This is a genomic window from Variovorax guangxiensis (assembly GCF_003952165.1).
In the GTDB taxonomy this organism is placed as follows: Bacteria; Pseudomonadota; Gammaproteobacteria; order Burkholderiales; family Burkholderiaceae_C; genus Variovorax; species Variovorax guangxiensis.
This window is the reverse complement of the sequence record NZ_RXFT01000002.1, coordinates 446,976-557,091: the sequence shown is the minus strand read 5'-3', so window position 1 is coordinate 557,091 and position 110,116 is coordinate 446,976. Positions and strand designations below refer to the sequence as shown.

The 110,116-nt window shown below is 67.2% G+C and carries 111 protein-coding genes, 1 tRNA gene and 3 pseudogenes (2 of these 115 only partly in view); 37 read left to right on the top strand and 78 right to left on the bottom strand.

Translation table 11 applies throughout. The features are described 5' to 3' along the window. Positions 1 to 615, top strand: the final stretch of a protein-coding gene (locus EJP67_RS08205) for an AMP-binding protein (protein ID WP_126021206.1). Its footprint begins 1,011 nt before the window's first position; 615 of the gene's 1,626 nt are visible here — the last part of the coding sequence; the start codon falls outside the window, past its left edge; it ends in the stop codon at positions 613 to 615. Continuing rightward, a complete protein-coding gene (locus EJP67_RS08200; RefSeq protein ID WP_126021205.1) occupies positions 612 to 1,010 on the top strand; it encodes a RidA family protein in 399 nt (132 codons plus the stop codon). Before EJP67_RS08205 ends, EJP67_RS08200 begins: the two co-directional genes overlap by 4 nt. 129 nt (positions 1,011 to 1,139) lie before the next feature. Here the strand turns inward: EJP67_RS08200 and EJP67_RS08195 are convergent. The 18 genes from EJP67_RS08195 to rplN all read right to left on the bottom strand — a co-directional run bounded on the left by EJP67_RS08195 (position 1,140) and on the right by rplN (position 10,070). Continuing rightward, positions 1,140 to 1,216, bottom strand: a tRNA-Met gene (locus tag EJP67_RS08195). An 18-nt stretch (positions 1,217 to 1,234) separates the two neighbouring features. Then, a complete protein-coding gene (gene rplQ, locus EJP67_RS08190) occupies positions 1,235 to 1,633 on the bottom strand; it encodes a 50S ribosomal protein L17 (RefSeq protein ID WP_126021204.1) in 399 nt (132 codons plus the stop codon). 94 nt (positions 1,634 to 1,727) lie between these two features. Beyond that, a complete protein-coding gene (locus EJP67_RS08185; RefSeq protein WP_009124827.1) occupies positions 1,728 to 2,717 on the bottom strand; it encodes a DNA-directed RNA polymerase subunit alpha in 990 nt (329 codons plus the stop codon). Between the two features lie 142 nt (positions 2,718 to 2,859). Beyond that, positions 2,860 to 3,483, bottom strand: a complete 624-nt coding sequence (rpsD, locus tag EJP67_RS08180) for a 30S ribosomal protein S4 (protein ID WP_126021203.1) — start codon at positions 3,481 to 3,483, stop codon at positions 2,860 to 2,862. A 131-nt stretch (positions 3,484 to 3,614) separates the two neighbouring features. Then, positions 3,615 to 4,019 (bottom strand): 30S ribosomal protein S11, encoded by a 405-nt coding sequence (gene rpsK, locus EJP67_RS08175; protein WP_009124825.1) that lies wholly within the window; start codon positions 4,017 to 4,019, stop codon positions 3,615 to 3,617. Positions 4,020 to 4,031: 12 nt separating this feature from the next. After that, positions 4,032 to 4,397: a 30S ribosomal protein S13 gene (gene rpsM, locus EJP67_RS08170; RefSeq protein ID WP_013544105.1), complete on the bottom strand. Its 366-nt coding sequence runs from the start codon at positions 4,395 to 4,397 to the stop codon at positions 4,032 to 4,034. Positions 4,398 to 4,420: 23 nt separating this feature from the next. Continuing rightward, the gene (gene rpmJ, locus EJP67_RS08165) at positions 4,421 to 4,534 is read right to left on the bottom strand and encodes a 50S ribosomal protein L36 (protein ID WP_013544106.1); all 114 of its coding nucleotides are present in this window, start codon (positions 4,532 to 4,534) and stop codon (positions 4,421 to 4,423) included. A 64-nt stretch (positions 4,535 to 4,598) separates the two neighbouring features. Next, positions 4,599 to 5,912 carry a preprotein translocase subunit SecY gene (secY, locus tag EJP67_RS08160; RefSeq protein WP_019653976.1) on the bottom strand — a complete coding sequence of 438 codons (1,314 nt, stop codon included), beginning with the start codon at positions 5,910 to 5,912 and terminating at the stop codon, positions 4,599 to 4,601. Between the two features lie 27 nt (positions 5,913 to 5,939). Further along, the gene (gene rplO, locus EJP67_RS08155; protein ID WP_019653975.1) at positions 5,940 to 6,371 is read right to left on the bottom strand and encodes a 50S ribosomal protein L15; all 432 of its coding nucleotides are present in this window, start codon (positions 6,369 to 6,371) and stop codon (positions 5,940 to 5,942) included. An 11-nt stretch (positions 6,372 to 6,382) separates the two neighbouring features. After that, entirely contained in the window at positions 6,383 to 6,565 is a 183-nt protein-coding gene (rpmD, locus tag EJP67_RS08150; RefSeq protein ID WP_019653974.1) for a 50S ribosomal protein L30, read from the bottom strand. A gap of 35 nt (positions 6,566 to 6,600) precedes the next feature. After that, positions 6,601 to 7,119 (bottom strand): 30S ribosomal protein S5, encoded by a 519-nt coding sequence (gene rpsE / locus EJP67_RS08145; protein ID WP_125950502.1) that lies wholly within the window; start codon positions 7,117 to 7,119, stop codon positions 6,601 to 6,603. Positions 7,120 to 7,137: 18 nt separating this feature from the next. After that, positions 7,138 to 7,503 (bottom strand): 50S ribosomal protein L18, encoded by a 366-nt coding sequence (gene rplR / locus EJP67_RS08140; protein WP_026346312.1) that lies wholly within the window; start codon positions 7,501 to 7,503, stop codon positions 7,138 to 7,140. 14 nt (positions 7,504 to 7,517) lie between these two features. Further along, entirely contained in the window at positions 7,518 to 8,051 is a 534-nt protein-coding gene (gene rplF, locus EJP67_RS08135) for a 50S ribosomal protein L6 (RefSeq protein WP_126021202.1), read from the bottom strand. Between the two features lie 24 nt (positions 8,052 to 8,075). Then, the gene (rpsH, locus tag EJP67_RS08130) at positions 8,076 to 8,471 is read right to left on the bottom strand and encodes a 30S ribosomal protein S8 (RefSeq protein WP_081267428.1); all 396 of its coding nucleotides are present in this window, start codon (positions 8,469 to 8,471) and stop codon (positions 8,076 to 8,078) included. 20 nt (positions 8,472 to 8,491) lie between these two features. After that, positions 8,492 to 8,797: a 30S ribosomal protein S14 gene (gene rpsN / locus EJP67_RS08125; RefSeq protein ID WP_019653969.1), complete on the bottom strand. Its 306-nt coding sequence runs from the start codon at positions 8,795 to 8,797 to the stop codon at positions 8,492 to 8,494. Between the two features lie 8 nt (positions 8,798 to 8,805). Then, positions 8,806 to 9,345, bottom strand: coding sequence for a 50S ribosomal protein L5 (gene rplE, locus EJP67_RS08120; RefSeq protein ID WP_093196100.1), 540 nt, complete (start codon positions 9,343 to 9,345; stop codon positions 8,806 to 8,808). A gap of 11 nt (positions 9,346 to 9,356) precedes the next feature. Further along, a complete protein-coding gene (gene rplX / locus EJP67_RS08115; protein WP_019653967.1) occupies positions 9,357 to 9,689 on the bottom strand; it encodes a 50S ribosomal protein L24 in 333 nt (110 codons plus the stop codon). A 12-nt stretch (positions 9,690 to 9,701) separates the two neighbouring features. Beyond that, on the bottom strand, positions 9,702 to 10,070 hold the full coding sequence (rplN, locus tag EJP67_RS08110; protein WP_009124801.1) for a 50S ribosomal protein L14: 369 nt from the start codon (positions 10,068 to 10,070) through the stop codon (positions 9,702 to 9,704). A 214-nt stretch (positions 10,071 to 10,284) separates the two neighbouring features. On the opposite strand from rplN, the gene EJP67_RS08105 reads away from it, so the two are divergent. Together EJP67_RS08105 and proC are read left to right on the top strand one after the other, a co-directional pair. Beyond that, positions 10,285 to 11,457 carry an esterase-like activity of phytase family protein gene (locus tag EJP67_RS08105; RefSeq protein ID WP_420824259.1) on the top strand — a complete coding sequence of 391 codons (1,173 nt, stop codon included), beginning with the start codon at positions 10,285 to 10,287 and terminating at the stop codon, positions 11,455 to 11,457. Next, positions 11,454 to 12,311: a pyrroline-5-carboxylate reductase gene (gene proC / locus EJP67_RS08100; RefSeq protein WP_126021201.1), complete on the top strand. Its 858-nt coding sequence runs from the start codon at positions 11,454 to 11,456 to the stop codon at positions 12,309 to 12,311. The genes EJP67_RS08105 and proC overlap by 4 nt, the downstream gene beginning before the upstream one ends. 48 nt (positions 12,312 to 12,359) lie before the next feature. Here the strand turns inward: proC and ubiA are convergent, their stop codons facing one another. From ubiA to EJP67_RS08025, 15 genes are all read right to left on the bottom strand, one after another. Then, on the bottom strand, positions 12,360 to 13,259 hold the full coding sequence (ubiA, locus tag EJP67_RS08095; RefSeq protein ID WP_126021200.1) for a 4-hydroxybenzoate octaprenyltransferase: 900 nt from the start codon (positions 13,257 to 13,259) through the stop codon (positions 12,360 to 12,362). Further along, positions 13,249 to 13,824 (bottom strand): Dps family protein, encoded by a 576-nt coding sequence (locus EJP67_RS08090; RefSeq protein WP_126021199.1) that lies wholly within the window; start codon positions 13,822 to 13,824, stop codon positions 13,249 to 13,251. The genes ubiA and EJP67_RS08090 overlap by 11 nt, the downstream gene beginning before the upstream one ends. Positions 13,825 to 13,978: 154 nt before the next feature. Then, positions 13,979 to 14,944 (bottom strand): LysR substrate-binding domain-containing protein, encoded by a 966-nt coding sequence (locus EJP67_RS08085; RefSeq protein WP_126021198.1) that lies wholly within the window; start codon positions 14,942 to 14,944, stop codon positions 13,979 to 13,981. Between the two features lie 73 nt (positions 14,945 to 15,017). Then, a complete protein-coding gene (locus EJP67_RS08080) occupies positions 15,018 to 16,259 on the bottom strand; it encodes an acyltransferase family protein (RefSeq protein WP_126021197.1) in 1,242 nt (413 codons plus the stop codon). Positions 16,260 to 16,425: 166 nt separating this feature from the next. Next, complete coding sequence (locus EJP67_RS08075) at positions 16,426 to 16,647, bottom strand: MbtH family protein (RefSeq protein ID WP_126021196.1); 222 nt, start codon at positions 16,645 to 16,647, stop codon at positions 16,426 to 16,428. 30 nt (positions 16,648 to 16,677) lie between these two features. Continuing rightward, the gene (locus EJP67_RS08070; RefSeq protein ID WP_126021195.1) at positions 16,678 to 18,000 is read right to left on the bottom strand and encodes a glycosyltransferase; all 1,323 of its coding nucleotides are present in this window, start codon (positions 17,998 to 18,000) and stop codon (positions 16,678 to 16,680) included. A gap of 1 nt (position 18,001) precedes the next feature. After that, complete coding sequence (locus EJP67_RS08065) at positions 18,002 to 25,522, bottom strand: non-ribosomal peptide synthetase (RefSeq protein ID WP_126021194.1); 7,521 nt, start codon at positions 25,520 to 25,522, stop codon at positions 18,002 to 18,004. A gap of 69 nt (positions 25,523 to 25,591) precedes the next feature. After that, positions 25,592 to 25,780: a hypothetical protein gene (locus tag EJP67_RS08060; protein WP_126021193.1), complete on the bottom strand. Its 189-nt coding sequence runs from the start codon at positions 25,778 to 25,780 to the stop codon at positions 25,592 to 25,594. Between the two features lie 36 nt (positions 25,781 to 25,816). After that, the gene (locus tag EJP67_RS08055) at positions 25,817 to 26,815 is read right to left on the bottom strand and encodes a TRAP transporter substrate-binding protein (protein WP_126021192.1); all 999 of its coding nucleotides are present in this window, start codon (positions 26,813 to 26,815) and stop codon (positions 25,817 to 25,819) included. Between the two features lie 11 nt (positions 26,816 to 26,826). Next, positions 26,827 to 28,557, bottom strand: a complete 1,731-nt coding sequence (locus EJP67_RS08050) for an acetyl/propionyl/methylcrotonyl-CoA carboxylase subunit alpha (RefSeq protein ID WP_126021191.1) — start codon at positions 28,555 to 28,557, stop codon at positions 26,827 to 26,829. Positions 28,558 to 28,567: 10 nt separating this feature from the next. Further along, positions 28,568 to 30,130 carry a 5-oxoprolinase subunit B/C family protein gene (locus tag EJP67_RS08045; protein WP_126021279.1) on the bottom strand — a complete coding sequence of 521 codons (1,563 nt, stop codon included), beginning with the start codon at positions 30,128 to 30,130 and terminating at the stop codon, positions 28,568 to 28,570. Between the two features lie 5 nt (positions 30,131 to 30,135). Beyond that, positions 30,136 to 30,900 carry a LamB/YcsF family protein gene (locus EJP67_RS08040; RefSeq protein WP_126021190.1) on the bottom strand — a complete coding sequence of 255 codons (765 nt, stop codon included), beginning with the start codon at positions 30,898 to 30,900 and terminating at the stop codon, positions 30,136 to 30,138. Positions 30,901 to 30,922: 22 nt separating this feature from the next. After that, the gene (gene pcp, locus EJP67_RS08035) at positions 30,923 to 31,609 is read right to left on the bottom strand and encodes a pyroglutamyl-peptidase I (RefSeq protein WP_126021189.1); all 687 of its coding nucleotides are present in this window, start codon (positions 31,607 to 31,609) and stop codon (positions 30,923 to 30,925) included. 9 nt (positions 31,610 to 31,618) lie between these two features. Next, entirely contained in the window at positions 31,619 to 32,575 is a 957-nt protein-coding gene (locus EJP67_RS08030) for a DUF979 domain-containing protein (RefSeq protein WP_126021188.1), read from the bottom strand. A 2-nt stretch (positions 32,576 to 32,577) separates the two neighbouring features. Continuing rightward, a complete protein-coding gene (locus tag EJP67_RS08025; RefSeq protein ID WP_126021187.1) occupies positions 32,578 to 33,321 on the bottom strand; it encodes a DUF969 domain-containing protein in 744 nt (247 codons plus the stop codon). Positions 33,322 to 33,622: 301 nt separating this feature from the next. Between EJP67_RS08025 and EJP67_RS08020 the strand changes: the two genes are divergently transcribed. Together EJP67_RS08020 and EJP67_RS08015 are read left to right on the top strand one after the other, a co-directional pair. Further along, complete coding sequence (locus EJP67_RS08020; RefSeq protein ID WP_126021186.1) at positions 33,623 to 34,330, top strand: GntR family transcriptional regulator; 708 nt, start codon at positions 33,623 to 33,625, stop codon at positions 34,328 to 34,330. A gap of 42 nt (positions 34,331 to 34,372) precedes the next feature. Further along, positions 34,373 to 35,005 (top strand): LysE family translocator, encoded by a 633-nt coding sequence (locus EJP67_RS08015; RefSeq protein ID WP_126021185.1) that lies wholly within the window; start codon positions 34,373 to 34,375, stop codon positions 35,003 to 35,005. 109 nt (positions 35,006 to 35,114) lie between these two features. On the opposite strand, the gene recG is transcribed toward EJP67_RS08015, so the two are convergent. The 3 genes from recG to EJP67_RS08000 are packed head-to-tail and all read right to left on the bottom strand — an operon-like array spanning position 35,115 to position 39,423. After that, positions 35,115 to 37,247 carry an ATP-dependent DNA helicase RecG gene (gene recG / locus EJP67_RS08010; protein ID WP_206169466.1) on the bottom strand — a complete coding sequence of 711 codons (2,133 nt, stop codon included), beginning with the start codon at positions 37,245 to 37,247 and terminating at the stop codon, positions 35,115 to 35,117. Positions 37,248 to 37,258: 11 nt separating this feature from the next. Then, a complete protein-coding gene (locus EJP67_RS08005) occupies positions 37,259 to 38,749 on the bottom strand; it encodes a TIGR01777 family oxidoreductase (protein ID WP_126021183.1) in 1,491 nt (496 codons plus the stop codon). Then, complete coding sequence (locus tag EJP67_RS08000; RefSeq protein WP_126021182.1) at positions 38,746 to 39,423, bottom strand: DUF4166 domain-containing protein; 678 nt, start codon at positions 39,421 to 39,423, stop codon at positions 38,746 to 38,748. Before EJP67_RS08000 ends, EJP67_RS08005 begins: the two co-directional genes overlap by 4 nt. 155 nt (positions 39,424 to 39,578) lie before the next feature. Here EJP67_RS08000 and queA point away from each other — a divergent pair, with 155 nt between their 5' ends. Genes queA through tgt form a run of 4 tightly spaced genes read left to right on the top strand, consistent with a single transcriptional unit; the run spans position 39,579 to position 42,439 of the window. Then, the gene (gene queA / locus EJP67_RS07995; RefSeq protein ID WP_126021181.1) at positions 39,579 to 40,628 is read left to right on the top strand and encodes a tRNA preQ1(34) S-adenosylmethionine ribosyltransferase-isomerase QueA; all 1,050 of its coding nucleotides are present in this window, start codon (positions 39,579 to 39,581) and stop codon (positions 40,626 to 40,628) included. A gap of 37 nt (positions 40,629 to 40,665) precedes the next feature. Beyond that, on the top strand, positions 40,666 to 40,872 hold the full coding sequence (locus EJP67_RS07990; RefSeq protein WP_126021180.1) for an AbrB/MazE/SpoVT family DNA-binding domain-containing protein: 207 nt from the start codon (positions 40,666 to 40,668) through the stop codon (positions 40,870 to 40,872). Next, positions 40,872 to 41,267, top strand: a complete 396-nt coding sequence (locus EJP67_RS07985; RefSeq protein WP_126021179.1) for a type II toxin-antitoxin system VapC family toxin — start codon at positions 40,872 to 40,874, stop codon at positions 41,265 to 41,267. The genes EJP67_RS07990 and EJP67_RS07985 overlap by 1 nt, the downstream gene beginning before the upstream one ends. Further along, entirely contained in the window at positions 41,267 to 42,439 is a 1,173-nt protein-coding gene (gene tgt, locus EJP67_RS07980) for a tRNA guanosine(34) transglycosylase Tgt (protein WP_126021178.1), read from the top strand. Before EJP67_RS07985 ends, tgt begins: the two co-directional genes overlap by 1 nt. Positions 42,440 to 42,452: 13 nt before the next feature. On the opposite strand, the gene EJP67_RS07975 is transcribed toward tgt, so the two are convergent. Then, complete coding sequence (locus tag EJP67_RS07975) at positions 42,453 to 42,830, bottom strand: hypothetical protein (RefSeq protein ID WP_126021177.1); 378 nt, start codon at positions 42,828 to 42,830, stop codon at positions 42,453 to 42,455. A 122-nt stretch (positions 42,831 to 42,952) separates the two neighbouring features. Between EJP67_RS07975 and EJP67_RS07970 the strand changes: the two genes are divergently transcribed. Then, on the top strand, positions 42,953 to 43,735 hold the full coding sequence (locus tag EJP67_RS07970) for an SDR family NAD(P)-dependent oxidoreductase (protein WP_126021176.1): 783 nt from the start codon (positions 42,953 to 42,955) through the stop codon (positions 43,733 to 43,735). An 82-nt stretch (positions 43,736 to 43,817) separates the two neighbouring features. On the opposite strand, the gene EJP67_RS07965 is transcribed toward EJP67_RS07970, so the two are convergent. From EJP67_RS07965 to EJP67_RS07935, 7 genes are all read right to left on the bottom strand, one after another. After that, on the bottom strand, positions 43,818 to 44,201 hold the full coding sequence (locus tag EJP67_RS07965) for a DUF3597 domain-containing protein (RefSeq protein ID WP_019653942.1): 384 nt from the start codon (positions 44,199 to 44,201) through the stop codon (positions 43,818 to 43,820). A 136-nt stretch (positions 44,202 to 44,337) separates the two neighbouring features. Beyond that, positions 44,338 to 45,408: a zinc ribbon domain-containing protein gene (locus EJP67_RS07960; RefSeq protein WP_126021175.1), complete on the bottom strand. Its 1,071-nt coding sequence runs from the start codon at positions 45,406 to 45,408 to the stop codon at positions 44,338 to 44,340. A 22-nt stretch (positions 45,409 to 45,430) separates the two neighbouring features. Next, a complete protein-coding gene (locus EJP67_RS07955) occupies positions 45,431 to 46,231 on the bottom strand; it encodes a DUF2145 domain-containing protein (protein WP_126021174.1) in 801 nt (266 codons plus the stop codon). Next, a complete protein-coding gene (locus tag EJP67_RS07950; RefSeq protein ID WP_206169465.1) occupies positions 46,228 to 46,689 on the bottom strand; it encodes a hypothetical protein in 462 nt (153 codons plus the stop codon). Before EJP67_RS07950 ends, EJP67_RS07955 begins: the two co-directional genes overlap by 4 nt. Positions 46,690 to 46,718: 29 nt before the next feature. After that, complete coding sequence (locus EJP67_RS07945) at positions 46,719 to 47,228, bottom strand: YiaA/YiaB family inner membrane protein (RefSeq protein ID WP_126021170.1); 510 nt, start codon at positions 47,226 to 47,228, stop codon at positions 46,719 to 46,721. A gap of 127 nt (positions 47,229 to 47,355) precedes the next feature. Continuing rightward, a complete protein-coding gene (locus tag EJP67_RS07940; protein ID WP_126021169.1) occupies positions 47,356 to 49,317 on the bottom strand; it encodes an MFS transporter in 1,962 nt (653 codons plus the stop codon). 14 nt (positions 49,318 to 49,331) lie between these two features. Beyond that, positions 49,332 to 50,186 carry a hypothetical protein gene (locus tag EJP67_RS07935; protein WP_126021168.1) on the bottom strand — a complete coding sequence of 285 codons (855 nt, stop codon included), beginning with the start codon at positions 50,184 to 50,186 and terminating at the stop codon, positions 49,332 to 49,334. 145 nt (positions 50,187 to 50,331) lie between these two features. On the opposite strand from EJP67_RS07935, the gene EJP67_RS07930 reads away from it, so the two are divergent. Continuing rightward, entirely contained in the window at positions 50,332 to 51,066 is a 735-nt protein-coding gene (locus EJP67_RS07930) for a helix-turn-helix domain-containing protein (protein WP_019653935.1), read from the top strand. Positions 51,067 to 51,178: 112 nt separating this feature from the next. Here the strand turns inward: EJP67_RS07930 and pyrF are convergent, their stop codons facing one another. From pyrF to EJP67_RS07905, 5 genes are read right to left on the bottom strand one after another with little or no spacing between them, the layout of a single operon-like run. Continuing rightward, positions 51,179 to 52,003 (bottom strand): orotidine-5'-phosphate decarboxylase, encoded by an 825-nt coding sequence (pyrF, locus tag EJP67_RS07925; RefSeq protein ID WP_126021167.1) that lies wholly within the window; start codon positions 52,001 to 52,003, stop codon positions 51,179 to 51,181. A gap of 33 nt (positions 52,004 to 52,036) precedes the next feature. Further along, the gene (locus EJP67_RS07920; RefSeq protein WP_126021166.1) at positions 52,037 to 52,840 is read right to left on the bottom strand and encodes a uracil-DNA glycosylase family protein; all 804 of its coding nucleotides are present in this window, start codon (positions 52,838 to 52,840) and stop codon (positions 52,037 to 52,039) included. Then, complete coding sequence (gene rimI, locus EJP67_RS07915) at positions 52,837 to 53,379, bottom strand: ribosomal protein S18-alanine N-acetyltransferase (protein ID WP_126021165.1); 543 nt, start codon at positions 53,377 to 53,379, stop codon at positions 52,837 to 52,839. Before rimI ends, EJP67_RS07920 begins: the two co-directional genes overlap by 4 nt. Positions 53,380 to 53,389: 10 nt before the next feature. Continuing rightward, a complete protein-coding gene (gene tsaB, locus EJP67_RS07910) occupies positions 53,390 to 54,106 on the bottom strand; it encodes a tRNA (adenosine(37)-N6)-threonylcarbamoyltransferase complex dimerization subunit type 1 TsaB (protein WP_126021163.1) in 717 nt (238 codons plus the stop codon). 8 nt (positions 54,107 to 54,114) lie between these two features. Further along, on the bottom strand, positions 54,115 to 54,936 hold the full coding sequence (locus EJP67_RS07905; protein WP_126021162.1) for a DeoR/GlpR family DNA-binding transcription regulator: 822 nt from the start codon (positions 54,934 to 54,936) through the stop codon (positions 54,115 to 54,117). A gap of 78 nt (positions 54,937 to 55,014) precedes the next feature. Between EJP67_RS07905 and EJP67_RS07900 the strand changes: the two genes are divergently transcribed. From EJP67_RS07900 to EJP67_RS07890, 3 genes are all read left to right on the top strand, one after another. Further along, entirely contained in the window at positions 55,015 to 55,602 is a 588-nt protein-coding gene (locus tag EJP67_RS07900; protein WP_126021160.1) for an NUDIX hydrolase, read from the top strand. Positions 55,603 to 55,609: 7 nt separating this feature from the next. Beyond that, positions 55,610 to 57,031, top strand: coding sequence for a D-alanyl-D-alanine carboxypeptidase/D-alanyl-D-alanine endopeptidase (gene dacB, locus EJP67_RS07895; RefSeq protein WP_126021158.1), 1,422 nt, complete (start codon positions 55,610 to 55,612; stop codon positions 57,029 to 57,031). A 143-nt stretch (positions 57,032 to 57,174) separates the two neighbouring features. Next, positions 57,175 to 58,779, top strand: coding sequence for an alpha/beta hydrolase family protein (locus EJP67_RS07890; RefSeq protein WP_126021157.1), 1,605 nt, complete (start codon positions 57,175 to 57,177; stop codon positions 58,777 to 58,779). A 107-nt stretch (positions 58,780 to 58,886) separates the two neighbouring features. Here the strand turns inward: EJP67_RS07890 and EJP67_RS07880 are convergent, their stop codons facing one another. The 3 genes from EJP67_RS07880 to purE are packed head-to-tail and all read right to left on the bottom strand — an operon-like array spanning position 58,887 to position 61,641. After that, a complete protein-coding gene (locus EJP67_RS07880) occupies positions 58,887 to 59,888 on the bottom strand; it encodes an L-threonylcarbamoyladenylate synthase (RefSeq protein ID WP_126021155.1) in 1,002 nt (333 codons plus the stop codon). Beyond that, on the bottom strand, positions 59,885 to 61,093 hold the full coding sequence (locus EJP67_RS07875) for a 5-(carboxyamino)imidazole ribonucleotide synthase (RefSeq protein WP_126021153.1): 1,209 nt from the start codon (positions 61,091 to 61,093) through the stop codon (positions 59,885 to 59,887). Before EJP67_RS07875 ends, EJP67_RS07880 begins: the two co-directional genes overlap by 4 nt. Further along, positions 61,090 to 61,641, bottom strand: a complete 552-nt coding sequence (gene purE, locus EJP67_RS07870) for a 5-(carboxyamino)imidazole ribonucleotide mutase (protein WP_126021151.1) — start codon at positions 61,639 to 61,641, stop codon at positions 61,090 to 61,092. Before purE ends, EJP67_RS07875 begins: the two co-directional genes overlap by 4 nt. Positions 61,642 to 61,677: 36 nt before the next feature. Between purE and EJP67_RS07865 the strand changes: the two genes are divergently transcribed. After that, positions 61,678 to 62,598, top strand: coding sequence for a tetratricopeptide repeat protein (locus EJP67_RS07865; protein WP_126021149.1), 921 nt, complete (start codon positions 61,678 to 61,680; stop codon positions 62,596 to 62,598). A 145-nt stretch (positions 62,599 to 62,743) separates the two neighbouring features. Then, positions 62,744 to 63,193 (top strand): META domain-containing protein, encoded by a 450-nt coding sequence (locus EJP67_RS07860; protein ID WP_126021147.1) that lies wholly within the window; start codon positions 62,744 to 62,746, stop codon positions 63,191 to 63,193. A 9-nt stretch (positions 63,194 to 63,202) separates the two neighbouring features. On the opposite strand, the gene EJP67_RS07855 is transcribed toward EJP67_RS07860, so the two are convergent. The 6 genes from EJP67_RS07855 to EJP67_RS33570 all read right to left on the bottom strand — a co-directional run bounded on the left by EJP67_RS07855 (position 63,203) and on the right by EJP67_RS33570 (position 68,486). Then, positions 63,203 to 64,675 carry a hypothetical protein gene (locus EJP67_RS07855; protein ID WP_126021145.1) on the bottom strand — a complete coding sequence of 491 codons (1,473 nt, stop codon included), beginning with the start codon at positions 64,673 to 64,675 and terminating at the stop codon, positions 63,203 to 63,205. A gap of 111 nt (positions 64,676 to 64,786) precedes the next feature. Further along, complete coding sequence (locus tag EJP67_RS07850) at positions 64,787 to 65,692, bottom strand: phosphoribosylaminoimidazolesuccinocarboxamide synthase (RefSeq protein ID WP_126021143.1); 906 nt, start codon at positions 65,690 to 65,692, stop codon at positions 64,787 to 64,789. Between the two features lie 102 nt (positions 65,693 to 65,794). Further along, on the bottom strand, positions 65,795 to 66,859 hold the full coding sequence (gene fba, locus EJP67_RS07845; protein WP_126021141.1) for a class II fructose-bisphosphate aldolase: 1,065 nt from the start codon (positions 66,857 to 66,859) through the stop codon (positions 65,795 to 65,797). A gap of 64 nt (positions 66,860 to 66,923) precedes the next feature. Continuing rightward, on the bottom strand, positions 66,924 to 67,838 hold the full coding sequence (locus tag EJP67_RS07840) for an alpha/beta hydrolase (protein ID WP_126021139.1): 915 nt from the start codon (positions 67,836 to 67,838) through the stop codon (positions 66,924 to 66,926). Positions 67,839 to 67,882: 44 nt separating this feature from the next. Then, positions 67,883 to 68,368: an Lrp/AsnC family transcriptional regulator gene (locus EJP67_RS07835; RefSeq protein ID WP_126021137.1), complete on the bottom strand. Its 486-nt coding sequence runs from the start codon at positions 68,366 to 68,368 to the stop codon at positions 67,883 to 67,885. Continuing rightward, positions 68,346 to 68,486, bottom strand: a complete 141-nt coding sequence (locus EJP67_RS33570; RefSeq protein ID WP_165909577.1) for a hypothetical protein — start codon at positions 68,484 to 68,486, stop codon at positions 68,346 to 68,348. Before EJP67_RS33570 ends, EJP67_RS07835 begins: the two co-directional genes overlap by 23 nt. A 34-nt stretch (positions 68,487 to 68,520) precedes the next feature. Between EJP67_RS33570 and EJP67_RS07830 the strand changes: the two genes are divergently transcribed. Continuing rightward, on the top strand, positions 68,521 to 69,537 hold the full coding sequence (locus tag EJP67_RS07830; protein ID WP_126021135.1) for a 1-aminocyclopropane-1-carboxylate deaminase: 1,017 nt from the start codon (positions 68,521 to 68,523) through the stop codon (positions 69,535 to 69,537). Positions 69,538 to 69,640: 103 nt separating this feature from the next. Here EJP67_RS07830 and pyk read toward each other — a convergent pair whose 3' ends face one another. The 3 genes from pyk to EJP67_RS07815 form a co-directional block, all read right to left on the bottom strand. Next, on the bottom strand, positions 69,641 to 71,089 hold the full coding sequence (gene pyk, locus EJP67_RS07825) for a pyruvate kinase (protein ID WP_126021133.1): 1,449 nt from the start codon (positions 71,087 to 71,089) through the stop codon (positions 69,641 to 69,643). 107 nt (positions 71,090 to 71,196) lie between these two features. Beyond that, entirely contained in the window at positions 71,197 to 72,390 is a 1,194-nt protein-coding gene (locus EJP67_RS07820) for a phosphoglycerate kinase (protein ID WP_126021131.1), read from the bottom strand. Between the two features lie 102 nt (positions 72,391 to 72,492). Continuing rightward, a complete protein-coding gene (locus EJP67_RS07815) occupies positions 72,493 to 73,401 on the bottom strand; it encodes a LysR family transcriptional regulator (RefSeq protein ID WP_126021129.1) in 909 nt (302 codons plus the stop codon). Positions 73,402 to 73,494: 93 nt separating this feature from the next. On the opposite strand from EJP67_RS07815, the gene EJP67_RS07810 reads away from it, so the two are divergent. The 6 genes from EJP67_RS07810 to EJP67_RS07785 are packed head-to-tail and all read left to right on the top strand — an operon-like array spanning position 73,495 to position 79,009. Then, positions 73,495 to 74,040 carry a VOC family protein gene (locus EJP67_RS07810; protein ID WP_126021128.1) on the top strand — a complete coding sequence of 182 codons (546 nt, stop codon included), beginning with the start codon at positions 73,495 to 73,497 and terminating at the stop codon, positions 74,038 to 74,040. Then, positions 74,033 to 75,154: an alpha/beta hydrolase family protein gene (locus tag EJP67_RS07805; protein ID WP_126021127.1), complete on the top strand. Its 1,122-nt coding sequence runs from the start codon at positions 74,033 to 74,035 to the stop codon at positions 75,152 to 75,154. Before EJP67_RS07810 ends, EJP67_RS07805 begins: the two co-directional genes overlap by 8 nt. A gap of 13 nt (positions 75,155 to 75,167) precedes the next feature. Further along, the gene (locus EJP67_RS07800; protein ID WP_126021126.1) at positions 75,168 to 76,820 is read left to right on the top strand and encodes an FAD-dependent monooxygenase; all 1,653 of its coding nucleotides are present in this window, start codon (positions 75,168 to 75,170) and stop codon (positions 76,818 to 76,820) included. Beyond that, the gene (locus tag EJP67_RS07795; protein WP_126021125.1) at positions 76,817 to 77,029 is read left to right on the top strand and encodes a DUF2783 domain-containing protein; all 213 of its coding nucleotides are present in this window, start codon (positions 76,817 to 76,819) and stop codon (positions 77,027 to 77,029) included. Before EJP67_RS07800 ends, EJP67_RS07795 begins: the two co-directional genes overlap by 4 nt. Further along, a complete protein-coding gene (locus EJP67_RS07790) occupies positions 77,026 to 77,991 on the top strand; it encodes an MBL fold metallo-hydrolase (RefSeq protein WP_126021124.1) in 966 nt (321 codons plus the stop codon). The genes EJP67_RS07795 and EJP67_RS07790 overlap by 4 nt, the downstream gene beginning before the upstream one ends. Before the next feature lie 40 nt (positions 77,992 to 78,031). Further along, complete coding sequence (locus tag EJP67_RS07785) at positions 78,032 to 79,009, top strand: Bug family tripartite tricarboxylate transporter substrate binding protein (protein ID WP_126021123.1); 978 nt, start codon at positions 78,032 to 78,034, stop codon at positions 79,007 to 79,009. Between the two features lie 4 nt (positions 79,010 to 79,013). On the opposite strand, the gene EJP67_RS07780 is transcribed toward EJP67_RS07785, so the two are convergent. From EJP67_RS07780 to def, 5 genes are read right to left on the bottom strand one after another with little or no spacing between them, the layout of a single operon-like run. After that, positions 79,014 to 79,325: an AzlD domain-containing protein gene (locus EJP67_RS07780; RefSeq protein WP_126021278.1), complete on the bottom strand. Its 312-nt coding sequence runs from the start codon at positions 79,323 to 79,325 to the stop codon at positions 79,014 to 79,016. Between the two features lie 32 nt (positions 79,326 to 79,357). Beyond that, positions 79,358 to 80,098 carry an AzlC family ABC transporter permease gene (locus EJP67_RS07775; RefSeq protein WP_126021122.1) on the bottom strand — a complete coding sequence of 247 codons (741 nt, stop codon included), beginning with the start codon at positions 80,096 to 80,098 and terminating at the stop codon, positions 79,358 to 79,360. Next, complete coding sequence (gene fmt, locus EJP67_RS07770) at positions 80,098 to 81,063, bottom strand: methionyl-tRNA formyltransferase (RefSeq protein WP_126021120.1); 966 nt, start codon at positions 81,061 to 81,063, stop codon at positions 80,098 to 80,100. Before fmt ends, EJP67_RS07775 begins: the two co-directional genes overlap by 1 nt. Further along, entirely contained in the window at positions 81,060 to 81,575 is a 516-nt protein-coding gene (locus EJP67_RS07765) for a hypothetical protein (RefSeq protein WP_126021277.1), read from the bottom strand. The genes fmt and EJP67_RS07765 overlap by 4 nt, the downstream gene beginning before the upstream one ends. 5 nt (positions 81,576 to 81,580) lie before the next feature. Beyond that, positions 81,581 to 82,099 carry a peptide deformylase gene (gene def / locus EJP67_RS07760; RefSeq protein ID WP_126021118.1) on the bottom strand — a complete coding sequence of 173 codons (519 nt, stop codon included), beginning with the start codon at positions 82,097 to 82,099 and terminating at the stop codon, positions 81,581 to 81,583. A 158-nt stretch (positions 82,100 to 82,257) separates the two neighbouring features. On the opposite strand from def, the gene EJP67_RS07755 reads away from it, so the two are divergent. The 3 genes from EJP67_RS07755 to EJP67_RS07745 are packed head-to-tail and all read left to right on the top strand — an operon-like array spanning position 82,258 to position 85,223. Further along, positions 82,258 to 83,475: a LysM peptidoglycan-binding domain-containing protein gene (locus EJP67_RS07755; RefSeq protein WP_126021116.1), complete on the top strand. Its 1,218-nt coding sequence runs from the start codon at positions 82,258 to 82,260 to the stop codon at positions 83,473 to 83,475. Between the two features lie 34 nt (positions 83,476 to 83,509). Further along, entirely contained in the window at positions 83,510 to 84,670 is a 1,161-nt protein-coding gene (gene dprA / locus EJP67_RS07750) for a DNA-processing protein DprA (RefSeq protein ID WP_126021114.1), read from the top strand. Positions 84,671 to 84,704: 34 nt separating this feature from the next. Beyond that, a complete protein-coding gene (locus EJP67_RS07745; RefSeq protein ID WP_126021113.1) occupies positions 84,705 to 85,223 on the top strand; it encodes a Smg family protein in 519 nt (172 codons plus the stop codon). A gap of 116 nt (positions 85,224 to 85,339) precedes the next feature. Here the strand turns inward: EJP67_RS07745 and EJP67_RS07740 are convergent, their stop codons facing one another. The 4 genes from EJP67_RS07740 to yajC all read right to left on the bottom strand — a co-directional run bounded on the left by EJP67_RS07740 (position 85,340) and on the right by yajC (position 91,201). After that, positions 85,340 to 87,772: a DUF1631 family protein gene (locus EJP67_RS07740; RefSeq protein ID WP_126021112.1), complete on the bottom strand. Its 2,433-nt coding sequence runs from the start codon at positions 87,770 to 87,772 to the stop codon at positions 85,340 to 85,342. Positions 87,773 to 87,931: 159 nt separating this feature from the next. Next, positions 87,932 to 88,885 (bottom strand): protein translocase subunit SecF, encoded by a 954-nt coding sequence (gene secF / locus EJP67_RS07735; RefSeq protein ID WP_126021111.1) that lies wholly within the window; start codon positions 88,883 to 88,885, stop codon positions 87,932 to 87,934. Between the two features lie 24 nt (positions 88,886 to 88,909). Beyond that, positions 88,910 to 90,793 (bottom strand): protein translocase subunit SecD, encoded by a 1,884-nt coding sequence (gene secD / locus EJP67_RS07730; protein WP_126021110.1) that lies wholly within the window; start codon positions 90,791 to 90,793, stop codon positions 88,910 to 88,912. 78 nt (positions 90,794 to 90,871) lie between these two features. After that, positions 90,872 to 91,201: a preprotein translocase subunit YajC gene (yajC, locus tag EJP67_RS07725; protein WP_093196024.1), complete on the bottom strand. Its 330-nt coding sequence runs from the start codon at positions 91,199 to 91,201 to the stop codon at positions 90,872 to 90,874. A gap of 363 nt (positions 91,202 to 91,564) precedes the next feature. On the opposite strand from yajC, the pseudogene EJP67_RS34105 reads away from it, so the two are divergent. Next, a pseudogene (locus tag EJP67_RS34105) lies at positions 91,565 to 91,894 on the top strand (DUF1016 N-terminal domain-containing protein); the annotation flags it as partial. A 24-nt stretch (positions 91,895 to 91,918) separates the two neighbouring features. Here the strand turns inward: EJP67_RS34105 and EJP67_RS07715 are convergent. Then, a pseudogene (locus EJP67_RS07715) lies at positions 91,919 to 93,028 on the bottom strand (IS3 family transposase). A gap of 449 nt (positions 93,029 to 93,477) precedes the next feature. Here EJP67_RS07715 and EJP67_RS33565 point away from each other — a divergent pair. The 6 genes from EJP67_RS33565 (at position 93,478) to EJP67_RS07690 (ending at position 99,666) form a co-directional block, all read left to right on the top strand. Further along, entirely contained in the window at positions 93,478 to 93,657 is a 180-nt protein-coding gene (locus tag EJP67_RS33565; protein WP_165909576.1) for a hypothetical protein, read from the top strand. 47 nt (positions 93,658 to 93,704) lie between these two features. Continuing rightward, complete coding sequence (locus EJP67_RS07710) at positions 93,705 to 94,742, top strand: aKG-HExxH-type peptide beta-hydroxylase (RefSeq protein ID WP_126021109.1); 1,038 nt, start codon at positions 93,705 to 93,707, stop codon at positions 94,740 to 94,742. A 28-nt stretch (positions 94,743 to 94,770) separates the two neighbouring features. Beyond that, the gene (locus EJP67_RS07705; protein WP_126021108.1) at positions 94,771 to 95,697 is read left to right on the top strand and encodes a hypothetical protein; all 927 of its coding nucleotides are present in this window, start codon (positions 94,771 to 94,773) and stop codon (positions 95,695 to 95,697) included. A gap of 169 nt (positions 95,698 to 95,866) precedes the next feature. Beyond that, complete coding sequence (locus EJP67_RS07700) at positions 95,867 to 96,250, top strand: DUF6176 family protein (RefSeq protein ID WP_126021107.1); 384 nt, start codon at positions 95,867 to 95,869, stop codon at positions 96,248 to 96,250. Further along, positions 96,251 to 97,540: an HlyD family secretion protein gene (locus tag EJP67_RS07695; protein ID WP_126021106.1), complete on the top strand. Its 1,290-nt coding sequence runs from the start codon at positions 96,251 to 96,253 to the stop codon at positions 97,538 to 97,540. After that, a complete protein-coding gene (locus tag EJP67_RS07690) occupies positions 97,537 to 99,666 on the top strand; it encodes a peptidase domain-containing ABC transporter (RefSeq protein WP_126021105.1) in 2,130 nt (709 codons plus the stop codon). Before EJP67_RS07695 ends, EJP67_RS07690 begins: the two co-directional genes overlap by 4 nt. Before the next feature lie 385 nt (positions 99,667 to 100,051). Here the strand turns inward: EJP67_RS07690 and EJP67_RS07685 are convergent. Continuing rightward, a pseudogene (locus tag EJP67_RS07685) lies at positions 100,052 to 100,903 on the bottom strand (IS481 family transposase); the annotation flags it as partial. Here EJP67_RS07685 and EJP67_RS34100 point away from each other — a divergent pair. Continuing rightward, positions 100,902 to 101,030 carry a hypothetical protein gene (locus EJP67_RS34100; protein ID WP_276312235.1) on the top strand — a complete coding sequence of 43 codons (129 nt, stop codon included), beginning with the start codon at positions 100,902 to 100,904 and terminating at the stop codon, positions 101,028 to 101,030. The pseudogene EJP67_RS07685 and the gene EJP67_RS34100 overlap by 2 nt on opposite strands. A gap of 22 nt (positions 101,031 to 101,052) precedes the next feature. Here EJP67_RS34100 and EJP67_RS07675 read toward each other — a convergent pair whose 3' ends face one another. Beyond that, entirely contained in the window at positions 101,053 to 104,664 is a 3,612-nt protein-coding gene (locus EJP67_RS07675) for an indolepyruvate ferredoxin oxidoreductase family protein (RefSeq protein WP_126021104.1), read from the bottom strand. A gap of 175 nt (positions 104,665 to 104,839) precedes the next feature. Between EJP67_RS07675 and EJP67_RS07670 the strand changes: the two genes are divergently transcribed. Further along, on the top strand, positions 104,840 to 105,337 hold the full coding sequence (locus EJP67_RS07670; RefSeq protein ID WP_126021103.1) for an Lrp/AsnC family transcriptional regulator: 498 nt from the start codon (positions 104,840 to 104,842) through the stop codon (positions 105,335 to 105,337). A gap of 7 nt (positions 105,338 to 105,344) precedes the next feature. Here EJP67_RS07670 and EJP67_RS07665 read toward each other — a convergent pair whose 3' ends face one another. The 5 genes from EJP67_RS07665 to EJP67_RS07645 all read right to left on the bottom strand — a co-directional run bounded on the left by EJP67_RS07665 (position 105,345) and on the right by EJP67_RS07645 (position 109,280). Continuing rightward, the gene (locus EJP67_RS07665) at positions 105,345 to 107,036 is read right to left on the bottom strand and encodes a M28 family metallopeptidase (protein ID WP_126021102.1); all 1,692 of its coding nucleotides are present in this window, start codon (positions 107,034 to 107,036) and stop codon (positions 105,345 to 105,347) included. A gap of 190 nt (positions 107,037 to 107,226) precedes the next feature. Then, positions 107,227 to 107,586 carry a hypothetical protein gene (locus tag EJP67_RS07660; RefSeq protein WP_126021101.1) on the bottom strand — a complete coding sequence of 120 codons (360 nt, stop codon included), beginning with the start codon at positions 107,584 to 107,586 and terminating at the stop codon, positions 107,227 to 107,229. A gap of 107 nt (positions 107,587 to 107,693) precedes the next feature. Further along, on the bottom strand, positions 107,694 to 108,077 hold the full coding sequence (locus EJP67_RS07655) for a roadblock/LC7 domain-containing protein (protein WP_126021100.1): 384 nt from the start codon (positions 108,075 to 108,077) through the stop codon (positions 107,694 to 107,696). Continuing rightward, complete coding sequence (locus EJP67_RS07650; RefSeq protein ID WP_126021099.1) at positions 108,074 to 108,616, bottom strand: GTP-binding protein; 543 nt, start codon at positions 108,614 to 108,616, stop codon at positions 108,074 to 108,076. Before EJP67_RS07650 ends, EJP67_RS07655 begins: the two co-directional genes overlap by 4 nt. 13 nt (positions 108,617 to 108,629) lie before the next feature. Next, the gene (locus EJP67_RS07645; RefSeq protein ID WP_126021098.1) at positions 108,630 to 109,280 is read right to left on the bottom strand and encodes a hypothetical protein; all 651 of its coding nucleotides are present in this window, start codon (positions 109,278 to 109,280) and stop codon (positions 108,630 to 108,632) included. 281 nt (positions 109,281 to 109,561) lie between these two features. On the opposite strand from EJP67_RS07645, the gene EJP67_RS07640 reads away from it, so the two are divergent. Then, on the top strand, positions 109,562 to 110,116 hold the 5' portion of the coding sequence (locus EJP67_RS07640; RefSeq protein WP_126021097.1) for a basic amino acid ABC transporter substrate-binding protein. 210 nt of this gene lie beyond the right edge of the window; only the first 555 of its 765 coding nucleotides appear in the window; its start codon is at positions 109,562 to 109,564; its stop codon lies off the right edge, out of view.

Sequence of the window (110,116 nt, the reverse complement as noted above, 5' to 3'; positions counted from 1 at the left end):
GATGGCATCGGCGGAACCGAGGTGTTCCACATCTACATCTCTGCCGCCGGCAACGACGTGCGCCGCGGGGCAGTTGGCAAGGCAGTGCCCGGTTTCATCGCGAAGGTGGTGGACGGCGAAGGCAACGAGGTACCCCATGGCACGGTCGGCAAGCTTGCGCTGCAGGGGCCGGTGGGCTGCCGCTACCTCGACGATCCGCGCCAAACGGACTACGTGAAGAACGGCTGGAACTATCCGGGAGATTCGTTCGTGCAGGACGACGACGGCTACTTCTTCTACCAGGCACGCGCGGACGACATGATCATCACGGCCGGCTACAACGTCGGCGGGCCGGAAGTGGAGGATGCGCTGCTCAAGCATCCTGCCGTGGCCGAGTGCGGCGTGATCGGCAAGCCCGATGCCGAGCGGGGCATGATCGTGAAGGCGTTCTGCGTTCTCAAGCCCGGCAACGAGGGCAACGCAGCCCTTGTGAAGGCGCTGCAGGACCACGTGAAGGCGACCATTGCGCCATTCAAATACCCAAGGGAGATCGAGTTCGTGCCGGCGCTGCCGCGCACGGAAACCGGCAAGCTCCAACGATTCAAACTGAGACAACCCAACACGACGACATCATGATCAACAAACTCCTGCAACCCGAAGGCTGGCTGCCTCCCAAAGGCTATGCGAACGGCGTCGCCGCTCGCGGAACGATGCTGTTCATCGGAGGCCAGATCGGCTGGAATGCACAGCAGCAATTCGAGTCGGACGACTTCATCGACCAGTGCGGCCTGGCGCTGCGCAACATCGTCGAAGTGCTGCGCGCAGGTGGTGCGGGCCCCGAGCATATGGTGCGCATGACCTGGTATGTGACGGACCGTGACGAATACAGCCGCCGCCTCAGCGAGCTCGGGCCTGTCTATCGCGAAGCGATGGGACGCAACTTCCCGGCCATGACCTGTGTGCAGGTGGCGGCGCTTGTGGAGCACCGGGCGAAGGTGGAGATCGAAGTGACGGCGGTCATCCCGGACTGATCTCTTGCGCCGACCGAAATAAAAATGCCCTCACTGCGAGGGCATTTCTTTTTGTCATTCACCGGCAATTGATAAACAAATACCGGCAAAGAAAAAAGCCCTTTGATTTCTCAAAGGGCTTTTTCAATTTGGTTGCGCGAGCAAGATTTGAACTTGCGACCTTTGGGTTATGAGCCCAACGAGCTACCAGGCTGCTCCATCGCGCGGCAGATTTAGATTATAGCTTATTCAGCAGCGTTTTGCTCGGCTGCGTCTTCTTTAATTTCAGGACGGTCAACCAGTTCGACGAGCGCCATCGGGGCATTGTCACCCACGCGGAAGCCCATCTTCAGGATGCGGGTGTAGCCGCCCGGACGCGTTGCGAAACGCGGGCCGAGGTCGCCGAAGAGCTTCACGACGGCGTCGCGGTTGCGCAGGCGGTCGAAGGCCAGGCGCTTGTTGGCGACGGTGGGCTTCTTGGCGAGCGTGATCATCGGCTCGATGACGCGGCGCAGTTCCTTGGCCTTGGGGACCGTGGTCTTGATGACTTCGTGCTCGATGAGCGAATTCATCATGTTCTGCAGCATCGCGAGGCGGTGCGAGCTGGTGCGGTTGAGTTTGCGGAGTCCGTGTCCGTGACGCATGGTGCTTTCCTTTACTTTATAAAACAGGCAGCCGTGTCAGGTACTGCCCGGTGCACTGGCCCTTTTCAGGGGCCTCTTTCAAAAATTCAAATGATCAACGCTTGTCGAGGCCGGCCGGCGGCCAGCTTTCGAGCTTCATGCCCAAGGTCAGGCCGCGCGAGGCAAGCACTTCCTTGATTTCGTTGAGCGACTTGCGACCCAGGTTCGGGGTCTTGAGCAGCTCGTTCTCGGTGCGCTGGATCAGGTCACCGATGTAGTAGATGTTTTCGGCCTTCAGGCAGTTGGCCGAACGCACCGTCAGTTCGAGTTCGTCGACAGGGCGCAGCAGGATCGGATCGAACTGCTGTGCGCTGCGCGGAGCCGGAGCGTCGAACGCAGCGAGTTCGCCGCCTTCGAGCTGCGCGAACACGGCGAGCTGCTCGACCAGGATTTTAGCCGATGCTCGCACTGCGTCTTCGGCGGTGATCGCGCCGTTGGTCTCGATTTCGACCAGCAGCTTGTCCAGGTCGGTACGCTGCTCCACGCGGGCGCTTTCGACCGTGTAGCTCACGCGCTTGACGGGCGAGAACGAGGCGTCGAGGACGATGCGGCCGATCGACTTGGTCGGCTCGTCCGCGTAGCGGCGCATCGTGCCGGGCACGTAGCCGCGGCCCTTCTCGACCTTGATCTGCATGTCGAGCTTGCCGCCTTGCGACAGGTGGGCGATCACGTGGTCGGGGTTGATGATCTCGACGTCGTGCGGGGTCTGGATGTCCGAGGCCAGGACCGGGCCTTCGCCGTCCTTGCGCAGGCTCAGCGTGACTTCGTCGCGGTTGTGGAGCTTGAACACCACGCCCTTGAGGTTCAGCAGGATGTTGACGACATCTTCCTGCACGCCGTCGATCGACGAGTACTCATGCAGAACGCCAGCGATCGTGACTTCGGTGGCCGAGTAGCCCACCATGGACGACAGCAGAACGCGACGCAGCGCGTTGCCGAGCGTGTGGCCATAGCCGCGCTCGAAAGGCTCGAGCGTCACCTTGGCCTTGTTGGCGGCAAGTTGCTCGACCTGGATGGTCTTGGGTTTCAGCAGGGTGGTTTGCATGCAGACTTCCTCTCAATACCCCCGGCTCGTTACACCGGTAAGGCTGGTGAAGCACCTGAGCCGCGACGGAGCGCGGAACAGGAACGTGAACAACAAAAACAATCTCCCGCCGGCGCGTGGAAGCGCAGGCGGGTAGAAAAAATCAACGCGAATACAGTTCGACGATCAGCGATTCGTTGATGTCGGCTGCGAATTCGTCGCGATCGGGCACCTTCTTGAACGTGCCTTCGGCCTTGTCGGCATTCACGTCGACCCATGCCGGGATACCGACTTGCTGGGCGAGTTGCAGCGCTTCGACAACGCGGGTCTGCTTCTTCGACTTCTCGCGCACGGCGATCACGTCGCCGGTCTTGACCAGGTACGACGGGATATTGACCGACTGACCGTTCACCGTGATCGCCTTGTGCGACACGAGCTGGCGCGCTTCGGCGCGGGTCGAGCCGAAGCCCATGCGGTAGACGACGTTGTCCAGGCGCGATTCGAGAATGAACAGCAGGTTGGCACCGGTGTTGCCACGGCGGCGATCGGCTTCTTCGAAGTAGCGGCGGAACTGCTTCTCGAGCACGCCGTACATGCGCTTGACCTTCTGCTTCTCGCGCAGCTGCAGGCCGTAGTCGGAGGTACGCTGACCCGAGGTGCGGCCGTGCTGGCCGGGCTTGGAGTCGAACTTGGCCTTGTCCTGGATCGAACGACGAGCGCTCTTCAGGAACAGGTCGGTGCCTTCACGGCGGGAAAGTTTGGCCTTGGGGCCGAGGTAACGTGCCACGATTTTTCCTTTGTGTCATCTGCCGCAGTTGCCTGCGGGAGCCATCAGCGGAATGCCGATGGCGGTGGGCTTAGTAAAAAAACAAACGCGCAGCCGCTATTCAAAGCCGGCTGCGCCTTGCGGACTGACGATCAGATGCGGCGACGCTTCTGGGGACGGCAGCCGTTGTGCGGAACGGGCGTCACGTCGGCGATCGAGTTGATCCGGATGCCGAGCGCAGCCAGTGCGCGCACCGACGATTCGCGACCGGGGCCGGGGCCCTTGATCTCGACGTCGAGGTTCTTGATGCCTTGTTCGACAGCAGCACGGCCGGCCACTTCGGAAGCGACCTGCGCAGCGAACGGCGTCGACTTGCGCGAGCCCTTGAAGCCCTGGCCACCCGACGAAGCCCACGACAGGGCGTTGCCCTGGCGGTCGGTGATCGTGATGATGGTGTTGTTGAACGAAGCGTGCACGTGAGCGATACCGTCCGCGACGTTCTTGCGAACCTTCTTGCGAACGCGCTGTGCGGCGTTGTTTGCAGGTGCTTTAGCCATGCTGTTCTATCCTTATTTCTTCAGGGACTGCGCAGCCTTGCGCGGACCCTTGCGGGTGCGGGCGTTGGTGCGCGTGCGCTGGCCGCGCATCGGCAGGCCGCGACGGTGACGGAAGCCGCGGTAGCAGCCGATGTCCATTAGGCGCTTGATGTTCATCGTCGTCTCGCGACGCAGGTCGCCTTCGATCGTGAACAGGGCGATCTGGTCGCGGATCTTCTCGAGATCGGCGTCGGTCAGATCCTTGATCTTCTTCGAATACTCGATGCCGCTCGCTTCGCAGATCTGGCGGGCGCGGGTGCGACCGATGCCGAAGATGGCGGTCAGGCCGATTTCAGCGTGCTTGTGCGGCGGGATGTTGATGCCAGCAATACGTGCCATGTGCGTCCTCTAATACTCTTCAATCAACCCTGGCGCTGCTTGTGGCGCGGGTCGGTGCAGATCACGCGCACCACACCCTTGCGGCGGATGACCTTGCAATTACGGCAGATGGTTTTGACCGAAGCCGAAACTCTCATTTCACTCTCCTAAAACTGTTTAACGTGGCGGTCTACCGCCCGGACTCAATACTGAAACACAGCCCTACGATGTCTTGAAGTTCGCCTTCTTCAGCAGCGATTCATACTGCTGGGACATCATGTAGTTTTGCACCTGGGCCATGAAGTCCATCGTGACGACCACGATGATCAGCAGGGAGGTACCACCGAAGTAGAACGGCACGTTGTACTTCAGGATCAGGAACTCCGGCAGCAGGCAGACGAAGGTGATGTACACCGCGCCAGCCAGCGTCAGTCGAACCAGGATCTTGTCGATGTAGCGAGCGGTCTGGTCACCCGGGCGGATACCCGGGATGAATGCACCACTCTTCTTCAGGTTGTCGGCCGTTTCCTTGCTGTTGAACACGAGTGCCGTGTAGAAGAAGCAGAAGAAAACGATCGCAGCGGCATACAGCAGCACGTAGATCGGCTCGCCGGGACGCAGCGCGCTGGCGACGTCCTTGATCCAGCGGAAACCGCCGTCACCGGTGCTGAACCAGCCGACCACCGTCGCCGGCAGCAGGATGATCGACGAGGCGAAGATCGGCGGGATCACGCCAGCCATGTTCAGCTTCAGCGGCAGGTGCGAAGACTGACCGCCATACACCTTGTTGCCGACCTGGCGCCGCGCATAGTTCACGAGGATCTTGCGCTGGCCGCGTTCCACGAACACCACGAAGTAGGTGACCAGCACCACCACGGCGACGATGAAGAGCGCGACGATCACGTTCATGGCGCCGGTACGCACCAGCTCCAGCAGGCCGCCGATGGCATTGGGCAGGCCGGCCGCGATACCCGCGAAGATCAGGATCGAGATGCCGTTGCCCAGGCCGCGTTCGGTGATCTGCTCACCGAGCCACATCAGGAACATGGAACCTGCCGTCAGGCTCACCATGGCGGTGATGCGGAAGCCGAAGCCGGGCGAAATCACCAGGCCTGCCGACGACTCGAGAGCCACCGCGATGCTGAACGACTGGAACAGGGCCAGGCCCAGCGCGCCATAGCGCGTGTACTGCGTGATCTTGCGGCGGCCGGCCTCGCCTTCCTTCTTCAATTGCTCGAAGGTCGGAAGCACGTAGGTCATCAGCTGCATGATGATCGACGCCGAGATGTACGGCATGATCCCCAACGCGAACACGGTGAAGCGCGACAGCGCACCGCCCGAGAACATGTTGAACAGGCTCAGAATGCCGCCCTGCTGGCCCTGGAACAGCGCAGCCAGCTGGTCCGGGTTGATACCCGGCACAGGAATGTGCGCGCCAATCCGGTAGACCACGAGCGCGAGCAGCAAAAAGACGAGCCGACGACGGAGGTCGCCGAACTTGCCTGTTTTTGCGATCGTTGCCGCGTTAGTTGCCACGAAGAACTTCTTTCAGTCCGATGGTGATCAGGCGATGCTGCCGCCGGCCGCTTCGATCGCAGCCTTGGCGCCAGCCGTTGCGCCCACGCCCGTCAGCTTGACGGCCTTGGTGAGCTCACCGGTCTTCACGACCTTGACGACCTTGGCGAGCTGGCCCACGAGGCCGGCTTGCTTCAGCGCCAGGATGTCCACTTCGGCCAGGCCGAGCTGCTCGAGAGCGGTCAGCGTGACTTCGGCGTTGAACTTCAGCAGGTGCGACTTGAAACCACGCTTCGGCAGGCGACGCTGCAGCGGCATTTGACCGCCTTCGAAGCCGACCTTGTGGAAACCGCCTGCGCGCGACTTCTGGCCCTTGTGGCCGCGACCCGAGGTCTTGCCCAGGCCGGAACCGATACCGCGGCCGACACGGCGCTTGGCGTGCTTGGCGCCATCCGCCGGCTTGATGCCATTGAGTTCCATATCAGTCTCTCTTACAGGACTTTGACCAGATAACTGATCTTGTTGATCATGCCGCGCACCGCGGGCGTGTCTTGCAGCTCGCTCACGCTGTTGAGCTTGCGCAGGCCGAGGCCGCGCACGGTCGCGCGATGCGATTCCTTGGTGCCGATCGGGCTCTTGACCAGTTGCACCTTGAGGGTCTGTTGTTGCGTCATTTGAATGCTTCCTTGAGGCTTGCGACGGCCTGCGCTCAGGCGAAGATTTCTTCGACGGTCAGGCCGCGCTTGGCAGCCACTTCGCTGGCGGTCGTCGAGTTCTTCAACCCGTCGAGCGTGGCGCGAACCATGTTGTAGGGGTTCGACGAACCATGGCTCTTGGCCACGATGTCGGTGATACCCATCACTTCGAACACGGCGCGCATCGGGCCGCCGGCGATGATGCCGGTACCCTTGGGAGCCGGGTACATCACGACCGTCGAAGCGCCGTGGTGGCCTTGCACCTGGTGGTGCAGCGTGCCGTTCTTGATCGAAACCTTCAGCAGGTTGCGACGCGCTTCTTCCATTGCCTTCTGCACTGCAGCGGGCACTTCCTTCGACTTGCCCTTGCCCATGCCGACGCGGCCATCGCCGTCACCGACCACGGTGAGTGCTGCGAAACCGAGGATACGACCACCCTTCACCACCTTGGTGACGCGGTTGATCGCGATCATCTTCTCGCGCAAACCGTCCTCAGGGCCTTCGTTCTGAGCTCTTGCCTGAATCTTTGCCATTTTGAATCTCGTGTCCGGTTAGAACTGCAGGCCGGCTTCGCGGGCGGCTTCGGCCAGCGCCTTGACGCGGCCGTGGTACGCGAAACCTGCGCGGTCGAAAGCGACCTTCTCGATGCCGGCTGCCTTCGCCTTTTCAGCGATGCGCTTGCCGACGGCGGTGGCGGCGGCAGCGTTGCCACCCTTGCCCGAACCGCCGAGCGAGGTACGCACTTCGGCTTCTGCCGTCGATGCGGTTGCAATCACCTTGGCGCCGTCGCCGGAGATGACGGTGGCGTAGATGTGCAGGTTGGTGCGATTCACCGTCAGACGGGCCACGCCCTGCGTCGCGATGCGGATGCGGGTCTGGCGCGAGCGGCGGAGACGCTGTGCTTTTTTGGTCAACATCATTTTGCTGCCCCTTACTTCTTCTTGGTCTCTTTGATCACGATCTTCTCGTCCGCATAGCGGATGCCCTTGCCCTTGTAGGGCTCTGGCGGACGAACGGCACGGATCTCAGCGGCCACCTGGCCGACGCGCTGTCGGTCTGCGCCCTTGACCACGACTTCGGTCGGGGTAGGCGTCGCCACCGTGATGCCTTGCGGCATGTCGATGTTGACGGGGTGCGAGTAGCCGACCTGGAGGTTCAGCTTGGCGCCCTGGGCGGCGGCCTTGTAGCCCACGCCGATCAGGCTGAGCTTCTTCTCGAAGCCCTTGGTCACACCGACCACCATGTTGTTCACGAGCTGGCGAACCGTGCCGCTCATCGCGTTGGCTTCACGCGATTCGTTGGCGGGTTCGAAGCTCAGCTTGCCGTCCTTGCTGACGACGTTGACCAGCGCGTTGCGCGCGAGGTTGAGCGTGCCGCCCGTACCCTTGACGCTGATCTGGTCTTCCTTGATCGACACATCCACGCCTGCGGGGATGGCGACCGGCGATTTTCCTACTCGGGACATTTCAGTTACTCCTCGATGTCTCGGTTAGGCGACGTAGCACAGGACTTCGCCGCCGACACCGGAGGCGCGAGCCTTGCGGTCGGTCATCACGCCCTTGGGGGTCGTGACGATGGCGACGCCGAGGCCGTTCTGGACTTGCGGAATGGAAGCACTGGCCTTGTAGACACGCAGGCCAGGGCGGCTCACACGCTCGATGCGCTCGATGACCGGACGGCCAGCGTAGTACTTCAGCGAGATTTCCAGTTCGCTCTTGCCGGCTTCGGTCTTGACCTGGAAGCCGTCGATGTAGCCCTCGTCCTTCAGGACTTGTGCGATCGCGATCTTCACCTTGGAAGACGGGACCGACACGGTGGGCTTCGCCACCATCTGCGCGTTGCGGATACGCGTCAGCAGGTCGGCAATGGGATCACTCATGCTCATGTTGTTTGCTCCTGCCTGGCTTACCAGCTGGCCTTGGTGACACCGGGGATGTCGCCGTTGAAAGCCAGTTCGCGGATCTTGGCGCGGGCCAGACCGAATTGACGGAAGGTGCCACGGGGACGACCGGTGATTTCGCAACGGTTGCGCTGGCGCGTGGGGTTCGCGTTGCGCGGCAGCTTCTGCAGCGCCAGGCGAGCAGCGGCGCGCTCTTCCTCGGTCTTCTTCAGGTCGTTGGAAGCCGCCTTCAGTTCGGCGTGCTTCGCTGCGAACTTGGCAACCAGCTTGTCGCGCTTGAGTTCGCGCTGGATCAAAGATGCTTTAGCCACAGGTCACCTCAGTTCTTGAACGGGAAACGGAAGCCGGCGAGAAGAGCCTTGGCTTCTTCGTCGGTCTTGGCCGTCGTCGTGATGCTGATATTGAGACCGCGCAGGGCATCGACCTTGTCGTACTCGATCTCGGGGAAAATGATCTGTTCCTTGACGCCGATGTTGTAGTTGCCACGGCCGTCGAAAGCACGGCCGGAGATACCACGGAAGTCGCGAACGCGCGGCAGCGCGATGGTCACGAAGCGATCCAGGAATTCGTACATGTGCACGCCACGCAGCGTGACCATGCAGCCGATCGGCTGGTTTTCGCGGATCTTGAAGCCGGCGATGGCCTTCTTCGACTTGGTGACCACGGGCTTCTGGCCGGCGATCTTGGTCAGGTCGGCGACGGCGTTGTCGAGGACCTTCTTGTCGGCGACTGCTTCACCCACGCCCATGTTCAGGGTGATCTTGGTGAGGCGCGGAACCTGCATCGGCGACGTGTAGCCGAACTTTTCCGTCAGGTCTTTCGCGATCTTTTCGCGATAGTGTTGTTGGAGACGTGCCATGTGAGTACCTCTTAGGCGAACTTGATTTCTTCGCCGCTCGACTTGAACACGCGAACAGCCACGCGCTTGCCGTCAGCATCCTGGGTGACCTTGACGCCCACGCGATCGGCCTTGCCGGTCGCGGCGTTGAAGATCGCCACGTTGGACTGGTGAATCGGCATGGCCTTCTCGACGATGCCACCGGTCGTACCCTTCAGGGGGTTCGGCTTGGTGTGCTTCTTGACGAGGTTGATGCCTTCGACGACCACATGCGAGTCGTCCTTGCGCAGCGAGACGGTGCCCCGCTTGCCCTTGTCGCGGCCGGCCAACACGATGACCTGGTCGCCCTTGCGAATCTTGTTCATGGCGTTGTGTCCTTAGAGAACTTCGGGGGCCAGCGACACGATCTTCATGAACTTCTCGGTGCGCAGTTCGCGCGTGACCGGTCCGAAGATGCGGGTGCCGATGGGCTCCAGCTTGGCGTTGAGCAACACTGCTGCGTTGCCGTCGAACTTGACGAGCGAACCGTCGGCGCGACGGATGCCCTTGGCGGTGCGGACCACCACTGCGCTGTAGATCTCGCCCTTCTTGACGCGACCACGCGGAGCGGCTTCCTTGATGCTGACCTTGATGACGTCGCCCACGCTGGCATAACGCCGCTTGGAGCCACCGAGCACCTTGATACACAGGACGGATTTCGCGCCCGTGTTGTCGGCCACTTCGAGCCGGGATTCAGTTTGGATCATTTCTTGATATTCCCAACTTGTACCGATGTGCATCCAGGAGGGAGGCAAATCAGTCAGTCTTGGGCCCGTCGTCCATGCCCCGAACCACTCGGGACACTTTCGCTTTGGGCTGAAAGCTTCGCCTTTTGAAAGCGAAGCCCGCGATTGTTGCACGCGAGAAGCCGGAAGTCAACAACCCTGCTTGCCGTCGAGCACTGCCACTAGACTCCGGGGCGTGCAAGCGCCCGAAAACCCCATTCTTTCGACCTCGTCAATACAGCGCCGGCGCCTGCTGGCCGCCGGGGTCGGCTTCGCGGGGCTGGCACTGGCCGGTTGCAAAGGCGGCGCGACACCGAACCCGGACCCCGGCCGGCTGCGCCTCGTCGCCGAAGCGCGTTGGCCGCACCGCCTTCATATAGAAGGAACCACGGCCGGAGGGCTCTCGGGCATCGACTACGACCCAATCCGAGGTGAGTACCTGCTCATCAGCGACGACCGATCAGATCTCGCCCCCGTCCGCTACTACACCGCCCGTTGGCCCTCCCCGCAGGCCGCGCCGCCGGAGTCGACCGGCGTGGTGCAGCTGCAACGCCCGGGCGGCGGTCCCTGGCCCAGCCGCCGCAACGCGGTCGACGGCCTGCCTGTGCCCGATCCTGAAGCCCTTCGGCTGCGCCCCGCCACCAACACCCTGCTGTGGACCAGCGAGGGGGACGTCGCACGCGGCTTCGGGCCGGCCTTGTACGAATCGGCCCGCGACGGCCGTTTCCTGCGCGAATTCCGGATGCCGGCGATGTTCCAGCCCGATCCGGCAAAGCGCCGCGGCCCGCGCGACAACCTGACCTTCGAGGGCGTCAGCCTCACGCCCGACGGCCGCTTCGCCTGGCTGGCGATGGAAAACGCCCTGATCCAGGACGGCCCCGAACCCGCCGTGGGCGCCGCCGGCGGTCCCTGCCGCTTCACGCGGATCGACCTGGAGACCGGCCAGCCCGACCGCCAGATCGCCTACGTTCCCGACGCCATCCCGCTGCGCCCGCTCGTTCCCGGAAGCTACGCCGACAACGGCGTGAGCGAGATCCTGATGCTCGACGCCGACCGCATGCTGGTCCTGGAGCGCGCCTACGCCACCGGCCGCGGCAATTCGCTGCGCCTGTATGAAATAGACACCCGCGCCGCCAGCGACGTGCTTGCGGTCGATGCGCTGGCGCCCGGCAACCACCGGCCGGCGGCCAGGACCCTGGTGGCCGACTTCGCCACGCTGGGCCTCTCCCGGCTCGACAACACCGAAGGCATGTGCTGGGGCCCGCCGCTGCCCGGCGGCAGGCGCATGCTGGTGGTCGTGAGCGACGACAATTTCAATCCGCTTCAAATCACCCAGTTCGCCGCCTTCGAATACGCCGACCGACCATGACCATCGCCGTGACCTTCCTGCCCCGCACCGGCCCTGCGCCGCTGCCTCCCGTCGCCTTCATCGGGGGCGGCAACATGGCCAGCGCCATCATCGGCGGCCTGATCCAGCAAGGCACCCCGGCGGATGCCTTCGAGGTGGTCGAGCCCTTCGAGGAGGCCCGGAAGAAGCTGGCCCAGTCCTTCGGCATCGTCGCCAGGGCCGAGGCGAGCGAGGCGCTGTCGCGCTGCGGCGTGGTGGTGTGGGCGGTCAAGCCCCAGACCTTCGCCGAAGCCGCCAGGCCGGTGCGCACCTTCGCCGCCGATGCCCTGCACCTGAGCGTGGCCGCGGGCATTCCGTCCGACAGCATCGCCCGCTGGCTCGGCACCGAGCGCGTGGTGCGCGCCATGCCCAACACGCCTGCGCTGGTGGGCAAGGGCATGACCGGCCTGTATGCCCGCCCCGGCGTCGAAGGCAGCGACCGCTCGATGGTCGGCCAGTTGCTGGCGCCTACCGGCGAACTGCTCTGGGTCGACACCGAACCGGCCCTCGACGCAGTCACCGCCATGTCGGGCTCCGGCCCGGCCTACGTGTTCTATTTCATCGAGGCAATGACCGAGGCCGGCGTCGAGATGGGCCTCTCGCCCGAGCAGGCCCAGCGGCTGGCCATCGGCACCTTCACCGGCGCCTCGGCGCTGGCGCACAGCGCGACCGAGCCGCCGTCGGTGCTGCGCGAGCGCGTGACCTCCAAGGGCGGCACCACCTACGCGGCCATCACCTCGCTGCAGGCGGCGGACGTGAAGTCGCAGTTCAAGACCGCGATCCGCGCGGCACAGAAGCGCGCTGCCGAACTGGGCGAAGAATTCGGCCGCGACTGAACAACTGGTTGGATAGAGCCACGAAGCCCGGCGGGCAGCGCGCCGTGCTCAACGCAGCGCGTAGCCGGCCACGACGCCGGCGAACACGGTGAAGCCCAGCCAGTGGTTCAGCCGGAATGCCTTGAAGCAGCCTTCGCGCGTGCGGTCGTAAATCAGCCGCCAGTGCCACAGAGCTTGCGCCGCAGCCACGGCGATGCCCACATAAAACAGCACGCCCAGCGAACGGCTGGCGCCTGCCCAGGTCCAGACCGCGAGGAAGATCGCGTAGCTCGCCATTACCGCCGCGACATCGAAGCGGCCGAAGGTGATGGCCGATGTCTTCATGCCGATCTTCAGGTCGTCGTCGCGGTCGACCATCGCGTATTCGGTGTCGTAGGCCAGCACCCAGAACAGGTTGCCCACGAGCAGCACCGCCGCAAAGGGCGGCACGGTCGACTGCACCGCCGCGAAGGCCATCGGAATGCCGAAGCTGAATGCGATGCCCAGCACCGCCTGCGGCACCGAGACGAAGCGCTTGGCGAAGGGATAAACCAGCGTAATGGCCAGCGCCGCGAACGACCACAGTACCGTCGTGCGGTTGGTCGTGAGCACCAGCCCGAAGGACACCAGCGCCAACACCACGCCCAGCCCCAGCGCCTCCTTGACCGACAGCTCGCCGCTGGTCACGGGCCGCTGCGCGGTGCGCTTGACGTGGCGGTCGAAGTCGCGGTCGGCCACGTCGTTCACGCAGCAGCCGGCGCTGCGCATGAGGAAGGTGCCGAGCGTGAACACGACGAACAGGTGCCAGCCCGGCCAGCCGCCGGCCGCGAACCAGAGCGCGCCCAGCGTGGGCCACAGCAGCAGCAGCCAGCCCGCCGGGCGGTTCCAGCGGATCAGGTCGAGATACAACGCAAAACGCCCGCGGCGAGCCGCGGGCGCGATGACGGGGGGAGCGGAATCAGTCTTCAAGGAGGGAACGCAGCATCCAGGCTGTCTGATCGTGCACCGTGCAGCGCGCGGTCAGCATGTCGGCCGTCGGGTCGTCGCCGGCTTCTTCGGCGACAGGAATGAATTCGCGCGCGATGCGCGACACGGTCTCGTGGCCCTTCACCAGGATGCGCACCATCTCCATCGCCTTGGGCGGGTTCTGCGGCACGTCGGGCACGGTGGCGATCTTGCTGAACTCGGCGTACGAGCCCGGGGCGTAGTGGCCCAGTGCGCGGATCCGCTCGGCGATCACGTCGGTCGCGCCCCACAGCTCGGTGTACTGCTGCATGAACATCGCGTGCAGCGAGTTGAAGTGCGGGCCCGTCACGTTCCAGTGGAAGTTGTGCGTGGTGAGGTACAGCGTGTAGGTGTCGGCCAGCACGCGGCTCAGGCCTTCGGCAATGGCGGCGCGGTCCTGGCGCTCGATGCCGATGTTGATGATGGGCGCATTGCGGCTGCCCGACTCCTGCGCGACCTGCTTGCCGCCCTTCTTGGGCACCTTGCCGGCGGAAGCTGCGGACGATGGTTTCTTGGAGTCTTTGGCCATGGCGGGAGATCCTTTTCTTCAGTCGAGTTCTTGGAGGGGGTGTTCGCTTCGATTCTGGAAGCCGGCACGCGGCTTCGCAACAGTGCCACTCTATCTCAGCGATCAACGATTCAAAACAGCCCTCGCGTAGGCCAAGTTCTCGACATTCGATCCGCTACGAAAGGCGCTTCACGCCCGGCAGCTCGCACGCATAGATCGCGTTGCGCAGCGCGGCGATGGCCTCGTAGCGCGTGAAGGTGCGCCGCCATGCGAGCACCACGCGACGCGTGGGCGGGTCGCGGTCCTGCGCGTCGCGCACCGGCAGGTAGCGCACCATCTGCTCGGCCTCCTTGCGGCCCTTGACCTTGGGCTTGAGCGCATCGGCCGGCACCGACAGGCGCGGCACCAGCGTCACGCCCATGCCCGAGGCCACCATGTGCTTGATGGTCTCGAGCGACGAGCCCTCGAAGCTCTTGCGGATGCCCTCGGCGTTGCTCGAGAAGCGCGCGAACTCCGGGCACACCTCCAGCACGTGGTCGCGGAAGCAATGGCCGGTGCCCAGCAGCAGCATGGTCTCGCTCTGCAGTTCTTCGGACGTGATGGATTCGCGGTCGGCGAACTTGTGCTTGTTGGGCAGCGCCGCCATGAAGGGCTCGTCGTACAGCGGCGCCATCGCGAGGCCGGTGTCGGGAAAGGGCTCGGCCATGATGGCGCAGTCGATCTCGCCGGCGCGCAGCATCTCCAGCAGCTTGGCGGTGAAGTTCTCCTGCAGCACCAGCGGCATCTGCGGCGTGCGCGCGATCACCTGGCGCACGAGGTCGGGCAGCAGGTACGGGCCGATGGTGTAGATCACGCCCAGGTTCAGCGGGCCGGCCAGCGGGTCCTTGCCGCGCTTGGCGATCTCCTTGATGCTGGCTGCCTGGTCGAGCACGCTCTGGGCCTGCTGCACGATCTGCTCGCCCAGCGGCGTGACGGTCACTTCGCCGGCACTGCGCTCGAAGAGCTTGACCTCGAGTTCGTCCTCGAGCTTCTTGATCGCAACCGAGAGGGTCGGCTGCGAAACGTAGCAGGCCTCGGCCGCCTTGCCGAAGTGCCTTTCGCGGGCCACTGCGACGATGTATTTGAGTTCGGTGAGAGTCATAGCTTGCGTCAATTATGCGCAAGGGTGTGTCATGAGGATGGCCTGGGGTCTTCAGGACCACGGCCATCCCCGTTCAAGGCCCCGCCGCCTGCGCCGCGGGCATCCCGCGCGGCCCGGCCCGCAGGCGCCGGCCCCGCGCGATTCCCGGCTTCTCGACCAGCCGGTAGCTGACCACCGAGGCCGCCACCAGCAGCAGCGCGCAGGCGGTGCCCACCAGCCAGTACTGCATCGCCCCGGCCATCGCGAACTCTCTCACCGGCCGCAGGCCGAACACCAGCGTCAGCACCAGCCCCTGCAGCAGGTAGATGCTGTAGCTCACCGTGCTCATGCGCCGGGCCGCGCGCGTGGCCAGCAGGCCGAAGAGGGTGCTGCCGGTGCACACCAGGTGGAAGAACACCCAGAGCAGCAGCACCTGCACTGGACCGACCATGTGCTCGAAGCCCAGGAAGACGCCTCCAAGGCAGGCCAGCGCGAGCAGTGAAGCCGATCGCTGCGGCAGTTTCGGCCCGCCGCGCCGAACCAGCCAGGCCGACAGCATGCCCATGAGAAACGATGCCAGCACCCAGGCCAGTGCCCCGATCACCAGCGCGAGCGTAGGCCGCGAGGGCGTGGCGCCCGGCGACAGCGCCGCGAAGCACAGCAAGGGCAGGCACAGCAGCAGCATGAGACCGAGCACGAACCGGGGTGTGCGATCGCCGCGCGCGAGCGGCGCCATCGGCCGCAGCGCCCCGTAGAACAGCCACTCCACGAAGACCGTCCACGTCACGCCAGCGAGGATCAGCGTCGTGCCGGCATAGCCGTTGATGTCCGGCTGCAGCGGCCAGATGCCGAGGGCCAGCCACTGCAGCACTGCGCCGAGCAGGGACCACACCGGCTCCCTGAGCTCGAAGCCGGTGCGCCATGCGACGACAAGAAACATCAAGCCCACCGCCAGCAGATAAGTCGGGCCGATGCGCCAGAGCCGGCCGGCATACAGGCCGCGCCAGTCCGGCCGCCCCTTCGCGTCGAGCAGCTTTCCCCAGAACAGGACGCCGGTGATCATGAAGAAGACGCCCACGCCCGCCTGCCCCAGCAGCGTGTGGAAGCCCGAGGGCGGAAAAGTCCACTCGCCATGCTCGATGTAGCCATGGGTCACCATCAGGTGATGCACGAACACGCTCAGCGCGAGAAAGCCGCGCAGCCCGTCGAGCGTGGCGGTGCGGTGGTCGCGTGAACTGTGCCGCGGCTCGTCGGCCGCGCGGAACACCGGGAGCGCCATCGCGCCGAGCATCACCGGCACGAGCACGAAGTACGGCCAGGCAGAGAAGACGCTCATCGCCGGCTCGGCCCGCCCCGCTGCCGCGGCTTTTCCCGCCTCCCTTCGGCAGAGGCGGCGCGTTCCTTCCGCTCGCCGGAGGCGGCGCTCACATCACCGGCGGCGGACGAGCGCAGGCGCGACGCATACGCCCATGCGGCGCCGCGCCGGTGCAGGGCGAACACCCTCATGCGCCGGCAGCATCGAGATCCTTCGCCGCAAGGGAGCGCGGGCGCATGTCCGTCCAGTTCGCCTCGATGTAGGCGCCGCAGGCGGCCCTGTCGGTGGCGGGCAGCGCCACCTTCCAGCCGGCGGGCACGTCGATGAAGGCGGGCCACAGCGAGTGCTGGCCTTCGTCGTTCACCAGCACCTGGAAGGTGCCGTTCTTGTCGTCAAACGGGTTGCTCATCGTCGGTTTCCTTGCGGGGTTCGTCTTCAATCAGGCCATTTCCACGGATTCGGCAGCAGCGGCCTCGCGCAGCGCCTCGAGCGCGGCCGATATCCCGGTGAGCGCGTGATGCCGCGCGAAGTCGTCGCGCAGCGCGCCCGCGCGCTGGCGGTAGGCGGGGTCGTTCAGCAGCCTGCGCACCGCGTCGCCGATCTGGCGCGCGGTGGGCTGTCCATTGCCCAGGTTGATGCCTGCCCCCGACCACGCCACGCGCGCGGCGATCTCGGGCTTCTCCTCGGTGGCGCCAGCCACCACCAGCGGCACGCCGAGGCTCAGCGCGTGGTTGACCGAGCCGTAGCCGCCGTTGGTGACCATCGCGTGGACCTTGGGCAGCAGCCGGTCGTAGGGTAGGAAGGGCAGCACGCGCGCATTCGCCGGCACCGCCATGTTCAGCGCCTCGGGCTGCGGGCCGCCGGTGGTCGCGATGACCTGGATGTCGCCGGCGCCGGCCAGCCCCTGCAGGGTCGGCCCGATCAGCTGCGACGGGTTCTGGTTGGCCAGCGTGCCCTGCGTCACCAGCACCACGGCTCGGCCGTCGTCCAGCTCGTGCCACCAGTCGGGCTCCACGAAGTCGCGGCTGGCCGGCGCCAGCAGCGGGCCGACGAAGCGCACCGAGGCCGGCAGGTCGCTGCGCGGGTATTCGAAGGATTCGGAAGTGAGCTGCAGGTACAGGTCCGGCAGCTTCACCATCGCGTCGATGAAGAACTCGGGCAGTGCCGGCAGGCCCGCGCAAGTCAGCAGCGCGTCGAAGTAGCGCTGCACCTCGCCGAACATCGCCTGCCTGAGGTTGGCGTTCATCGCGCGGTTGCGCACCCGCCCTTCCGGCGTGGACGACGGCGGCAGCGCGGTGCCGAAGAAGGCGGTGTCGCAGCTCGACAGCGGCAGCGCCGAGATGCCGATGGCCACGATGGCCGGGCGCTGCTCGCGCGGCCCCAGCAGCAGCGGGAAGGTGCCGCAGAACATGGTATCGACCACGATCGCGTCGGCCGCGAAGTCGCGCAGGATCGCCTCCAGCCCGGCCCGTTGCGCCGCCATGGCGTCGGCGAAGAAGTGCTTGAGCCCGAAGCACAGCTGCGCATGCGCCGACGGCAGCCGCTGGCGCTGCGGAAAGCGCTGGTCGAGTTCGTGGTGGTCGAAGTCGATGGAGGCGTCGAAGGGCGTGAAGCCCGCGCCGGTGGCCTCGGCCTGCGCGCGGAAGCGGCTGGCGGTGTGCACCCGCACCTCGTGCCCGAGGCCCAACAGATGCTGCGCGATGGCCAGCATCGGCAGCACGTGTCCCGGCAGCGCGGTTGCCGCGATGAGATAGCGCGCCATCTCAGGCCACCTGCGATGCGCTGGTCTCGACCGGAGGGCGCGCCTTGGTGTCGATGCCCAGGTCGACGAAGTAGCGCTGCAGCAGGTCGCGGTCCACCGGGCGGATCGCCGCGCCGATGGCCTGCAGCTGCGCGTGCGTGGCCTCGCCGCTCACCTTCGGCGGCGTGGCCGAGGTGTCGTAGCGGTCGAGGATCGCCAGCACCGCCGCGAGGTCGCGGTCCTGCCCCACGGCGAGCCGCGCATGCGCGCGCTGCAGCCACGGTTCGAGCCCGACGGGTTCGAGCCGCATGCCGAGCCGCTCGAACACGGCCGGAATGTCGCGCACCCGCAGCGCCTGCTGGCTCGTCAGGTGGAACACCTGGCCCCACGAGGACTGCAGTGCCGCGAGGCCGAGGATGGCGCGCGCCACGTCGTCTACCGGCGTGAGGTTCAGCGGCAGGTCCATGTCGGGAATGGCTTCGAGGTCGGCATAGAGATGCGCCACGCGCCAGATCAGGTCGTCGGCGTTGCAGATCGCGTGCGTGTGGTCGCCCGTGACCGCGCCCAGCCGGTAGATCGCCACCGGCATGCCGCGCGACTGCGCCTCGCGCGCCAGCGCGTCGCCCACCCACTTGCTCTGGCTGTAGCCGTCGACCAGCCCGCGCCAGGAGGCCAGCGCCGACTGCTCGGTGACGGTGGCGCCTTCCTTGCCGTTGTTCTGGTCGATCACCGCCAGCGTCGACACGTAGTGCATGCTCTTCGGCCGGCCCTGCGCGGTCCATTCGAGCAGCGTGACCACGCTGTCGACATTGGCCGGCTTCAGGCTCGCGTAGGGATGCAGGAAGTCCACCTGCGCCGCGCAGTGGTAGATGGCGTCGCAGCCCTCGCGCACCAGCTGCACCGCGCTGTCGTCCAGCCCCAGGCGCGGCTTGCCGAGATCGCCGGTCACGACCTTGATGCGCGCGTCGTCCCAGATCGCACCCAGCTGCCGCTCCGCCAGCGTGAGCTGCAGGCGGCGCCTGCCGGCTTCCTCGTCGGCGGCACGCACGTGGCAGACCACGCGGGTGGTGGTGTCGCGCAGCAGCGCGGCCAGCAGGTGGCTGCCGACGAAGCCGCTGGCGCCGGTGAGGAACACGCGCTGCGGGGCCAGCGGCGGCGCGGTGTCCTGCTTGCGGATGTGCGCCGGCAGGTCGAGTTCGCGCGACAGATCCAGCGCCTCGGCGCCGGCCGTGTTGTCGTCCAGCCATGCGGCCAGCGCCGCGACGGTCGGGCGGTTGTAGACCTCGGCATGCGGGAAGTCCGCGCGCACCTGCTGGCGGATGCGCATGCCGAGCTGGATCGCCATCAGCGAATGCCCGCCGAGCTCGAAGAAGTTGTCGTGGATGCCCACGCGCTCCAGGTGAAGGGTCTCGGCCCACAGCGCGGCCAGCTGCCTTTCGGTGGCGGTGCGCGGCTCGACATATGCCGAGTCGGCCTGCTGCTCAGGCGCGGGCAGCGCCCTGCGGTCGAGCTTGCCGCTCTGTGTGAGCGGCAGGAACGGCAGGTGCACGAAGGCCGAGGGCACCATGTAGTCGGGCAGCGACTGCGCCATGTGGGCGCGCAGCTCGGCGGGCTGCGGATCGGACGATGCCACCACGTAGGCCACCAGGCGCTTCTCGCCCGGCACGTCCTCGCGCGCGATGACGGCCGCCTGCGTCACCTGCGGATGGCGCAGCAGCACCGATTCGATCTCGCCGGGCTCGATGCGGTAGCCGCGGATCTTCACCTGCTGGTCGGCGCGGCCGAGGAAGTCGAGACTGCCGTCGTTGCGCCAGCGCACCAGGTCGCCGCTGCGGTACATGCGGCTGCCGGGCTCGCCGAAGGGATCGGCGACGAAGCGCTCGGCGCTCAGCAACGCGCGGTTCAGGTAGCCGCGCGCGACGCCGCCGCCCGCGATGTAGAGCTCGCCCGCCACGCCTGGCGGCACCGGCTGCAGCGCGTCGTCGAGCACGTACACGCGCGTGTTCCACACCGGGGTGCCGATGGTGGGCGGCTCATCGCCGTTCATCGGCGCGCTGGTGCTCGCACAGATGGTGATCTCGGTCGGGCCGTAGGCGTTGACCATGCGGCGGCCCCTGGACCAGCGCGCGGCCAGTTCGGCGGAGCAGGCATCGCCGCCCACCACCACCGTCCGCAGGTACGGGTACTCGCCCTCGGGCAGCGTCGCGAGCGCGGCCGGCGGAATCAGCGCGTGGCTCACGGCCAGCCTGTCGATCAGCGCGGCCAGTTCCACGCCCAGCACCTGCTGCGCCGAGGGCACCACCAGCGCGGCGCCGGCGTGGAAGGCCATGAGCAGATCCATCACCGAAGCGTCGAAGCCGCTGGAAGAGAACTGCAGCACGCGCGAGCCGTGGTCGATGGCGAAGCGCTGCGCCATCGAGGCGCCGAGGCTGCTCAACCCTTGGTGCGGCACCACCACGCCCTTGGGCTTGCCGGTGGAGCCGGAGGTGTAGATGACGTAGGCAGCATCGCGCGGGTCGGCCGCGCGCGGCTGCGCCACGGGCCCGTCCGACTGGATGGCCAGCGCTGTGACGGTCTCGTCGCTGTCGAGTGCGAGGCAGCGCGCAATGCCGGCCAGTTCCGGCAGCAGCGACGTGTGCGTCAGCACCGCGGCAGGCGCCGCCTCCTCGAACACGAAGGCGCTGCGCCCGGCCATGTGGTTCGGATCGACGGGCAGGTAGGCCGCGCCGGCCTTCACGATGGCGAGGTGCGCCACCACGAGGTCGAGCGAACGCGGCAGCACCGTGGCGACGATGTGGCCCGCGCCCACGCCCCGCCCGTGCAGCAGGTGCGCGAGCCTGTTGGCGCGCACGTCGAGCGCGGCATAGCTCACCACCGAGGCGTCGTCGAGCACCACCGCCGCCGCATGCGGGCGCGCGGCGGCGTGCGCCTCCACCATGGCCGCGAGCGAGAGCGGCGCGATGTCGTCGCGCGTGCCGGCACTCCTGCCGCTCCAGTCGGCCAGCAGGCGATGGCGCTCCTCGTCGCCGAGGATGTCCAGGCCGCCCAGCGCGGCATCGGGCGCATCGCAGGCCTGCTCCAGCAGGCGCACGAGCCGCTGGCCGATGGCCTCGACGGTCGCGCGGTCGAAGATGTCGATGCTGAACTGGATGCCGCCCGCGATGCCGCCGGGCAGCCCGTCGGCGCCGCGCTGCTCGTCGAGGATGAAGGACAGGTCGAACTTGGCCGTGTCCACCTCCACCGGCTGCGGCGTGATCGACAGGCCCGGCAGGCCGAACGAGAGCCGGTTGCTGCCGCTCTGGAAGCCCAGCATCACCTGGAACAGCGGCAGGTTCGCGCCGCCGCGCTGCGGGCGCAGCAGCTCCACGATGCGGTCGTACGGGAACTCCTGGTTCGCATAGGCCGCGAGGTTGGTGGCGCGCACCCGCGCGACCAGCTCGCGCAGGCTGGGCTGGCCCGCGAGGTCGGTGCGCAGCACCAGCGCGTTGACGAAGCAGCCGATGAGCTCGTCCAGCGCGTGATCGCTGCGGCCTGCCACCGGCGTTCCTATGACGATGTCGTCCCCCGCGCCCAGCCGGTTGAGCAGCCCCGCAAGCGCGGCCTGCAGCACCATGAAGACGCTGGCCTGGCCGTCGCGCGCCAGCTGCAGCATGCGCTCGTGCACCTGCGGCGGAATCTGCAGCGGCACCACGTCGCCGCGGTAGCTGGGCACGGCCGGATGCGGGCGGTCGACCGGCAGGCTCAGCCGCTCGGGCAGGTCGCGCAGGGTCTCGCGCCAGAACTCGCGCTGGCGGCCGGCCATGCTCTCGGGGTCGTCTTCGCTGCCCAGCAGCTCCTGCTGCCACAGCGCGTAGTCGGCGTACTGCAGCGGCAGCGGCGCCCAGCCAGGCGCCTTGCCTTCGCTGCGCGCGGCGTAGGCCACGCTCAAGTCGCGCGCCAGCGGCAGCAGGGAGGCGCCGTCGCCCACGATGTGGTGGGTGAGCAGCAGCAGCACGTGCTCGTCATCGGCCAGCCTGAAGAGCTGCGGCCGCAGCGGCGCGGTGGTGCCGAGGTCGAAGCCGGTGCGGGCGGCGGCGTGCAGCTGCGCGGCGATCCCGTCCTCGCTGCTGTCGGCCTCGACCAGCAGCGCGCGGGCCTGTTCGCCTTGGAGGATGTGCTGGTAGGGCAGCCCGTCCTTGCTCGGGTAGATGGTGCGCAGGCTCTCGTGGCGCTGCACCAGGTCGTCGAGCGCCCACTGCAGTGCGGCGCGGTCGAGCGTGCCCGACAGGCGCAGCGCCAGCGGCATGTTGTAGGCGGGGTTGGCGTTCTCCAGTTGGTTCATCAGCCAAAGGCGGCGCTGCGCGAACGACAGCGGAATGCGCGCCGGACGCGGCATCGGCACGAGGCTCGGCCTCGCCTGCGAGGCCTGGTCGAGCAGCTCGGCGAGGCCGGCGATGGTGGAGACCTGGAACAGCGTGTCCAGCGGCAGGTCGATCATGAACTGCTGCCGGATCATCGAGATCAGCTGCACGATCATCAGCGAGTGCCCGCCGAGCTCGAAGAAGTTGTCCTCGATGCCCACGCGCGGCAGGTGCAGCGTCTCGGCCCAGAGGCGCGCGAGGGTCTTCTCGGTGTGCGTGCGCGGCGCCACATAGGGCGTGGCCGCCTGCAGCTCGGGCGCGGGCAGCGCGCGGCGGTCGAGCTTGCCGCTGGGGCCCAGCGGCAGCGCCGGCACGTTGACGAAGGCCGAGGGCACCATGTACTCGGGCAGCGACTGCGCGAGGTGGGTGCGCAGATCGGCCGCCTGCGGATCGGCACCCTCGGCGGCCACCACGTAGGCCACGAGGCGCTTCTCGCCCGGCACGTCTTCCCGCGCGACCACCGCAGCCTGCGCGACCTGCGCGTGCTGCAGCAGCGCCGATTCGATCTCGCCGGGCTCGATGCGCAGGCCGCGGATCTTCACCTGCTGGTCGGCGCGGCCCAGGAAGTCGAGGCTGCCGTCCTCGCGCCAGCGCGCGAGGTCGCCGGTGCGGTACATGCGGCTGCCGGGCTCGCCGTAAGGGTTGGCCACGAAGCGCTCGGCGCTCAGCAGCGGGCGCTCGAGATAGCCGCGCGCGAGGCCGACGCCCGCGATGTACAGCTCGCCCGCGGTGCCGGGAGGCACGGGCTGCAGGCCGCTGTCGAGCACATGCATCTGCGTGTTCCAGATCGGCCGGCCGATGGGCACGCTGCTGCGCGAAGACGGCGCGTCCTCAGCCTCGCGCGGGCACTCCCACGAAGTGACGTCGACCGCGGCCTCGGTCGGTCCGTAGAGGTTGTGCAGCTCGCACGGCAGCTGCCGCTGGAACTGCGACACCAGCGCGGGCGACAGTGCCTCGCCGCTGCAGATCACGCGCCGCAGCGAGGCGCACTCGCGCGCCTTCGGCTCGAGCAGGAACACTTCCAGCATCGACGGCACGAAATGCGCGGTGGTGATGCCTTCATCGGCGATCAGCTTCGCGAGGTAGGCCGCGTCCTTGTGGCCGCCGGGCTTCGCGAGCACCAGCGTGGCGCCGTCGATCAGCGGCCAGAAGAATTCCCACACCGACACGTCGAAGCTCGACGGCGTCTTCTGCAGCACGCGGTCATCGGCCTTCAGGCGGTAGCGGTCCTGCATCCAGCGCAGGCGGTTGACGATGGCGCGGTGCGACACCACCGCGCCCTTGGGCTTGCCGGTGGAGCCGGAGGTGTAGATCACGTAGGCCGGATGCGCGGGGTCGATGGCCACGACGGGCGTTGCATCGTCGCTATTCGCCATTGCAGCAAACGTTTGCGCTACATCGAGCAGAAGCTTCGGTACATCTGCCGGCAGCGACTCCGCGAGCGCTTCGGTGGTGACGAGGCAGGCGGGCCGCGCGTCGCCGAGCATGAAGGCGATGCGGTCCTGCGGAAAGTCCGGGTCCACCGGCAGGTAGGCGGCGCCGGTCTTCAGCGTGGCGAGCAGCGCCACCATCAGGTCGAAGGAACGCGGAATGGCCAGCGCCACGGTGCGCTCGGGGCCTGCGCCATGCGCGCGCAGCAGGTGCGCGAGGCGGTTGGCGCGGTGGTCGAGTTCCTCGTTGCTCATCGCCTCGCCCTCGAAGCGCAGTGCGATGCCTTGCGGGTTGGCGGCGAGCTGCGCTTCGATGAGCGCGACGACGTTCGTCTCGGGCACTGCGTGCATCGTGTCGTTCCACGTCACCAGCAGCTGCTCTCGCTCGGCGGCATCGAGCAGGTCGACGTGGCCGATGGCCTGTGCGGGCTGGCGGATCACCGCCTTCATGAAGGCCAGCAGCCGGCGCTGGTGGTCGGCCAGCGATTGCGCAGTGTGGATCGCGGGGTTGGCGTCGAAGTCGATCTGCAGGTCCTGCCCGTTGCCGCGCTCGTACAAAAAGATGCCCAGGTCCTCGGCCGTGCCGTTGGACAGGTTGCGCGGCCATGCGGCGTGGCCGGCGAAGCGGAAGTCGTAGTCGAAGGGCTCGACGTTGACCACCGTGGTGAAGAGCTGCCGGTTGTTCACCAGCATGTTGAGGTCGCTGCGCAGATGCTCGTAGCGGTAGGACTGGTGCCGCAGGATCTGCCGCATCTGCCGCCCCACTTCGGCGATCAGCTCTGCCACCGGCAGGTCGGGGCGCATCGCCAGGCGCAGCGGCAGCGCGTTGGCCACCATCGCGGGCACGCGGCGCATGCGGTCGTTGTGCCGCGCGGTGACGGGAATGCCGATCACCATGTCCTCGACGCCGGTGGCGCGGTACAGGTAGGCGGCGGTGGTCGCGATCAGGATCTGCGGCAGCGTGGCGCCGAGCTGCTGCGCGATGTCGGCCAGGGCGCGCACGCTTTCGGCCGGCAGGTAGGCGGTCTGGCGCAACAGGCCGCCGACGTTCACCGAGCGCTGCGAGGCCAGGCTCAGCGGGTCGGGCGCGTCGGCGAAGCGCTCGGTCCAGTACTGCCGGTCGCGCGGGAATCGACCCGATTCGCGATAGGCCTTGTCTTCCTCCATCAATTGCGAAATGGGCGCGAGGCGCGATGCCTCGGGCACTTCGGTGCCGGCGATGCGGGCGCTGTAGACGTCGGCGAAGCGGCGCGCGATGAGCCCGCCGCCGAAGCCGTCGAGCACGATGTGATGGCTGCGGTGGTACCAGACGTGGTGGTCGTCGGCGAGGCGGATCAGCGCCGACATCCAGAGCTGGTCGCGCGCGAGGTCGTCCTTGCGCGTGAAGTCGGCCTGCATCCAGGCCTGCGCGGCAGCGGAAGGATCGGGCTCGCCGCTGAAGTCCAGGAACGGCATCTCGCCGGTGAAGACGGGCGCCACCACCTGCCGCGGACCGTGAGCCGTGTCGACGAAGCTCAGGCGCGTGGCCTCGGCTTCCTCGGTGACCTGCCGCATCGCAGCAATGAAGACGTCGGGATCGATCCAGCCCTCGATCTCGATGGCTTCGGCGAGGTTGAAGTTGGTGTCGGGCGAGGCGAACTTCGCGCCGAGCCACATCGCCATCTGGCCTGTTGTGAGGACCGGTGCGGCACCCAGGGGATCGACCGTGCTCATGAACTTCTCCACGTCTTGAATTGAATCGGCAGCGATCGTTTCCCTCAGGAAACATTCGCAAACTCCGAATCAATGTACAAGCTGTTTCAATAATTTCAGCGACAGCTTCGCCACTGAAAATATTTCACGTGGGTGATTGAGAAAGAAAGATTTCATCGGGAAGTGGTCACCCGATTCGCGGCCGGAAAATCCGATGGCTTTCGTCGTAACCGCAAGCACAAGCGCGGGAAATGGAATGTTGCAATGCAGCAACTTCATCTCCTGGGCGTAGGGTTTTCCCTCCGCGCGCGGTCTTCAGCGCTTCTCGAAATACGGAATGAAGATGCCGTTGGCGGCCGTGCCCACCTGCTTGACCCAGTTCAGCGAAAAGTTCTCGCCGAGGCGCTGCAGGTCGCGCCCCAGCAGGAAAGGCACCGGCTCGATCTTCACGCCGTTGCGCCGCAGTTCGTCCGTCGAGCGGGCGGCGGCCTCGGCGCTGCGGGCCCATCCGCGCGTCTCGGCGAGCGCGCCTGCGGCGGCCAGCGAGTTGCGCGACGACGGGTCGAGCCCGTCCCACGCCCTGGCGTTGACGAACACGAGGTTCTTCGGAAACCACGCGTTGATCTCGTAGAAGTAGCGCATCGACTGCCACGCCTGGTTCTCCACGCCGGTCACGGCGGAAGTCAGCATGCAGTCGATGCGGCCTTCGGCCAGCGCCTTGCCCAGGCCGGTGGCCGGAACGTCGACGGGCACCGCGCCCATCAGCGTCGCAATGCGCGCGGTGGTGTCGTTGTAGGCGCGCATGCGCATGCCGCGCAGGTCGCCCACGCCGCCGAGCGGCCGCGTCGAGAAGAGGCCCTGCGGCGGCCATGCCACCGCATAGAGCACGCGCATGCCGCGCTGCGCGAAGTCCTGCTCGATCAGCGGGCGCTGGATGCGCCACAGCAATTGCGCATCGGCATAGCTGCGCGTGATGAAGGGAACGGAGTCGGCGCCCGCCAGCGGCACGTCGGCGGCGAGGCTGCTCATGATGGCTTCGCCGGCCTCGACCTTGCCCTCCTGCACGGCCGCGCGGATCGCGTTCAGCGCGAACAGCGTGTTGCCCGGATGCACCTCGATGCGAAGCTGCCCGCCGGTCGCGGCCTCCACCTCCTTCGCCATCGCCAGCAGGTTGGCGGTGTGGAAGTTCTCCGCCGGATAGCCGGTGGCCAGCCGCCACACGACGGCCTGCGCCGACCACGCGGCCGGCGGCAGAAGGCCGGCCCCGCACGCCAGCCATGCGAAGCCGCGCCGCGTGATGCTGCCGCTGGTCATGCCGCTGTCTTTCAGGCGATGGTCGCGATGGCGGCGCCGACCGCCACGTAACCGCCCCCGGCCACCGAGATGGCGATGCGACCCGCGCGATGCGCGAGCACCTGCATCTCCATCTTCATCGCCTCCATCACCGCGATGACGGCGCCCTCTGTGACCTCGTCACCGTCGGCCACCTTCCATGCCTGCACCGTGCCCGAGACGGGCGCGGCCACCGCGGCTGCATCCGCCGCGGGTGCCTGCGACGCGGGAGCGGTCACGGCCCCCCCGGCCGCCGACGAGAGCCCGCTCAGCAGCACCGCCGGCAGGCCCACCGCCATGCGCCGCCCGTCGAGTTCGATCGCCGTGCGCAGCAGCGCGGCGTCGGGCAGCGGATCGGGGCGCAGGGCCGGCGTCTCGCCGTTGGCGAAGTCGGTCTCGATCCAGCGCGTGTGCACCTTGAAGGCGTCGCCCGAGACGAAGTCCGGGTGCGCCATCACCGCGCGATGGAAGGGCAGCACCGTCGGCAGGCCCTCGATGCGGAACTCCGTCAGCGCGCGCCGCGCCCGCGCGATGGCCTGCTCGCGCGTGGCGCCGGTGACGATGAGCTTGGCCATCAGCGAATCGAAGGTGCCCGGCACCTGCGAGCCCGACTCCACGCCGGCATCCACGCGCACGCCCGGCCCCGAGGGCGCGTCGAACACCTTGACCGGCCCGGGCGAGGGCAGGAAGCCGCGCCCCACGTCCTCGGCGTTGATGCGGAACTCGAAGGCATGGCCGCGCGGCGCGGGCGTCTCCTTGATCCGCAACGGCAGGCCTTCGGCGATGCGCAGTTGCTCGATCACGAGGTCGATGCCCGTGGTTTCCTCCGTCACCGGATGCTCCACCTGAAGCCGCGTGTTCACTTCGAGAAAGGAGATCGCGCCGCTCGCGCTCAGCATGAACTCGACCGTGCCCGCGCCGGTGTAGCCGGCCTCCGCGCAGATGTCGCGCGCGGCCTGATGGATGCGCTCGCGCTGCGCGTCGCTCAGGAAGGGCGCGGGCGCTTCTTCCACCAGCTTCTGGTTGCGCCGCTGCAGCGAGCAGTCGCGCGTGCCGAGCACGACCACGTTGCCGTGCGTGTCGGCCAGCACCTGCGCCTCGACATGGCGCGGGCGGTCGAGGAACTGCTCGACATAGCACTCGCCGCGCCCGAAGGCCGTCACCGCCTCGCGCACCGCCGATTCGTAGAGGCCCTCGACCTCGTCGAGCCGCCACGCCACCTTGATGCCGCGCCCGCCGCCGCCGAACGCGGCCTTGATCGCGACCGGCAGGCCGTGCTTCTCGGCAAAGGCGAGCACCTCGCTTGCGTCCTTCACCGGATCGGCCGTGCCCGCCACCAGCGGCGCGCCGACCTTCATCGCGAGCTTGCGGGCCTGCACCTTGTCGCCCAGCATCGCGATGGCGGCCGGCGGTGGGCCGATCCAGGTGAGGCCGGCGTCGATGACGGCCTGCGCGAAGGCCGCGCTCTCCGAGAGGAAGCCGTAGCCCGGATGCACCGCGTCGGCACCGCTGCGCGCGGCCACGTCGAGCAGCTTGGCAATGTTGAGGTAAGTGTCGGCGGGCTTGTTGCCGTCGAGTCCGTAGGCCTCGTCGGCCATGCGCGCGTGCAGCGCATTCAGGTCGGCGTCGGCATACACCGCGACGGATTGCACGCCGTGGTCGGCACAGGCGCGCGCGATGCGCACGGCGATTTCGCCCCGGTTGGCGATCAGTACTTTCTTCATGGGGAGGCTTTCACTGGGCCATGGGCCTGAATCGGACGCGCGCGTTCACGGGGATCTGGCCCGCGCGGTCGAGGTGATGGGTGGCGACGGAGGCGATCACGGGATAGCCGCCCGTCAGCGGATGGTCGGCCAGGAACAGCACGGGCTGGCCGCTCGCCGGCACCTGGATCGAGCCGCGCGCGGTGCCCTCGCTGGGCAGCTCGGCGTGGTTCGCGCGCTGCAGCGCCGCTTCGCCGGCAAGGCGGATGCCGACGCGGTTCGACTGCGGCGTGACGGTCCATGCCTGGCCGCAGAGCAACTCGACCGCGTCGGGCGTGAACCAGTCGGTGCGCGGGCCGAGCACGATGTCGAGCACCACTTCCTCGTGCACGGTGGGCAGGCCGGCCGGCGGCGCCTCGGGCTCGCCGACCAGCGCACCGGCGGACACCGCGCGCACGGGCAGCACGTCGCCCGCGGCGAGGACGGCGGGGCCGACGCGCGCGAGCGTGTCGGTCGAGAGGCTGCCGAGCACGGGCGCGATGTCGAAGCCGCCGCGCACCGCGATGTAGCTGCGGATGCCGGCCGTCGGCTCGCCAAGCGCGAGCACGTCGCCGTCGGCCAGCGCGATGGGCTGGTAGCGTGGCAGCTGCCACCGGGCGCCATCCGCGCGGGTCAGCGTGACCGGAGCTTCGGCGCCGGTGACCGCCACCACCGCATCGCCGCGGCAGGCGAGCTGGAAGCCGCCGTAGGCGACCTCGATGCACGCGGCGTCGGAGGCATTGCCGACGAGCCGGTTGGCCGCCTGCAGCGAGCGCCGGTCCATCGCGCCGGAAGCCGACACGCCCTGCTTCGCCTGCCCGTGGCGGCCGCCGTCCTGCAGCAGCGACTGCAGGCCCGGGGCGCGGATCTCCAGGGCGCAGCCGCTCTTCGGCACGGCCGGTTGCGCAGGCGCGGCAGCGGCCTGCACCTTCGCGCGCGGCTGGCCGGTCACGTCGACGAAGCGCACCGAATCGCCCGGCTGCAGCAGCGCGGGCGTATCGCGCGACAGGTCCCACATCGGCGTGTCGGTCACGCCGATGATCTGCCAGCCGCCCGGGCTGGCCTGCGGGTACACGCCGCTGAAGCTGCCCGCGAGCCCGACGGCGCCGGCGGGAATGCGCGTGCGCGGCACCTTGCGGCGCGGCACGTTCAGGCTCGGGTGCCCGCCCGAGAGGTACGCGAAGCCGGGCGCGAAACCGGTGAAGGCCACGTTGTAGTCGCTGCCGGTGTGGCGGCGCACGACTTCGTCGGGCGTGATGCCGAGCAGCCCGGCCACCTCGGCCAGGTCCTCGCCGTCGTAGCGCACCGGAATCTCGATGCGCCTTTCGCTGCGCGCCTCGCTCGCGTCGAGGCTGCGCGCGCCGACCTGCCGCGCGAGCTCGCCGGCTGAAATTGCGGCCGGCCGGAAGGTGATGAGCAGCGTGCGCGCCGCGGGCACCAGCTCCTCGATGCCCGCGATGGGCTCGGCGCGCAGCGAGGCCAGCAGCGCGAGCGTCTGCGCCAGGTCTTCGAGCTCGACCAGCACCGCATTCAGGTTGACCGGCAGGAAGCGCATCGTCGTCATGCGGCGTCCACGAAAGAGCGGATCGCCACGCCCGACTGCTCCAGCAGCGCGCGCACCCGGCGCGCCATCTCCACCGCGCCGGGGCTGTCGCCGTGCACGCAGACCGATTCGGCCTCGATGCGCACGGTGCTGCCGTCGATGGCCGTAACCAGGCCTTCGGAAGCCAGCCGCAGCATGCGCGCGGCCACCTCTTCGGCGTCGTGCAGCACCGCGCCGGGTTCGCGGCGGGACACCAGCGTGCCATTGGGCGTGTAGGCACGGTCGGCGAAGGCCTCGGCCACCGCGCGCAGGCCAGCGTCGCGCGCCCAGCCCAGCAGCGGCGAGCCCGCGAGCGCCACCAGCACCAGGCTGGCGTCGATCTCGCGGATGGCGGCGATCACGTCGCGCGCCTGGCGCTCGTCGTGGGCGATGGTGTTGTAGAGCGCGCCGTGCGGCTTCACGTAGCGCACCGTGGTGCCGGCCGCAGCGGCCAGGCCTTTGAGCGCGCCGATCTGGTAGATCACGTCGGCGCGCAGGTCGGCGCTCTCCACGTCCATGTTGCGGCGCCCGAAGCCCACGAGGTCGCGGTAGGCAACGTGCGCGCCGATGGCGACGCCGCGCTCCTTCGCCTGCCGCAGCGTGCGCAGGATGCCGGCCGGGTCGCCCGCATGGAAGCCGCAGGCCACGTTGGCGCTGCTCACGAGGGAAAGCATGGCGGCGTCGTCGCCCATGCGCCATGCGCCAAGGCTCTCGCCGAGGTCGCTGTTCAAGTCGATGTTCATCGTTCGGTCTTCGGTGAGTCGGTCAGTGGAGGCGGCCCGCCGTCTCCCGCACGTCGTCGCGCACGAGCAGCGCGGTGCGGATCGCCACGCGGAAGGCTTCCACCTGCGTCTGCAGCGCCATGCTCGCCACGCCCGGTTTGGAGGCGGCCTGTTCGGGCAGGTAGGGCACATGCACGAAGCCGCCGCGCGTGTGCGCCAGCATCGGCCGGGTCGCGAGGCGGTGCATCAGCGCGTAGAAGATGTGGTTGCACACGAAGGTGCCGGCGCTGTTGGACACCGCCGCGGGCAGCCCGGCGGCGCGCATGTCGCGCACCATGGCCTTGATCGGCAACGTCGAGAAGTAGGCGGCGGGGCCGCCCGCCTCCACCTCGATGTCGATGGGCTGGTAGCCGGCGTTGTCTGGAATGCGCGCGTCGTCGACATTCAGCGCGGCGCGCTCCAGCGAGATCTCTGTGCGCCCGCCCGCGGCGCCGATGCACAGCACCAGCGGCAGCGGCCTGCCGCTCTCCGCGATGCCCGCCATGGCGGCGTCGAGCACGTGGATCGAGCGGCCGAACACGCAGGGCAGCTGCAGCGCCTGCACCACGGTGCCTTCGCAGCGCCAGCCCTCGAGCGCGCGGGCGATCTCCCACGCGGGGTTGACGGGATCGTTCTCGAACGGCTCGAAGCCCGCGACCAGCACCCGGGGCGCCTTGTCATCGGTGGTCATGCAGCGGCCTCAGCGGAACATCAGGAAGTACATCAGGAAGATGTTGACCACCAGCAGCGTGGCCGCGGTCGGTATCTGCACGCGGATCACCGCGTTCTTGTCGGGCAGCTCCAGCAGCGCCGCCGGCACGATGTTGAAGTTGGCCGCCATCGGCGTCATCAGCGTCCCGCAGTAGCCCGAGAACATGCCGATGGCCGCCATCACCGCCGGGTCGCCGTGGTACACGCCCACCAGCACCGGCACGCCCACGCCGCCCGTCATCACCGGGAAGGCCGCGAAGCCGTTGCCCATGATGATGGTGAAGAGCGCCATGCCCAGCACGTAGACCGCGACGGCAACGAAGCGGATGTCCATGTTGATGTAGCTGGTGGTGACGTACGCCACCGCCTTGCCCACGCCCGCGTCGGAGAACACCAGGCCCAGCATGCCCAGCATCTGCGGCAGCACCACGGCCCAGCCCAGCGCGTCGGTCAGGCGGCGCGACTCGCGCATGCCCTGCACCGGCGTCTCGCGCGTCAGCCAGCAGGCCAGCGCCAGCGCCGCCACGCAGCCCACGCCCAGGCTCACCAGCGTGGTGTTCTTGGGGTCGAGCAGGAAGGCGTCGCCGATCTTGACCTTGCTCACGAGCACCGTGCCGATCACGGTGACCAGCGGGATCGCCAGCGCCGGCATGAAGAGCTTGTTGCCCAGGCGCTTCGCACTGGCCTCGTACTGGGCGGGCGTCGGCTCGTCGTGCTTGCCCGCGCCCACGCCGCGCATGCCGGCGATGACGGCCATGGCGATGGCGCCCACGCCCACCAGCGCGGGCGGCAGCTTGTCGCCGACCAGGAAGACCAGCGAATAGAGGCCCCAGAAAAGCGCGCTGGTGTAGCGCTTGGGATGCTGGCGGTCGGCCAGCGTCATCACCGCGGTGATCGCGAGGATCAGGCCGACCAGGATGTAGAGGTGCTGGATCGAGAGGATCATGATTAGCGGCCCTCTTGCGTTGCGGGCACCGAGGGAACCGTGGGCACTTCAGGCTTGCCGTCGAGCTCGCGCGCCAGCGCCTGGTCGAGCCGGCGCAGGCGCCAGGCGTGGATCACGAAGGCGGCGATGGCCGTCGGGATGCCCCACATCGCGACGTGCAGCGGCTCCACGTCGATGCCGGCCTCGTGCAGGAAGGTGGTCATCAGCACGATGGCGCCGAAGGCCACGAAGATGTCCTCGCCGAAGAACAGGCCCACGTTGTCGGTGGCCGCCGCATAGGCGCGCAGCTTGTGGCGGATGCGGTCGGGCAGCTTGCCGTAGCGCGTCTCGGTGGCGCCCTCGGCCATCGGCGCGAGCAGCGGACGCACCATCTGCGGATGGCCGCCCAGGCTGGTCAGGCCCATGGCCGCCGTAAGTTCGCGCGCGGCCAGGTACACGATGAGCAGGCGCCCGGCGGTGGCCGACTTGATGCGGCTGATCCAGTTCTGCGCGTGCTGGCGCAGGCCGTGGCGCTCGAGCAGGCCGATCACCGCCAGCGGCAGAAGAATGATCAGCGGCAGGTTGCGCGTCTTGATGAAGCCGTTGCCGATGGCCGTGAGGATCGCCATCGGGCCGAAGCCCGCGGCCGCCGCGGTGGCGACGGCGGTGACGATCACCACCAGCATCGGATTGAAGCGCAGGACGAAGCCCGCAATGATCACGGCGACGCCGATCAGCGGCCAGAGGTGAGGGATGTCAGGAGTCATGTTGGTCTTTCGTTTGGTGATTCGGAGACACCTTGCGCCGGGATTCCGGCTGGCCGCTTCTTGCAAGCTGCGTGCCAATGAATGAGCAATTCATTTCTCATGAACCACTCATTTCAAATAAATTGTTGAACAATTTATGAGAGTGTGCCCAACAACAGTGCCTGCATGACCCCATGAAAACCCTGAGCGCGCCACCGTCTGGTGCATCCGGCCGGGCCCGTCTTTTGCCGGTCCGGCGGGGAAAACCTGCTAAAAACGCCCGGGTTCACGGACCCTCCCTTAGCTGCCTTCCCCTTTCGGCATGACCCCTCCGGCCTCGACGACCCCATCCGCCCCGCCTGCCGCAGCCGGCGCACAGACGCTCAACGACCGGGTCGCGGAGCTGATCCGCCAGAAGATCGTGAAGGGCGAGTTCTCGCCGGGGCAGCGGCTGTCGGAAGCCGCGCTGGCCGACAGCTTCGAGATCTCGCGCAACACCCTGCGCGAGGTGTTCCGCACGCTGACCAAGGAGGGGCTCCTCAAGCACGCGCCCAACCGCGGCGTGTTCGTGGCGGTGCCGAGCATCGCGTCGATCATCGACATCTACCGCGTGCGACGGCTCATCGAATGCCAGGCGCTAGCGCAGGCCTACCCGCGGCACCCGGCCAAGAAGCACATGCGCGAGGCGGTGGAGATGGCGCTGAAGTGCCGCGAGGCCGGCGACTGGCTGGGCGTGGGCACGGCCAACATGGAGTTCCACAAGGGCATCGTGGAGCTGGCCGACAGCGAGCGGTTGAACAACCTGTTCGCCCACATCCTGGTCGAGCTGCGGCTGGCCTTCGGCCTGCTGAAGGACCCGGAGTTCCTGCACGCGCCCTACGTCGACATGAACATGAAGCTGCTCGAACTCATCGAGGCCGGCAAGTTCGCCGAGGGCTCGGCCGCGCTCAACGACTACCTGGTGCACTCCGAGCGCATCGTGCTGGCGGTCTATGCGCGCAGCATGCCCGAGGGCGGCATCGACAGCTAGGGCCTGCGGATAATGGCTGTCCTCCCCTGAAGGACACTCGCCATGACCCTGTCTGCCTACCTGCTCTTCCTGCCGGCCTGCTTCGCCATCAACATGGCCTTCGGGCCCAACAACCTGCTGTCGGTGACCAACGGCGCCAGGCACGGCGTGTCGCCCGCGGTCATCGCGGCCAGCGGCAGGCTCGTGGCTTTCGCGATCATGATCGCCATCGCCGGGCTGGGCATGGGCGCGGTGCTGGTGGCTTCGGAGCTGGCCTTCGACGTCATCAAGTACATCGGCGCGGCCTACCTGGTGTGGATCGGCATCCGCCTGCTGCGCGCACCGGCGCCCACGGCCGAGGTGCAGGCGCGCGACGCCGCATTCGCGCCGCCCTCGATGCGCGCCCTCATCCGGCAAGAGTTCACCGTGGCGGCGGGCAACCCGAAGGCCATCCTGGTGTTCACCGCCTTCTTCCCGCAGTTCGTGGTGCCGGGCGCCTATGCCTCCAGCTACCTGCTGCTGGGCCTGACCTTCCTGGTGTTCGAGCTGGTGGCGATCGCGCTCTACGCGCTGCTCGGCGCGCGCATGCGCCGGCTGGCGAATGGCAGCCGCGCGATGCGGTGGTTCAACCGCGTGAGCGGCAGCATGATGGTCGGCTTCGGGCTGATCCTGGCCTTCACGCGCCGCCCCGCATAGGAAGCGCTCCCCCAGGCTCCGCGCACTTCGTGTCGCTGCCCCCCCCCTCGCCGGGGGCGACACCTGCGGCCCGGCAAAGCCGGTTCCGCGGTGTTCCACGAAAGAATCTTCAGGCTTTGAGGTATTCGGCCTTGGTGCCCAGCCAGCGGTCGATGTGCCGCTGCGCCAGGTCGGGGTGCTTGCGCAGCATGACCGGCGCGAGCTCGCGGGCCCAGTCGAGCAGCAGCGTGTCGGTCGTGAGGTCGGCAAAGCGCAGCAGCGGCGCGCCCGACTGGCGCGCACCGAGGAATTCGCCGGGGCCGCGTATCTCGAGGTCGCGCCGCGCGATCTCGAAGCCGTCGCTGGTCTCGGCCATGGCCTTGAGCCGCGCGCGCGCCGCCTCGCCGACGCGGCCGCTGTCGCCCGGCGCATAGAGCAGCACGCAGGCCGAGGCCGCCGCGCCGCGCCCCACGCGGCCGCGCAGCTGGTGCAGCTGCGAGAGGCCGAAGCGCTCCGCATGCTCGATGACCATCAGCGAGGCGTTGGGCACGTCCACGCCCACTTCGATCACGGTGGTGCTCACCAGCACCTGGATCTCGTTGGCGGTGAAGGCCGCCATCACCGCCTGCTTCTCGGCCGTGGGCATGCGCGAATGCAGCAGGCCCACCTGGATGGGCTCGCCCAATGTTTCGGCCAGCTCGTCGCGCGTCTCGGTGGCGTTGCGCAGGTCGATGGCCTCGCTCTCCTCGATCAGCGGGCACACCCAGTAGACCTGCCGGCCCTGCGCGATCTGGGAGTGGATGCGGTCGATGACCTCGTCGCGCCGGTGGTCGGCCACCAGCCTGGTGATGATGGGCGTGCGGCCCGGCGGCAGCTCGTCGAGGGTGGAGACATCGAGGTCGGCGTAGTAGCTCATCGCCAGCGTGCGCGGGATGGGCGTGGCGCTCATCATCAGCAGGTGGGGTTCCAGGTGCCCTTGCGCCTTGCCGCGCAACGCAAGGCGCTGCGCGACGCCGAAGCGATGCTGCTCGTCGATGATCGCGAGCGCGAGACTCCTGAAGCGCACCTTCTCCGAGATGACCGCGTGCGTGCCGATGACGAGCGCGGCCTGGCCGCTTTCCACCGCCGCCGACATCTCGTCGCGCTCCTTCTTCCTCTGGCTGCCCGTGAGCCACGCCACGCGCTGGCCGCGCGCCGCCAGCAGCGGATCGAGCCAGCCGACGAGCTTGCCGAAGTGCTGCGCCGCGAGGATTTCGGTAGGCGCCATCAGCGCGCACTGGAAGCCCGCGTCGATGCAGCGTGCCGCAGCGAGCGCCGCCACCACCGTCTTGCCCGAGCCCACGTCGCCCTGCAGCAGCCGGTGCATCGGGATCTCGCGGCCAAGGTCGCGCGTGATCTCCTCGCCGACACGCTGCTGCGCACCCGTGAGGCCGAAAGGCAGCACGGCAAGCAGCTGCGCATGCAGCGAGGCCGCGTCGGGCTCGGGCGGTGCGGGCGGCAGCACCGGCGCGCGCTGCGCCGCGCGCTCCAGCCGCGCCTGCAGCTGCGAGAGCTGCTGCGCGAGCAGCTCCTCTGCCTTGATGCGCTGCCAGGCGGGATGGCTGTGGTCTTCGAGCGTGGCGATCGCCACGTCGGGCGTCGGGTAGTGCAGGAAAGTCAGCGAATCGCGCAGGTTCCACGCGCCGCGAAAGCCGATCTGCACGGGAACGGTTTCGTCGAGCACCGCGCGCGCCAGGCCCGAGCGCACCTCGCGTCGCAGCACCGGCTGCGCGAGCCCCGCCACCGTCGAGTACACGGGCGTGAGCGCGTTCGGTAGCGCGGTGCCAGCCGCCTTCACCGTGGGGTGCATGATCTGCCGCCCCACGAAGCCCCCGCGCACCTCGCCACGCACGCGCACCTTCGCGCCAACCGCGAGTTGCTTCTGCTGCGAGGGATAGAAGTTGAAGAAGCGCAGCTGGCAGGTGTCGCTGCCGTCGTCGATGGTCGCGATGAGCTGGCGGCGCGGCCGGTAGACCACCTCGCATTCGGTGACCACGCCCTCGACCTGCGCCACGTCGCCGTCGCGCGTGTCGGCGATGCGCACGATGCGCGTCTCGTCCTCGTAGCGCATCGGCAGGTAGAGCGCGAAGTCGATGTCGCGCACGAGGCCGAGCTTGCGCAGCGCGCGCTGGACCTGGCTCAGGCCGGAACCCGGCGGCGACGGCTTCTCCGGCGCGGCGGCGGCCGCTTCGGCGGTGGGAGTAGGGGCTTTCTTGGCGGGCACGGACGAGTCTTCTAGCGCGGCCGGCAAAGGTCCGTCAAGGCGCTGCGGGCGTCGGGGAACATGAAGCCGAAGCCCGACTGCAGCAGCCGCGCCGGCACCACGCGCTGGCCTTCGAGCAGCAGGTCGGCTTGCTCGCCGAGCAGCAGCTTCACCGGCGCGGCGGGCGTCGGCATCCAGCAGGGCCGATGCAGCACGCTCGCGGCGACGCGGGTGAATTCCTCCTGGCTCAGGGCACCGGACGCGGTGAAGTTGAACGCCTGCGCGGCCGGGGGTGCCGCAGCGTTCTCGGTCAGTGTCCACACGTGCGCCATCGCGCGGATCAGGTCGTGCACATGCACCCACGACAGCCACTGCCGCCCGCTGCCCAGCCGCCCGCCGATGCCCAGCGAGATCGGCAGCAGCAGCTGCGGCAGCGAGCCCTGGTGGCCCAGCACGAAGCCGAAGCGCATGCAGGCCACGTGCACGCCGTGCGCCACCGCCGCTTGCGCCGCCCGCTCCCAGCGCTGGCACAGCTGGGACATGAAGATCGGCTGCGGCGGCGCGTCTTCCGCGAGTTCGCTCACGTCGCCCTGCGGCTGCACGCCGTAATAGCCGATGGCGGAGCCGGACAGCAGCAGCCATGGCTTGCGTGGCCGTTGCGCGATCCACGCGACCAGCTGCCGAGTGAGCCCTTCGCGGCTTTGCAGCAGCTGCGCCTTGCGCCGCTCGCTCCAGCGCATGCCCAGGATGCGCGCACCCGCGAGGTTGACGACCACGTCGATGTCATCGGCCGCCGGCACGTCGTCGAGCGACTGCACGCAGCGCACCGCGCCGCCGAAGTTCCACGCGGCCGATCGCGCATCACGCGTCCAGACCGTCACGGCATGGCCGTCGGCCACCAGATGACGCACGAGCAGCTGGCCGATGAAGCCCGTGCCGCCCGTCACCAGCACGCGCTGCGGCTTCGATCCGAAGCGCACCGGCGCCTGGGCATCGCGCGCCCGCTCCTGCGCGCCGCGCCTGAAGAGCGCGCGCGCCGCGAAGGCATCGCGCAGGCCCGACAGGCCCACGCCCGCGCCGCACAGCGCGAGGAAGGCGCCGAGCCAGCCCTGCGGCTGCCACACCATCGCGGTCGGCTGCGCTGCCCAATCCGTCGCGTTCATCGCCAGCAGCGCGATGAAGGCGCCCGCGTTGATGGCCAGCACCGTGTGCGTCACGCGCTCGGTGGGCGGCAGCAGGCGGCTGCGGTCTTCGACCACGAAGTCCCACAGCGTGAGCACGATCTCGACGCCGAACACCGCGAGCAGCACCCACGCCCATGCGCCATGCCAGGCCCAGGACGACAGCCCGATGAAGAGGGCGCAGTAGATCGACGAGCGCGTGGCGTGGATCGCCAGCTCGCGCCCGGCCGTGCCGCGCCGCGGCAGCGCTTCGGTGCCCTCGTGGTGGTAGAGCGTGTCGAAGGCGCCGAGCGCGCCTTGCGCGGCCATGAGCTGCAGCGCAAGCAGGTGCGTGTCGATCATGCGGGCACCGCCTTCGGCTCGGCGATCTCCTCGAACACGCCGACCTGGGTGAAGGTCGTGCCCATCAGGCAGTGGCGGATTTCGATGCGGATGTTGAAGCGCTCCGGTGTCTCGTTGTGGTGCCAGAGGAAAGTCTTGCCGGGCGTGAGCACGCCGGGCAGCGGAATGCGCCAGCCGAATACGTCCCAGAAATAGCCGTCGCTCTGGAAGTGCAGGCTGCCGTTCTCCACGCTCAGCACCAGCTTCATGCCCAGCCCCATGCCCACGTACTCCAGCACCTCGCCGCGCTCGCTCTCGCGCATGAAGCTGGTGAACTGGATCGGCTTGCGATTGCGCAGGCGGTAGATGCGCTGCTTGTAGATGGCCGGGTCCCGCGGCTTGGCGTAGACCTGGATCTCCACGGGGAAGTCGGCGTCGCTGTAGGGAATGAGTGCGCCCTGGATCATCGGCTGCGTGATGTGCCCCAGCAGCTTGCCGAAGCGCGAGCAGCGCAGCTCGCTCAGCGAGCCCAGGTAGTGCAGCGCCTTGCCCGGCGACGGGTTCTTGTCGAAGCGGCGGCGGATGTCGGGATGCAGGCCCTGCCAGGCGCTGCCGAGGATCTTCTTGAAGAGCTCACCTTCGGAGGGGCCGGACGACGAGCCCGAGGCAACACGCGCAGCTTGTGAATCGACCATCCGCCGATTCTGCCTCGACAACCCTGCGGAAAAGGCCGGCTTTCGCGGCATGGGACAATCCGGGCCTTCCCCCGCACCGTGCATCCACGGCGTCGAGTGGAGCCCCCACCGCTTCCCGTCTTTTCTTGGAACGGGCCCGTCCGGCCCTCAAGCACATGCGCGCTTTCACGCTCTCCGATTTCGATTTCGCCCTGCCGCCCGAGCTGGTGGCGCAACACCCGGCCCCCGAACGAACCTCCTCCCGCCTGCTCGATGGCACGGGGCCCGCACCGGTCGACCGCATCTTCAGGAACCTGCCCTCGCTGCTGCGCCCGGGCGACCTGCTCGTCTTCAACGACACCCGCGTGGTGAAGGCCCGCCTCTTCGGCGAGAAGCCCACCGGCGGCAAGCTAGAGCTGCTGGTCGAGCGCGTGCTGCAGGGCCAGGAGGTCGTGGCGCACATGAAGGTCAGCAAGAAGCCGACCGTGGGCACCACGCTGGAGATGGTCGGCGGCTTCCGCGCCACGCTGCTGGGCCGCTGGCCCGACGAGAACGGCGCCCTCTTCCGCTTCGCCTTCGAGAGCGACACCGGCGAGAACCCCTACATGCTGATGGAGCGCTGCGGCCACGTGCCGCTGCCGCCCTATATCACCCACACCGATTCGGCCGAGGACGAGAGCCGCTACCAGACCGTGTTCGCGCGCGTGCCCGGCGCGGTGGCCGCGCCCACCGCCGCCCTGCACTTCGACGAAGGCCTGCTGGCCGAGCTGGAGGCCAACGGCGTGCAACGCGCCAACGTCACGCTGCACGTGGGCGCCGGCACCTTCCAGCCGGTGAAAACCGAGAACATTTCGGAACACACGATGCACGCCGAGCGCTACGAAGTGCCCGAGGCCACGCAGCGCGCGATCGCCGAATGCAAGGCGCGTGGCGGCCGCATCGTGGCCGTGGGCACGACCACCGTGCGCACGCTCGAGTCGTGGGCCAGGAGCGGCGAGGCCGCGGGCGACACGCGCATCTTCATCACGCCGGGCTTCGTCTTCGAGCACGTCGACCTGCTGGTGACCAACTTCCACCTGCCCAAGAGCACGCTGATGATGCTGGTCTCGGCCTTCGCGGGCTACGAGCGGGTGATGGGGCTGTATGCCCACGCCATCGCCGAACGCTATCGCTTCTTCAGCTATGGCGATTCGATGCTGTTGGCTCGTACGAACACCCCAATTTGACGATCGATATAATTCCGCTTACTAATCGGATATCGATATGCCAACCGTTACCGTTTCCTCCAAATTCCAGGTGGTCATCCCTCAAGTCATCCGCGAACAGATGGCCATTGAGCCGGGCGCACGATTCAGCGTCGTGCGGCACGGCAAGGCCATCGAGCTGATCCCCGTCCCGACGCTGGAAGAGCTGCAAGCCGAGTTGCGCGGCATCCCGACGGATATCGTCGACGATCCCGAGCGCTTCTGATGGCGCGCAGTTCCGTCAAGGCCCCCGTCGGGCCTCTGGTTCTGGATTCGTCCTGCTGGCTCGAAGTCTTCGGTGCCACCGAGCGCGCGAAGCTCTACCAGCCCGCTGCGGCCGACCCCAGCTTGCTCGTCGTTCCAGTGGTGACCCTGTACGAGGTCTACAAGACACTGCGCCGAATCCGCGATGCCTCCATCGCATCACGTGCCGCGGCCTACATGCAGCAAGGCGATGTGGTCGAACTCGATGCCGCCTTGTGCCTGGGAGCCGCCGACAACGGTCTTCCTTTTGCCGACAGCCTCATCTACGCCACGGCGCAGGCGCGCGGCGCCACGCTCTGGACGCAGGACGCGCACTTCGATGGACTGCCCGGCGTCAAATACTTCTCCAAGCCCTGATGCTGAACTTCGAACTCCTAAAGACCGACCCCGACAGCCACGCGCGCCGCGCCACGCTCACGCTCAACCACGGCAAGGTGCAGACGCCGATCTTCATGCCCGTGGGCACCTACGGCACGGTCAAGGGCGTGATGCCGCGCAGCCTCGAAGAGATGGGCGCGCAGATCATCCTGGGCAACACCTTCCACCTGTGGATGCGCCCGGGCCTCGACGTGATGGCCAGCTTCGGCGGGCTGCACCAGTTCGAGAAGTGGGACAAGCCCATCCTCACCGATTCCGGCGGCTTCCAGGTGTGGTCGCTGGGCGCGATGCGCAAGATCAGCGAGGAGGGCGTGAAGTTCGCCTCCCCGGTCAACGGCGACAAGCTGTTCCTCACGCCGGAGGTCTCGATGCAGATCCAGACCATCCTGAACAGCGACATCGTGATGCAGTTCGACGAGTGCACGCCCTACGACACCAAGGGCCACATCACGACCGAGGCCGAGGCGCGCATCTCGATGGAGCTGAGCCTGCGCTGGGCCAAGCGCTGCCAGGCGGAATTCACCCGCCTGCAGAACCCGAACGCGCTCTTCGGCATCGTGCAGGGCGGCATGTACGAGAACCTGCGGGAGGAGTCGCTTGCCGCGCTGGTCGACATGGATTTCCCCGGCTACGCCATCGGCGGCGTGAGCGTGGGCGAGCCCAAGGAAGAGATGCTGCACATCATGGGCCACACGCCGCACCGGCTGCCCGCCAACAAGCCGCGCTACCTGATGGGCGTGGGCACGCCCGAGGACCTGGTGCAGGGCGTGGCCGACGGCGTGGACATGTTCGACTGCGTGATGCCCACGCGCAATGCGCGCAACGGCACGCTCTTCACCCGCTTCGGCGACCTGAAGATGCGCAACGCGCGCCACAAGAGCGATCCGCAGCCCATCGACCCGAGCTGCACCTGCCACGCCTGTGCGGGCACCTCGGGCGTGAGCTGGAACGACGGCGGGCGCGAAGGCTTCAGCCGCGCCTACCTGCATCACCTGGACCGCTGCGGCGAGATGCTGGGGCCGATGCTCACCACCATCCACAACCTGCACTACTACCTGAACCTGATGAGCGAGATCCGCGACTCGCTCGACGCGGGCACGTTCACGGAGTTCCGCGTGCGCTTCAAGTCTGACCGGGCGCGGGGCGTCTGAAGAACCCCGGCCGCTACTTCAGCGGCTGGATCGGCAGCGGCGTGGCGTAGGGCTCGATGCGCAGCGCATCGTTCCTGAACACCACGATCTGCCTGAGCGGCGCCTGCACCAGCGCGCCGCTCGCATCCTTGTGAGAGGCGTACTGCCACAGGGTGAGCTGGCCCTTGGCGGCGAGCTGGGTCGCCAGCCGCTCGACCGCGGGGCCGGCGCCTGCCCCGAGCATCGCGGCGTCGGCGCCGACGATCACCTCGTCGCGCGCAGAGACCACCTTGAAGAGCTGCACGCCGGATGCTGCGGCCTGCGCCCGCACGGAGCGCACCGCCAGCGCGGCGGGAACGAGCATCGCGAACGCGACGAGGGTGCGGCGGCGGGGAAGTGTCTTCGTCTTCATGGGAGCAAGCGTAGCCACGCACGTGCGCGCCGCCCATTCGCCGGAAGCCATACACCGGATACACCGGCCGGCCGCTATCCGCTACGCTTGCCGTCCGTCTCCGACTCCGCTGCCACACGCCAATGACCGACGCATCACAACTTTCGCCCTACACCGCCCGCTATCCCTCGCTGGCCGGACGCACCGTGTTCATCTCCGGCGGCGCCAGCGGCATCGGCGAGGCGCTGGTGCGGGCCTTCCATGCGCAGGGCGCGAAGGTGGGGTTCTGCGATCTCGACAGCGCTGCCGGCAGTGCGCTCGCGGCGCAATTGCAGGGCGAGCACCCGGCCCTCTTCCTGCCCTGCGACGTGACCGACACGGCCGCCCTCGCGGCCACCATCGGCGCGGTGCGCCAGCGCTTCGGGCCGGTGTCGGTACTGCTGAACAACGCGGCCAACGACCGCCGCCACGAGATGGCCGACGTGACCGACGAGGACTTCGACCGCCTCGTGGCCGTCAACTTCAAGCACCAGTTCTTCGCCGCGCAGGCGGTGGCCGACGACATGCGCGCGCTGGGCGGCGGCTCGATCGTCAACTTCGGCTCGATCAGCTGGATGATCAAGGGCAAGGGCTACCCCGTGTACCAGGCCTGCAAGGCGGCGGCGCGCGGCCTGACGCGCTCGCTGGCGCGCGACCTGGGCAAGCAGAACATCCGCGTGAACTCGATCGTGCCGGGCTGGGTGATGACCGAGCGGCAGATCAAGCTGTGGGTCAAGCCCGAGTCGGGCGCGGAAATCGATGCGGCGCAATGCCTGCCGGGGCGCGTGATGGCGGAGGACATCGCTGCGATGGCGCTCTTCCTGGCCGCCGACGATTCGCGCATGTGCACCGCGCAGGACTACGTCGTCGACGCCGGCTGGACCTGAAAAAAAGCCTCGCGCATCGCGCGAGGCTTTTTCCTTTCGAGAACACCGCGGAACCGGCTTTGCCGGGCCGCCGGTGTTGCGCTCAATCCCGCAGTTCTGCGGGCACCGTACCGCCGTTGGCGGCCAGCTTGGTCATGACCTGGCGGTGCAGCCAGATGTTCATCTTGGCGCTGTCGCTGGTGTCTTCGCCGTAGCTCAGCTCGGCGGCCAGCTGCTTGCGCGCTTCGAGGCTGCTGTCCAGGCCCAGAAGCTTCATCAGGTCGACGATGGAGGTGCGCCAGTTCAGGTTCTTCGAGCCCGGCATCGCGTCGAGCACGGCGGCCACGTCGCCCAGCGGAATGGCGGGCGGCGGCGCTGCCACGGCGGGCGCTGGTGCATCGGCTGGCGCCGCGGGGGCAGGCGCGGGGGCCTCGGCGGCTTTGGCGCCCGGGAAGATCTTGGAAAGGATGCTGCCAAAAATGCTCATGCTTTTGCTCCGTCGAAGGGGTGGCTGGAAGTCTGCGGCAACACTTGTGTCGCAGCCGGGGGTTGTAGCACGGCCTCGCGGCATGTCCGCTACATGACGTGTCGAAGCTTCCGTGGGCCGTGACCGAATTCGCAGACTACGCCTCGGCCGTCCCGAGGGCCGGCAACACGCGATTCGCGGCCGAGGTGCCGCACGCGTGGCAGAACTTCGAGAACGCGCTCTTGCGGGTTTCGCAGTTGCCGCAGTGGTCGAACAGGCCGATGCCGCAGTGCGGGCAGAAGTCGATCTCGTTGTTCTTCAGGTCCACCGGCCGCTCGCAGCCGGGGCACACGCTCTTGGCCAGGCGCGCGAGCGCGGTGTCGTAGCTCAATTCCTCGCGGCGCACCTGGTCGGGCTGCTGCTCGGCCAGCTTCTGCCGCGCGAGGTAGCGGTTGAGCGCGACGATGGCGTAGCGCCCCACCAGCACCGTCAGCACGATGCCCACCACGTATCGAACATAGCCGCCGTAGCTCGGCAGGTAGGGCACCAGCTCGACGAAGAAGGCGAACAGCGCGAAGAAGATGAAGCCCCACACGAAGGGCCAGTAGGTGCTCTTGCGCTTCTTCGCGAAGAGCCAGCCGGCCACCACCAGCAGCGGCAGCGTGAGCGCCAGCCGGTAGGCGAACACGCGCAGTTCGATGCGGCGGTATTCGGCGTCGAGCTTGCGCTGCGCCTCGTACTCGAGCACCGACAGCGCCGTGCGTGCGCGCTGCTCGGCCTGGCGTGCGTCGAGCGCAATCTGCTGCTGCGCGTTGACCTTGCGCTGCAGCTCCTCTTCCTTCTGCTTGAAGGCGTCGAGCGCCTTGGTGCGCGCAATGAGCTCGGTGTCCTGGTCGGGCTGCGCGGTGGCGCGCCGCGTGGCGAGCCAGTTGGAGAAGGTCTCGCGCGCGTTGGTGCTGGCCTGCTGCGCGACATTGAGCTGCAGGCGGATCTGGTCGAGGTCGCGCGCGGCCTGCAACTCGGCGGCCTCCGAGGCCTTGATGGTGGCGCGCAGCGGCTCGGCCCTGGGCTTGTCGATGAAGTCGTCGATGCCGCGCACCCGCTCGACCTGCGGCAGGTCGCTCACCACCGTGCTGCCGAGTCCGATGAGGAAGCTCGCGAACACCAGCGCCACCAGCCAGAGGCCGCGGCGGAACCATTTTTCTGAAAGTCTCAAAGACTTGCTCATGTTGTTTTCTCCTCGTTCTTTCTCATTGCAGCTTCAGCGTCACCGGCGCCGCGCCCAGGCCGGCGCGCGGCATCCAGGCGAAAACCGAGTCGACCGTCACCGTCTCGATGCGGTCTGAAAAACGCTTGTCGTTCGGATGATCGTCGAAGGCCACGTTGGCCGAACCCACGCGCCCGCCCAGCCGCGTGAGCGGGCCCAGCTTCAGCGTGGTGGGCTCGTAGCCCTTGGACTGCATCCATGCCTGCGCCTGCGCGCGGTTGGCGACGGTGGCGGGCTCCATGGCAGCGGCCAGCGTCTCCATGGCCCACTGGTTCGACTGCTGGTACTTGCGGCCCCACGCGTAGCTCACGATGCTGTAGGGCTCGGTGTGCAGCCGCACGATGCGCGCGGGCGATTCGTTCAGCGCGGCCAGCAGGCGCGCCTGCACCTCGGGCGTGGGCACCACCCAGGCGGCCTCGTAGCGCCACGGGTCGTCGAGGAAGAACTCGCCGAGCCCCTGCCGGTAGACCTCGGCAATGGCGGTGCCGCACTGGTTGAGCTTGTGCACCACGCGCCACGGCCCGGCCTCGGTCTTGTAGGCGAAGCCGAGATGCGAATAGCGCAGGCCGTACTTGCTCAGGTCCTGCCCGGCGCGCGCCAGGAGCACGACGCGCGCGCCGCTGGCGTCGAGCGCCTGCGAGGTGCGCTCGGCCATCCGCATCCCCTTGACGATCACGTCGGGCGTGGGCTTGACCTGCTCGCAGGAGCGACCGGCCTGCGCCTGCATGGGCAACAAGGCCGCCGCGACCGCCAGCGCGAGCAGCGGCGCCAGCGCGCGGTTCACGACAACCTCTCGTTGTGGAGTAGCGCGCGGCCGATGGCGTTGGGCACGAAGGCCAGCACCTCGCCGGCCGCCGACAGCACCATGCCCGAGCCGATCACGGTGACGAGGACGCTGGCGCCCACCGCGTTCGCCGAGCTTTCGGCGACGCGGCCCGCGACCTTGATGCTGGTGCGCGCGCCGTCGGAGGCGCGTTCGAGCACGTACACCGTGCCGTCCACCGAGGCCTCGACCGCGACCACGGTGAGCACCGAGCCGCCCACCGACAGCGCGGCAGGCAGCGCGACCGCCGTGGTGGCCGAGGCCCCGACGGCGGAGGCGCCGGCCACCACCGACGCCACCGGCATCAGCGAAAGGGCGAGCGAGGCGTCGCTCTGGGCCTGGGCCTGCATGGGAACCGCGACACCGGCGAAGACAGTGCTGGCGGCGACAAGGGCGGCGGCAATCGACTTCCTGATCATGATGAGTCTCCGTTCTTGGGGTGCGTGGGTCATTCGGTGGCGGCTGCAGCAGCAGCTTCGGCGCGCGCCATGCGGCGGCCCTGCATGCGGGCTTCGGCGATGTCGGCCTCATGGCGGTCGCGCAGCGTCTTGGCCAGCGTGAAGGCCGAGCTGATGAGGAAGAGCCAGCTCACGCCCAGGAAGGCCTTGTAGGCCTCGTTGATCTCCATGCGCACGAGGCCCCAGCCGGTCAGGCCCATCGCGGTGAAGAAGCTGCCCCAGACGACCAGCTTCCACATCGGCACGTCGCGTGCCGCTTCGGAGCCGCGCTCGGCAGCCTGCTGGCTGTCGCGCACGAACTTCGACAGCATGAAGGCGGTGCTCAGGCAGAACACGTAGCCCATCACCATGAACGCCCGGTCCAGCGCCTCGCCCGGCAGCCAGCTCAGGCCGGTGGCGCACAGGAAGACGGCGATCGCGAACGAAGCCCAGGCCTGGAACTGCCAGGCCCGCGTGTCGCGCTGGATGAAGACAGTCGTGGTCGATGAGAGGGGTTGCATGTGTGCCTCGCGGCGTAGTGAAGGTGAGCGAATGATGGTTCGCTTCCGCACCGCGAGGCTCGAATGCTTGCACCGGTCGCGGCTTCCGGCGCCGCCGGTATCCGCAATCGATACTTTTTGGGGTGTTTCAGCTGGCCAGCAGGGCGCTCACGCGCTGGCGCAGCGCGTCGGGCTGCACCTCGGCCGGCGGCACGGGGGCGCCGACGTTCAGGCCCACGCGGCTGAAGAAGCCGCGGCGGAAGGGCTTGGCCATGGCCACGCGCTCGCCGCCGCGCAGCTCGATGCGGCTGAAGTACGAGCCCCACAGGTTGGTGAGCGCCATCGGAATCACCGGCGGCTCGATGCCCTGGGCGCGCGCGCCCTCGAGGATCTTCATCACGCCGCCCTTGAAGGGCTGCAGTTCGCCGTCGCGCGTGATCGCACCCTCGGGGAAGATGGCGAGCAGGTCGCCCTCGCGCAGCACCTCCTGCGCCTTCGCGAAGGCTGCCTCGTAGGCCGCCGGGTCGTCCTTCTGCGGCGCGATCGGAATCGCCTTGGCCAGCTTGAACAGCCAGCCCAGCACCGGCACCCTGAAGATGCGGTGGTCCATGATGAATCGGATCGGCCGCGGGCTCGCCGCCATCAGCAGCACCGCGTCGATGAAGCTCACGTGGTTGCACACCAGCACGGCCGCGCCCTCGGTGGGAATGTGCGTCTCGCCCTTGATGTCGAAGCGGTAGACGAAGCGCGACAGCACCCAGGCCACGAAGCGCAGCAGGTACTCCGGCACCAGCATGAAGATGTAGAACGCCACCACCGCGTTGGCGATGCCGGTGAACAGGAAGATCTGCGGAATGGTGAAGCCCGCGCCCAGCAGCGCACCCGCGATGACCGAGCTGCCGATCATGAAGAGCGCGTTGAGGATGTTGTTCGCCGCGATGATGCGCGCGCGGTGCGTCGGCTGGCTGCGCAGCTGGATCAGCGCGTACATCGGCACGCTGTAGAGCCCCGCGAACAGCGACAGCAGCGCGAGGTCGGCCATCACGCGCCAGTGCGCGGGCTGGTGCAAGAAGGCGCCGATGCCCATGTCGTGCGTGGCGGGCGCGAGGCCGCGCGAGGCGAAGTACAGGTCGATCGCGAACACGCTCATGCCGATGGCGCCCAGCGGCACCAGGCCGATCTCCACCTGCCGGCGGCTGAGCGTCTCGCACAGCAGCGAGCCGACGCCGATGCCCACCGAGAACACCACCAGCAGCAGCGAGGCCACCTGCTCGTCGCCGTGCAGCACTTCCTTGGCGAAGCTGGGAAACTGGCTCAGGAACACCGCGCCGAAGAACCACATCCAGGAGATGCCCAGCAGCGAGCGGAACACCACCACGTTCTGGTTCGCGAGCTTGAGGTTGCGCCAGGTCTCGCTGATCGGGTTCCAGTTGATGATCAGCCCCGGGTCGGTGGCCGGCGCCCGTGGAATGGCCTGCGCCACGCCCCGGCCCACCAGCGCCAGCAGCACGCAGCCCACGGCCACGCTCGTGTGGCCGACGTTCGGCAGGGCCACCAGCAACCCGCCCGCCACCTGGCCGAGCAGGATGGCGACGAAGGTGCCCATCTCGACCATGCCGTTGCCACCGGTGAGCTCGCGCGCGTCGAGCACCTGCGGCAGGTAGGCGAACTTCACCGGCCCGAACAGCGTGGAGTGCAGCCCCATGAGGAACACGCAGCCCAGCAGCACCACCGCGTTGGCCGTGACGAAGCCCCAGGCGGCGATCAGCATGATCACGATCTCGAGGTCCTTGACGAGGCGGATCATCTTCGTCTTGTCGAACTTGTCGGTGAGCTGGCCGGAGGTGGCCGAGAACAGCAGGAAGGGAAGGATGAAGAGCGCGCCGATCACCAGGCCCGCCATGGAAGGCGGCATCCAGCTCAGCTGGAGCTGGTAGGTCACCATGACGGTGAAGGCGAACTTGAAGAGGTTGTCGTTCGCGGCGCCCGCGAACTGGGTCCAGAAGAAGGGCGCGAAGCGCCGCTGCCCGAGGAGCGCGAACTGGTTGGCGTGGGCGTTCTCCTCGTGAACCACTGGCGTGGCTGTTGCTGCGGCGGAGGGATTTGTCATTCGAAGAGTGCTCCTCATGCGGCCACGGCGGCGGCGCCCGGATTGTGCCGCAGCGCGGCTTCCCAGCGCATCTCCAGCTTGCGCAGCGCGAACACCACGGGCAGCCCGGCGAGCGAGGCCGTCAGGTGCTTGAGCGTGTGGCCCGACACCGTCTGCTGCGTGAATTCGTAGATCTGGTGGTCGGCCATCTCGAAGCCCTTGGCCAGCACGTAGAAGAAGATCACCCAGCCCAGCTTCAGCCCCACCGACTTGCGCATCGGCGAAGCCAGCGCCAGCGTCAGCACCAGCGCCATGCCGCCGAACTGCACCAGCGCCCAGGGCATGACGTTGCCTGTCTCCTGGAACACCTCGGCCGACAGCAACCCGGCCGTCAGCACGAACCAGGCGGCGGGCCAGCCGGCGCGCTGGCTCACCCGCTCGCACACCGCCACGCCGATCAGCCCGGCGAAGGCCACCGCCATGCCGGCGCGGTCGGCGGCGAGCCGGGGGCCGTCGGGCATGAGGTGGTAGAAGGCCGAGCCGGCGGCGGTGGCAATCAGGCCGGCAAAGAAGAGCCACGCGCAGTCGAGCGTGTTGTCCGGCGGGTCGCTGGCCGGCGGGGCCAGCGGGAACTGCGACAGCGCCTCCTGGTGCGAGCGGTCGATGCGGTTGAGCCGGTACAGGCCCCACAGGCCGATCACCACGAAGGGGATGTTGCTCAGCACGTCCATGGCGTTGGGCAGCCCGTGCCAGGCGCGGGTGTCGGCGAACACCGAGGCGATGGCGACATCGGCGGCCGGCAGCTCGGGGCCGAAGAAGCCGATCAGCGCGAGCAGCGCGAAGGTGAAAAGCAGCCCGCGTTCGCGGCGGCTGAGGGAGGGCAGAAGCATGGCGGTCCTCGGTGGTGGTCTGAACTGGCGCGGAATTTAGGGTCCGCACCCCTCCAGAGGCATCGAGAATCGATACGAGGTACTAATTCACACCCGGTGGTATCTCCAATTGATACTCCCTGGCGCCCGTGTACGCTTCCGCCCCATGAGTACCACCGTCGATCTCGTCCAGGCCCTGAAGAACGAACTCAAGAACGCCCGCATGACCTACGCCGACCTGGCGCGGTCGCTCGACATGGCCGAATCCAGCGTCAAGCGGATGCTGGCCAAGAGCGACATGCCGCTGTCCCGCGTGGACGCCATCTGCCGGGCGCTGAAGATCGATTTCGCCGAGCTGGCGCGCCGGGTGGCCGACGCCCAGCCGCTCCTGAAGGAGCTGACGCACGAGCAGGAGAAGGCCGTGGTCAAGGACAAGAAGCTGCTGCTGGTGGCCATCAGCGTGCTGAGCCAGTGGACGCTGGAGCAGATCGTGGCGGCCTACCGCGTGAGCGAGGCCGAGTGCATCGGCTTCCTGGCGCAGCTCGACCGCATCGGCATCATCGAGCTGCGCCCGCTCAACCGGTATCGCCTGAAGCTCGCCAAGACTTTCCGCTGGCGCCCGCACGGCCCGGTGATGGAGTTCTTCCGCGAGAACGTGGTGCTCGACTACTACAAGGGCGGTTTCGACGGCCCCGCCGAGGGCCTGCTGCTGGTGCACGGCCAGATCAGCCGCTCGCTGGCGCCCGCCTTCCTGGAACGCCTGCAGCGCGTGGCGCAGGACTTCGCCCAGCAGCACCAGACCGACCAGAAACTGGCCGCCAAGGACCGCGAGGGCTACACGCTGCTGCTGGGGATGCGGAACTGGGAGTTCGAAGCCTTTACAAGGCTCCGTCGAGCATGAACTGACTCTCCCCCAGGCTTCGCGCACTTCGTGTCGCTACGCCAACCCCCTTCCGGGGGCGACTCCTGCGGCCCGGCGAAGCCGGTTCCGCGGTGTCCCTGGAAGGAGTCGTTCAGGGCTTTGCGGATTCGAGGGTGTCGCGCATGGTGCGCGCGGCGGCTTTCGCCGCCTCGGCGAAATCGTCGCCCGACGAGGCGTAGATGATCGCTCGCGACGAGTTCACGACGATCGGCGCATCGGGGCGCCAGCCGGCTCGCACCGTGGCGACGGCATCGCCGCCCTGGGCGCCGACGCCGGGGATCAGCAGCGGCACCGTCGGCGCGAGTTCGCGCACGCGCTCGATTTCTGCCGGGTAGGTCGCGCCCACCACCAGGCCGAGCTGGCCGTTGAGGTTCCACGGCCCCTGCGCCAGCCTGGCCACGTGTTCGTAGAGGAAGGGCTGCCCTTCGACGTCCGCCAGCCGCTGGCCCTGCAGGTCGGAGCCGCCGGGGTTGCTGGTGCGGCACAGCAGGAAAGCGCCCTTGCCTTCGTGCTTGAGGTACGGAGCGACCGAGTCGAATCCCATGAAGGGCGACAGCGTCACCGCATCGGCGCCGTAGCGCTCGAAGGCTTCCAGAGCGTACTGCTCGGCGGTGGAGCCGATGTCGCCGCGCTTGGCGTCGAGGATCACGGGCACGTCGGGCGTGTTCCTGCGCATGTGCTCCATCAGCTTTTCGAGCTGGGCTTCGGCGCGATGCGCGGCGAAGTAGGCGATCTGCGGCTTGAAGGCGATGACCAGGTCGGCCGTGGCGTCGACGATGCGGGCGCAGAAGTCGTAGATGCGGCTGGCGTCACCCTTGAACTGTCCCGGGAACCTGGCGGGCTCGGGATCGAGCCCCACGCAAAGCAAAGAACCGTTTTTTTGCTGTGCGGCGGCCAGCTTGTCGAGGAAAGTCATGGGCCGTGATTTTAATTGGCCCGTCGCCAGGGCTCAGTTCGGGCCGGGCGAGTGCTGCTCGGCGGCCAGGCAGAGGTCGGCCCAGGCGCGGGCCTTGTCCGCCGGATTGCGCAGCAGGTAGGCCGGGTGGTAGGTGGCGACCACGCAGGCCCCTTCGATGGAATCCAGCGGCACGACGCGTCCGCGCAGCTTGCCGAGCGGGTCGCCGCTGCGCATCAGGCTCTGCGCGGCCAGCGGCCCCATGGCCAGCACGACGCGCGGGGCGATCGCCGCCGCATGCTCGCCGAAGGCTTCGTCCATGGCGCGCGGGCTGCCGGGCTGGCCGGAGGCCACGCCGCGGTGGGTGCGCATGAGGTGCACGGGCGTGCTGCCGTCGTGCAGCTTCAGGGCGCGCAGCATGTTGTCGAGCAGGCGGCCGGCATCGCCCGCGAAGGCATCGCCGTGGCGGCCGTCGGCTTCGGGCGGCATGTCGGCGACGACCAGCCAGCCGCCCTGCACGGCATCGGCGGCGCCGGCATCGGCATAGAGGCGGCAGGGAGCTTCGACCAGCACGGCCGCGCCCTGCGCGACTGGCGCGGCGGCACGGGGAGCTGGCGCAGGGGCCTGCACCGGAGGGGCGACAGGCCGGGCAACGGGCGGTGGCGGGGCGGCCACCGGCATTTCGGCCTCCTGGCGCTCGTCGACGGCGGGCATGTCCTCCTCGACCGGCGCTGGAGCTTGCGGCGCTGCCGCCACCTCGACCGCCTCGGGAACGGGCCACCAGACCTTCACCCCCATCTCGTCGAGCATGGCGCGCTGGCGGGCGTCCAGCCTCAGCGTCTGCACGGCGGCGCTCATCGCAGGCCTCCCCAGGCCGTCGGGCTTTCGTTCAGCCGCAGGCTCATGACGACAGCGTCCTCGCGCTTGCCGCCGTGCGCCGGGTAGTAGCCCTTGCGCACGCCGACGCTGCGGAAGCCCTGGCGCAGGTAGATGTCGAGCGCGCGCTGGTTGCTCTGGCGCACTTCGAGCCAGAGCCACTGGGCGCCCTCGGCGCGCGACCAGCCGCCCAGCGCCTCGAGCATGAGCGGCGCCCAGCCCTGGCGCTGGAAGGCCGGCGCCACGGTGATGTTCAGCAGGTGCACCTCGTCGACGCCCTTCATGGCGACGAAGTAGCCGATCAGCGTCTCGCCCAGCTGCGTGACCGGCGAATCCACGCCCGGCGCCGTGCCGGGGGCCAGCAGGCACTGGCAGTGGTAGCCCACGGCCATGGAATCGGTGAAGTTGGCGCGCGTCCAGGGGTGGCTGTAGGCCGTCTGCTCGACCGCGCAGACGGCATCGATCCGCTCGACGGTGAGCGGTTCGAGGCGGGCTTCGACGGGCTGGAGGACTGCGCTCATGCGAGGGTGGCTAGCGTTGTGCTGCGGCAGCCTTGATGGCGGCGCGCTCTTCTGTGGTTTGCGCCACTTTATCGCGAACATAGAGCGGCCAGGCCTGCGCGGCCGGCACGGTGCGCCCGGCGGCGAGCAGCGCGGGCGCCAGCCGCAGCATGGCCGCGGCCATCGGCAGCGCCTCGTGGCGGGCGGCGGCCGGGGCCAGTCGCGAACCGTAGGCGGCGAAGGCATTGCCGGCGAGTGCCCAGCCGGCAGGCACTTCGAGCTCCTCGGGCGCCAGCAGCAGCGGCTCTTCGCCGCCCTCGGGCTGGCCCAGCGGACCGTGCGCCGCGAAGTCGTAGCGCGCGGCGTAGACCTGCTCCATGCGCGCGTCCAGCGCCGCCACCACCTGCTGCGCGCCGAAGGCATGGCGCGCTTCCTCGGCCACCGCGAGCAGCGTATCGACCGGCAGCAGCGGCACCTTGGCGCCGTAGGCCAGGCCCTGCGCCACCGAGCAGGCGGTGCGCAGCCCGGTGAAGGAGCCCGGGCCGCGGCCGAAGGCGATGGCGTCGAGCTTGGCCAGCGCGAGCCCGGCTTCGCCCAGCAGTTGACGGATCAGCGGAAGAAGGGTGCTGGAGGCCTGCGCGCCGCCGGCGCCCTCGTGCGCCAGCAGCCTGTCGCCATGCAGCACGGCCACGGACAGGTGTTCGGTGCTGGTGTCGAAGGCGAGCAGCTTGGGCGAGACGGGAGACATCCCTGCGATTATCGAGCGCCGGGCAATTCCGAAGCCCGGCCTGCGGTATCGGCAGCTTTCCCGCCGTCGGCATCGTCGCTGCGCAGGATCGCCAGCCCCGCCCGGCGCAGCGGCACCAGCGCCGCTGCCGGCGCCTGCGGCGAAACCAGCAGCGTGCCGGCCGACGCCACCGGGTTGACCACCCAGGCCGAGGCAGCGCCGATCTTTTCCGAGGACGCCATCACCACCGTCTCGGCCGCCGAGCCCATCAGCGCGCGCTTGATCTCGGCTTCCTCCAGGTCGCCCGTGGTCAGCCCGGCCTCGGCGTGCACGCCGGTGACGCCCATGAAGTAGGTGTCGGCGTGGATGCGCGAGATGGCCGCCATCGCCGCCGAGCCCACCGCCACCATCGAATGCCGGAAGAGCCGTCCGCCGACCAGCACCACCTCGATGCCCGCGTGCGAGGCCAGCTCCACCGCCACCGACGGGCTGTGCGTGACCACGGTGGCCCGCAGGTTCGCCGGCAGGTGGCGCGCGAGCTGCACGGCGGTGGTGCCGCCGTCGATGAACACCACCTGCCCCGGCTTCACCAGGCGCGCGGCGGCGCGGCCGATGGCCACCTTTTCGTCGGGCGCGAGCTGCTGGCGGCCGGCGAAGTCGGCCTCGGCCGCCGCCAGCGGCAGCGCGCCGCCGTGCACGCGCAGCAGCAGGCCCTCGCCCGCCAGCTCGCGCAGGTCGCGGCGGATGGTGTCTTCCGACAGGCCCAGCTCTTCGCTGAGCGACTTGGCGACGACATTGCCGTCGCGCCGCAGGACCGAGAGGATGTGTTGCTTGCGCTGGCTGGTGAGCATCGGGCGATGGTATCGGCTCGCGCCGCTTTCTGCACGATTTTTCTTGTTATTGCACGAACATGCACATATGCTCGGCGCATGACCATCCACGACCGCGTCCGGGTGCACGAAGTCACCCTGCTCTCCGACAACTGGTACACGCTGCGCACCACCGCCTTCGACTGGCGCCGCAACGACGGCCAGTGGCAGCGCATGCACCGCGAGACCTACGACCGCGGCAACGGCGCCACCCTGCTGCCCTACAACCTGCAGCGGCGCACGGTGCTGCTCACGCGCCAGTTCCGCTACCCGGCCTTCGTCAACGGGCACGACGACCTGCTGATCGAGGCCGCCGCCGGCCTGCTCGACGACGCGGCGCCGGAGGAGCGCATCCGCGCCGAGGTCGAGGAAGAGCTCGGCTACCGGCTGGGCGAGGTGCGCAAGGTCTTCGAGTGCTTCATGAGCCCTGGCTCGGTCACCGAGAAGCTGCATTTCTTCGTCGCGCCCTATGAGTCGTCGATGCGCGTGGGCGAAGGCGGTGGGCTGGCCGAGGAAGGCGAGGACATCGAGGTGCTCGAGACCGGCATCGACGAGGCACTGGCGATGGTGGCCGACGGCCGCATCGCGGACGCCAAGACGGTGATGCTGCTGTATCACGCCAGGCTGCACGTCTTCCCGCCGGGATAATGGGCGGATGCCCTTCGCCTTTCGTCGCGCGGCCTGCGCCCTGATCTTCACCACGCTGGCCCCTGCCGGCGCATTCGCCCAGCAAGCCCTCCCCACCCAGGTCGAAGCCGCCCTCGCCCGCGCCAAGGTGCCGCGCGAGTCGGTGACCATGCTGGTCGCCGAGGCCGACGGCACGCGCCAGCCGCGCCTGGCGTGGCGCACGCAGGCGCAGATGAACCCGGCGTCGATCATGAAGCTGGTGACCACCTACGCCGCGCTCGACCTGCTCGGCGCCGCCTACAGCTGGACCACGCCGGTCTACGTCGACGGCACGGTGAACAACGGCGTGCTCAACGGCAACCTCTACATCAAGGGCCAGGGCGATCCGAAGCTGGTGCTGGAGCGCGTGTGGCTGCTGCTGCGCCACGTGCAGGGGCTGGGCATCACCACGGTGAGCGGCGACATCGTCCTGGACCGCGGCGCCTTCGAGACCACGGTGGAGGGCGACCCCGCCGCCTTCGACGGCGAGCCGCTGCGCCCCTACAACGCCTCGCCCGACGCGCTGCTCGTCAACTTCAAGTCGGTCAACATGACCTTCGCGCCCGACCGCGCCGGCCAGATCGCGCGCGTGAGCTACGAGCCTCCGCTGGCCAGCGTAGCCATGCCGCAGACCGTGGCGCTGGTGCCCGGCGAATGCGGCGACTGGCGCGGCACGTTGCGCGCCGACTTCTCCGACGTGAACCGCATCCGCTTCAACGGCGGCTTTCCCAGCGGCTGCGGCGAGAAGAGCTGGGCCGTGGCCTATGGCGACCCGCGCACCTATGCCATGCGCGCCATCGGAGGCATGTGGGCCGAGATGGGCGGGCGCGTCGGCGGGCAGATGCGCGAGGGGCGCGTGCCGGCGGGGCTGAAGCCGGCGTTCGAGTTCGAGTCGCCGCCGCTGGCGGAGGTGATCCGCGACGTCAACAAGTACAGCAACAACGTGATGGCGCAGCAGCTGTTCCTCACCATCGGGCTGGCGCAGAAGAACCGCGGCACCTTCGAGGCCTCGCGCGCGGCCATGGGCCAGTGGTGGCGCGATCGCATCGGCACGGGCGAGGCGCAGCCGGTGTTCGAGAACGGCTCGGGCCTGTCGCGCGACGAGCGCATCAGCGCCGCCGCACTCGGGAAGATGCTGCAGGTGGCGTGGCGCTCGCCGGTGATGCCGGAGCTGATGTCCTCGCTGCCGGCCATGGGCGTGGACGGCACGCTGAAGAGGCGCTCGCTGCGCTCCGGCGGCTCGGCGCACCTGAAGACCGGCACGCTGCGCGATTCCTCCGGGGTGGCCGGCTACGTGGACGGCGCGAGCGGCCGGCGCTACGTGCTCGTGGCCATCGCCAACGGCGAGAACGCCGGCGCCGCGCGCGCGGCCTTCGACGCGCTGGTCGACTGGGCCTCGCAGGACAACTGAAGGCTACCCGCTGGCCTGTAGCGCTGAGTACTGAAAACTTCTGAGGGCAAACGCCCGGTTGCGCGCGGCCTTGCCGCTGCACAGAATCGGACGGTCGTTCGATTCCACGCAAGCCAGGCGCCGACCGGCGCAGGAGACATCACTTGAACCAGCCTCAACCCCAGCCCTCCCGCCCCCTGCGCAAGACCGCCGCCTTCACGGCCGTCGCAAGCGCCGCGACATTGCTGCTGCTCGCCGCCTGCGGCGGGGGTGGCGGAGGCGGGGGAGGCATCGGCATCGGCGTGGGCGTCCCCCCGCCGGCGGCAGACAATGGCCGGGGCTCGGTGGTCACCGACCCGCCCGAGAAGACAGCCGCGCTGACGGCCACGCAGTTCACCGCCAGCCTGCAGGCCAGCGACCAGGGCAAGGGCCTGCTGCAGGTGGCGGGCACGCCCAAGTGCGGCGTGGACCTGCGCTACCTCGAATACCGCACCGTCGGTGCGAAGAACGAGGCCACCAACGCCACCGCCGCCATCATGGTGCCCACCGGCTCCGACGTGGCCTGCAGCGGCCAGCGCCCGGTGGTGCTCTATGCCCACGGCACCACCGCCGCCAAGGCCTACAACCTCGCCAGGTGGACCGACAGCACGCAGGCGGCCGCCGGCGAGGGCCTGATGATCGCCGCCATGTTCGCGGCGCAGGGCTACATCGTGGTGGCGCCCAACTACGCGGGCTACGACAAGTCGACGCTGCCCTACCACCCGTACCTCGACGGCGACCAGCAGGGCAAGGACATGGTCGACGCGCTCACCGCGGCGCGCAAGACCTTCTCGGGCATCGGCGCGAACGATGCCGGCTCGCTCTTCATCACCGGCTACTCGCAGGGCGGCTACGTGGCGATGGCGGCGCACCGCGAGATGCAGGCCAACGGCAAGGCGGTGACGGCGTCGGCGCCGCTGTCGGCGCCCTCGGCCATCAGCCTGCTGACCGACTACACCTACCTGGGCTGGCCGGCGCTGGGCGCCACGCTGTTCGTGCCGCTGCTGTCGACCAGCTGGCAGCAGCAGTTCGGCAACGTCTACGGCTCCACCAGCGACCTGTACGAGGCGCAGTACGCCAGCGGCATCGACACGCTGCTGCCCAGCACCTCGCCCGGCACCTTGTTCAGCAGCGGCAAGCTGCCCCAACTCGCGCTGTTCCCGGCGAACGCCACGCCGGGGCCGGTGAGCCCGGAGCTGTCGATCTTCTACGGCGCCAACAACCTCATCAAGCAGAGCTTCCTGACACAGGCGGCCGGCGACATCCAGGGCAACCCCTGCCCCGGCAACGCGCTGCCGGCCACGGCCGCTTCGCTGAGCACCACCTCGCCGCTGGACTGCAAGCCCTCCACGGGCTTCCGCAAGGCCGCCATCGCCAACGACCTGCGCAACTGGGTGCCGACCCGGCCGATGCTGATGTGCGGCGGCGCCAACGACCCGACGGTGAACTTCGTGAGCACCCGCGCCACCTCGGGCTACTTCCGCGCCAAGGGCATGCCGTCCAGCATTCTGTCCGTGGTGGACCTGGAGGACTCGGCGGCCATCGACGCCTACTCCACCGCCCGCGCCGGCTTCGCGCAGGCCAAGGCACTGCTCGCGCAGAACACCTCGGGCAGCGCATCGGACAAGGCCCAGGCCGTCACGCTGGCGTACCACGGCACGCTGGCGCCGCCGTTCTGCCTGGCCTCTGCGCGCGGCTTCTTCCAGGGCGTGCTCGCAGCCGGAGGCTGAACGAAGAGCCATTCCAGGAACACCGCGGAACCGGCTTTGCCGGGCCGCTGGTGTTGCCCCCTGCAAGGGGGTTGGCGTAGCGACACGAAGTGCGCGAAGCCTGGGGGTCAGGCCATTGACGCGCGCTGCAAGCGGTCTTTCACGCCTTCCCATTCGTGCGTGTCGGGCGGCGTCTCGACCCAGATCAGCTTGACGCCTTGCGCGTCGAACTCGCGCAGCACTGCGAACAGCAGCTGCGCGCTGGCCGCCGCGTCGTCGGGCATGCGCCGCAGCAGCACGCGCTGCGAGCGGCTGCGCACCGCGGCGCGCGACCACACTGCGATGTGGGCGGCGTTCGCGCCGAGCACGTCGAGGCCGGTCTGGATCGACTTGGCGTCCATCAGCCGCACCTTGGCGTTCGGGGCGTAGTGCGCTTCGAGCGTGCCCGATGCGCGCGGATCGGGCGTCTCGAGCACCTCGCGGTCGGCGAGCTTCTCGCCGCAGGCGGCCTCGATCTGGGCACGCGTGATGAGGCCGGGGCGCAGCAGCACGGGCGCGCCACGACTGCAGTCGACGATGGTCGACTCGATGCCCACGTCGCAGGGGCCGCCGTCGATCACCAGCAGTTCGTCGCCGAACTCGTCGTGCACGTGCTGGGCGGTGGTCGGGCTGACGCGGCCGAAGCGGTTGGCACTCGGCCCCGCGAGGCCGGGCACGCCCTGCTCGGCGCAGGCTTCGAGCAGCGCCTGCGCCACCGGATGCGAGGGGCAGCGCAGGCCGATGGTGTCCTGCCCGCCGGCGGCAGCGGCACCCACGCCGGGCTGGCGCGTGACGATCAGCGTGAGCGGCCCCGGCCAGAAGGCCTGCACCAGCTTCTGCGCGAAGGGCGGCAGCGGCTGCGCGAAGCGCGAGAGCGACTCCGTGCCCTTGGTGCCGGCCGCCACGTGGACGATCAGCGGATGGTCCGACGGCCGGCCCTTGGCCTCGAAGATGCCGGCGACGGCGGTGTCGCTGCTCGCGTCCGCGCCCAGGCCGTAGACGGTCTCGGTCGGGAAGGCCACCAGCCCGCCGGCGCGCAGCACGCGCGCGGCCTCGGCGATGGCTTCGGGAGAGCGGCCGTCGAGGATCATGCGAGATCGGCGGTGGCCACCGCCGGCAGGCCCAGCAGCAGCGCCGCCTGCGAAGCCGTGGCGCGCACCGCCTCGAGCGTGGCGCCGGTCAGCGTGAGGTGGCCCATCTTGCGGCCGCGGCGGGGTTCGATCTTTCCGTAGAGATGCAGATGCGCGCCGGGCAGCGCGAGCACCTCGCTCCAGCGTGGCGCGACAGGCTTGTCGGCCTTGTTGTCGGCGCCCCCGGGGAACCACAGGTCGCCCAGCAGGTTGAGCATGATGGCCGGGCTGTGCTGGCGCGGCGCGGCCAGCGGCAGGCCCGCGAGGGTGCGCACCTGCAGTTCGAACTGCGAGACGTCGCAGGCTTCCATGGTGTAGTGGCCGCTGTTGTGCGGGCGCGGTGCCATTTCGTTGACCACCAGCGAGCCGTCGGCCAGCGCGAAGAACTCGACGCACAACACGCCCACGTAGTTGAGGCCGTTGGCGATGCTCTTGGCCGAGTTGATGGCGCCCTGCGCCACCGTCTTGGGCATGTTCTGGGCATGCACCTCGGTCACGGCCAGGATGCCGTCGCGGTGCAGGTTTCGCTGCGGCGGGAAGTGCACGATCTGCCCGTCGCGTCCGCGCGCGAGGATGACCGAGCACTCGAACTCGAGCGGCAGCATTTTTTCGAGCACGCAGGGCACGCAGCCCGCGGCCTGCCAGGCGTCGACCAGCTCGTCGCGCGTCTTCACGCGCTGCTGACCCTTGCCGTCGTAGCCCAGTCGCGCGGTCTTGAGGATGCCGGGCAGCAGGTTGTCGTCGATGGCGGCGAGCTGCGCGGCGGTTTCGATGACGGCGTAGGGCGCGCAGGGCACGCCGCAGCGGGTGAAGTGCGCCTTCTCGGCGATGCGGTCCTGCGCGATGGCGATGGCCGGGGCGGCCGGCGACACCGGGCGCGCCACCGCGAGATGCTCCAGCGAGGGCGCGGGCACGTTCTCGAACTCGGTGGTCACCGCGTCGGCCAGGCCGGCCAGGCGGGCAAGGCCGTCGACGTCGTCGTAGTCGGTGTGGATGTGGTGGTGGCTCACGCGGCCGGCGGGGCTGTCGGTGTCGGGATCGAGCACCGCGGTGAAGTAGCCCATGCGCTGGGCGGCGTGGGCGAACATGCGCCCCAGTTGCCCGCCGCCGAGCACGCCGAGCGTGGCGCCCGGGAGGATGGGCAGCTCGCCGTTCTTGCCGCTCACAGGGCACCTCCGCCTTGCGGCGAGAAGGGGGATACGGGCGCTGCCTCGCCGGCGGGCGGCGGGGGCAGGGTCATGGCCTCGGCGGCCGCCGTCTGCGCGGCGCGGAAGGCGTCGAGCTTCGCGCGCAGCGCGGGGTTGTTCACCGCCAGCATCGACACGGCGAACAGCGCCGCGTTGGCCGCGCCGGCATTGCCGATGGCGAAGGTGGCGACCGGCACGCCCTTGGGCATCTGCACGATGCTGTAGAGCGAATCGACGCCCTGCAGGTGGCGGCTGGCCACCGGCACGCCGAGCACCGGCACCGTGGTTTTCGACGCCAGCATGCCCGGCAGGTGGGCCGCGCCACCCGCGCCGGCGATGATCGCGGCAAGGCCGCGCCCGGCGGCGCTTTCGGCATATTCGAAGAGCGTGTCGGGCATCCGGTGGGCCGAGACCACCCTGGCTTCGTGCCCGATTCCGAATTGCTGGAGAATCTCGACCGCGTTGCGCATCGTCTCCCAATCGGAGTTCGAGCCCATCACTACACCGACCTGAATGGTTTCGTTCATGGTTTCAATTTTACGTTTCACCCCCAGCTGGTTCCGATGATCGACATCACTCTCGAAAATTTCCAGGCCGAACTGATCGAAGCCTCGGTCGCCACGCCGGTGCTGCTGGACATCTGGGCCGAATGGTGCGGCCCCTGCAAGCAGCTCGGCCCGGTGCTCGAAAAGCTCGAAGTCGAGTACGGCGGTCGCTTCACGCTGGCCAAGCTCGACGCCGACAAGGTGCCGCAGATTTCCTCGCAGCTGTCCGAGATGTTCGGCGTGCGCAGCATCCCCTTCTGCGTGATGTTCAAGGACGGCCAGCCGGTGGACGGCTTCGTCGGCGCCATTCCGGCCGAGAAGATCCGCGAATTCCTCGACAAGCACGTGCCCGGCGCCGACGAAGCCGAAGCCGCCTCCGAGGAAGCGGCTGCTCAGGAAGCGCTGGCCGGTGGCGACACCCAGGGCGCGCTCGAGAAGCTGCAGCACGCGGTGGCCACCGACCCGGCCAACGACGACGCCCGCTTCGACTACGTGAAGCTGCTGCTGCAGGAGGGCCGCACCGACGACGCCAAGGTCGCCTTCGCCCCGGTGATCGCCAAGACATCGCTGGTGCGCCGCTTCGACGCGCTGCAGCGCTGGATGGACGCTATCGATTTCGCAGCACCGCCTTCTGGGGCCGCGCCTTCCATCGCCGATTTCGACGTGAAGATCGCTGCCAACAAGCGCGACTTCGATGCCCGCTTCGGCCGCGCCCGCCTGCTGATGGCCGCGCAGCGCTGGACCGACGCCATGGACGAGCTGCTCGACATCCTGATGCGCGACAAGACCTGGAGCGAGGACCTCGCCCGCAAGACGTACATCGCCATCCTCGACATCATCGAGCCGCCGAAGGTAAAGGTGGCCGACGGGCAGATCCCGCCGGACGACCCGGTGGTGGCCTCGTACCGCCGCCGGCTCAGCAGCATCGTGCTGAGCTGACCGTTCTCCCCTCGGGAAGAAAGCGACCTCCGGGTCGCTTTTTTCATGGTCCGGCGGCAGGGGGCACGGCATTGGCGGGCCAGGCGCCGTCGCATACGATCACGCCCGATTCAACTTGTTGCAGATCGAAAAAGGAACACTGGCCATGCGCTCCTTCGCCCGCCGCACCGCGCTCTTCCCCGCCCTTGCCGCCACTGCCCTGCTGGCCACGCTGGCCGGTTGCGGCAGCGGCATCAGCCTCGACGAGCCGATCGAGGGCCCGGCCTGGCAGCTGGTGCAGCTGGGCGAGGAGCCGGTCGCGCCGGGCAACGGCGCCCAGGTGCAGTTCGACCGCAGCAGCGGACGCGTCAGCGGCTCGGGCGGCTGCAACCGCATCTCGGGCACCTTCACGCGCACCGGCGTCGCCCTGAGGATCGGCCAGATGGCCTCGACCCGCATGGCCTGCACCGATCCGACGCGCGGCGCCAACGAGGCGCAGTTCATCTCGGCGCTGCAGAACACCACGAGCTACCGGCTGGCGGGGCCGAACCGGCTGGCGCTGCTGGATGCGAGCGGGCGGACGGCGGCGCTTCTGAGCAGCGGCGGGGGGCGCTGAGAGCTGCGGCTACTTGGCCGCCGACGCGTCGACCGTCAACTGGATCTCTTCGGTGGCCATCCCCTGGTCGGAGATGCTGACGTCTATCGTGCCCTTGGCGTCGGCTTTCACCATGACGCGCACCGTGTACTGGTTCGGACCGGAGACAAGAACCTCCAGAGTTGCCGGTCCCTTGACCGACGCCATCGGCGGCTTGGTAGTGCCGTTCACGGCGATCTGGTAACTCTCGCCCGGCTTGACCTTGGCATCCTCGGCTGGTGACACAGTCATGGCACTGCCGCCAGCGACACAGCCAGGATTTTTTGCCGCCGCCTTGCGCGCGTCACCGAAGACGAGCAGTCGATTACTCAACGGACGGCGAGCGGCATAAACCTCCGCCGTGAGACTGGCCAAGGTAAGCGCGACATCATCGACGCTCAAGAGATCGCAACTGCTGCGACCAGCGGTCCTGCACGTGTCGACATCCGCCTTGCTCATTGCTCTGGCCTTTTCAAGCTTGCCTTCCAGCGCCCGCTGTGTCTTGCGCCCCTGCGCCGAAACATCGCCGGTCTTGCGCGCTCCATCCGCTCCGCCGGCTGGAGATTTGCCCGCTTCGGATCGCTCCTTGTCACTTTCGTTGGCCGCATCAATCTTGACCGCCCGGAACTTGCCGATGATTCCTGTGGCTTGCGTGACCAACTCATCAGGGCTGGATACCGTCTTGTTGGCCGCGTTGATATGTGCAGCCACGCGGGCAAAGACCAGATCGCCCTCCCGCATCAGGATGACCCCGCTGTTCCCGAGCTGGGAATAAAGCTGCTCGCTGGAGGCCAGGGTCTTGCGCGCTCGCCACAAGGCCGAAGCCGCCTCGCGGCGCACATGGGCCTGCGGCAGTTCGCTGTCACGGGCATAGCGCAAGACAGCCTGAGCCCGGAGCAACTGCGCGTCGAGCCTGTTGATGGCCTGCGTCAGGCGGTATTGCTCGGCCCACATCCTGTCGAAGCTCTCGACCTCCAGCCGCAGTGGCTCAATCGTCAGCATGGCGCAGGTCAGTCCGAGAACGCCTTCGACGTAGGCCTTCTCCTGATTGGGATTGACGAACCAGTTGCTGGCCGAATAGGCGGTGAAGCCGACCGCGCCGGCCATGGCGAGCCGGGTCTTCTCTCGATCGCTGGTTACGCCGGATTTCAGGCCCCCATACAGCGCGGCGGCTGTCACGCCCAGCAAGCCGAGTTGCGTCATCGTGCGAACGCGCGCCTGCGCCGACAGCGAATCGAACCACTCACGGCGCTGGTCTTTGAGGGCACCCAACGCGCCCTGCAGATTCCCGGCCAGGGGCCTGGCGTTGGCGAGAGTGACTTCCTCGTAACCGAGCTGGTTGATCGGTATGTCGGCGCGCTTGCTGCGCTGGTACGGATCGATGCTGCTGCAGCCCGCAATGGCCACGATGAGCCCCGCCGCCACGCAGCGCTGCCACCCACGAACGCTTCTTCCGGTTTCCATCTTCCCCACTCCCTCATGTTCTGTACGCACATGATGGCGGGGTGGGGACGTCCGGACATCCCCTGTTCCCGTGGCGACAAGGCGCCCGGGATGGACTACTCAGCCAGCCTGTCAGCCCGTGAGGCGCTCCAGCGCCTCGCGGTACTTGGCCGCCGTCTTCTCGATGACCTCGGCCGGCAGGCGCGGCGCCGGGGGCGTCTTGTCCCAGGGCTTGCCGTTGATCTTGGTGCCTTCGAGCCAGTCGCGCACGAACTGCTTGTCGTAGCTCGGTGGGTTGGCGCCGGCGGCCAGCGCGGCCTGGTAGCCCTCGACCGGCCAGTAGCGCGAGCTGTCGGGCGTGAGCACCTCGTCCATCAGCACCAGCGTGCCGTTCTCGTCGAGGCCGAACTCGAACTTGGTGTCGGCGATGATCATTCCCTTGGCCAGGGCGATCTGCGCGGCGGTTTCGTAGATGGCGATGCTGGTGTCGCGGATCTGCTGGGCCAGCTTGGGGCCGACGATCTCGACCACGCGCTCGTAGCTGATGTTCTCGTCATGCTCGCCGGCGGCGGCCTTGGCGGCAGGCGTGAAGATGGGGCGCGGCAGCTTGCTCGCGTTGGTCAGGCCCTCGGGCAGCGGCACGCCGCAGACCGAGCGGCTTTCCTGGTATTCCTTCCAGCCGCTGCCGGCCAGGTAGCCGCGCACCACGGCCTCGACCGGGATCGGCTTCAGGCGCTTGACCAGCATCGATCGGCCCGTGACCTGCGGCACCTCGTCGGCCGTGACGGCGCTCTCGGGCGCGTCGCCGGTCAGGTGGTTGGGGCAGATCTGGCCGAGGCGGTCGAACCACCACAGCGCCATCTTGGTGAGGATCTCGCCCTTGCCCGGAATGGGCTCGCCCATGATCACGTCGAAGGCGCTGAGCCGGTCGCTCGCGACCATCAGGATGCGGTCTTCGCCGACGGCGTAGTTGTCGCGCACCTTGCCGCGCGCAAGAAGGGGCAGGCTCTGGATGGAGGAGGTGTGGACGGTGGTCATGGGGCTGGTGCGGTAGGGAAACGGATGGCTGACGGGAAAAGCGGATTGTGCGCGCAGAAAAAAGCCACCGCGAACGGTGGCCGTCTGATCGCGGGGAAGTGCCTAGATGACTTCCTGGGCCAGTTCGCCCTTGGCGTACTTGCCGGCAACGACCTGCAGGCTGTCGCCCTTGATCTTCGCGCCCTGCCCCTCGCAGCCGAATTCGATGTAGCGCTGCTTGCAGATCTGCTTGGCGGCTTCGCGCGCGGGCTTGAGCCACTCGCGGGCGTCGAACTTCTCGGGGTTCTCGGCCATGAACTTGCGCACGGCGCCGGTCATCGCCAGGCGGATGTCGGTGTCGATGTTGATCTTGCGCACGCCGTACTTGATGGCTTCCTGGATTTCCTCGACGGGCACGCCGTAGGTTTCCTTCATGTTGCCGCCGTACTTGCGGATGATTTCGAGCAGGTCCTGCGGCACCGACGACGAGCCGTGCATCACCAGGTGGGTGTTGGGCAGGCGGGCGTGGATTTCCTTCACGCGCTTGATCGACAGGATGTCGCCGGTGGGCTTGCGGGTGAACTTGTAGGCGCCGTGGCTGGTGCCGATGGCGATGGCCAGCGCGTCGAGCTGCGTGGCCTTGACGAACTGGGCGGCTTCCTCGGGGTCGGTCAGCAGGGCGGAGTGGTCGAGCACGCCTTCGGCGCCGATGCCGTCTTCCTCGCCGGCCATGCCGGTCTCGAGCGAGCCCAGGCAGCCCAGCTCGCCTTCGACGGTCACGCCGACCTTGTGCGCCAGTTGCACGACCTTGCGGGTCACGTCGACGTTGTAGTCGAAGGAGGCGGGCGTCTTGCCGTCTTCATGCAGCGAGCCGTCCATCATGACGGAGGAGAAGCCGAGGTCGATGGCGCCCTGGCAGATGGCCGGGCTCTGGCCGTGGTCCTGGTGCATGACCAGCGGGATGTTCGGGTACTGCTCGATGGCGGCCTGGATCAGGTGCTTGATGAAGGCTTCGCCGGCGTACTTGCGGGCGCCTGCGCTGGCCTGCAGGATGACGGGAGCGCCGGTTTCCTTGGCGGCCTCCATGACGGCCTGGACCTGTTCGAGGTTGTTGACGTTGAAGGCCGGAATGCCGTAGCCATTGGCTGCGGCATGGTCGAGCAGTTCGCGCATCGAGACGAGTGCCATGGGAAATACCTCGCGGGAATTAGGAAAAGAAGAAGACGGAAAGACGAGAAAAACTGCCCTAATTCTACCGAGCCCCCTTGTGGGACAGGACCGACGCCAGCCCGAGGAAATCCATGACAGGCGGCAGCACCGGCCCGCCCAGCCACCGCACCGGCCTGGCGAAGGCGCCGACCAGCGTCGCATGGTTCAGATCGTCGAAGAGCCTGACCTGGACCGGCACGCCCGCCTCGCGCAGCGCCGCGGCCATCCGCAGGGTGTTGCGGTCGGGGTAGACCAGGTCGTCCTTCGAGGCCGCCATGAGCAGGGCTCGCGGCGAAGCAGGCGTGACGTGCGCCAGCGGCTGCGAGTCGCGCGGCGTGCCGGGCCAGTTGAAGGCGACCTTCACCTGCGGATCGCCGATGGGCAGGAAGTCGTAGGGTCCCGCCAGGCCGATCCAGCCCGCAAGCTGCCTCGGGCTGGCGCCCAGCTCGCCGAGCCAGCGCGCATCGAGCGCCACCATCGCGGCGTTGTAGGCGCCCGAGCTGTGCCCCATCACGTACACCTGCCTCGGGTCGGCACCCAGCCGCGCCGCGTTGTCCAGCGCCCACTTGACGGCCAGCGCGCTGTCGCGCACGAAGGCCGGATAGGTGAAGGCCGGCGACAGCCCGTAGTCGGGCACCAGCACCACGGCGCCCTGGGCGGCCAGGGCCTCGCCCATGAACCTGTAGCTGGCGCGGTCGCCGGTCGTCCAGGTGCCGCCGTAGAAGAACACGACCAACGGCCGCGCGCCGCGCTCCGGCGGGGTGGACGGCAGCGGCCGGTACGCGTCGAGCAGCTGGTGCGGCGCCGGTCCGTAGGGGACGCCACCCTCGAACCGGTAGGTGTCGGTGGGCACCAGGCCGTTGAGCACCTTGACCGGCGAGCAGGCCGAAAGCACTGCGGCGGCGAGGGCGAAGGCGCCGCGGCGCCGGAGGAATGACGCGGGGGAGGGAAGAATCATCCGTTCTGTACGCAGACAGCCGGACGGCGGTTTCGCCGGTTGCGTCAGACAGGAAGCTGCGTGGTCGACAGCACCTGCTTGAGCACGACGAAGGTGCGGATCTGCCGCACCCCCGGAAGGTACAGCAGCTGCTCGGCGTGCAGGCGGTTGAAGCTGTCGTTGTCGCGGGTGCGCACGAGCATGAAGTAGTCGAACTCGCCCGAGACCACGTGGCATTCGAGGCAGCCCGAGACCTTCTGGGCGGCCTTCTCGAAGTCGGAGAAGGAATCGGGCGTGGAGCGGTCGAGCACCACGCCGATCATCACCAGCATGCTGGCATCGAGCGCGTCGGGGTCGAGCAGCGCGACGATGCCCTTGATGAGGCCCGCCGCCTTGAGCCGCTCCACGCGGCGCAGGCAGGCGGCCGGGCTCAGGTTGACCTTGGCGGCCAGCGCCACGTTCGACAGCGAGGCGTCGCGCTGCATGGTGCGCAGGATGGCGCGGTCGGTGCGATCGAGCTCCGGCGTGTCACGCAATTTTGTTGTGCTCATCGGATTTCTGCCGGAATGAAAGTTTTTCTTCTTTCGATGGTGCATCTTTTTCACTGACGAATCCAGAAAACTTCGCAAGCACGTTGCGCGGCATTGTTTCTACGATGAGGGCCTTCACCACCTCCCACCACCTCCTTCCTGGAACCGCTGCGATGAACCTCAAGAAGTTTCCCCGTCACCCGCTGACCTTCGGCCCCACGCCGATCCAGCCGCTGAAGCGGCTGAGCGCGCACCTGGGCGGCAAGGTCGATCTCTATGCCAAGCGCGAGGACTGCAACAGCGGCCTGGCCTTCGGCGGCAACAAGACGCGCAAGCTCGAGTACCTGATTCCCGAAGCGATCGAGGGCGGCTACGACACGCTGGTGTCCATCGGCGGCATCCAGTCGAACCAGACGCGGCAGGTCGCGGCGGTGGCGGCACACCTCGGCATGAAGTGCGTGCTGGTGCAGGAGAACTGGGTCAACTATTCCGACGCGGTGTATGACCGGGTCGGCAACATCGAGATGTCACGCATCATGGGCGCCGACGTGCGCCTGGACGCAGCGGGCTTCGACATCGGCATCCGCAAGAGCTGGGAGGACGCCATGGAGAGCGTTCGCAAGGCTGGCGGCAAGCCGTTTCCGATCCCGGCGGGCTGCTCCGAGCATCCGCGCGGCGGCCTGGGCTTCGTCGGCTTCGCCGAGGAAGTGCGCCAGCAGGAGGCCGAGCTGGGCTTCAAGTTCGACTACATCGTGGTCTGCTCGGTGACGGGCAGCACGCAGGCCGGTATGGTGGTGGGCTTCGCGGCCGACGGCCGCGCCGACCGCGTGATCGGCATCGACGCCTCGGCCAAGCCGCAGCAGACCTTCGACCAGATCCTGCGCATCGCGAAGAACACGGCCGAGCTGGTGGAGCTGGGCCGCGACATCACCGAGAAGGACATCGTGCTCGACCGCCGCTTCGGCGGCCCCGAGTACGGCCTGCCCAACGAGGGCACGCTCGAAGCCATCCGCCTGAGCGCGCGTTTCGAAGCCATGCTGACCGACCCCGTGTACGAGGGCAAGTCGATGCACGGGATGATCGAGAAGGTGCGCCTGGGCGAATTCCCGGCGGGCTCGAAGGTGCTGTATGCGCACCTGGGCGGCGTGCCGGCGCTGAACGCCTACAGCTTCCTCTTCCGCAACGGTTGAGTTTCCAGGAACACCGCGGAACCGGCTTCGCCGGGCCGCAGGTGTTGCCCCCTGCAAGGGGGTTGGCGCAGCGACACGAAGTGCGCGAAGCCTGGGGGTTTGCTTAACTTGCTCGGCAGATCTTGAGCATGTTGGTGCCGCCGGGGGCACCCATCGGCTCGCCGCAGGTGATGGCGTAGACGTCGCCGCTTTGCACGATGCCGCGCTTCTTCAGGTGGTTCTCGGCCTGCAGCAGCGCGGTGTCGCGGTCGCTTTCCGAGTCCATGAGCAGCGGGCGCACGTTGCGGTAGAGCGCCATCTTGCGCTGCGTGGCCAGGCGCGAGGTCAGCGCGTACATGGGAATGTGCGCGCGGTGGCGGCTCATCCACAGCGGCGTGGAGCCCGACTCGGTGAGCGCCACGATGGCCTTGGCGCCCAGGTGGTGGGCGGTGAAGAGCGCGCCCATGGCGATCGACTGGTCGATGCGGCTGTAGTTCTGGCCGCTGAAGTCGGCGTCGAGCTGCTTGTCTTCGGCGGCTTCGGCGGCCTCGCAGATGCGGCTCATCTCCTGCACGGTCTCGAGCGGATAGCGGCCCGAGGCAGTCTCGGCCGAGAGCATGACGGCATCGGTGCCGTCGAGCACGGCGTTGGCCACGTCGCTCACCTCGGCGCGCGTGGGCACTGGGTTGGTGATCATCGACTCCATCATCTGGGTCGCGGTGATGACCACCTTGTCCATCTCGCGCGCCATGCGGATCATCTTCTTCTGCAGCGCGGGCACCGCCGCGTTGCCCACCTCGACCGCGAGGTCGCCGCGCGCGACCATGATGCCGTCGCTGGCGCGCAGGATCTCTTCGAGCTTCGGAATGGCCTCGGCGCGCTCGATCTTGGCGATCATGCCGGGCTTGTGGCCGTATTCGGCGGCGGCCACGTTGCACAGCTGGCGGGCCATTTCCATGTCGGTGGCGTTCTTGGGGAAGCTCACCGCCACGTAGTCGGCCTGGAAGCTCATCGCGGTCTTGATGTCTTCCATGTCCTTGGCCGTCAGCGCGGGCGCGGTGAGGCCGCCGCCCTGCTTGTTGATGCCCTTGTTGTTCGAGAGCTCGCCGCCGAGCTTCACGGTGGTGTGCACCGCCTCGCCCTTGACGGCGTCGACGGTCAGCACGATGAGGCCGTCGTTCAGCAGCAGCCTGTCGCCGGGCTTCACGTCGCGCGGCAGGTCCTTGTAGTCGAGGCCCACGGCATCGGCGTCGCCGGGCTCGGTACGCGAGGCGTCGAGCACGAACTTGGCGCCCTGCTCGAGCCAGACCTTGCCCTGCGCGAACTTGCCCACGCGGATCTTGGGGCCCTGCAGGTCGGCCATGATGGCCACCTCGCGGCCGGCCTTGCGGGCGGCTTCGCGCACCATGGCGGCGCGGTCGATGTGGTCCTGCGCCGTACCGTGGCTGAAGTTCAGCCGCACCACGCTGACCTTGGCCTGGATCATCTTCTCCAGCAGATCGGGCGAACTGGACGCCGGACCGAGGGTGGCGACGATCTTGGTGGCGTGGCGGGGAATGCGGTCCGTGCTCATGAGGGTAGTCTCCGTTTTGTATTCGCTACTGTATACAGTTTGTGTGTCGGACGGAAGTCACCCATGGGTTTTTCCTCGATGAGCTCCGGCCACCGGCCCGAGCCGGTTCAGCCGGCAGCCCGCTTCGACAGGATCTCGAAGGCCGGCAGGGTCTTGCCTTCCAGCACTTCCAGGAAGGCACCGCCCCCGGTGGAGATGTAGCCGACCTGCTTCTCGATGCCGTACTTGGCGATGGCCGCCAGCGTGTCGCCGCCGCCGGCGATCGAGAACGCGCTGCTCTCGGCGATGGCCTGCGCGATGGCCTTGGTGCCGCCCGCGAAGGCGTCGAACTCGAACACGCCCACCGGGCCATTCCAGACGATGGTGCCGGCCTCGCGCAGCTGCGCGGCGAGCTGGGCAGCCGTCTTCGGGCCGATGTCGAGGATCAGGTCGTCCTCGGCCACGTCGCTCGCGTCCTTGACGGTGGCGGCCGCGTCGGCCGCGAAGGTCTTGGCCGTGACCACGTCCACCGGAATGGGCACGTCGGCGCCGCGCGCGCGCATGGCGTCGATCACCGCCTTGGCTTCTTCGACCAGGTCGGGCTCGGCCAGCGACTTGCCGATCTTCAGGCCCGCGGCCAGCATGAAGGTGTTGGCGATGCCGCCGCCCACGATGAGCTGGTCGACGTTGGCCGACAGGCTCTTCAGGATGGTCAGCTTGGTGCTCACCTTGGAGCCCGCCACGATGGCCACCAGCGGGCGCTTGGGCTGCGCCAGCGCCTTGGTGATGGCGTCGATCTCGGCCGCCAGCAGCGGGCCGGCCGCGGCCACCTTGGCGAACTGCGCGATGCCGTAGGTGGTGGCCTCGGCGCGGTGCGCGGTGCCGAAGGCGTCGTTCACGTAGATGTCGGTGAGCGCGGCCAGCTTGCGGGCCAGGCCTTCGTCGTTCTTCTTCTCGCCCTTGTTGACGCGGCAGTTCTCGAGCAGCACCACCTGGCCGGGCTTCACGTCGACGCCGTCGACCCAGTTGGAGACGAGCGGCACTTCGCGGCCGAGCAGCTCGCCCAGGCGCCTGGCGACGGGCGCCAGCGAGTCTTCCGGCTTGAACTCGCCCTCGGTCGGGCGGCCCAGGTGCGAGGTGACCATCACGGCCGCGCCGGCGTCCAGCGCCAGCTTGATGCAGGGCACCGAGGCGCGGATGCGGGTGTCTTCGGTGATGTTGCCGGCGTCGTCCTGCGGCACGTTGAGGTCGGCACGGATGAAGACGCGCTGGCCGGCGGCCTTGCCCTGCGCGCAGAGGTCGGTGAATCGAATGACGTTCATTGGGAAAACCTGGAGAAGATTGGAAGACGGGGATCGGCTGCATTGTAGTTTTGGCCCCATCGCCGGCTCTACGCGCCTCTTGCCGCGCGCTGATGCTTTTCCTCAGTCTTTCTGCTGCTGTTCGCGCGCGAAACTTTCCAGAACCGCCACGAAGCTCGCGGCCGCAGGCGACAGCGACCGCCGCGCCGCGCTGTAGACGCACACCTCGCGATGGAAGTCGGGCGACTCCAGCCGCACCATCTGCAGCCCGTGGGCGCGCACCAGCGGCGCCGAGTAGGTGGGGCACACGGTCAGCCCCAGCCCCGAGGCGACCATGCCCAGCGCGGTGGTCATGTACGACACCTCCTGCGTGCCGGGGCGCAGCATGTACTCGCGCTCGGCGGGGGCCAGCTCGGGCAGCACGCGCTGGCGGAAGTCGCGCGTGGGCGCGATGAAGGTGTAGGGCTCGAGCTCGTGCCAGCGCACCTTGCGACGGCCGGCGAAGGCGTGGCCGGGCAGGCAGATCAGCCAGTGCCGGTCGCGCAGCAGCGTGCGGCGCTCGATGGCGTCGTCGACCGCCACGTCCTGCCCCACGGCCAGTTCCACGTCGCCGGCCGTCACGCCCGCGAGCAGGTGCTCGGGCAGGGTGTCGGCCAGGCGCACGTCCACGTCGGGGTACTGCTCGCGGTAGAGGGCGATCACGCGCGGCATCAAGGTGCAGGCCATGAGCTGCGGCGCGGCAAGCCGTAGCAAGCCTTTCTTCTTGTCACGCAAATCGGTGACGCCGGCCACCGCACCGGCCAGGTCGCCCAGCAGCCGGTGCACCGAGGGCAGGAACTCGCGCCCCGCCTCCGACAGCTGAACGCGTCGCGTGTTGCGGTCGAGCAGCTGCACGCCCATCTCGCGCTCCAGCTCGCGCACCAGCACGCTGAGCGCCGACTGCGTGAGGTGCAGCTGCTGCGCCGCGGCGGTGAAGCTGCCGGTCTCGGCCACGGCGGCGAAGGCGCGCAGCTGGCGCAGGGTAAGGTTCATATATATGAATGCTTCATCAATCGATGAATTAATTTCGATTGCATCATAAGACGCGGCATCGCCCAATACCGGCTCACCGGAGACACACGAGCCATGCCTACCCCACCGCCGCCCGTGCGCGGTCTGCACCACTTCGCCTGGCGCTGCCGCGACAGCGAGGAAACCCGCCGTTTCTACGAAGACCTGCTGGGCCTGCCGCTGGCCCACGTCATCAAGAGCGACCACGTGCCGAGCACCGGCGAGTACTGCCCCTACGTGCACATCTTCTTCCAGATGCGCGACGGCTCGTACATCGCCTTCTTCGACCTCGGCGATGACGTCGCCGCGCTGCCCTCGCCCAACACGCCCTCGTGGGTGAACCACATCGCGCTGCGCGTGGATTCGGTGGCCGACCTGCTGGCCGCCAAGGCGCGGCTCGAAGGCGCGGGCGTCGAGGTGCTGGGCGTGACCGACCACCACATCATCGAATCGATCTACTTCTTCGACCCCAACGGCATCCGCGTGGAGCTGACCACGCCGACCGTGCCGCAGTCGGAGATGGACGAGCACGCACTGCGCGCGCGCGCCGAGCTCGACGCATGGACCGCGCGCAAGGCCGGCCTGCGCGCCGCCGCCGCGAAGGATGCGTCGAATGCCTGAGCTCCAACTCGCCGTCATCGACGTGAAGCCCGGCGCGGCCATGGAGAGCCAGTCGGGCCTGCAGCTGCTGCGCCCGCGCATCTATGGTGCCTACCGCGCGCCGCAGGGCCCGAAGAAGATCGCCGCCATCGTGATGCACCCCACGAGCAACTTCATGGGCCACTACCTGATCGGCCCGCTGGCCGAGCGCGGCATCTGCTGCATGGGCCTGAACTCGCGCTTCGTGGGCAACGACACGGTGCTGCTGATGGAGCGCGCGATTCAAGACCTGGGCGCGGGCGTGCAGTACCTGCGCGCCGCCGGCTACGAAAAGGTGTTTCTCGTCGGCAACTCCGGCGGCGCGGCACTTTCGGCCTTCTACCAGGCGCAGGCCGAGCAGCTCACCGCCACGCACCTGCCCGACGGCGACCCCACGCACCTGCACCCCGACGACCTGCCGCCCGTGAACGGCATCGCGCTGTGCGCCGCGCACCTGGGCCGCACGCGGCTGATGCGCGACTGGATCGACCCCTCGGTCACCGACGAGCACGACCCGCTCTCGGTCGACCCCGAACTCGACATGTACGACGCGCGCCACCGCGTGCCCTACGACCGCGACTTCCTCGCGCGCTTCGGCGCCGCGCAGAAGGCGCGGCTGGATCGCATCGAGCAGTGGTGCCTCGACCGACTCGCGCTGCTGCGCGGCACACCCGGCGCGCCGCGCGACCAGACCTTCATCGTCTACCGCACGCATGCCGATCCGCGCTGCGTCGACCTCTCGCTCGACCCCAACGACCGCCTGCCCGGCAGCGTGTGGGGCGACGCGCGGCAGGTGAACTACTCGGCCAACGCGATGGGGCGCACCACCTCGCTCACGGCCTTTCTCTCGCAGTGGTCGTCGCGCTCGCAGGCCGACGGTCCGACCAACCTCGCGCGCACCACGGTGCCGAAGCTGCTGCTGACCTACACCGGCGACCAGTCGACCTTCCCGAGCACGCGCGATGCGTGGATGGCGGCGGGCGGATCGCGCATCCGCAACGTCGACATCGTCGGCGGCAACCACTATCTGGCGGGGCAGCCGGAGCTGATCCCGAAGGCGGCGGACGCCATCGCCGAGTTCGCGCACGCGCTGTAGCCGCAGAGCCACCATGGAAAACTTCGCTTTCGCCCCGGCCTACGAGCTGCCGGTCTGGCCCTTCACGCCACCGCCCGAGCTGGGCAGCACGAAGCCCGCGCGGCACCCCATCGTGATCGTCGGCGCCGGCCCCTCGGGCCTCACGCTGGCCTGCGACCTCGCGCAGCGCGGGGTGCGCGCCATGCTGCTCGACGAGGACGACACCGTCGGCGTGCGCGGCGCGTCGTCGCGCGGCATCTGCTACGCGCAGAAGAGCCTGGAGATCTTCGAGCGCCTGGGCATCTACGAGCGCATCGCAGCCAGGGGCATCACCTGGTCGTTCGGGCGCACCTTCTCGGGCGAGCAGGAGGTCTACAACTTCAACCTGCAGGCCAACAGCGTCTCGCGGCAGCCGCCCTTCATCAACCTGCAGCAGTTCTACGTCGAGTGGTTCCTGGTCGATCGCATCCTCGAGCTGGGGCTGACCGACCTGCGCTGGAAGAACCGCGTCACGCGCGTGGAGCAGTTCGCCGACGGCGTGCGCCTGGAAGTCGAGACGCCCGCCGGCAGCTACACCATCGAGGCCGACCGGCTGATCGACGCCACCGGCGCCAACAGCGCGATCCGCACGCAGCTCGGCATCGACGCGCATTCCTCGCGCAGCACCGACCGCTGGTGCATCAGCGACGTGCGCTTCAGGAAGCCGCTGCCCACCGAGCGCTGGACCTGGGTGGACGCGCCCTTCAACGAAGGCCGCGGCGTGTGGCAGCACCTGATGGCCGACGGCGTGTGGCGCATCGACTACCAGATGCCCGAGGACTGCGACACCGGCTACATCAGCAAGCCCGAAGTGGCGGGCGCGCGGCTGCGCGAGCAGCTCGGTCCGGACGTGGAGTTCGAGTTCGTCTGGATCGGCCCCTATGGCTACCGAGACCACCTGCTCGACAGCTTCCGCCACGGCCGCGTGTTCTTCATCGGCGACGCGGCGCACGTGGTGAGCCCCTTCGGCGCGCGCGGCGGCAACAGCGGCATCCAGGACGCGGCCAACCTCGGCTGGAAGCTCGCGCTGGTCGCGCAGGGCAGGGCCGGCGATGCGCTGCTCGACAGCTACGACGCCGAGCGCCAGCCCGCCGCGAAGCAGAACCTGCAGGTGACCAGCCGCTCGGCGCGCTTTCTCGCGCCGCGCTCGCCGGCCGAGCACACGCTGCGCCGCGCGGTGGTGGCGCTGGCGGCGCGCCACCCGTTCGCGCGGGCGCTGGTGAACACCGGCCGCATGTCGGTCGCCAACGACTATCCGCCCGCACCGCTGCTGCCAGAGGGCGCGCGCTCGGTGCAGAACCTGCCACTGCGCTGGGCCGATGGCTGCGAGACCACGCTGATGCAGCTGCTGGCCGAAGGCACCGAATGCATCGGCCTGTGGTTCGCGCCGACACGCGAGCAGGCAGGAGCGGCGCTCGATGCCATCGCGTCGCTGCCGCTGCGCTTGCTGGCGGTAGGTGGCGACAGCGGCCTGCCCACGCTGCAGGCCGACGAAAGGCTCGCGAACCATCTCGGCGCAGGCGATGCAGGCAGCCTCGTCCTCGTGCGCCCCGACGCCTACCGGGCCGCCGTGCTGTCGGACGCCACGCCCGAAGCCATCGCCAGTGCCGTGCGCACCGCACTGGCCGCCAGCGAGCGCAACCCATGATCACCGAGCCCCGCATCCCCGACCCCGACGGCTTCTACGCCGCACTGCTCGCCGCCCACGAGGGCCGCAGCGAGGCGCAGAGCGCCGACCTCAACGCCCGCCTCGTGCTGCTGCTGGCCAACCAGTGCGCCGACCAGGACGTGCTGCTCGCCTGCATTCGCGCGGCGGCCGAAGAAGAACCCACGACGACGGAGCAAGACACCCCATGACCACGAGCGTTTCCTTCGCATCCGCCTCCGACACCCGCGAGCAGAAGCCCCGGCTGCAGGAGTTGGGCCCCGGCGCCTACGGCTACATCAGCGACTTCGATCCCAACTGCGGCTTCGTCGTCGGCGACGACCACGTGGTGCTGATCGACACCCGCCCCACGCCACGCATGGCGCGCGACTTCCTGGCCGCCATCCGCACGGTGACCGACAAGCCCATCCGCACCATCGTGCTCACGCACTATCACGCGGTGCGCGTGATGGGCGCGAGCGCGTTCGCCGAGGTGCGCGACATCGTCGCCAGCAGCGGCACGCTCTACTGGATCCGCACGCGCGGGCAGGCCGACTTCGACTCGGAGGTCGGCCGCTTCCCGCGCCTGTTCGCGGGCGTGGAAGAGATACCGGGCCTGACCATGCCCACCAAGGTCTTCGACCGCGAGATGACGCTGCCGCTGGGCGGCGGCCGCGAGCTGCGGCTGATGTCGCTGGGCCGCGGCCATTCGGGCGGCGACGCGGTCGCGTGGCTGCCCGACTGCGGCGTGCTCTTCTCGGGCGACGTGGTCGAGAACCGCTGCGGCGTGTATGCGGGCGACGCCTACATCGGCGACTGGGCCGGCACGCTCGATGCAGTGGCGGCACTCAAGCCGCGCGTGCTGGTGCCCGGCCGCGGCGCGGTGCTGCAGGACGAAGCCGCCTGCGCGGACGCCATCGGCCTGACCAAGGCCTTCCTCTCGACGCTGCTGGAGAGCGTGAAGGCCGGCATCGCAGCCGGCGAAACGCTCAAGGGCTGCTTCGCGCGCGCCGAGGCGGCGATGACGCCGCGCTTCGGCGACTGGCCCGTGTTCCAGCACGTGCTGCCATTCGATGTCTCGCGCGCCTACGACGAGCTGCGCGGCATCGAGCACCCGGTGGTGTGGACCGCCGAGCGCGACCGCGAGCTGTGGCAGGTCCTGCGCGGCGAGTGAGCTGAAGCTATTTCAAAACAAGCAACGGAGACAAGAGACGATGAAGCGATTCCTTCTTCCCCTGCTGGCCTCGGCCTTCGCGCTGATCGCCACCGGCCCCGCATCGGCGCAGCCGGCGGCCTACCCCACCCAGCCGATCAAGTGGATCGTGCCCTACGTGGCCGGCGGCGGCACCGACAACCTCGCGCGCACGCTGGCCGAGGCGATGCAGCCGTCGCTGGGGCAGCCGCTCATCATCGACAACCGGCCGGGCGCCTCCACCAACATCGGCGTGGGCGTGATGATGCAGGCCAAGCCCGACGGCTACACCATCATGCAGGCGGAGAACGCCGCGCTGCTCTTCAACGAGCACATGTTCGCCAGGCTGCCCTACAAGCCCGCGAGCGACTTCACCTACATCGGCACCATCGGCCGCTTTCCGGTGGCGCTGGTGGTGCACCCCGACTTTCCCGCGAAGAACGTGGCGGAGTTCGTGCGCTACGTGAAGGCCAACCCCGACAAGGTGAGCTACGCCTCGCCCGGCAACGGATCGCCGCACCACATGGCGATGGAGCTCTTCAAGCAGAAGGCCGGCCTGACGATCACGCACGTGCCGTACAAGGGCGCGGCGCCGGCCATGACCGACGTGATGGGCGGCCAGGTGCCGACGATGATGCTGGACCTTGCCTCGGGCCTGCCGATCATCAAGTCGGGCAAGGTGCGGGTGCTGGCCATTGCGCTGCCGCAGCGCGCGGGCGCCCTGCCCGAGGTGCCGACCTTCGTCGAGGCCGGCTTCCCCGACGTCAACGCCTACGCCTTCCACGGCCTGATCGGCCCGGCCGGCATGCCGCCGGAAGCGGTGGCGCGGCTCAACGCCGAACTGCACAAGGCGATGAAGGCGCCGAAGGTGGTCAAGCTGTTCGCGGACTTCGGCTTCGAGGCGCTGCCGGGAACGCCGCAGGACTTCTACAAGCTCTCGCGGGCCGAGAGCGAACGCTGGGGCAACATCATCAAGACGGCCGGCGTCAAACTCGATTGACCGCCTACCAGCCCAGCCCCAGGTGCAGCGGCAGGTACACCGCCATGCCCGCGAGCATCGTGCCCAGCACGCCGCGCCGCCAGTAGAAGTACGCGGCGCCGACCACCGCCGCGTACAGGCGCGCGTCGTGCAGCGTGGTGATGAGGTGGCCCTGCGTCATGACGATCTCGGGCGCGATCACGCCCGCGAGCGCGGCGGCCGGCGCGTAGTGCAGCGCGCGGTGCGCCCACTCGGGCAGGCCCCAGGGCCGGTCGAGGATGAAGAAGAAGCAGCGCGTGAGCACGGTGACCAGCGCCAGGCCGACGATCACGGCCATGGTCCACCAGTCGGTGGTTGCGGCCGCGGCGCTCACTTGTCGTCCTCCGCGTTCGGGTCGAGCCCGAGCTGCTTCTCGAGCCAGAAGCACAGCAGCACCGCCACGCCGATGGCGACCACGATGTTGAGCTTGAGCGGCAGCGCGTAGGTAGCGACCGCCGTGGCGCCCGCGATCAGCGCGGCCAGCACGCGCAGGCGCGTCGTGGCCATCGAGCACACGATGGCGACCAGGCTCAGCACGCCCGCGAAGCTCAGGCCCCACGTCTGGGGAATGAAGTTGGCCAGCGCGATGCCCACCAGGCTCATGCCCATCCAGGCGCACCAGGTGACGAAGTAGTTGCCCGTGAGGTAGGCCTCCTGCGCCTGCTGCTCGGCCACGGTCAGCGGCGGTTTGGGGTACTTCTTGGTGAAGAGCGCGTAGCTCATGTCGGCCGTGAGGTAGCCGTGCACCATGCGGCGCCAGCGCGGCATGTGCATGAGGTAGGGCCGCAGGTGCAGGCTGAACACCACGAAGCGCAGGTTGACGCAGAAGCCGGTGGCCAGGATCACCCAGGCCGGCGCCCCGGCGAAGAGCAGCGGAATGGCCGCCAGCTGCGAACTGCCCGCGTAGACCAAGAGCGTCATCGCCACCGCCTCGATCAGGCTCATGTTCGACTTGACCATGGCCACCCCGGTCATGAGCCCCCAGGCGCCGATGCCCAGCGCCACGGGGGTCATGTCGCGCACGCCGACGCGGAATTCGGGGCGGCCGCGAATGCTTTGCGAGAAGAACATCAGCCGAACGCCTGCCCGGGCTTCAGGTCGAAGCCGTGCAGGAAGGCGGCCACGGACAGACGCTTGCCCCCGGGGCGCTGCAGTTCGGTGAGGACGACGGCCGAGCCGGCTGCCGCGGCCACCGTCACGCCGGTGTCGTCCACGGCCAGGACGGTGCCCGGCGCGGCCGTAGAGGCTGCGGAAGACTTCTCGGCACGGGCGGCCCAGAGCTTGACGGTTTCGCCGTCCAGCGGGCTGTTGGCGCCCGGGAACGGGTCGAAGGCCAGCACGCGGCGCACGATGGCGTCGGCGGGCTGGGCCCAGTCGACCTGCGCCTCGTGCTTCTCGACCTTGCTGGCGTAGGTGACGCCTTCGGCCGGCTGCGGCGTACGGGTGAGCGTGCCGATGCGCGCGAGCGCCTCGACGATCATCTTTCCGCCGAGCTCGGCCAGGCGATCGTGCAGGCGGGCGGTGTTGTCGCCCGTGCCGATGTCGACGGCCTCGCGCAGCAGCATGTCGCCAGTGTCAAGGCCGGCGTCCATCTGCATGATGGTGATGCCGGTCTGTGCGTCGCCCGCCTCGATGGCGCGGTGGATCGGCGCCGCGCCGCGCCAGCGCGGCAGCAGGCTCGCATGGATGTTCAGGCAGCCGTGCGCCGGCAGGTCGAGCACCCACTGCGGCAGGATCAGGCCGTAGGCGGCGACCACCATCACGTCGGGCTTCAGCGCGAGCAGGGTGTCGCGCGCGGCGGAGGCTTCGTCGGGGTACTTGCCGTCCAGGCGCAGGCTGCGCGGCTGGGCCACCGGCCAGCCATTCGCGACTGCGCACTGCTTGACGGGAGAAGCCTGCAGCTTCATGCCGCGGCCGGCGGGGCGGTCGGGCTGGCTCATCACCAGCACGACCTCATGGCCGGCGGTGGCGATGGCTTCGAGCGCGACGCGCGCGAACTCGGGCGTGCCCGCGAAGACGACTCTGAGGCGGCTCAATCCCGGATCCGATCGAACTCGAGATCGTCCCCCGTGTGGTAGCGCCGGACCACGCCGGTCGGGTCGATGTAGATGTACAGCATGCGGCGCTCGTTCACGGCCTTGTAGCGCCAGGTCCAGACGGCGCCATCGAAGGAGCTGACGCGGGTGATCTCATAGGGCCGGCCGTAGAAGGCCATCACGTCGTTCTGGCGCCACTGGTTGACCTTGATGTCCTGGCCGAAGCGCGCCTCGCTGAGCACCTGCGTCACCGAGACCACCTTGCCCGAAGAATCGACGTCGATGTCGACCACCTCGAAGCCGGCCGGCATGCGCGAGTACTGCAGCCGCTCGCCGCCGCCCGTGAGCGGATAGCGGCCAGTGGGCGCGCCCAGTCGCTGAAGGGTGTCGGCGGCGGTGGTGCCGGGCTGGATGCGGGTGGGTTCGCTGGCGCAGCCGGCAAGAAACCCCAGGCTCGCGGCCGCGAGAAGTGCCAGCGCCGCGAGGGAGCCGGAGCGCCGGCCTGGGTTCATGGGGTTCAAGCCCGCTCCCGCATTTCTTCGCGCTGCTGCTTCAGCAGCTTGCTCTTGATGCGGTTGCGCTTCAGGGGGGAGAGGTATTCGACGAACACCTTGCCCAGCAGGTGGTCGAGTTCGTGTTGGATGCACACGGCCAGCAGGCCTTCGGCTTCGATGGTGCGCGTCTCGCCGTTCTCGTCGAGCGCCTGCACCTTCACCGAGGTGGAGCGCAGCACGCCGTCGTAGATGCCGGGCACCGAGAGGCAGCCCTCCTCGTTCACGACCTTCTCTTCGCTGGCCCAGGTGATTTCGGGGTTGATCAGCACGATGGGCTGGTTACGCTCCTCGGACACGTCGATGACGACGAGGCGCTCGTGCACGTCGATCTGGGTCGCGGCAAGGCCGATGCCGTTGGCGTCGTACATGGTCTCCAGCATGTCGGCGACCAGCGTTTTGATGCGCGCGTCGACGCCCTGCACCGGCTTGGCCACGGTGTGCAGGCGCTTGTCCGGGTAACTCAGAATGTTTCGTTTGGCCATGAAATCGGGGGAAAGTTGTGGCTATTTTCGCCAATTCCGCGACGACACGCGGCTCCGGAGCCCGAAAACGTTGCCCTCCCAAGGGCTTCAGCGCAGAATTCGTAGCAAATTGTGAGATTCGTATGCGCAGCGATACGTCGCGCGCTCACCCATCAGACATGAAAAAGCTCAGACTCACCGACCGCCAGCGCCCCTCCTTCCTTGCCACGCTGACAACCCTGGCGGTGATCGGCAGTTGCGGCGCCACGACGGCCTGGGCTCAGAACTACCCCATCACGCCGCAGCAACGCGCCACCGCCCAGCAGACCGCCCAGGCCGGCGTGCCGCTGAGCGAACTGTCGCCCAAGGCGCCCGACGAATACACCGTGAAGTCGGGCGACACGCTCTGGGCCATCTCCCGCCTCTACCTGCTGCGCCCCTGGCGCTGGCCGGAACTGTGGGGCATGAACATCAATGAAATCGCCAATCCGCACCGGATCTACCCCGGCCAGGTGCTCTACCTGGACAAGAGCGGCGGCCGCGCCCGCCTGACCACCCGCCGCGGCGGCGTCAGCGGCGACGGCGGAACCATCAAGCTGTCACCCCGCACCCGTTTCGACTCGCTGGCCGGCATGGCGCTGCCCACGCTCAACCCGAGCATCATCGAGCCCTTCCTGAGCGAGCCCATCGTGGTGGACGCCGGCACGCTCGAGGCCGCACCGCGCATCGTGGCCGGCAACGACAGCCGCGTGCTGCTGTCGCGCGGCGACCGGGCCTATGCCCGCGGAACCGCCGAGGCGCCGCTGGTCGAGGTGCCGGGCCCGGTGCAGAACTTCCGCATCTTCCGCAATGCCACGCCGCTGAAGGACCCGGGCACGGGCGAGATCCTCGGCTACGAGGCGCAGTACCTGGGCAAGGCCCGCCTGCAGCGCGGCGAATCGACCACCGTCGAGACGGTCGAGGACAAGGACGTCATCACCGTCGTGCCCGCCAGCATCGACATCATCGCCTCGCGCGAGGAAATGCGCGCCGGCGACCGCCTGCTGCCCGAACCCCCGCGCCAGTTGCTGAGCTACGTGCCACGCGCGCCCTCCACGCAGGTCGAGGGACGCATCATCTCGGTCTACGGCAACGCGGTGCAGTTCGCGGCGCAGAACCAGGTGGTGGCCATCAACAAGGGCACGCGCGACGGCGTCGACAACGGCCACGTGCTCGCCATCCTGAAGAACGGCGAGACCATCCTCGACCGCACCGGCGCGCGCAAGGAAACCATCAAGCTGCCCAACGAGCGAATCGGCCTGCTGATGGTCTTCCGCACCTTCGAGAAGGTCTCCTACGCGCTGGTGCTCGAAATCAACGACACTCCGCGCGCCGGCGACTTCCTCGTCAATCCCTGACCCGCGACTCCGGCCTTTCTTCTCTCACACTCGATTGGAACGCGCAGAACTCGCAGGCTGGCTGCGGCTTTCGCTGACGCCCGGCATCGGCGATGGTGCCGCGCGCCGCCTGCTCGCGGCCTTCGGGCTGCCCGAGCGAATCTTCAGCCAGCCAGACGCCGCCTTGCGCGAGGTCGTCTCGCACGCACAGGCCGAGGCGCTCGCGCAGCCGCCCAACGGCCTGCAGGCGCAGGTCGATCTCACTTGGCAATGGCTGCAGGCGGGCGACGACAAGGTCTCGCGCCGCGTCGTCACGCTCGGCGACGCCGGCTACCCGGCCTCCCTGCTCGAAATGGCCGACCCGCCGCTGATGCTCTACGTGCTCGGCGCCACCGGCTTCGATCTCACGCAGCTCGGCCACAGCATCGCCGTCGTGGGCAGCCGCAACCCGACGCCGCAGGGCGCGACCAATGCGCGCAGCTTCGGGCGCGCGCTCGGCGAAGCGGGGCTTCCCGTGGTGTCGGGGCTGGCGCTGGGCGTGGACGGCGCGGCGCACCAGGGTGCGCTCGATGCGGCAGGCGACGCGCCCGTGCTCGCGACAGTGGCCGTGGTGGGCACCGGGCTCGATCGCGTCTACCCCGCACGGCATCGCGACCTTGCGCACCGCATCACGCTGCAGGGACTGATCGTGAGCGAGTTGCCGCTGGGCACGCCGCCGCTCACGCAGAATTTTCCGAAGCGCAACCGCCTGATCGCCGGGCTGGCGCGCGGCACGCTGGTGGTCGAGGCCGCGCTGCAGTCGGGCTCGCTGATCACTGCGCGGCTCACCTCGGAGCAGGGCAAGGAAGTGTTCGCGATCCCCGGCTCGATCCACTCTCCGCAATCGCGCGGCTGCCATGCGCTGATCCGCCAGGGCGCGAAGCTCGTGGAATCGGTGAACGACATCCTCGAAGAGCTGCCGCCGCTCCACGCACCTCGCACTGCCTCGGCCTCGCCCCTCTACGGCAACGCGACGGGCGTGGCCGCTGCATCTTCTTCATCGCCGGAAGACCCGCTGCTGGAGGTCCTCGGTTTCGAACCGGCGAGCCTCGACGCGCTCAGCGCACGCACCGGCTGGGGCGCCGCCGAGCTGCAGGCGAAGATGCTCGAGCTCGAACTGGACGGGCATGTGTCCCGGTTGCCCGGCGGTCTCTTCCAGCGCGTGGCTTCCACCTAGTTGGCATTGCATGAACGTCGGCTATATTGGGCCCATGTTCGAAGTGCTTGTTTTTGTCTACGAAAACTACTGGCGCGGCGACGCCTGCCCCGAACCCGAGCAACTGGGCCGCAAGCTCAGCGCCCATGGATTCGAGGCAGAAGAGATCCGCGAAGCCCTTCACTGGCTCGACGGCCTCAGCCTTGCGACGCAAGGCCTGCAGATCGAACGCAGCCCCGACGACGAGGCCATCGCCACCGTCGTGATCGGGGGCAGGCCCGAAGCGGCGCTGCCGCAATCGGGCAACGCGATGCGCATCTACTCCCAGGCCGAGCAGGACCACCTCGGCGCCGAGTGCCTCGGCTTCATCCGCTTTCTCGAATCGTCGGACGTGCTGCCCTGCGGGCTGCGCGAGATCGTCGTCGAGCGCGCGATGGCCGCGCCGGGCGATCCGGTCGCGCTCGACGAGCTGAAGATCATCGTGCTGATGGTGCACTGGAGCACCGGCATCGAGCCCGATGCGCTGGTGCTCGACGAGCTGTGCGAAAGCCGCGAAGGCCGCACCGCGCATTAGGCTCGCCCCCAGGCTGCGCGGCACTTCGTGTCCGCTACGCCCCCCCTACCCGGGGCAATACCTGAGGCCCGGCAGAGCCGGTTCCTCGGTGTTCCGCGAAAACAGCCGCGCAGCAGTTAGTTCAGAAGGCGCTCCGGATTTGCATCGAGCTTCGCCAGCGCTTCGCGCGTGGCGCGCACCGTGAGCGTTTCTTCTTCCGCCGGCACCAGCAGGCCGGCCTGCAGATAGGCCGCAAGACGCCCGGCCTGGATCAGGAAGCTGCGGCCGTCGCCCGAAGCGAACAGGTGCAACTGCTTGCGGTCGCTGCGCCAGACGAACTGCACCTGGCTCACGCGATCGTTGTGGTCGAGCATGAACCAGTTGCCCACCTGCAGCTCGTGCGCCCAGGCGATCATGTCCTCGGGCACCTTGGCGCCTGCGGTGTCGGGAATGACCTCGATGGACGCGGCATCCACGCCCAGCAGCAGCTCGATGCTGTGCGCGTCCAGCGGCAGGTCGGCGGTGCCGCCGACGTCGCTCACGAAGTCTTCCAGGTGCGCCAGCCGCTCGGCCATGGCCTCGATCTTGGCCTGCGGGATCGCCTCGGTCTTCGACATGAAGGCATCCGACAGCGTGGCGCCGATGGTCTTGATGTGCGCTTCCTGCGGCTCGTCGACGATGCCCAGCAGCGCCATGCCCTGGCGCAGGCGCTGCAGCAGCTGCGGCAGGTCCTGGATCACGCGGGCGCGGTCGGTGCGGTTGGGCTTGGCGCTCGCGGCCCACACCAGCTCGGAGGCCACGCGCTTGAGCATCACGGTCTGCTCGCCCTGCGCGCCGTAGCGCAGCGCGGCGATGGCCAGCACCTCGGCCCAGATCTTGAAGAGAAACTCCCGGATCTCGTCGCGCACCGGCATGTCGTTCAGCATCTTGCGCAGCTCGATGGTGTACTGGATCGCCATCGTCTCCTTCTGCTCGACCTGCTGCGCCACGCTCATCACGCGCTGCGTGGTGTCACTCTGCGTGAGGTAGCGGTTGAGGAAGGCGACGAATTCGTCGAACACCAGCTTGAACACGCGCTGGCCGGTCTCGGGGTACTGCTCGATGACCTGCACCACGCGGCGGATCTCGCCTTCGAGCGCACTGCCGGTGATGGCGGCCGCATCGAAGCCCATGACGCACGAGCCCATGCGGTCGATCAGCATGCGCGCGGGGTGCTGCAGGGTGCCGAAGAACTCGGGCTCGGCGATGGCCACGCGCAGCACCGGCATCTGCAGGCGCGCGAACCACACGCGCGCCGAGAACGGAATGCGCTCCTCGGCCAGGATGGCCTGGAACATCAGCGCGACGATCTCGACAGTGGCCTTGTCGGCTGTGGTCGGCGCGCGCTTCTTGAGCTCCGCCGTGCGCCGGCGAAGGTCGACGGCCGTCTGCTGCATCAGCGTGGCCTGCTCGGCCGCGCCTTCCATGTACTGCGTGGCGGCCATCCGGTAGGCGGCTTCGGCCTCGGCGATGGCGCCGGCGAATGTCCGGGAGAAGGCACGCGGCGCCGGGCTGACGCCGCCGCCGACCTGGTTGCCCGGCTGGCTGCCGGGACTCATGGTGCGGCCTTCCGCGCCGACGGCCTGGAACGCGCCACCGGCGGCGCCCGGGTCGCCGCCGATGCGGGCGGTGACGAAACGCTTGAGGCTCAGCAGCGCGGTCTGCGCACGCTGCCGCGCGATCATCAAAGGCGAACCGCCGGTGGTTGTCGTGGTGGTGGTAGTGGGAGCCCCGCCCGGCACGGAGAACTGTTGCTGCTGGCCTTCGAATCCGAAGCCGGGCCGCTGCACGGCCTGGGGTTGGGCCTGGTGTGCGGCCGGCACGCCGCCGTCCATCGGTGCGGCACCCGATCCGCCGCCGGTGCCGCCCGTGCCCGCGGCATTGCCGGTGCGCCGGACAAAGCTCTTGAGGTCGATCTCCGGCATCACGCCGTTGGCGATCAGATAGGCGTTGGCGCTCTCGTAGGCCTTGACGATCACGTCGACCAGGCCCTGCTGCACCGTGTCCTGCACGCGAGTCCAGAGGCCCCGGCTCAGGCCGGCCGCGAGCCATTGCTCGACCAGCAGCTTGGCCAGCGTCTCGGGCTTGAGCACGTCCTTGGAGTCGAGCTCGGTGGTGCCTTCGAGGTGCTGGATGCGCAGGCGCAGGTCGCTGAGCTCGAAGCTGGCCTTGTCGTGGATGAGTTGCGCGAGGCGCGAGGAGAGGATGTTGCTTTCCACCACCTCGTCGCCGATCAGCTCCAGGCGCAGCGCCGAGGGCAGGGTGCCCGTGCCGCCGGAGCTGGCGGCCAGCGCCTTGCGCCAGCCAGCCTGGCTGAGGGTCACCCACTGGGTGGCCTGCCCCTGGAAGGCGACGAAGTCGTCGCGGTTCTCCTGCATGGAGCGGGCGGTGCCGGCCTCGGTGGATAGCGTGGTCAGCCGGTCCCGAATCGCGCGCGCCAGGGGGGCGATGGCGCCTTCCGTGGCCGAGACGAAACGCTCACGCGTCTCGCGTGCGAGCTGCAGGGAAGAAGCGGACCGCGCAATGCTCATTGAAAGGTCGGAAGGGCCAGGGTAGTCGATTCGTTGGCGACAACCGGAGCTTGCATCGGGACGGGCCGCCGCACAAGTGTGGAGATTGCCCGGCGTTGCATGCGAACCGCGGCGGTTGCCGCCGCGGTCGCCCTGGGTTGTCGAACCCTGGAGTATCCGTCAGACGACGGCGCCGGCGTTCGGGTCGTCCTCGGAGCCGCCGTCGCGCTTGGTCGGGCCGCCCTTGACCAGGTCCTCGCGCTTCACGCCGAGCCACATGGCGATGGCCGCCGCCACGAAGGCCGACGAGTAGATGCCGAAGCAGATGCCGATGGTCAGCGCCAGGGCGAAGTAGTGCAGCGTCGGGCCGCCGAAGAAGAACATCGACAGCACCACCAGCTGCGTGGAGCCGTGGGTGATGATGGTCCGGCTGATGGTCGAGGTGATCGCGTTGTCGATGATCTCTGTGGTCGACATCTTGCGATAGCGGCGGAAGTTCTCGCGGATGCGGTCGAAGATCACCACCGACTCGTTCACCGAGTAGCCCAGCACCGCCAGTACCGCCGCCAGCACCGCCAGCGAGAACTCCCACTGGAAGAAGGCGAAGAAGCCCAGGATGATCACCACGTCGTGCAGATTGGCCAGCACGGTAGCCAGCGCGAACTTCCACTCGAAGCGGAACGCCAGGTAGATCATGATGCCGACGACCACCATGCCCAGCGCCTTCAGGCCGTTGGTGGTGAGTTCGTCGCCGACCTGCGGGCCGACGAATTCGTTGCTGCGCAGCTCCACCGATGGGTCGGCCGCCTTCAGCGAGTCCATCACCTCGGCGCTCTGCTGGGCGGAGGTCACGCCCTTCTTCACCGGCAGGCGGATCTGCACCGACTTGCCGAAGCTCTGCACCTGCACTTCGGTGTAGCCCAGCTTGCCGACGATGTCGCGTACCTTGCCGACGTCGGCCGACTGGTTGTAGGCGACTTCCATCACCGTGCCGCCGGTGAACTCCACCGACAGATGCAGCCCGCGGTGGAACAGGAAGAACACCGCCAGCGCGAACGTGACGACGGAGACGATGTTCAGCACCAGCGCGTGGCGCATGAACGGAATGGTCTTGTGGATGCGGAAGAATTCCATGGCTGTGCGTCCTTCTTCTGCCGCTTACTTGGTTTCGGCCGCGGCCGTGCCGTCGGTCGAGGGGCGCCACACCGTACCGATGGACACCGACTTGAGCTTCTTCTTCTGGCCGTACCAGAAGTTCACGAGGCCGCGCGAGAAGAACACGGCCGAGAACATCGAGGTGACGATGCCGATGCAGTGCACCACTGCGAAGCCGCGCACCGGGCCCGAGCCGAAGGCCAGCAGCGCGATGCCCGCGATCAGCGTGGTCACGTTGGAGTCCAGGATGGTGCCCCAGGCGCGTTCGTAGCCCGCGTGGATCGCCGCCTGCGGCGACGCCCCGTTGCGCAGTTCCTCGCGCACGCGCTCGTTGATCAGCACGTTGGAGTCGATCGCCACGCCGATGGCCAGCGCCATGGCCGCGATGCCCGGCAGCGTGAGCGTGGCCTGCAGGATCGAGAGGATGGCCACCAGCAGCAGCAGGTTGACGGCCAGCGCGATCGACGAGAACAGGCCGAACAGCGCGTAGTAGATGCACATGAACACCATGATCGCGGCGAAGCCGTACATCACGCTGTCGAAGCCCTTCTTGATGTTCTCGGCACCCTGCGTCGGGCCGATGGTGCGTTCCTGGATGATTTCCATGGGCGCGGCCAGCGAGCCGGCGCGCAGCAGCAGCGCGAGGTCGTTGGCCTCGGCCACGCTCATCGAGCCCGAGACCTGGAAGCGGTTGCCCAGTTCGCCGTTGATCGAGGGAGCCGTGAGCACTTCGCCCTTGCCCTTCTCGAAGATCAGCATGGCCATGCGCTTCTTGTAGTTCTCACGGCTGACGTCACGCATGATGGTGCCGCCCTTGGAGTCCATGGTCAGGTCGACCTTGGGCTGGTTGCTCTGCTGGTCGAAGCCGGGCTGCGCGTCGGTGAGGTTCTCGCCGGTGACCAGCACCTGCTTCTTCACGATCACGGGGCGACCCGAGCGGTCGAGGAACTTCTCGGAGCCGAAGGGCACCGGGCCGCCGCTCAGTTCGGCGGCGCGGCCTTCGGCGCTTTCGTCCACCAGGCGCATCTCGAGCGTGGCGGTGCGGCCGATGATGCGCTTGGCCTGGGCCGGGTCCTGCATGCCGGGCAGTTGCACGACGATGCGGTCGATGCCCTGCTGCTGGATCACGGGTTCGGCCACGCCGAGTTCGTTGATCCGGTTGTGCAGGGTGGTCACGTTCTGCTTGAGCGCCGCGTCCTGGAAGCGGCGGGCGGCCTCGGGCTTGATGCTGGCCACGATGCGCCATTCGCTGCCCTGCTGGGTCTCGACGGTGCTCAGGTCTGGCATCTGGTCCTGGATCAGGCGCCGGGCGATCTCGACGCTGTCGGCGTCGCGCAGGGTGATCTCGACGGTCTGGCCGTTGCGGTTCACGGCGCTGCCGCGCACCTTCTTCTCGCGCAGGCCCATGCGGATGTCGCCGGCGAAGGACTCGGCCTTCTTGTCGAGCACGCCGCGCATGTCGACCTGCAGCAGGAAGTCGACGCCGCCGCGCAGGTCGAGGCCCAGGTACATCGGGAAGGCGTGCAGCGCCGTCAGCCACGAGGGCGAGCGCGACACGAGGTTGAGCGCCACCGTGTATGAAGCGTCGTCGGCGTCGGGCACCAGCGCCTGCTGGAGCGTGTCGCGCGCCTTGATCTGGTCGTCGGTGGTCGCGAAGCGGGCGCGCACCGCGGTGGGTTCGAGGGTCAGCAGGTCGGGCGTGAGGCCCGCCGTCTTGAGCAGCCCCTCCACCTTGGCCTGGGTCGACGCGTCGATCTTGACGGTCGACTTGGCTGCCGACACCTGCACCGCAGGCGCCTCACCGAAGAAATTGGGGAGGGCGTAGATGAGCCCCACGAGCAGCACGACCACGATGATCGCGTACTTCCAGACCGGGTAACGGTTCATGAGAAAGCGCTTTTTCTGAAACGGAACACGGCGTGAATTGGGGCCCCGCGCCCGAAGGCGCAAGGTCAGCTCACGCCTTTATTTGACGGTGCCCTTGGGCAGGACCTGCACCACGGCGCTGCGCTGGATCTTGATCTCGACGCCGTTGGCGATCTCGAGGCCCAGGTACTGGTCGTTCAGCGAGGTGATCTTGCCGAGCAGGCCGCCGGCGGTGGCGACTTCGTCGCCCTTGGCGAGCGCCTCGATCATGGCGCGGGCTTCCTTCTGGCGCTTCATCTGGGGCCGGATCATGACGAAGTACAGCACCACGAACATCAGCACCAGCGGCAGCATGCTGCCGAGCGAGGACATCATGTCGCCGCCGCCTGCAGCGGGCGCGGTCTGGGCGAAAGCAGAGGAAATGAACAAGAGAGTCTCCAGCAGAGGGAAGAGAAAGAAAACGTGTGGGAGCGCGGGCCACGCCCGCGGTTCCTTGGGGTTCGCGGCCACGCGGGATGCGGGTGCGCCAAGTCAAAGCGCGGCGGGGCCTGGCCGCGCACAGCACCGGGCATTGTATTCGGCGCGGATGGCCGCCCGGAGCGCTTATCCGGCGAGGTGGGGAGGGCTTTCGGTCAGCTTCCGGGCGCCGCATTCGCTACGTATTTGATAGCAAATGATGAGAATATCACCGGCTTTCGTATCTTTTCCGGACTCCGCCGTATCGCGCGAGGAAGCCCGGGTCTGCAGTGCCAGACAATTCCCGCCGCACCACCCGCACAGCAAGGAGCATCCATGAGCAAGCGCAACAGCTTGACGATAGCCAACGCCACGCTGGCGCTTCACAAGGAGCCGGCCGACCTCCTTGCGGACCTGCGGCGATTGATCGAGCAAGCCCGGCTAGCGGCCATCGCCTCCGTGAACGCGGGGATGACGCTCATGTACTGGCGCATCGGCCAGCGCATCCGCACCGAAGTGCTGGGGGGCCGGCGTGCCGGCTACGGAGAAGAAATTGTCGCGACGCTGTCACGACAATTGGCGAGCGACTACGGACGCGGCTTCGAGGAGAAGAGCCTCCTGCGCATGGTGCAGTTCGCCGAGGTGTTCCCGTCCGAACAGTGGGCTGCTGCCGGTCTCATAGACACCGACCTAAGCTTTTTGAGCTTTCTCGAACTCTATCGGACTGACGTAGCCGAGCGTCGAATGACGGCGCGTCGGGTTGTAGAACCGCTCGATGTAGTCGAACACATCGGCGCGGGCCTGTTCCCTGGACCGGTACACCTTTCTGGCTGTGCGCTCAGTCTTCAGTGAACTGAAGAAGCTCTCCATGGCCGAGTTGTCCCAGACCTCGCCCGCGCGGCTCATGCTGCAGGTGATGCCTTGCTCCTTGAGCAGCTCTTGGAAGTGCTCGCTGGTGTATTGGCTTCCTTGGTCGGGGTGATGCAGCAACGCGACCGGCTTGCCCCGGCGCCACACTGCCATCATCAACGCATCGGCCACGAGTTGCGAGGTCATGCTGTCCTGCATCGACCAGCCGACGATGCGACGCGAGTACAGGTCGAGCACCGCAGCGGCATATAGCCAGCCCTCGGCCGTCCAGATGTACGTGAAGTCGGCCACCCACTTCTGGTTGGGCGCATCAGCTCGGAACTGGCGGTCCAACACGTTGTCTGCGATAGCGCTGCGCTGGCCTCGGTCCTGCGGCAAGCCTCGGCGTCGCGGCCTCGCGCGCAGGGCCTGCTCACGCATGAGCCGTTCGATGCGGTGCAATCCGCATCGCTGACCCAGTGCCAGCACGTCATGCCACACGCGCCGAGCACCATAGGTGCGGTCGCTGCCCAGGAAGCTCTGACGCACCTGGCTGGCGAGCACCTCGTCTTCCAGACTGCGTTGGCTTCGGGGCCTGCTGAGCCACGCATAGAAGCCGCTTCGCGAGACACCGAGCGCCTCCAACGAAGCCGAACTTCACATCGACTCCTTGGCGAAGTAGGCCGCCGCTTTTTTCAACAGGTCACGCTCCATGCGCAGCTTGGCGTTCTCCTTCCTCAAGCGCTCCAGCTCAGTCTGTTCGGGCTTCATCACGCCCTGACCAGGAAACGCCTGCTGCGGGTCGACCGCAGCCTCGCGCACCCACTTGCGCAACACGTTCTCGTGTACATCGAGGTCGCGTGCAGCCTGTGCCACCGACACGCCTCGTTCCTTCACCAGCTTGACTGCCTCAAGCTTGAACTCTCGGCTGAATTGCCTTCTCGTTCCCATGAACCACCTCCGGTTTCATCTTCCACCTTAACAAGGTGTCTTTGAAACCGGCAGCAGCCCATACATCACGCCTGATCTACAAGAGCGCGAAGTTAAGTTACCGCAATAAATTCAAACGATCACAAAAACATAACCGCCAGCAAACAATCGAAGAGCCACCTTCGTAGCATACATTTCAATTAATAAAACTCAACAATTGTCAAAAATCCGACCAAGCCATGTTTTTTGGGCAATTTTTCACAAATTCACAAAATCATCCCTCGATTAGAACTAATTCACTAATGAAAAAATGAAAATTTCGACAATAAAATTCAAAAAAAGGAGATGCTCGTTCATAAGAATTCGAGGAACGCCTTTGAGGTCAGAGACGGGCGCCGCTCGTACAACAGGACTCTCCGATGTCCGGAGGGTGCAAGAGAAAATCTTGCCAATTTGAGGAGTTTTAAACAATGAATCAATCGGAAAACGTGCGCTTCGAGCCCGTAAGCAATCTTCCTTCTGCCTCCGACGTGGTCGCCAAAGATCTTGCTTCACGAAGAATCAGTTTCATGCTGCCAGAGGAGTTGGAAATGATTGGCGGGGGTGTTGTCCTTCAATTTGCGTATGATTTCCCAGAGGGCTACGCGTAATTATTAAAACCGGCACCTTCGGGTGCCTTTCAAAAAAAGGGAACGCGATGAGCACACAAGCCAAAATTCCGGAAAGCAAAAAATCTTGCGAGATTTTTACATGCATCCCTCAAGATGTCAGTCGAATCGAATACGTTCGAAGACTGAAGAATGAGGAAACCTTAAAGACCTACAAAGCCATCTGCATCGCCTTCGAAAAGGGAAGTGGACACGACCTCGAGGAAATCAAGAAAAAGATCGAAGCTGTGGACCCAATGCAACGTCTGAAGCCCTCACTTCATTCCGTGGTACACCAAGCCGGGGTTGCGATGCGGACTGGCGATGCACTGGGTTGCTACAGGGCGTTGAAATGGATTGACGAAGAACAAGCCGTGGTAGGGCATCCTGGAATTTTGGTGCAGGCGCCAAACAATAGTCCAGCCTCCGCTGAAGCCATACAGCATATGCATAACGATCCAACAAGGGATGTGCATGGCCGCAGAGCCGAAATCTACAAAACAAGTGAGGAAGAGCTGGTCGAATACAGGGCTGATATCAAGCAGGTCTTGGACACAATCAAGATTCTAGACCCATTGATGTATGACGAAATGCTCGCCTCAGTCTCGGAGGCAACCGTATTTCGTGCGCAGGCGTTGATGGGTGGTTCACTCATTCGAACTTTTGGCGCCATTTACATTGGATCTCCAGATCATGACCCAATTCGCAAGAAATTTGGAGAGCACTTCAACATCCGAGGTGTTCCATATTTCATGGAACATGTCGTACACGAGACATCGCACAACGTTCTTTTTGGCCTTATGCTGGTGGACCCCATGGTTTTGAATCCAATCACAGAACGCTACAGTGCACCGCTGCGTACCGATTTACGCCCGATGTATGGCATTTTTCATGCGTCTTTTGTTATTTCAAGAATGCTGAGAATTTTCAGATTGATGAAGGCTGGCGGAGGAAACCAATACGAAAGGTTAATCAGTCATTTCGAACCTCGCCTGAAAAATGGGCTCGAAATTTTGGCCAAACACGGGAATTTGACTGCTTCGGGCAAGCAGATGTTTGAAACTTTTGCCCCCTGTGCGGGGATTTAAGTTGTATCTTCAAAACTGCCTGGATCTGATGCTTCAGGCCGTTCCTATCAAATTTTCCTGCATTCCCGCTGCAACGCACAGAGATTTCTATGTCGCGAGGGCCGCAACTGTTGTCGCCTGCCAGGGGCTTCCTCATATAACGATCCGAGGCTTCGGGTGTTCCAGAAATGCGCTTCAGGCACAAGTTTCCGCATTGGGAGAAGTGCATGAGCACTTATGGTCACACCCGACGGTATTGGATCCCGCGACGCTTCTCTCAATTCAAGAATTTTATTCGAGGACACAAAAAAAAATTGCTGCTCCTGATCTTTATCAGCGAAAAGTTGGACGCAACGAAGATGCAACTGGGGCGGCGTTTCATTTTCAATTGGAGCGCTGCCTGGAGCATTCGGTGCTAGAGTTATTGGAGCGTCATTTGATCTGGCGCCTGTGGCAGGAAGACCTCAAAGTTCACACGATCACATGTCAAGAATGGCAACTGATTCCCGACTCCGTACATTGCCTGGTCGCCGAAGGGCTACCATTTTGCCTTGCCATATGCGCAACTGACAGTTTTGTTGGGATTGGTGCCAAATTGTCGACTAGCCTCGAATCCGCACTGAATGGTGCCATCGCTGAGGCGATCATGATTCATGATGACTATTCACAGTTGAATTTTCGCGCCGCAGTTCGGCATCGAGAGACGGTGCTAGCGATGCGCGATGCACGATGTCGGATTCAAGTGCTCGACCATGTCAAGAAACTTCCGGCCAGTCAGGACGAACCTGATTTGACTATGTCAATCGAATTTGACGCCCTAGCGGCGCGCTTACGCGGACAGGCTCAGGAAATCTGGACGGCAACGCTTCCCTGTCCGAGCGGATACTGCGTAAAGTCGCACTCCAACTCATTGCGTCACTATAAAGATCCCGGCAGGAGCGGGATTCCACCAATCCCATGCTATGAATATCACTGACGCACAACTTCAAATCCTACGTATCGACGCTGGCAATGAACCCGAGCGATGCGATAGATCCTCTATCCGAGTGTTTTTTGAGGTGGGCGGCTCGTCGTTCCTAGCGACTTATTCGAGAGCCCCACGAAGCCGCACGTCACCGGCATCCTGTCACATGCTGGAGACAAGGTTGCTGGCTGATGTCGTCTGCCAGCAGACCATGGTTTTCGAATTGTCAGAAGTCAACGCGTCGACGGCGGTAATTAGGTTGTTGCCCCGCAGCGAATCTGCCTTGGCGGTTTGGCGCTCTTCGATGTCTAGCCTTCATGCACAAGCGATCGAGTCCATCAGGCAAGAAGGCGTCTTGTGCGAAAGCTGGTTTTCTTTTTATATCGAGGATGAGGCCTTTCTTTTCGCAGTCATGTTGCGGCCGATCGGAATTAGCGTCAAAAAAAAGGAACTGATACTGGACTTGGAAATCGATCGTCGCCACCGAGCTTTCAAGGCTTCCTGGGATCGAGCGCTGCGTATTACTTGCCGGCCGCTGATGACACACACGCAGATTCAAGATTAGATGTCCAAGAGTCCCGGACCGTTCCGCGCGGATGCTATTGCTTCGCGCAGCGCGAACCAGATAGGTGCTGCGCTGCTTTCTCGGCCCAAAACCTTCAGCTTGATGGTGACGATCGTCGGTCTGGCTGTTGCGACATTGATCTTGATGTTGGTGTTCCTGGAGTACACCTCTCGCACGACGGTCGGAGGCATCATCTTGCCAAGTGCAGGACTAGTGAAGATCTACACGCACCAGGCTGGAACGCTGTCGGAAATCAAGGTCGAGGATGGATCTTTCGTTCGCAAGGGGCAACCTTTGTTCACCATCTCGAACGACAAGCATGCAAATGCGAAAGAGAGTACGCAGGCGTCGCTCAGCAATCTGAACAAAAAGAAACTCAGGATATTGGCCGAGCAACGCGAACGAGCGGTCGAAATCGCGTCCAGCCAAAAAAAGGCATTGAAGGAAACGGAAGCCCAACTAACGGCTGCAATCACGAACCTAAAAAAGCAAGTACTCCTTAAAAGACAACGATTGTCACTCACGCAGCAAAATGCCTCCCGTTATGAATCGCTGACGCAGCAGGGATTCATATCCAACGAGATGCTAGCGGATAAAATGCGTGACGGACTAGAGCAACAGGAATTGCTGACTGCATTGGAGCGAGATGAAATCGAAAAGCAGAGCCTACTCCGTAGCAATCGATCCGAACAAAATCTCAATACTTTCAGACTCGACAATCAATTGCTGCAGTTTGACAGGGAAATCGCCGATCTGCAGCAAGAGTCTCTTGAGAACTCCAACAGATATGAATTAACGATCAATGCGCCGGACGATGGCCGACTGGTCGGTGTCACTGCGCGACGCGGTGACACTGTGACAGGCCAGCGCGCTTTGGCGAGCCTAATTCCGCTCGATTCGCCATTGCAGGCGGAACTTTTTGCCAACAGTCGGGCCATGGGCTTCATGCGCCCTGGCGCGACAGTATCACTACGGCTGCAAGCCTATCCGTACCAAAAGTTTGGGACGGTGATCGGTACGGTTCGCGATATCTCCGATGCCCCCATCTCGACAGTCGATCTAGGCCTTGGGTTTGCGCCCATGGTCAACGGCAGGCGATTGACTGATGAAGGCCTGTACAGGGTCACCGTCAAACTGCGCTCCCAATCCATCCAAGTGGCAGACCGGCCCGAGCCACTGCGTGTCGGTTTGCTGGTAGACGGCGACGTATTCTTGGAGACCAGACGACTTTACGAGTGGATGCTCGAACCGCTTCTCGGCTTGAGGAACCGAGGCGCGCACATCCAATGAAGGTACTGAATCAACTATCGTCGGGCTGGCGTCGCACCTTTCCTACAATTCTTCAGAGTGAGAGCTCCGAGTGTGGATTGGCTTGCCTTGCAATGGTCGCCTCCTTCTATGGCCACTCCGTTGACCTGCGAACACTACGACGTAGATTCCCGATCTCGCTCAAGGGGCTAAATTTCAGTCAACTCATGCATTTGGCGACGCGGCTGAAGATGGTGAGCCGACCTCTGAAATTGGACATGGATGGCGTCGAGCACCTCACGCTTCCATGCGTTCTTCATTGGAACTTTCAGCACTTCGTGGTGCTAGTCGAGTACCGCGGCGACAGCGCGGTAATTTGCGATCCCGCCGTCGGTCAACGACAGATTTCGATCGCGGAGTTGTCCCGATGCTTTACGGGCGCAGCGCTCGAGCTCTATCCGGACACAGGCTTCGTCAAAAAGGCGCCCGCGCCTCGCGTTCGCATTCGTGACCTAATGGGCAGGACCATCGGGTTGCGTCGCTCCCTGGGGCAGATCGCATTCCTGGCACTGGCGGCGGAGATGTTCTCGCTGCTGATGCCCTTCTATGTCCAGTGGATCGTCGATCGCGGCATCCCGGCGGATGACAAGTCGCTGATCGGGATGCTCGCCCTGTGTTTCGTCGGTATGTGCTTGCTGCAGAACGGCATCACTGCGGCCAGAGGTTGGATGATGATCCACCTAAACACATCTCTAGGCTTCCAATGGAAGAACGGCGTGTTCGCCCACCTGTTAAACCTGCCGCTGGACTTCTTTCAGAAGCGCCACCTGGGCGACGTGGTTTCCAGGACGTCCGCAGTCGACTCGATCCAGAAGACTCTCACGACCTCGTTCCTTGATGCGATTCTCGATGGCTTTATGGCGATTGCCACAGGCATCGCGATGCTGCTTTATGGCGGGACTCTTTTCATACCGGTCGCGCTTTCGGTGAGCTTATACGTCCTAGTGCGATCGATCGTGTACAGCTACTCTTGGGCTGCCAACACCGAAGCGATCGTGCATGCGGCGAAGCAAAACTCGTTCTTTCTGGAAACCATACGCGGGATTCAGGCAATCAGTCTCTTCGGCAAGCGGGAAGAGCGACGAGCGACATGGCTGGGCATGCTAGTCAATCAGCTGAATGCCGGATTAAGGACTGAAAGAGCGACGCTCATCGTAAAAAACGCGGCACCATGCATCTTCGGCGTAGAGCGGATCGTCACCGTGTGGTGGGCTGCAACTCTCTCGCTGGAAGGCTCGATTACCATCGGTGTGCTGATGGGCTTTCTTGCCTACAGGGAGCAGTTCTCCGGCCGGGTCCAAGCGCTGATCGACAACTATTTCGAAGTCCGGATGCTTCGACTACAAGGCGAGCGTCTCGCCGACATTGTCTACACCGAGCAGGAGGAAAGCGATGATGCTGCGGACTTTGACCTTGGTGAATTGCATCACTTCAACTTGGAAGTACATGACGTCTCATTCCGTTATTCGAGGTTCGACCGGCTGATTTTGGAGAAGGTAAGCCTGCAGGTCGAGGAAGGGGAGTCGCTCGCCATAGTAGGGCCATCGGGCAGCGGCAAGAGCAGTCTGTTGAACCTGCTGATCGGGGCCCTTCCTCCAACTAGCGGAAAGATTATGGTGGGAGGCGTCGACATCGTGAATATCGGAAAGAAGAAGTACCGCGATTTGGTGGGTGTAGTCATGCAAGACGATTCATTGTTCGCTGGGTCCATCGCGGACAACATTTCCTTCTTTACCGAATCTGCGTCCCGCGAGGACATAGAGCAGTGCGCCAAGCTGGCCGCAATTCACACCGACATCATGATGTTTCCGATGGGATACGAGACCTTGGTGGGAGACATGGGCAGCACGCTTTCAGGAGGACAAAAACAGCGAATCTTGCTTGCCCGGAGCATTTTCAAGAAGCCGAAAATCTTGATTCTGGATGAAGCCACCAGCCATCTAGACGTCGAGTTGGAGAAGCAGGTGAACGCAGCGATCAGGTCGTTGCATATCACTCGGATCATCGTTGCTCACAGGCCAGAAACGATCGCTTCGGCCGACAGAGTTGTCCACTTCGTGAATGGCCGCTTGGTCGAGAGCAAAGCAGTCGAAGCGCCATCCACCTGAACTTTGGAGTACCCCCTTGAGGCAGGGCCCTCCGGATCTCTGCATAACCAGTTCAAGCTTTACGCCGATGACGTAGATCAGTCGAGTGTCCGCGACCTCCGACTGGGCTGCAGCAGGCTTGCCCCGCTGCGCAGAGGCAAGAGTATCAACTGGCTTGGAGCTCCTGCCTTCACTACCAGATGACCACTGGAGATTTTTGCCGCTGATGAGTTCGAAGAGCATCGAGATAGTGACTTGCAAACAGCTGACCGCAGCCATTCGGGCTGTGATCTCGATCTTTTGATGCTCTGTATGGACAGGTGTGCGCAGACATAGGAAACACTCTGGCAGGTTATCGCCTTGCCGTCAGGGGGATTTCAAGTCCAGCCGCATGAACGGCTGATGTGTCCCCCTGCTGGTACTCGATGGGAGCCAACGCCCGCGGATAGGGCCTGGGGCTGATCGCGTAGCGCTTGGCGGGCGTGAGAAGGTCCAGCGCGTCGTGTGGACGCTCGTGGTTGTAGATGCCGCGCCAGCGCTCGAAGGCCGCCTGGGCCTGGCCCAGATCGGCGAAGCTGCGCCCGGCGAGCACCTCCGTGTTCAGCGAGCGGTGGAAGCGTTCGATCTTGCCGTTGGTCTGAGGGTGGTACGGCGCGCTGTGGCTCAGCCGAATCCCCAGCCTGATGAGCCACACGCCCAGCTCGGACAGTCCATGCGCCGGTTGACGCGGAGCGCCCCAGGGAGCGCCGTTGTCCGTGTTGATGCGCACCGGCAGCCCATAGCGGGCAAAGACCTGCTCCAGGTGCGGTCGCACACTGTCGGTGCCCACGCTGGGACAAGCCCTCAGCGCGAGATTGAAGCGCGAATGGTCGTCCAGCACGGTCCGCGGATAGCAGCGCGCCGCAGCCATGGCGAAGTCGCCCTTGAAGTCGATCTGCCACAGGGCATTGGGCTGCTCGTGCTCGAAACGGCACCAGTGTTCGCTTGCCTTGCTGGACTCTGGAGTGATCAGCCCATGGCGATGCAGGATGTTGGTGACGGTGCTGGGCGCAGGAACCTCGCCCAGGCCCTGGTCGGCCAGCCGGCGGGCGATCTTGCGTCCACCCCAACTGGGGTGCTCGCGCCGCAGCTGGACCACGGCCTGCTCCAGCGCATCGGTGCTGCGCGTAGGAGAGTTCAGCGGTCGCGTGCTGCGCGGTGTGCATGCTTGCGCCATGCCTTGCAGCGCATGGCGCTTGAGCAGCGAATAGCCGGTCTTGGTTCACGTGGCGGAATACCTCACCGTCCTGCCGCCTCGCGAAGTGTTCGAACAGAAGATCCACGGCGCCCTGGTGGCCGCACGCGCCCGGCTGGACGGCCGGCTCGCCGACAACCAGTCCGACTGAGCCGGCCTCCTGCGATCCTGGCTCAGGCCGCCGCGCGCTGCCCCTGCGGGTTGCGCCACTTGGCCATCAGCTCGCTCCAGCGGGTGCGGGCGGCCGCCAGGTTGCGGTCCTTCACGTGGCCGTAGCCGCGGATCTGCTCCGGCAGGCTCGCGATCTCCAGCGCCAGCGCGTGGTTGTCGGCACGCAGGGCGCCGATGACTTCCTCGATGGCGGCGCGGTATTCGCCGATCAGTGCGCGCTCGGTCTTGCGCTCTTCCGTGCGGCCGAAGATGTCGAGCCCCGTGCCGCGCAGGCCCTTGAGCCTGGCCAGCAGCCTGAAGCCCGTCAGCATCCAGGGGCCGAACTTCTGCTTCTGCAGCTGCCCCTTGGAGTTCTTCTTCGCGATGATCGGCGGCGCCAGGTGGTAGTTGAGCTTGTAGTCGCCTTCGAACATGCCCTCGATGCGATCGAGGAAAGTGCGGTCGGTATGCAGGCGGGCGACTTCGTACTCGTCCTTGTACGCCATCAGCTTGAACAGATAGCGCGCCACCGCCTCGGTCAGCGCGGTGCTCTTGCCCACGGCCGACTCGGCCTGGCGCACCTTGCCCACGAAGCGCTTGTATTCCTCGGCATAGGCGGCGTTCTGGTAGCCGGTGAGGAACTCCGCGCGGCGCTCGACGATGCTCTCCACCGACTCGCGCTTCTTGAACTCGATGACCTGCCCCGGGCGCACGCGCTTGACCAGCTCTTCCGGCCGCACGGCTGCCTGGCGGCCCCATTCGAAAGCCGCCTTGTTGTTCTCGACGGCCACGGCGTTCAGCTCGATGGCGCGCATCAGCGACTCGTGCGCCAGCGGGATCCAGCCCTTCTGCCAGGCGTAGCCCAGGATCATCGGGTTGACGTAGATGGTGTCGCCCATCAGCGCGGTCGCGGTGGCGTCGGCGTCGAAGCTGCCTACGCCGTCCACGCCCACGGCACGCGCGATCTCGGCGGCGCAGGCTTCCTCGGGGTTCTTCCAGTTGGCATTGTGCACGAAGGCGGCCGTCGGCGAGCTGTGGCTGTTGAGCGCGACGTGCGTGCGCCCTTCGCGCATGCGCGCCATGGTCTCGGCGTTCACCGTGACCAGCGGGTCGCAGGCCAGGATCAGGTCGGCCGCCGCCGTACCCACGCGGGTGGTGCGGATGTCGTCCTGCGTGTCGCCGATGAGCACGTGGCTCCAGGTGGCGCCGCCCTTCTGCGCGAGGCCGGCGGCATCTTGCGTGACGATGCCCTTGGCTTCGATGTGCGCCGCCATGCCCAGCAGCTGGCCGATGGTGATGACGCCGGTGCCGCCCACGCCCGCCACCACCACGCCCCAGACCCTGCCGCCGGCCAGCGACGGAATCGAGGGTTCGGGCAGCAGGCCGAACTCGGCCGGTGTGGCCGCCTTGTTCTTGCCCTTCTTCTTCAGCTGGCCGCCCTCTACGGTCACGAAGCTCGGGCAGAAGCCCTTCAGGCAGCTCATGTCCTTGTTGCAGCTGCTCTGGTTGATGGTGCGCTTGCGGCCGAACTCGGTCTCCAGCGGCTCCACGCTCAGGCAGTTGCTCTGCACGCTGCAGTCGCCGCAGCCTTCGCAGACCAGTTCGTTGATGACCACGCGCTTGGCCGGATCGACCGCCGTGCCGCGCTTGCGGCGGCGGCGCTTCTCGGTGGCGCAGGTCTGGTCGTAGATGATGGCCGTGGTGCCGGGGATGGCGCGGAACTCGCGCTGCACGTCATCGAGCAGGTCGCGGTGCTTCACCTGCACGTGGTCGCCGGGGATGCTCACGCCCTCGTACTTCTCGGGCTCGTCGGTGACGATCACCACCTTCTTCGCGCCCTCGGCATGCAGGCTCTCGGCGATCTGCAGCACCGAGTGGCCCTCGGGCCGTTCGCCGACCTGCTGGCCGCCGGTCATGGCGACCGCGTCGTTGTAGAGGATCTTGTAGGTGATGTTCACGCCCGCCGCGATGCTCTGGCGGATGGCCAGCAGGCCGCTGTGGAAGTAGGTGCCGTCGCCCAGATTCGCGAAGATGTGCTGGTCGGTGGTGAAGGGCTGCTGGCCCACCCACGGCACGCCCTCGCCGCCCATCTGCGTGAAGCCGATGGTGGAGCGGTCCATCCAGGTCGCCATGAAGTGGCAGCCGATGCCGCCCATTGCGCGCGAGCCCTCGGGCACCACGGTGCTGGTGTTGTGCGGGCAGCCCGAGCAGAACCACGGCTGGCGCGTGGCGTCGGCCACGCCGGTGGAAGCCTGCTGCAGCGCCATCGAGCGCTCCTTGGCTTCCAGGATGGCGAGCTGCGCGTCGATGCGCGCGGCCATGTCGGCTCCGGCCGCGGCCAGGAGGCCGGTCTTCTTCAGGCGCGAGGCGATGGCCTTGGCGATGAGCGCCGGGTTCAGGTCGGCGTTGGCGCGCAGCAGCGTGTGCGAGGTCGGGTTGGGCATCGACCATTCGCCGCCCGAGTAGCCCTCGGCCGCATGCACCTCGCCCTCGTCGAACTTGCCGACCACGTTCGGCCGGACGTCGGGGCGCCAGTTGTAGAGCTCTTCCTTGAGCTGGTATTCGATGACCTGGCGCTTCTCTTCCACCACCAGGATCTCCTGCAGGCCGGTGGCGAACTGGCGCGTGAGCTGCGCCTCCAGCGGCCACACCACGCCCACCTTGTGCAGGCGGATGCCGAGCTGACGGCAGGCCGCGTCGTCCAGGCCCAGGTCGATGAGCGCCTGGCGGGTGTCGTTGTAGGCCTTGCCGCTGGCCATGATGCCGAAGCGGTCGTTGGGGCCCTCGATCACGTTGTGGTTGAGCCGGTTGGCGCGGATGTAGGCCAGCGCGGCGTACCACTTGTAGTGCATGAGCCGGGCTTCCTGCTCCAGCGCGTGGTCGGGCCAGCGAATGTGCAGGCCGCCGGGCGGCATCTCGAAGTCGGTGGGAATGACGATCTCGACGCGGTCGGGGTCGATCATCGCCGTGGCGCTCGACTCGACGATCTCCTGGATCGTCTTCATGCCCGACCACACGCCCGCGAAACGGCTCATGGCGAAGGCGTGGATGCCCAGGTCCAGGATTTCCTGCACGTTCGCCGGGAAGAACACCGGCGTGCCGCAGGCCTTGAAGATGTGGTCGCTCTGGTGCGCGGCGGTGGAGCTCTTGGAGATGTGGTCGTCGCCCGCCACCGCGATCACGCCGCCGTACTCGGTGGTGCCGGCCATGTTGGCGTGCTTGAAGACGTCGGAGCAGCGGTCCACGCCCGGGCCCTTGCCGTACCAGATGCCGAAGACGCCGTCGAACTTGTTGGTGCCCTGCGGGGAGAAGCCCAGCTGCTGGGTGCCCCAGAGCGCGGTGGCGGCGAGCTCTTCATTGACGCCGGGCTGGAAGACGATGTTCTGTTCCTTGAGGAACTTGCTGGCCTTCCACAGCGCCTGGTCGTAGCCGCCGAGCGGGGAGCCGCGGTAGCCGCTGATGAAGCCGGCGGTGTTCTTGCCGGCCTGCTGGTCGCGCAGCCGCTGCAGCATGGGCAGCTTCACCAGGGCCTGCACGCCGCTCATGAATGCGCGGCCGTAGTCGAGGGAGTATTTGTCGTCGAGCGTGACGGTTTCTAGGGCCTTGCGAATGTGCGCGGGTAGCGGTGCATTCATGTCGTCTGTCTCCGTTTGGCAGGGCCTCGTGGGCCTGGCTGTTTCTGGGTCTGTGCCCGGGTAGGGCACGAGCCCATGATCACGCAAAGTGTATGCCGGGGTCCGCGACAGGTGTTTGCGTTCTTTGCCCGAAAAAACGAGCTTCCAGAAAGAATCTTGCTTAACATCGGCATCCATGGAAAGCATCGACAAGTTCGACCTCGCAATCCTGCAAGAACTGCAGGCCGACGGACGCCTTACCAACGCCGAGCTTGCGCAGCGCGTGGGCCTGTCGGCCGCGCCCTGCTGGCGCCGGGTGCGCGCGCTGGAGGAAGCCGGCTTCATCAAGGGCTACCACGCCGAGATCGACCGCCACAAGATCGGCCTGGGCGTGCTCGCCTTCGTGCGGGTCGACACGGAGCGCGTCACCCACGAGGCCACGCGCCGCCTGGAGGACGCGATCCGCAAGCTGCCCGACGTGATCGCCTGCCACTACATCAGCGGCACCGGCACCTTCGAGCTGCAGGTGGTGGCGCAGGACCTCGACAGCTTCTCGGCCTTCGCGCGCCAGCACCTGATGAACCTCCCCAACGTGAAGGACCTGCACACCAGCTTCTCGCTGGGCGAGGTGAAGGCCAGCAGCGCGCTGCCGCTGGCGCACCTGGGCGCGACAAGTCGGGCGCGCGCGACCTGATACAGGATCAGCGCCGCTCGGACCTGCTCGCCTCGCGCACCGCGCGGAATTCCGAAGACTGCCCCCACTCCGGCCAGCGCCGGCTGTTGGCCAGCGTCTCGCCAACGCGGTAGAGCAGCGGCAGGTCATGCGCCATGCCGGTGAAGGACCAGTCGGCGCGCCATTCGTCGGCCGGCTGGTGGTAGCGCTCAGCGTTGTAGGCCTTGCTCGCCGCCTCGCCGGCCGCAAGGCCGCCATCCACCAGGTCGTTGCCCGAGGCGAACGAAAGCGCCGGCACGCCGCGCTTGGCGAAGGAGAAGTGGTCGGAGCGAAAGAAGTAGCCGGCCTCGGGATGCGGATCGGGCGCGTAAGCCAGGCCGAAGCCCCGCGCCTGCTCCACCAGCAGATCCTGCAGCTGCGAGACCGCGCTGCCCGAGGTGCTGAAGTTGCGCGCCGGGCCTTCGGGGCTGAGCGCGTCCATGTTGATGACGGCCACCGTCTTCGCCAGCGGGTACAGCGGCTTCGCGGCATAGAACTCCGAGCCGAGCAGGCCGCGCTCCTCCGCCGTCACCGCGAGGAACACGACCGAACGCTCGGGCCTGTGGCGCGCGCTCGCGAAGGCGCGGCCCATCTCGATGAGCGCGGCCAGGCCGGTGCCGTTGTCGACGGCGCCGTTGTAGATGCGGTCGCCCTTGGCGTCGGGCGCGCCCACGCCGAGGTGGTCCCAGTGGGCGCTGTAGATCACCGTCTCGTCCGGTCGCTTGCGGCCTTCGATGCGGCCGACCAAGTTCTTCGAGACGATCACCTGCCGGTCGATCGCGTACTCCGCCGACATGCTCGCGCCGTTCAGCAGCTGCGGCTGGAACTCGCGCGTCTGCGCGAGCTTCTTCTGCGCCTCGAAGTCCAGGCCCGCGCGGCGCAGCAGCTCGACCGCCACGTCGCGCTGTATCCAGCCCTCCAGCTTCGGGTGCACCGACGCGGGCTGTTCGCGCTCGATGTCGAGCATGGTCGCGGTGTTGGAATTCCTGACCGTGGCCCAGCCGTACGAGGCCGGCGCGGTCTCGTGGACGATCAGCACCCCCAGCGCGCCGCGGCGCGCGGCCTCCTCGAACTTGTAGGTCCAGCGGCCGTAGTAGGTCATGGCCTTGCCGCCGAAATCGCCGCTGCCGCTTCCACTCGCTTCGAAGTCGGGGTCGTTCACCAGCACCACCGCGATCTTGCCCTTCAGGTCGACGCCCTTGTAGTCGTCCCAGCGCCGCTCGGGCGCGCTCACGCCGTAGCCCACGAAGACCAGCGGCGCCTGCTGGATCGACACCGCGGTCGAGCCGTCGAGCGCCGCGCGCACCGCGATCTGCTCGCCCTGCGCCAGCGCGTCGCGCTGCGCGCCCACCTGCAGCGTGATCTGCGGCGTGCCGCGAAACTCGGTCTTCACCAGCGGCACCAATTGGGTCCATGTGCGCCGGCCGCCTTCGAGATCGCCGCCGGGCGCGAGGCCGGCGGCCTTGAACTGCGCGACGAGGTAGTCGAGCGTCTTCGCTTCCGCCGGCGTGGCGGGGGCGCGGCCCTCGAAATCGTCGCCCGAGACCGCCTTCACGATCTGCGAGAGGCGCTGCGGATCGAAGGGCGGCGTTGCGGGATCGGCCGCCAGCGCGACCGCGGCGCTCGACGCAAGGCCGATGCCGCAGAGAAGATGGGAAGCAAGCCGCTGGATCGTCGTCATGCAAGGCTCCTGAACCGCAAAGCCCCGGATGCTAGCCAGCGGGCCGCGCCCCTTCGCCGATGTCCTTCGTCCTGCGCCGAGAACCTTGGTTGTCCCGTCGCCGCGCGACAAGCCGGGTGGAATGAAAAAGGCCGGCTCCGTGAGGAAGCCGGCCTGGCGCTGCGCCCGCGGTCGGGCGAACAGTGCCTGCTCAGAAGCTCATTTCCTTCTCGACGTCCTGCAGCTTGCGGCGGGCCAGCGCGAGGTTCGACCTGGCCTTGTCCAGCACGAAGTAGATGAACACGCCTTCCTTCTGCGCCATCGGGCGCAGCAGGTGGTACTGCTTGCCGAGGGTGATCAGGATGTCCTCGATGCTGTCGTTCAGGCCGAGCGCGCGCATCGTCTTGAGCTTGGCGCGCACCACCTCGGTGTTGCCGGCGGCCGCCACTTCGAGGTCGACGCCGGTGCCGATGGCGCCCAGCATCATGCCGCTGCCGGAGTCGACCACGGCTGCGCACAGGGCGCCGTCGGCGGTCAGGAGGTTTTCGAGGCTGTTCTGGATCGAGGCCATTTCAGTGTTTTCCTGTGGATCGGTTCAAGTCATGCGAATGAAGGGATGAAGCGGGGGCGTCGCATGCAACCCGTCCCCGCCCGATGTTTTTTCTTTCTGCAGGCTGCTCAGGGCGCCTCGAGCAGCCGCACGCAGGCGGCGCTCCGGTACATCACCTGCGCCAGCACCGCATTGGCGTCGGCGATGACGTTCACCACCAGTTCGGTCTCGCCGTTGCGCACCGGGCTGACGAGCGCGAAGCCCTTGTCGGTGGCCACCGTGATGCAGGTGCAGCGGCCCAGCCGCGCCTCCTGCGACACGACGGCGCCGATGGCGGAGATGGAGCTCGCCATCGCGGCGATGCGCGCGGGCTCGAAGTGGCGCTGGCTGGCGCTGGCGATCTCGAAGCCGTCGGGCGTGGCGATCACCACGGAGGCGATGCCGTTCACGTCTTCCAGCACGCGCAGCACCTCGGCCGCGGCGCGCAGCTTGATCTCGTGGGGAATCCTCATGGCGCGATCTTTTCGTCGAGCGCCTCGATCTGCATCAGCAGCGTCTCGATCAGCGCGACCACGTCGTCCCTGTTGCGCGGATCGGTCGCCATCACCGGCAGCACCAGGCCACGCCCCGCCAGGCCGCGCGCGTAGTCGTCGAGCGTGGGAAAGGGATGGCTGGGCAGCCGGCTCACGCCGATCGCGCAGGGCATCTGCTGGAGCGCGCCCGCGAAGCCGTCGAGGTAGGCAGCGAGGTCGGCGAGCGGGTCGGGCCGGCTGTTGTCGATGAGGATGGCGAAGCCCAGCGCGTCGCGCACCAGGATCTTCCACATGAAGTCGAAGCGGGCCTGCCCCGGCGTGCCGTACAGGCGCAGGCGGTCGCCGTTGTCCAGCGTGACCTGGCCGAAGTCGAGCCCGACGGTGGTGGTGGCCTTGGCGATCGAGGCGTCGGCATTGGCGACCTCGGTGCTGACCGGCGGTGTTTCGCTGATGGCGGCGATGGCCGTGGTCTTGCCCACGCCCATCGGGCCCGTGAAGACGAGCTTGTAGTCCCTCATGGCGGCGCTCCGCTCAGGCCAGCCCGAGGCGCTGCCGGATGCGCGAGAGCAGGCCCTGCTTGCGCCGCGCGGCCTCGCCGCCGGCGTGCGCACGGGACGCGGAAGATGCGGAAGGCGCTGGTGCCTGCTCGGCCCAGGCCAGGGCGCCTTCGCCGTCGAGCAGGCCGAGAAATGTGCTGCACACCTCGACATCGACACGGCCGAGCACGCTGAGGCTCTCCGCAGATTGCATGCTCCTGGCAAGCGCGGCGGCGAGCCGCACGAAGGCCGGATGGCGCCGCAGCGTCGCCTGCGAGGGCCAGCGCACCAGCGAGGCACGCATGCCGGGCGAGCGCACAGCGGCACGCGCGGCTTCGGCGGGCGCGTTGCCCGGAGCGACTTCGTTGAGCAGCTCCACCAGTTCCTCGGCGTAGATGGGCCGTGCGAGCGCGCGGCTCGCGCTCCTGGCGGTGGTATCGCCGCGGGTCACCATGGGCACGACGAAGCGCGCCCTGAGCGCCTGCCATTCGGAAGCGGGGAAATCGCCGTCCATCAGCAGCAGGTCGCACGAGCGCGATTCGCTGACGGTCCAGCGCGAACGGAGATTGGAGCTGAGGCGCACGATGATTCTCAGGAGCTCGACCTCAACCTGAGGGAGCCCCATGACGCCCAGTACGAGAGACATACCTTCTTCTTCCCTGATTACTTGTTTTCAAAGCTTCGCCATTGTTGGTGTTGTTAACTATTGGCGTATTCAAAAACGGGCCGTTTCCCGAAATTGGGGCATGCATCGAGAAGAAATCCACAGCATTTGTTACCAGCGAAGGCTTCGGTGCCACACCCATGCAGGGCGGAACGCGGCGGGGGGCCCCGCAGCCGGGGGCCTAAAATCCCGCACCTTTGCCCTTTTGGACGGCCATGGCCGCCCAAAGCCTCCCCAAAGCCTCATTTCCCCGGAGATACCCCATGAACCGCATCCGGCGCGCCCTGTCGCTCGTTCTTCTTTCCGCCAGCGCGGCCTTCTCGCTGGGCGCCCAGGCCCAGAACCGCGAGCTGATCGTGGCCTCCAGCGCCACCTACGCGCCCTTCGCCTTCGAGAACAAGGACAAGCAGATCGTCGGCTTCGACATCGACATCATCAACGCCATCGCCAAGCAGCAGGGCCTGAAGATCAAGATCGTCAACACGCCCTTCACCGGCATCTTCGGCGCGCTGAACAACGGCGACGTCGACCTCGTGATCTCGGGCGTGACCATCAACGAGAAGCGCAAGCAGAGCTACGACTTCACGCCGCCGTACTTCGCGGCCCGCCAGCTGATCGCGCTGCCGAAGAACAGCAAGGTCGCCTCGCTGAAGGACCTGGCCGGCAAGAAGATCGCCGTGGTCAGCGCCTCCACGGCCGACGACATCGCCTCGCGCGAGTTCGGCAAGACCAGCCCCGACATCCGCCGCTTCGAGAGCACGCCGCTCATCATTTCCGAGCTGGCCGGCGGCGGCGTCGATGCCGCCATGGGCGACAAC

Bases quoted from the DNA above. Each gene is read 5' to 3' on its own strand.
- EJP67_RS07985 (WP_126021179.1), top strand. From the start codon at position 40,872: ATGGCGCGCAGTTCCGTCAAGGCCCCCGTCGGGCCTCTGGTTCTGGAT.
- rplF (WP_126021202.1), bottom strand. From the start codon at position 8,051: ATGTCCCGAGTAGGAAAATCGCCGGTCGCCATCCCCGCAGGCGTGGAT.
- EJP67_RS07855 (WP_126021145.1), bottom strand. From the start codon at position 64,675: ATGGAAACCGGAAGAAGCGTTCGTGGGTGGCAGCGCTGCGTGGCGGCG.
- EJP67_RS07795 (WP_126021125.1), top strand. From the start codon at position 76,817: ATGATCACCGAGCCCCGCATCCCCGACCCCGACGGCTTCTACGCCGCA.
- EJP67_RS07900 (WP_126021160.1), top strand. From the start codon at position 55,015: ATGACCATCCACGACCGCGTCCGGGTGCACGAAGTCACCCTGCTCTCC.
- EJP67_RS07820 (WP_126021131.1), bottom strand. From the start codon at position 72,390: ATGAACGTCATTCGATTCACCGACCTCTGCGCGCAGGGCAAGGCCGCC.
- rpmD (WP_019653974.1), bottom strand. From the start codon at position 6,565: ATGACGCAACAACAGACCCTCAAGGTGCAACTGGTCAAGAGCCCGATC.
- tgt (WP_126021178.1), top strand. From the start codon at position 41,267: ATGCTGAACTTCGAACTCCTAAAGACCGACCCCGACAGCCACGCGCGC.
- EJP67_RS07880 (WP_126021155.1), bottom strand. From the start codon at position 59,888: ATGATCCTCGACGGCCGCTCTCCCGAAGCCATCGCCGAGGCCGCGCGC.
- EJP67_RS08025 (WP_126021187.1), bottom strand. From the start codon at position 33,321: ATGACTCCTGACATCCCTCACCTCTGGCCGCTGATCGGCGTCGCCGTG.
- EJP67_RS07835 (WP_126021137.1), bottom strand. From the start codon at position 68,368: ATGAGCACAACAAAATTGCGTGACACGCCGGAGCTCGATCGCACCGAC.
- EJP67_RS07740 (WP_126021112.1), bottom strand. From the start codon at position 87,772: ATGAGCATTGCGCGGTCCGCTTCTTCCCTGCAGCTCGCACGCGAGACG.
- EJP67_RS07920 (WP_126021166.1), bottom strand. From the start codon at position 52,840: ATGAGCGCCGCCGTGCAGACGCTGAGGCTGGACGCCCGCCAGCGCGCC.
- EJP67_RS07670 (WP_126021103.1), top strand. From the start codon at position 104,840: ATGGAAAGCATCGACAAGTTCGACCTCGCAATCCTGCAAGAACTGCAG.
- EJP67_RS07850 (WP_126021143.1), bottom strand. From the start codon at position 65,692: ATGACCACCGTCCACACCTCCTCCATCCAGAGCCTGCCCCTTCTTGCG.
- EJP67_RS08030 (WP_126021188.1), bottom strand. From the start codon at position 32,575: ATGATCCTCTCGATCCAGCACCTCTACATCCTGGTCGGCCTGATCCTC.
- EJP67_RS07675 (WP_126021104.1), bottom strand. From the start codon at position 104,664: ATGAATGCACCGCTACCCGCGCACATTCGCAAGGCCCTAGAAACCGTC.
- EJP67_RS07745 (WP_126021113.1), top strand. From the start codon at position 84,705: ATGTTCGAAGTGCTTGTTTTTGTCTACGAAAACTACTGGCGCGGCGAC.
- rplX (WP_019653967.1), bottom strand. From the start codon at position 9,689: ATGAACAAGATTCGCAAGGGCGACCAGGTCATCGTGTTGGCCGGCCGC.
- EJP67_RS07785 (WP_126021123.1), top strand. From the start codon at position 78,032: ATGAAGCGATTCCTTCTTCCCCTGCTGGCCTCGGCCTTCGCGCTGATC.
- EJP67_RS07935 (WP_126021168.1), bottom strand. From the start codon at position 50,186: ATGCTTCTGCCCTCCCTCAGCCGCCGCGAACGCGGGCTGCTTTTCACC.
- EJP67_RS07755 (WP_126021116.1), top strand. From the start codon at position 82,258: ATGAAAAAGCTCAGACTCACCGACCGCCAGCGCCCCTCCTTCCTTGCC.
- EJP67_RS08065 (WP_126021194.1), bottom strand. From the start codon at position 25,522: ATGAGCACGGTCGATCCCCTGGGTGCCGCACCGGTCCTCACAACAGGC.
- EJP67_RS07865 (WP_126021149.1), top strand. From the start codon at position 61,678: ATGATCGACATCACTCTCGAAAATTTCCAGGCCGAACTGATCGAAGCC.
- pyrF (WP_126021167.1), bottom strand. From the start codon at position 52,003: ATGACTTTCCTCGACAAGCTGGCCGCCGCACAGCAAAAAAACGGTTCT.
- EJP67_RS08080 (WP_126021197.1), bottom strand. From the start codon at position 16,259: ATGAGCGTCTTCTCTGCCTGGCCGTACTTCGTGCTCGTGCCGGTGATG.
- EJP67_RS08060 (WP_126021193.1), bottom strand. From the start codon at position 25,780: ATGAAGTTGCTGCATTGCAACATTCCATTTCCCGCGCTTGTGCTTGCG.
- EJP67_RS08020 (WP_126021186.1), top strand. From the start codon at position 33,623: ATGACCCCTCCGGCCTCGACGACCCCATCCGCCCCGCCTGCCGCAGCC.
- rplQ (WP_126021204.1), bottom strand. From the start codon at position 1,633: ATGCGTCACGGACACGGACTCCGCAAACTCAACCGCACCAGCTCGCAC.
- rpsE (WP_125950502.1), bottom strand. From the start codon at position 7,119: ATGGCAAAGATTCAGGCAAGAGCTCAGAACGAAGGCCCTGAGGACGGT.
- pyk (WP_126021133.1), bottom strand. From the start codon at position 71,089: ATGAGCACGGACCGCATTCCCCGCCACGCCACCAAGATCGTCGCCACC.
- EJP67_RS07905 (WP_126021162.1), bottom strand. From the start codon at position 54,936: ATGCTCACCAGCCAGCGCAAGCAACACATCCTCTCGGTCCTGCGGCGC.
- EJP67_RS07945 (WP_126021170.1), bottom strand. From the start codon at position 47,228: ATGCAACCCCTCTCATCGACCACGACTGTCTTCATCCAGCGCGACACG.
- EJP67_RS07940 (WP_126021169.1), bottom strand. From the start codon at position 49,317: ATGACAAATCCCTCCGCCGCAGCAACAGCCACGCCAGTGGTTCACGAG.
- rplO (WP_019653975.1), bottom strand. From the start codon at position 6,371: ATGGAACTCAATGGCATCAAGCCGGCGGATGGCGCCAAGCACGCCAAG.
- rpsM (WP_013544105.1), bottom strand. From the start codon at position 4,397: ATGGCACGTATTGCTGGCATCAACATCCCGCCGCACAAGCACGCTGAA.
- EJP67_RS07840 (WP_126021139.1), bottom strand. From the start codon at position 67,838: ATGATTCTTCCCTCCCCCGCGTCATTCCTCCGGCGCCGCGGCGCCTTC.
- EJP67_RS07690 (WP_126021105.1), top strand. From the start codon at position 97,537: ATGAAGGTACTGAATCAACTATCGTCGGGCTGGCGTCGCACCTTTCCT.
- EJP67_RS08045 (WP_126021279.1), bottom strand. From the start codon at position 30,130: ATGCGCTTCCTGCCGGTCAACCTGAATGCGGTGCTGGTCGAGCTCGAA.
- secF (WP_126021111.1), bottom strand. From the start codon at position 88,885: ATGGAATTCTTCCGCATCCACAAGACCATTCCGTTCATGCGCCACGCG.
- rplR (WP_026346312.1), bottom strand. From the start codon at position 7,503: ATGTTGACCAAAAAAGCACAGCGTCTCCGCCGCTCGCGCCAGACCCGC.
- EJP67_RS07705 (WP_126021108.1), top strand. From the start codon at position 94,771: ATGCTTCAGGCCGTTCCTATCAAATTTTCCTGCATTCCCGCTGCAACG.
- EJP67_RS08000 (WP_126021182.1), bottom strand. From the start codon at position 39,423: ATGGTCGATTCACAAGCTGCGCGTGTTGCCTCGGGCTCGTCGTCCGGC.
- EJP67_RS07930 (WP_019653935.1), top strand. From the start codon at position 50,332: ATGAGTACCACCGTCGATCTCGTCCAGGCCCTGAAGAACGAACTCAAG.
- fba (WP_126021141.1), bottom strand. From the start codon at position 66,859: ATGGCACTCGTCTCGATGCGCGAACTGCTCGACCATGCCGCAGCCAAT.
- rpsK (WP_009124825.1), bottom strand. From the start codon at position 4,019: ATGGCTAAAGCACCTGCAAACAACGCCGCACAGCGCGTTCGCAAGAAG.
- queA (WP_126021181.1), top strand. From the start codon at position 39,579: ATGCGCGCTTTCACGCTCTCCGATTTCGATTTCGCCCTGCCGCCCGAG.
- EJP67_RS07790 (WP_126021124.1), top strand. From the start codon at position 77,026: ATGACCACGAGCGTTTCCTTCGCATCCGCCTCCGACACCCGCGAGCAG.
- EJP67_RS07815 (WP_126021129.1), bottom strand. From the start codon at position 73,401: ATGAACCTTACCCTGCGCCAGCTGCGCGCCTTCGCCGCCGTGGCCGAG.
- EJP67_RS08050 (WP_126021191.1), bottom strand. From the start codon at position 28,557: ATGAAGAAAGTACTGATCGCCAACCGGGGCGAAATCGCCGTGCGCATC.
- EJP67_RS07965 (WP_019653942.1), bottom strand. From the start codon at position 44,201: ATGAGCATTTTTGGCAGCATCCTTTCCAAGATCTTCCCGGGCGCCAAA.
- rplN (WP_009124801.1), bottom strand. From the start codon at position 10,070: ATGATCCAAACTGAATCCCGGCTCGAAGTGGCCGACAACACGGGCGCG.
- EJP67_RS07650 (WP_126021099.1), bottom strand. From the start codon at position 108,616: ATGAGGGACTACAAGCTCGTCTTCACGGGCCCGATGGGCGTGGGCAAG.
- EJP67_RS07665 (WP_126021102.1), bottom strand. From the start codon at position 107,036: ATGACGACGATCCAGCGGCTTGCTTCCCATCTTCTCTGCGGCATCGGC.
- EJP67_RS07950 (WP_206169465.1), bottom strand. From the start codon at position 46,689: ATGATCAGGAAGTCGATTGCCGCCGCCCTTGTCGCCGCCAGCACTGTC.
- EJP67_RS07860 (WP_126021147.1), top strand. From the start codon at position 62,744: ATGCGCTCCTTCGCCCGCCGCACCGCGCTCTTCCCCGCCCTTGCCGCC.
- rpmJ (WP_013544106.1), bottom strand. From the start codon at position 4,534: ATGAGAGTTTCGGCTTCGGTCAAAACCATCTGCCGTAATTGCAAGGTC.
- def (WP_126021118.1), bottom strand. From the start codon at position 82,099: ATGGCCAAACGAAACATTCTGAGTTACCCGGACAAGCGCCTGCACACC.
- EJP67_RS08040 (WP_126021190.1), bottom strand. From the start codon at position 30,900: ATGAACATCGACTTGAACAGCGACCTCGGCGAGAGCCTTGGCGCATGG.
- EJP67_RS07970 (WP_126021176.1), top strand. From the start codon at position 42,953: ATGACCGACGCATCACAACTTTCGCCCTACACCGCCCGCTATCCCTCG.
- EJP67_RS07660 (WP_126021101.1), bottom strand. From the start codon at position 107,586: ATGGCCTCGATCCAGAACAGCCTCGAAAACCTCCTGACCGCCGACGGC.
- EJP67_RS33565 (WP_165909576.1), top strand. From the start codon at position 93,478: ATGAATCAATCGGAAAACGTGCGCTTCGAGCCCGTAAGCAATCTTCCT.
- EJP67_RS07645 (WP_126021098.1), bottom strand. From the start codon at position 109,280: ATGTCTCTCGTACTGGGCGTCATGGGGCTCCCTCAGGTTGAGGTCGAG.
- rpsH (WP_081267428.1), bottom strand. From the start codon at position 8,471: ATGAGCATGAGTGATCCCATTGCCGACCTGCTGACGCGTATCCGCAAC.
- tsaB (WP_126021163.1), bottom strand. From the start codon at position 54,106: ATGTCTCCCGTCTCGCCCAAGCTGCTCGCCTTCGACACCAGCACCGAA.
- EJP67_RS07695 (WP_126021106.1), top strand. From the start codon at position 96,251: ATGTCCAAGAGTCCCGGACCGTTCCGCGCGGATGCTATTGCTTCGCGC.
- secD (WP_126021110.1), bottom strand. From the start codon at position 90,793: ATGAACCGTTACCCGGTCTGGAAGTACGCGATCATCGTGGTCGTGCTG.
- EJP67_RS08090 (WP_126021199.1), bottom strand. From the start codon at position 13,824: ATGGCCAAAGACTCCAAGAAACCATCGTCCGCAGCTTCCGCCGGCAAG.
- EJP67_RS07655 (WP_126021100.1), bottom strand. From the start codon at position 108,077: ATGAGGATTCCCCACGAGATCAAGCTGCGCGCCGCGGCCGAGGTGCTG.
- EJP67_RS08055 (WP_126021192.1), bottom strand. From the start codon at position 26,815: ATGACCAGCGGCAGCATCACGCGGCGCGGCTTCGCATGGCTGGCGTGC.
- proC (WP_126021201.1), top strand. From the start codon at position 11,454: ATGACCATCGCCGTGACCTTCCTGCCCCGCACCGGCCCTGCGCCGCTG.
- EJP67_RS07710 (WP_126021109.1), top strand. From the start codon at position 93,705: ATGAGCACACAAGCCAAAATTCCGGAAAGCAAAAAATCTTGCGAGATT.
- EJP67_RS07805 (WP_126021127.1), top strand. From the start codon at position 74,033: ATGCCTGAGCTCCAACTCGCCGTCATCGACGTGAAGCCCGGCGCGGCC.
- EJP67_RS08070 (WP_126021195.1), bottom strand. From the start codon at position 18,000: ATGGCGCGCTATCTCATCGCGGCAACCGCGCTGCCGGGACACGTGCTG.
- EJP67_RS07775 (WP_126021122.1), bottom strand. From the start codon at position 80,098: ATGTTCTTCTCGCAAAGCATTCGCGGCCGCCCCGAATTCCGCGTCGGC.
- EJP67_RS08200 (WP_126021205.1), top strand. From the start codon at position 612: ATGATCAACAAACTCCTGCAACCCGAAGGCTGGCTGCCTCCCAAAGGC.
- EJP67_RS07810 (WP_126021128.1), top strand. From the start codon at position 73,495: ATGCCTACCCCACCGCCGCCCGTGCGCGGTCTGCACCACTTCGCCTGG.
- purE (WP_126021151.1), bottom strand. From the start codon at position 61,641: ATGAACGAAACCATTCAGGTCGGTGTAGTGATGGGCTCGAACTCCGAT.
- EJP67_RS07990 (WP_126021180.1), top strand. From the start codon at position 40,666: ATGCCAACCGTTACCGTTTCCTCCAAATTCCAGGTGGTCATCCCTCAA.
- EJP67_RS07800 (WP_126021126.1), top strand. From the start codon at position 75,168: ATGGAAAACTTCGCTTTCGCCCCGGCCTACGAGCTGCCGGTCTGGCCC.
- pcp (WP_126021189.1), bottom strand. From the start codon at position 31,609: ATGACCACCGATGACAAGGCGCCCCGGGTGCTGGTCGCGGGCTTCGAG.
- EJP67_RS07960 (WP_126021175.1), bottom strand. From the start codon at position 45,408: ATGAGCAAGTCTTTGAGACTTTCAGAAAAATGGTTCCGCCGCGGCCTC.
- EJP67_RS07830 (WP_126021135.1), top strand. From the start codon at position 68,521: ATGAACCTCAAGAAGTTTCCCCGTCACCCGCTGACCTTCGGCCCCACG.
- EJP67_RS08085 (WP_126021198.1), bottom strand. From the start codon at position 14,944: ATGACTCTCACCGAACTCAAATACATCGTCGCAGTGGCCCGCGAAAGG.
- EJP67_RS08185 (WP_009124827.1), bottom strand. From the start codon at position 2,717: ATGCAAACCACCCTGCTGAAACCCAAGACCATCCAGGTCGAGCAACTT.
- rimI (WP_126021165.1), bottom strand. From the start codon at position 53,379: ATGAGCGCAGTCCTCCAGCCCGTCGAAGCCCGCCTCGAACCGCTCACC.
- EJP67_RS07975 (WP_126021177.1), bottom strand. From the start codon at position 42,830: ATGAAGACGAAGACACTTCCCCGCCGCCGCACCCTCGTCGCGTTCGCG.
- rplE (WP_093196100.1), bottom strand. From the start codon at position 9,345: ATGGCACGTCTCCAACAACACTATCGCGAAAAGATCGCGAAAGACCTG.
- dacB (WP_126021158.1), top strand. From the start codon at position 55,610: ATGCCCTTCGCCTTTCGTCGCGCGGCCTGCGCCCTGATCTTCACCACG.
- EJP67_RS08005 (WP_126021183.1), bottom strand. From the start codon at position 38,749: ATGATCGACACGCACCTGCTTGCGCTGCAGCTCATGGCCGCGCAAGGC.
- EJP67_RS08015 (WP_126021185.1), top strand. From the start codon at position 34,373: ATGACCCTGTCTGCCTACCTGCTCTTCCTGCCGGCCTGCTTCGCCATC.
- EJP67_RS07780 (WP_126021278.1), bottom strand. From the start codon at position 79,325: ATGGCCGTGATCGTCGGCCTGGCGCTGGTCACCGTGCTCACGCGCTGC.
- EJP67_RS08075 (WP_126021196.1), bottom strand. From the start codon at position 16,647: ATGAGCAACCCGTTTGACGACAAGAACGGCACCTTCCAGGTGCTGGTG.
- EJP67_RS07765 (WP_126021277.1), bottom strand. From the start codon at position 81,575: ATGAACCCAGGCCGGCGCTCCGGCTCCCTCGCGGCGCTGGCACTTCTC.